This window comes from Alicyclobacillus sp. ALC3 (genome assembly GCF_028751195.1).
In the GTDB taxonomy this organism is placed as follows: Bacteria; Bacillota; Bacilli; order Alicyclobacillales; family Alicyclobacillaceae; genus Alicyclobacillus_L.
Genome location: NZ_CP066784.1, coordinates 3917408 through 4032750 on the forward strand (window position 1 = coordinate 3917408; position 115343 = coordinate 4032750).

Sequence of the window (115343 nt, forward strand, 5' to 3'; positions counted from 1 at the left end):
CGGCTGCTGCGTTGGCACTTGATCACGACGTGCGTCCCGACCACTTGGTCACTGTGTTCGCTGGCCAGGATAAAGATGCAACGGCTCGCGCCCGCGAGTACTTTGAAGGCAACCCACCGTCTTCGCCGTCAGTTTGGCTGATGAAGGACGGCAAGCTCGTGTCGATGTTGCACCGCAGCGACATTGAAGGCACCAACGCCCAGCACGTCGCTTCGCGTCTGCAAGAGATGTTTGACGAATACTGCTGAGTATTTACTTTTAGAGCGAAGACTGTGACGCGATTTCGGAAGGGTGGCTGTCGGCCGCCCTTTTTTGTTGAGGTGAGAAGACCGCATCCGTGAACCGTGAGCACCTGTTCGTTGCGCCCTATCTTGCGGTTAGTGTACACTAATTCAGCGATTTAGCACGTGAAGTTGGACTTGATGAGGCGAAGAGTCCAGCAAGGCGGGGTGACAAGCAGATTGGAAGCTTCGGATCAAATCGGTCTGCCAACCACGCCGTTGCGACGGTTGTTGAGTGTCTTTGCTATCTTCGGACCCGGCATCATTGTGATGTTGGCGAACACAGACGCCGGGTGCATCATCACCGCTGCGCAGTCGGGGGCAGAGTGGGGCTACGCGATGGTGTTGCCGCAACTGCTTCTCATCCCGATTGTCTACGTGGTTCAGGAAATTACGGTCCGGCTTGGCATTGCGACCGGGAAGGGTCACGGCGATTTGATCCGTGACCGCTTCGGGACGAAGTGGGCGTATTTTTCGGTGACGACGCTGTTTCTTTCTGCCGTGGGCGCACTGGTCACGGAGTTTGCCGGCATCGCCGGTGTCGGGGAACTGTTCAACATCTCGCCGCGTTACAGTGTCTCACTCGCCACTGTCTTCTTGATTGCACTGGGTTTTACGGGCAGCTACAAGCGCGTCGAGCGTATCGGCATCGCACTTGGACTATTTGAGCTCTTGCTGATTCCGGGTGCCATTCTTGCTCACCCGAAAGGACAAGCTGTGTGGGCAGGATTACAGACGATTCCGCTGCACAACGCATCTTACGTATACTTGCTTGCTGCCAACGTTGGCGCGGTGATTATGCCGTGGATGATCTTCTACCAACAATCTGCTGTTGTTGACCGCGGACTGCAACGCAAAGACCTGCGGGCAGCTCGATTAGACACGGCAGTCGGTTCAGTCCTGACACAAGTGGTGATGATTGCGGTCGTGGTGATGATTGCGGCCACCGTAGGAACAGTGAACCCGAGCCAAGCGCTGAATAACGTGCCACAGATTGCGAACGGTCTGGTCCCTTTCCTGGGCCGGAGCGGAGCAAAGGTGATTTTCGGGCTCGGCATGCTCGGGGCGAGTTTCGTTGCGGCATTAGTGGTCTCGCTGGCAGGGGCGTGGGGCATTGGCGAAGTCGTTGGGTTTCAGCACAGCGTGAACAGCAGAGTTCGCGATGCCAAGTGGTTTTACCTCATCTACACTCTAGTCCACATCGGTGGCGCCGCCCTGGTGTTTAGTGGTATGAATCTGGTCAATTTGTCTGTCGATACAGAAGTCATGAACGCGCTTCTGCTTCCAGTTGTCCTCGGGTTCTTACTCCTGCTCGAGTCGAGGGTGCTGCCTGTCGAATGGAGAATGCGGGGTTTCAACAAAGCTCTCGTTTGGTCGCTCTCCTTCATCGTCATGGCCTTTGGCGGTTACATGGCGTTTCGCTTGGTCGCTGCGTGAAGCAAGTGTGCGGGACATAGCCTGCTAGCCTCAGAGAATCAGCGAATGTGTGCTTCACAGACTTTCCTATCGTTGTTCGGGAATACTTCTGCTATGTGGAGAACAGTCTGGGGCGCAATTGTGCGCGTAAGCTACATCTGGAAAGTTGCTCTGGCGGCTGGCCTGTCTTGGAACGTCGCAGAGTGGGGCGGCCTGAAACACCCGTATTTTGCGCCACTAGCGGCCATTTTGTGTCTGCAGGTGACGGTCACAGCGTCTGTGCGGCGCAGTGTTGAGCGGGTGGTAGGCATTGTCGGGGGCGTAATTTTGGCGGATGTCACGGCGAGCGCCCTTGGCCTGCACGGGTGGAGCATTGCGCTGTTGGTCTTGGCTGGGTTGACCGGGGCACGGCTGCTCCATCTTCAGCGAACCGCCGTACCGCAGGTCGCGGTGAGCGCGCTGATGGTGCTCTCGTCGGGGTCTCATCACCTTGGGTACTCGTTCGATCGCGTGATCAACACATTCATCGGCGCCCTCATTGCGCTATTGGTGAGCCTGTTGATTTTGCCCCCGGACTATTCATCGCAGGCGACCCGTGCTGTGAAGACAGCGGGAGTAGCCCTAGCTCGCCGTTTTACGGACATCGCAGAGTGGTTACGGAGTGGAGCGTCGCTCACATCTGGACGCGAACTGCAAAGGGACACTCAAGCTTACCTCGAGACGTTGCACCAAGCCACGGCAGAAGGCGAACTGGCTCTCGCCGAGGTGTCTTACAGTTGGCTTGCCCGTCGCCGACAGTCAAAGCTGGCGGGACTCCACACGGAACTGCTGCGGTTGCGTCAGGGACATGCGCACGCTGCCGGCGTTTTGCGCTCTTTGCTTGAATGGGAGGAGGCGACTGGAGGCATCGCAGGGCAAGTTCGCGAGCGCTGGGCAGAGCACTTCTGCGCTGCGAGTGATGCAGTCTTGACGTGGGCAAACACAGTCGTTGGTGCTTCGGGGACGGCTTCCACCGCAGTTGACTCGAGCGGCGACGGTTGCCAGGACGCCAACCCGCTAGAGAAGTTTGCTCAGCGTCACAGATGGCTTTTTGACCATGACGCAAAGGACTTTGTGGCCTTCTATGAAGGAGCGCTTTGGAACGACCTTCGCCAACTGATGGAGGAACTGCGTCAGCCCACCGAACGAGGGAATGCCAGTGCTGCCAAGTCCGAATCTGTTTTTGGTGAACGTGGCCAATAGCGGCCTATGCTACAATAGATTGATGAGAGAGACCCGAGTGGCGGGCAGGAGAGGAGAACGCGGGTATGCCGAGAACACACGGCATAGATGAGTACCTGGAGGCCATCTATGTTCTGGATGCCGAAGGAGATGTCGTATTGCCGTCACGGTTGGCAGACTATCTGGATGTTGCGCGACCGACTGTAACGCAGACGGTGCAGCGGATGACGGCATCCGGCTTTGTTGGCACTGGCGAAGGCCGTTCTATCGTGCTGACCGACGAAGGCCGTCGCAAAGCTGAACAGATGGTGCGCAGACACCGCCTGTTGGAGCGCTGGCTGACCGACGAACTTGGGCTCGACTGGGCAGACGCACACGTTGAAGCTGGGAGACTTGAACACGCCATCTCTCCAGAGGTGGAGGAGCGCCTAGCTGAACGGCTCGGGTATCCGACAACTTGTCCGCACGGCAACGTCATTCCAGGTTCAGGGGCCAAGCAAGTCTCCGGCCGCCCGCTGTCTGGCATGGAAGGCGGGCAGTCTGTGACGGTCGTTCGAATCGTCGAACAGGCCGAAGAGGACCTCGATTTCCTCCGCTTTCTGCATACTGCAGGCATTGTTCCAGGTGCCAAAGTTGTTCTTTCGAAACCTGCAAGTCCATATGAAGCAGGTGTGCCGATTGAGGTGGACGGAGCATCCTACTCGCTGGACGAGTCGGTTGCAAAGCGCATTCTGGTGACCCCAAACGCCTGACCACGCTCGCTCGACGTACATACGCTTGGCCTGTTTGGAACACCCTTTTCAGGAATCCTGTGGTCTTGTCTCGTTCGTTACCGGACGTGCGGCCCAGGCCTGCTGAAGGGAGTGTTGTATGGCATGGTTCGGTTTCTTACCGCGGCATGTACGCAGCTCGTGCGAAGTGGACGGTACAGACTCAGCCTTGCTTTGGTCGGGGTGGTGGTCACATTCTCCTGCGCAGCCCCGGTTTACGCTGATTCTAACGCCCCGAAACGCGTGTTTATCAATGCCAAGTCAGCGATTGTCCTCGACGCCAACACTGGCAAAATCCTCTACGCGAAAAATGCGGACAAACTTACGTACCCTGCGAGTACGACGAAACTGATGACTGCCATCTTGCTCGTCACCTACCTTCATCCCGACGATCCAGTCTATGTCAGCACGGCTGCTAGCCGTCAGCCGCGTGTTCGCCTCGGGATTAAGCCAGACACAACCATTCCTGCGGACAAGGCACTGCATGCGCTTCTGATGAAGAGTTCAAACGACGTAGCGTACGCTATCGCACAGACGATTGGCGGATCGCAGGAAGGTTTTGCACGGATGATGAATATCAAGGCGCGCCTCATTGGCTGCACGGGCACGAACTTTGTTACGCCCAACGGACTGCATGACGATGACCACCAGTCGACCGCCCACGACATCGCACTGATTTTGGCAACCGCTGTGAAGTACCCGCGCATCGTTGAGACGATGCATACGATGAACGACATGGTAGCTGGCAAAGCCATTCACAACACGAACCGTTTCATGTATCTCAGGAACAGCACATTCGGCGAGGTCATCGGTGGGAAAACAGGATACACATCAAAGGCGATGTTCTGCTTAGCTTTTGCCGTGAAGCAGAATGGCCACGTGATGGTATCCGTGGTCCTTGGCGCACCGAATAAGACGGCGATGTACGGAGAAACTCGAGAACTCCTCACTTACGCGCAACAAGGACGACGTGTGCAGATTGTCTAGCTGATGGGCGTCTAATTGAACATTTTGCGACATGGAGACATGCCGTCCTGTCATATGCTGTGAACATCACAGCCGGCGGCAGGGGGAATGAACATGGGGCGTTCCGTCGCACTGGCGTATGTACTCTGGTTTTTTTTAGGGTCGCTCGGAATTCACCGCATGTACTGCGGGCGCATCGGCAGTGGTGTCACGATGTTGGCCATGACCCTGATTGGCGGTCTCACGTTTCCCATCATGATTGGGCATGTGTTGTTGTTCATCGTCGGCATTTGGTGGCTCCTGGATTTATTCTTGACCGCAGGCATGGCACAGTACTGACTGGCAGGCAGGCAAATCGCCTGCCTTCTTTGATCTCGAGTATAATAAGATAAAAGTGGACAAGTGTTGTCCGGGTGGGGGTGCTACGTGTCCGATTCAAGCTGCTGCAATCCGTTCGTGTTTGCCTGTATCACTCCACACGGCGGAGAAGTTATTCCTGAACTTGCGCCGGATCGCGTTTCTTTGATGGCGACTACGCGTGAGAGCATGCGTGCACTTGGCCAGAAAATGGCTGAGGCTAACCCGGATGTGATTATCGTCGTCACACCTCATGGCATTCGATTGGATGGATTTTTCGCAATTTCGGACTGTGAGCGGATGACTGGCGAGGTCGATGAAGGAGGACCGTCGGTTACTCTGGAGCGGCAGGTCTGTCGGACATTGGCCCGCGGCATCGTCGACGCAGCACAGGCCCGTGATTTGCCGGTGGCTGCGGTGAACTACGCGACTGCGGCTGGCCCGCTGTCGTGCCTTCCGCTTGACTGGGGTGCAATCGTCCCGCTGTGGTTCATGCCGAAGACAGAGATTGTCGTGCTCTCACCGTCTCGAACGCTCTCCATGGAGCAGCACATTGCCTTTGGGGCGGCCTTGGCTGACGCTGTTCACGGTTACGAGGGACGAGTTGGCCTCATTGCGAGCTGTGACTGGGCACATGCGCACGCACAAGACGGCCCTTACGGGTTCAACGAAGCCGCAAGGCAACTCGACGACGAGGTGATTGCGCGAGTAGAGAGTGGACAACTTGAGGACCTCGCGTACTTCGACGCGGACTTTATCGAAGCCGCCAAACCCGACGGTATTTGGCAGGCGCTAATTCTGGCAGGAGCGATACCGCCAGAAGAGCGGCAGGTCAAGTTGTTGTCGTACGAAGTCCCAACGTACTTCGGACTGTTGTGTGCTGAAGTCACACCAGGGTAAAGACTGCTGAGCGAGTTGCACTGGAATCATTTGTTTCTTGCAGTAAATCAAATAAAGTCACGAACCGCCGGTGAAAACCCGGCGGTTCGTTGCTTCGTCAGCTTTGTCAACGGCTATCGCAGTTCGTCTGTGTTGACGCCTTTGGTCTCACGACCTAGTATCCAAACCAGAATGAATCCGACCAGCGTGACGATGAAGAACAGGCCGAAAATGGCAGGGTAGCCGACGGCGCCTGCAATCATGGCACCGACAATGTAAGGTCCGATGATCCCGCCAATGCGCCCAAATCCGGCTGCCCAACCCATCCCAGACCCACGGACGAAGACTGGGAACTGCTCGACTGTAAAGATGTAGGTGGCGCCAAATGCGGCGAGCATAAAAAACGACAGCAACAGTCCGAAAATGATCAACTGCGCTGTGCTGTGCGCGAAGCCGAAGCCAAGTGCGGACAGCGCAGCGAGCAGCATGGCTGGTAACAACGTCCGTTTACGACCCCACTTCTCGACCAGCCAGGCGGCCATGAGATAGCCTGGGATCTCGGCGATTGTCATAATCAGCGTATAGCCGATGCTGTGGACAAGGTTGTAGCCCTTGTCTGCGAGTACGGACGGAAGCCATAGAAACATACCGTAGTACGCAAAATTCATAACAAACCACAAAATCCAGGTGGCGGCCGTCGCGCGGCGCAATTCAGGGCGCCAGAGCGCGCGAAACGCCTGGCCGATGGTGGCGCGCCGTGATCCTAAAGAGCGAAACTTTGGTGATTCGGGTAACGAGAAGCGCAGTACAAGCGTGTAGAGAGCAGGGACCGCGCCGATGAGGAAGGCAATCCGCCAGCCAAGGCTTGGGATGACGAAAAACGACAGGATTGCCGCGACCAAACTCCCGACTGCCCAGAAGGCCTCTAGGAAGACCACGCGGCGCCCGCGCTGCTCTTGTGGTGAGGACTCAAGCACGTACGTGGTGGCGACCGGGAGTTCTCCACCTAACCCAAACCCGACGATGAAACGCAACACGATGAAAATGCCGACTCCAGTGGCGAGCGAAGACAGGCCTGTGGCAACGCTGTAGATTAAGAGCGTCCACAGGAATGTCGACCTGCGCCCGAAGCGGTCTGACATCAGACCCGCGAGTGCGGACCCGACGGCCATGCCGACTAAACCAATGCTCCCGACTAGACCGGTCATCGTCGCAGTCAAGTGCCACTGTTTCGTGAGCGAGACGAGAACGAATGACAAGAGTGCGACATCCATCGAGTCAAACAAGAGGCCGAGACCGGAGACCACGAGAATCCGGGTCTGCGACACCGCTGGCGGCGTCGACGTATCAGCCACTGCGTACGATTGTCCGCTCATCCCCCTACCCCTCCTAAAAACTCAACCTTTACACCGACGATATGCCTAGTGCGAAGGTTGTGTGAGGGGGAGACAAAAGTGTGTGGCGACAAACCGACGGAATATGATGGAACATTCCGATACGTGGAACTGACCTTCAGGTCGCAGTGTTTGTCAGTGGGGTGTCTTAGACGAGCCGCATCCGCTCGATCTCGGTCCACGGCGTGGCGATGTAAGTCTGGACAAATTCGCCGACAGGCTGATTCATCATTGTCCCGACTGGGTACCGCACTGTCGGGGCGTCGGAGACGACGATGTCACGAATGAGTTTGACGACCTCCATCGGGTCAGCAGAGTGCCTCCGTCATACCCTTCCAGTGCAAATTTTGACGCAGAGTAGGGACCTGCGCCAGGCGAAGCGATTCGACCACCGATGCTGCCGACGTTGACAATGATGCCTCAACAGCGGGATCACATGTGCGGTAGTACGGGTTTGATACAGCTCAGGGCTCCAAAGAAGTCTGTCTCAAACGTACGCCTCCACTCGACGTTCCGGTGATAAAGACGACTTTCGGTCTGTGTCTTGCACAGTCTGTCCTCCTGGCGCGGCCGTGGTCATTTGGACACGGCCCCCTTTAGTTTCACAGCGACGTTCTCGCACTCTTCGAGCGGGAAGCAGTAGGTCATGTCCTCGCCAAACCATGTTTCAAACACCTTGTACACGCGTTCACCTAATGCCCCAACACTAAGCGACGTATCGCCGACGAAAGCAACGATCTCACTGACTTCTGGGTCGTACTCGTCTACCGGGGCGAAGGCGCCGGGGTGGAGGCCAACCGGATCCCATTCGTTGATGACTTCGCGCACGGCCGCGAAGCTTTGGTGAATCAGTTCTTCTTGACTCATCGGGACTTGCCTCCTATCGATTCATCAATCTCTGCTCGTCAGTACTTATACAGGTACTGCTCGAACTCCTTCCTCATTACCTCTCACGGTTGCTCTCAACTCACTGCCATCCGACCGGAAGGTTTCGTTTGAGAAGATAGGAGACCTCGGCATGCATGCCGAATAGAGAGGTACGAACATGTGATCGGGGGTGACACGATGCGGCGTTTTCGCTTTCTGCACACCGCGGACTTGCACATGGGAAGTCCGTTTCAAGGTTTGCAATCGCGACTACCGGATTTGTGGTCCGCGCGTGTCCGACAAGCTGCAGACGAGGTGTTTCGTCGCATTGTCGACATTGCTATTGAAGAGCGCGTAGACTTCGTGACAATCGCTGGGGACGTCTTTGACGCTCCGTCTGTCCCCATGCACGTTTGGTTCGAACTGCAGCGTGGCATGCAGAAACTGTGTGATGCGGGCATCCGTGTCTTCCTGAGCCACGGCAACCACGACCCTTTGACGGGCCCGACACCGGTTGCGTGGCCAGAAAATGTCTACGTGTTTCCAGCGGTGTCGGTAGAACCAACCGAAGCCCTCGCACCGGCCTGGCTTGAGTTGGCGCCCGACACCCGAATCCAAATTTGTGGCTTCAGCTACTCGCGAGCAGCGATGACAGCGTCTTGTGCGAACGCTTTTGTGCGACATCGCGATGCGGATTTCGCCATTGGTCTCTATCACGGCAGTGTCGGAGCTGTGGCGAGTGCCGACCACGCGACGTACTGCCCAACGAGCGTACAGGAACTGTCTACGCGCGGGTTCGACGTCTTTGCCCTTGGCCACATCCACCAGCAGGTGGTGTTGTCGCAAACGCGTCCGCTTGTGTTCTATCCTGGCGTCCCGCAAGGTCGTCACATCCGCGAACCCGGTGTCCACGGCGTTGCCATCGTCGAGGTCGATGAGCAAGGGCGCACCGCCGTGACTTGGCGTCGCACGGCAGCTGTCACTTTTGCACCCGTGGAAGTGTCGCTGGACGAAGAGGACAGTTTGAGCCTGGTGCCTAAGCGGGTCGCCGCAGTCGTAAGGAGTGTCTCTTCGGGTGGGCCTGCTTCACAAGTACAGCAAATACAGGCCAAGGATTCCGACCTGCTGCCGACGATTGTTCGCTTGTACCTCACTGGCGTGACGCCGCTCGCTTCGGCGTTGCAGCCGTCTGAAGACTTGCATTCGACTTTGATGGGAGAGTTGCAAGTTCTTGGGTTGCCAGCGTGGATTGAGGACATCCGTTCAGAACTGGTACCGCCGCTTGACCGCGCCGCGCTCATGCACAGTGCAGAGTTCGTTGGTGAGTTGTTGCGGTTGGTGGAAGAGTGTCGGAGCGACCTCGAGCTTGCCCGAACTTTGCTCGCTCCGGTTCTGGAAGCCGTCTTCCACGACGGAGGTGACCTGACTCTAGTCGAACCGGGAGAAAATGAATGGCGGTTCGTCCTCGATGCGGCCGAGCGGCAGGTCTTGACGTGGTATGCAGCAGCCGGTTCTGCTGAGGGGGCGAATCGATGAAGTTGCGACGATTGGAAATTGAGCGGGTCGGCGCTCATCGACAACTCGTTCTGCCCGACCTCGTGGACGGTCTCACGGTGCTCTACGGTCCCAATGAGACCGGCAAGAGCACGCTGTTGGCCAGCCTCCGCGGCTTGTTGTTTGGACGCCCGGACATGGAGGAGGGCCGTCCGGCCATCACATCTGAGTCGCGAGTCGCGGCAATGGTGGAGCGGGACTGCGCCCTCTGGCGGTTAGAGCGAGGGCTAAGCAGTCGTCGGCTGAAACCGGTCCTGCTGACACCGACCGGTGACCGCCTTACAGGTGACGAAGCGGTCAAGGATGCTTTACCGGACCTGCGCATGGTCGAGGCATCCTTGTACCAGTCAGTTTTCACGTTCCAGTTGGCGGAGTTGCAGGACTTGAAGGAAGAGACGGGGGTCGCTGACAAGCTTTACGCAGTTGGCAGTCCGGGGGGACTGTCACCGTACGAACTAGAGCGACGCCTCAGCGAGGCAGGCAAGGCCATTTACAACGCAGACGCACGCGCCAGAAACGCGGTACTGCTACAGAAGAACCGCGAGGTCGCTCGTCTGCGAACTGAACTGGAAGCCACCCAGGATACACCAGCAGCGTACTTACGCAAACGTGACGAACTGGTGCAGGCGAGAGTGACTCTAGAGGAATTGGAACAACACCTGCAAGACGCGGTCGAAGAACGCCGGCAAGCCCAGGTACTCACCGACGTGTGGCCGCACTACTGCCAGCGCAACGAGTGGAAGGCGAAAAGTGGTGCGGATGGCAAGGCTGACCCACCGTGGTTGCGCCTAAGTGGTGAAGTAGCTTCAGCTGCGGCACAGGCTCAGACGGCGACCGTGCAATTGCGGCAAATGCAGGAGTCTCTTCAAGATGCGGCTGAGCTAAGCGAGGAGTCGGCCCAAATTGCAGCGAGTCTGAGTGCTCCGTGGAAGACACCGCTCTGGGACGGTCAACTTGCGCTCCAGGCAGCGTCGGTGGATACCGCTGCGGTGGAACAGGCGCGCCTCCACGCAGCGAGGCTAGAGCACTGCCTTCGCAGTGTGGATGGTCTCGCCAACACTGTCTCTGGTAGCCGGGACATCGCCCAGCAGAGATTTGCAGAACTTGTCTCTGTTGGCGGTACAGGGGATGAAACTTCCGCCCAGTGGCTGACGCTACGCCAGCGACTTTCCGTCATGGCCAGTCGGTTGCAGGACGACACGGCGACGATTGACCGTGCGGAATCGCTGTGGAACACGTGTGAAACGCATTTGAACGACTTGGCGTCGGCAGCACAGGCACTGGCGCAGAGTGCAGAGCAGAGACGTGCACAACAACGTCGGCGTTCGTCCTTTGCAGCAATCTTCGCTGTCATCGTCGCGGCGCTGTTCGGGGCGTATCTGTGGTACGCGGGACAAACGATTGCCGGGGTCGTCGCCCTGCTGCTCGGCGTCGCTGTGGCTACGGGCTGGCTGCGGCGCGACAGCGGGGGTGCCAAGGGTGCGTCGAGACGAGAAAGTAGTCTTGACGTGACCCGGCTGGAGGCGAACGTAAAGAGCGGGTGGCAGGCAGTACGGGAGTCAATCGCACAACTACAAACGGCTGACCGACATCCGGCTGGCGCTACGGATGTGCAACGGGTGTTCGGAGAGAGTCTCCCGGACGATTACACTGCGGTCCGCCACGCCTTTCAGACTTTGCGACAGGCGGTTCGCCAGAGTCGACTGTCGCTAGATTTGGAAGTGGCAGGGCTAGAGGAAGGGCGCAATGCATGGGAGCGCTGGCAAGACGCACAGCGTCAGTTGCTTGACGAAGAGGCCAGGCAACGAGCGGCGAAAGAGGAACTCCGAATTGCGGAAGCTGCGTGGGTGGCAGAATTGGCGTCGTTCGGGATAAAGGAGTACCTGTCCCCAACTGCTTTTGTCGCGGAAGCTGCACGTGTGGCCCGACTGCGTAGTGCCGAGGCACAGGCCGCAAAAAGGAGTATAAGCGCGCTTGAAACCGGTCGTAGGCTGTCGCAGTTCGGACGCACAGCGGCCGCGATTCTGGAACAGGTACGCAGGGAAGTGCCAGACGGTGCGATGACCGTGCGTTCTGTCACTGTGACAGAACGTGAGACAGCCGCGACGAGTGGACGGACGGGGGACTTTGCTCACCCCAGTTTCGACGGACGCGAGGACGAGGATGGTCCCACAGTGGCACGTCGGCTTGAGTCAGTCCTGCACGCGCTGCGGTCACACCTTGAAGCAGCGAAGGCTCGGCTAGACGAGTGGGCGGCTGAAGCAAGGGTGGCGCGCGAGTCCTATGTACACGCTGTTGCCACCGCAGGGGGCGAGAGCGCATACGAAGCTGTCGTGTCGAAGCTCGCCTTGTTGACCGAGGAAGATGTGAGCGCGCAGGTCCAAGCTGCAACTTCGCAGGTCGCGCAGGCACGCCTTGCGGCAGAAGAACAGCGCCGGTTGGTCTGGGCGATTGAACAGGAACTTGCACAGTGGTCGGACCGCAAAACAGCACTGGACACTGCGTGGCAGTTGGCGCAGGTATCGGCGGAGCGTCTGCAGGCAGCGCGAAAGTGGGGTGTGTATGCTGCTGCGGGTGCGCTGGTAAAGGAGGCGCGGCGGCGGTATGAACGTGATCGCCAGCCAACTGCGCTCAATGCGGCCAGTGAGGTGTTTGCGCGAGTGACCAACGGGCGCTACGTGGAATTGCGGGCCACAGCTACGGTGGACAACAAGAGCGGAGTGGATGTGCCGGTATTGGTCGCAGTCGATGGTGCGGGCCAGGCATGGGCGGTCGACCAGTTGTCGCGCGGTGCCCGCGAACAGGTTTATCTCGCGCTGAGGTTGGCGTTGTTGAGGGATTATTCAGCTCGGGGCGTGATTCTCCCAGTGGTGCTCGACGACCCGCTGGTGAATTTTGACCGGGCGCGTTTTGACGCTGTGTTTGCTATTCTGAGAGAAGAGGCAGAGGGCGGACAGTTCTTGTACTTGACTTGTCACGACGACGTCGCCGCGCTGGCAGTGGATGCAGGCGTTCGGGTCGTCGACTTGACGGAGGCTGCACAAGGGGAGTAATGGCATGGGACAAGTGGAGGTTAGACTCGGACGAGCCGGGTCAGGGAAGTCGACGCGTATCGCGCAGACAATCGCAGCAGAATTGCGGCAAGCACCTTTTGGACCGCGCATTTTCTGGATAGTGCCAAGTGATGCCTCGTACGCGACGGAACGGTTGCTCTTAGAGCACGTTCCGGCGTCTGTGCGGGCCGAGGTACTCAACCTGCAACGCCTCGCACAGCGTGCGCATCAGGAGACAGGGCAAGGTGAGCAGCCAATCTTGCAAACAGGCCGGCGGTTGTTGCTCGCGAGCATTTATCAGCGGCGCGCAGGTGACCTGCGGGTGTTACACCGCACTGCGCCATCGCTCGACTTCCTCGACGGCATTTTGAACGTGTTCGGCGAGTTCTCGCACCACCTGGTCAGCTTGGACCAAGTCGAGGCCATGCTTGAGACCGCCGCCGCGGCCGTGCTGGAAACCTCTCCACGGCGGGTTGTTAGTGCGTCGCAGCGCCTCCTTGGCAAGTTGCGCGAGCTGTGTCTTCTGTATGCGGACTACGCGCGAGCTCTGTCTGAGCGTGACCTGTACGACCCAGACCAGCTGCTCGCGCTGACACAACCACGTCTGTCCGACTATCCAGACTTGGCGGGTGCGACGCTGTACGTGGATGGTTTCTTTGACCTGCTGCCAGACGAGCGGGAGTTTCTCTTGGCAGCGGCGCGGGTGGCAGACCGGACCGTCCTCACTTTTCCGGTCCATCCCGATGCCTTACAAAGTCACGCGATCACAGCGGATGGCGTGTTTGCGCCGCAGGCCCTGCGCGCGTGTCATGAATGGCTCGCCCGTTGTGCAGAGGTGGGCGTCTCTGCGACCGTCGTCCCGGAACGGAGGCAGCCTGGGGAGGCGCGCTTTGGACGCGCACCGGACTTGGCGCGGGTCGAGGCTCTGCTGTTCGCGCAGGGACCCGCCAGAGGCGGCAAAGCGCCGCACGTACACCTTGCAGCTGCGCAAAATCCGCGCGCTGAGGCGGACGGTGCTGCCGAAGCGGTCGCCCGGCTCGTGCGGCAGGAGGGACTGTCATACGGAGATATCGCCATCCTCGTACCGCAGCTTGCTGACTACGCTCCGCTCTTGGCGGACAGTCTGGCGCGCCGCGAAGTCCCGGCCTACATTGATGTGTTCCCGTCGTTCGCCACACACCCACTCGCGACGCTGGTGTTAGCTGCGATCGACGCCGTCGAGTCAAAGCTTGCGCAACCGGCGCTCATTCGCTTGCTGAAGTGCGACCTGTGCGGACTCGCCCGTGACGAAGCGGACTGGCTCGAGACCTATCTGCGCACTTACGAGATTGAGGGACAAGCAGCACTGGCCGACGACAAACCTTGGACATATGCATCAGCCGCGACGGATGGTGGGCCGGGATCCGAAACCGCGCAGCGCGACGACGAGCGTGGAGATGAACTGCGCCGCAAGTTAGCAGACGTGATGCTGCCGCTGTTCGCTGATGTCGGAGGTGCCGAGTGTACTCCCACAGCGCTGGCTGAGGCGCTGTGGGCCTTGCTTGGGCGCGTTCAGGCGAAGCGCAGCGCAGCCACGTGGATGGTCAACGAGTCTGCTGCAGAGCAACCTGCCGAAGCGAGCCTGCATGAGCAGGCGTGGGTACGACTGCTCGCCGTCTTGAATGACCTCGCACAGACCGACAGTGGCGAGGCACTGCAACGGTCATTTTTGTTCCGGTTGGTCCGCGATGACATCGTCGGTCAGTCGCTTTCTTCCATTCCGGCTGGTGTGGACGAAGTGCTCGTCACCCAAGTCACGCACGCCTCTGCTTGGGAGGCCAAAGCTGTGCTCATCCTAGGTGCTCTGGACGGCGCATTGCCACGACGAATCCGCCCGACGGGACTGTTGCAAGACGATGAGCGCGAGCAGTTCGCGCATTTGTTTGGCGTTCGCATTGCCGATACCTCAGCACAGCGGCAGTTGGCAGAGCGCTCAGTTGTGTACGGCGCGCTGACCCGCGCCACAGAACAACTCTACTTGTCCTATCCGCTAGCCGGGATGGATGGCAAGGCGGCACAGCCGTCGCTGCTTATCGCACAGTTGCGCACACTGTTCGATGACGACGCCATCTCCGAACAGCTGTGGCTTCACGATACACTGCACCGCGCCGGAGCAGACATCCCCGACGTGACTGCGCTGACGCCCGCGATTGCACTGATGTGGATCGCGGCTGCGCTGCGCGACGTAAAGTCTGCGGGTACACTGCGCACACATGCGGTGTACGACGCGATTCTCGACTGGTTCGAGCAGGACGATGTGCGCAAACAGACCCTCGAGCGGGCACTGCGCGGCGTCCAGCACAAAACCGCAGCGCAGCCGCTTGGAGCGCAACTCGCCAGATTCATCTACCCGGACCCACTGGTTGTGAACGTCCATCAGTTGGAGGCCTACGCGAGTTGTCATTACCGTCACTTCGCGACGCATGCACTGCACCTTGCGGAACGCCCGCAAGTTGGGATTAGCCCTGCGCTGCGCGGGAATCTTCTGCACGACACACTACTCCGATTTGTCGAAGACAATCGCGTGGACATGGCGCGCTGGCGCGACATGACCGACGAGGAGGCCGTGGCTGCGATGCAGCGTGCGTTTACAGCCGTTCTCGCAGCGCCAGGTGCAGCGCCGTGGCGCCGCTCCGCTCTGCGTTCAGCCCGTGCTGCCGAGGCGGCAAGCGTGCTTGACGTCGCAGCGGTCGTCCTGACCCGTCACGCCCGGCGCGGACTGTTCGCACCGATGGCGATGGAACTCTCGTTTGGCCTGGCTGCGAATGACCGTCTGCCTGCTCTCGAAATCGAGGTGGAGCCGGGCGTGACAGTTCTTCTGCGCGGTCGCATCGACCGCGTCGATGTGGCGGAAATCGACGGTGAGTTTGCGTTTCGCATCGTGGACTACAAGAGCAGCCAGAAAAAGCTGGACTGGAACCAAATCGAACAGGGTCTACAGTTGCAGTTGCCGGTGTACGCAACCGTCGTGGAAGAGAGGGCTGACGCCTTGTTCGGCCGGTCTGCTGTGCCAGCGGCGATGCTCTACATTCCGCTGCGCCAGAAACCGGAAACCAAAGATGTACCGGATACGCTGGAAGGCGCTCGCGAAGAAGCTGTAAAAGGGATGCGGGCGAATGGGCTCGTCGTGGACAAGCCAGAGTTCGTCAAAGCGATGGACGACAAGCTCGCGACAGGTGGAAGTGAGCTGTTTGGGCAGGTGTACAAAAAGGATGGCGGACTAGCAAAGTCGGCGCCTGCGCTGAGTGAGACGGAGTGGCGAGCGATGCAGCACCGGGTCTGGCAACACGTGCGAGGGCAGGCTGCACGCATGCTCAGCGGGGACATCGCCGTGGCGCCATTTCAGCTCGACAGTCAGACCGCGTGCGACTACTGTGCTTTCTCAGCGATGTGCCAGATTGACCCGCGCTGGGACCGCGCTCCGTTCCGGCGGCTGCAAAAGCGAAACCGCGACGACCTAACAGCAGCCTGGACACAAGCGTATCTAGCCGCTAATGAGACGCAGAGGGAGGAGGCATAACTGTGTACACCTACGACCGGTCATGGTCCCCGACTCAGAAGAGCGCGATTGAGTCGCGGGGGGAAAACGTCGTCGTCTCCGCAGGCGCTGGTTCGGGAAAGACGTCCGTACTCGTAGAACGCGTAGTTCTGTGCGTGGCAGGGGAAAACCCCGTTGACCTCCCAGCCCTCCTGATTGTGACTTTCACCGAAGCAGCCGCAGCGGAGATGCGCCAGCGCATCCGCAGTCGTCTACACGGTCTGCACGCGAAAGCGGCACAAGACGCAGACGCGCAGCTTCGCACGCAACTCGCGCGGCAGTTGATGCTGCTCGACCAAGCGCAGATCTCGACATTGCACAGCTTCTGCCTCGACGTCGTACGGCGCAACTTCCTGCCGCTCGGTCTTGACCCGAACTTCCGGATTCTCGGCGAGGACGAGCTGGTGGTGCTTCGCGACCGCGTGTTGCAACAACTGCTCGACGAGCGTTTGGCAGATGCCGCCACAACCTCGGCCGTGGAGCACATGTTGTCAAGATTCGGTGCAACGAACCCACTCGCCATCGCACAGACGGTTTTTCGACTCGACGACTTTGCGCGCAGTCAGCCGCATCCGACGCAGTGGTTACAGGAAATGGCGGCGCGGTTTGCAGAGGCATCGACGAAGGAGTTCCGCGACTTGCCGTGGACGCCTGCATTTTCTGCCTTCCTCGACCGCGAACTCGCTGAGGCAGATGAACAACTGGCTCAGGCAGAAACGATTGCACAGTTGTACGAAGAACTGCACAGCTACGCAGTCAACGTCTCCGCCATCCGCGACGCGCTCGCGCAGACCGACCTTCTGCGTGGGGCGAACGAGCAATACGCTGCCTGGTGCGGGGTAATCGAGGCAGCCATCAAAGGTAGTCCCCGTGCCGGTGACCACGAGTGGAAGAAAGCTGTTCAAGACCTGCGCGCGGCCGCGATTAAGCAACTTCGACGCATTCTCGCGGTTTGTGGTCGTGGGGAGGCTGGGCTGCAACAAGACATGATTGACCTCGCGCCGGACATCGCCACATTGGCAGCGTTTGTGCAGGACTTCCAAGACCGCATGGCAGGTGAGAAACGGGCGCTTGGTGGGCTTGACTTCAGCGACCTCGAACACTTTGCCCTGCGAGCCCTCGAAGACGTGGAGACGGGGGAGGCGGAGCGGCTGCAGGCCGAGTTCGCAGAGGTGTTCATCGACGAATACCAGGACACAAGCCCGATTCAGGACGCAATCGTCGGCTGCATCGCCAGACCACAAGGAAATGTGTTTGTTGTCGGTGACGTCAAGCAGAGCATCTACCGCTTCCGCATGGCGGAGCCGAACATCTTTCTTGAACGCTATCGCCGTGGTGACGGGCGCGTTGTAGACTTACCTGACAACTACCGCAGCCGCAGTGAAGTCGTCGGCGCCGTGAACTTTCTGTTCCAGCAGCTGTTTTCCGAAGACTTCGGCTCCATTCCGTACGACGACCGCGCCCAGATGCGCGCAGGTGCCGAGTATCCTATCCCACCGGGAGATGTAGTTGCACCCCTTCTTTCCGGCCCAGTGGAACTGCACCTCATCGAGCGTCAGTCGCGCGATGAGGATGAGGAATCTGATCCCGATGTGCTGGCGGACGCCGACGTGGCGGACGAAGCGGACGCGACTGGCTTCGCCAGCGGCAAAGCTTTGCGCCGACCCGCTGATTCAGACAGCGACTTGCCCGCTCCTGAGGACTTGTCCGCGATCGAAAAAGAGGCGTTCGTCATTGCCACGCGCATCCGCGAGTTGATGGGGCTCTCACCGGGCACTGTGCGGGCCGTCGTCTGGGACAAGGAAGACAAGTGTTATCGGCCGCTCACCTATCGCGATATCGCGGTGCTCATGCGCTCCGTCGCCGGACGGATGAACGCTGTGCTGGAAGTGTTTCGTCGAGCGGGCATCCCAGCGTACGGACAGACTTCAAGTGGCTTTTACGGTTCGCTCGAGGTTAAGTGGCTGCTAGCGCTCCTGTCCGCGATCGACAACCCACAAAGCGATATTGACCTAGCCGCTCTGCTTCGTTCGCCGATTGCCGAATTTACGGACCGCGAACTGGCACTGTTGCGCGCTGGGCAACGGGGCAGTTTGTACGACTCTCTCCGTCGCGCAGCTAGGCGGTCGCGCCAAAAAGGTGACTCGCCATGGCCGGGACCAGAAGCACTCGCAGAGAGTGCGGCGCAAGCAGACGTGAAAGCGGCTCGGTTCCTGACTCGCCTCGACCGCTGGCGCACCTTTGCACGGCGCAACCCTGCTGAACCGACCATTCGTGCCGTACTTGAGGAGACGGGGCTGTCGCAGTACCTGGCTGGTATGCCAGGTGGAGACATCCGGTCTGCCAACCTGGACGCCTTGCTTGACATCGCCCGGTCGTTTGACCGCTCGTCAGTGGAAGGTGTTCACGGATTTATCACGATGGTTCGCGAGACGACGGGTCTCGACGTCGATGCAGGCGAAGCGCGTACGCTTGGTGAGAACGAAGACGTGGTGCGTATTACGACGATTCACCGGAGCAAAGGACTGGAGTATCCGGTCGTGTTCGTCGCAGACCTCGGGAAGCAATTCTATCGGGGGACGGAGGAACGGAGTCTGCCGTTGCACCGCACGCTCGGTTTTGGACCGCAGATGGTCGATGCCGCCACGCAGCGCCGCTGGCGCACACTGGCGTCGTTCGCGCTCGAAGAGGCGGAGCGAACGGAGTTTCTTGCAGAGGAAGCGCGAGTCCTCTACGTTGCGCTGACGCGGGCGCGTGAGCGACTCATTTTGGTCGGGTCCGCCAGCAATGTGCCAGCGTTGTTGGCCCGAGCATCCGACCGCATAGCAGAGTGCGACGTGCAGCAGGCGCCTTTGTCGCCTCGCATTCTGCTCGGTGGTAAGACCTACCTAGATTGGCTAATCCCGGCGCTGTTGAGGCACCCACATGGTGTTCGGACACTGCAACAGGAAGTCGTGCAGGGTCTAGCGTTGCCTGCAAGTGAACTGCGGGACTTCTCTTCAGCCTATACATGGACACTGTGGAATCTACCTGGCGGACGCGAATTACGGCAGGTGTTCGAGTCGTTGATAGCGGGCGATGTAGCTTCGACGGATGGTGGGGAGCAAGTGGGTGACGAGGCACAAGCCGTCGCTACAGGGACACCGATGAATCGGGACGAGGTGCGTGATGGCGTGATGCAGGCGCTCTCCTGGCAAGACCAGAGCGCGGTGCTGCGCAGTGTGCCCGGGAAGGTGTCGGCCACCGAGTTGCGGCGATTGTGGGTGGCAGCAAAGGGGCGTTCGGGGGCGGTGCGCCATCAGCACAGAGCGGCGGCAGAACGACTGCTTGACGACCCAGTCTTTGTCCAGTCTCACGAAGGGCCATCGGGACGAAAGCGCGGGACGGCGTTCCACGCCGTGATGCAACACATCGATTTTCAGGTTACGCCAACACTCCCGATCGTCTTAGAACAATTGGCAGATGTGGCGCGCCGCAAGCTCGTAGACGAGGAATTGCTCGCTGCACTGAATCCACAGGACATCGTGGACTTTCTCACTTCCGATGTCGGATGTCGCCTGCGCGACGCGAAACGCGTCTGGCGCGAGCAACCTTTTATCAGTCGAATTGACCTGACGACGGGGCAAGTGGTGCGCGTGTCTGGCGAGGAGAACGCAGTGTCTCCCGGGCGGCCTGTTGAGAAGGGAAGGTATGTGGTTGTCCAGGGTGTGATCGACGTGCTCGTCGAGGAGCAGGATGGCTGGCTCATTGTGGACTATAAGACAGACCGCGTCTCCGCCCAAAATGTGGCCGAGCAGGCGACGGAGTACACTGCACAGTTGGCTACCTACATGGCGGCGGTGAAAGCATTGGTAGGCAGTGACAGAGTGGATGCATACACTTTCTTTGTGGAAGCGCACGTCGCAGTGTCGATGCAGGCTGTCGATGTGGCTGAGGTGTTTCGAGGGGGTGCAAAGTAGACTCTGTAATCGACGTCTGAGTTACGGTGCGGTCGACTGGGTATCCGTGGTCGTAGGCGCGTTTGCAATCGTGACGGCTTGCGACCCCATCTGTTTCCAGGACGCAATGAATTGCTGACGATTGACGGCTTGACTCTGAATGCCTCCTAATGGGTTGTCGATGTAAATGTGTTCTGCATCGTAACCTACAACTAGCACAACGTGTTCGTAGAATGTCGTGTGGACGGGGCCGGTTGGGCTTTGCCAGGTGATGAATGCGGTCTCTGGCAACGGTGTAAAGTATTGATTTGTCCACACTTCAACCGGAGTGCCAGCAGCCACGGTGCGCAAGATGGTGTCGAAGGACTGGCCGGTCAAATCCACAGCGCGGTTCGGAAGAATTTGGTTGATCAGTGCTGCAATCGGACCATGGTACACGCCAAATCCAATCTTTGCCATATTCCCGACGAATCCGACGTTCGGGTTTCCCCACTCGATGATTGTTCCTGATGAATTCTTCACCAATGGCGTCGGGTCCTTCGCGATTTCGTCGGCCAGTGTGAATCGACTGACGGGATGTCCGACTGCAGTGAATAGCATCGACAAGCTGGTGACCTCGCAGCCGTTCGGAAGCTGCGGGAGTTGATTCTGGGCAGGAACTTGCAACATGGTGCTCGCAGGCAACGGTGACGAGGTGTCCGTTGGAGGCGGCGTCGTCTGGTTTGAAGGCGCCGTCTGATTGCTAGAAGGCGTAGAATTGCCCGTGGAATTGGCTGTGGAATCGCCAGTAGAATTCTCCGTTGGACTGACTGTATTGTTGCCGGCAGTGGCGGCGTTGTTTGGCACAGACGTTTTCCGTTGTGGGACTTTTGTGGTGGGGGAGGCGGTGTTTGATGGCACAACAGGTGCCGGCGGTGCGTACCCATTTATCGCACCGGCGCGGAAAAAACCGACGGTAGCTCCACCCGCTACGCCTACGAAGGCCGCGAGTACGATTGCCGCTACCCGCCATCCCGTGTTGTTTGTTCGCCTGCGTTGGTGTTTCTGCATCAAACCACTCCCCTCGTTATTCTATATGAATGTGACGGTGTGTGGTATAGCTGAGTGACAGAGCAAGGAAGTATCACGTTGTTATGAATTTTCGGTTAAACATGACAAATCAGCTCTACACTCATTGACAGCCTTCTGTACGCGGGACTACACTAGCAACAAGCAAGCGCTTGTTGGTGAGTGTAGCCATCACCCACAGTTGGAGGGCCATTCATGGGAGATAAGGGTCGGCGCGAAGACATCATTCATTCGGCGCGTGTGCTGTTTAGTGAACGGGGCTATCACGGCACGACGATTCGCGACATCGCACAGATGAGTGGGATTCTCTCTGGCAGTCTGTACGCTCACATTCGGACCAAGGAAGACTTGTTGTACGAGATTGTCGATTCGGTCGCAGATCAGTTCCTCGAGTCCCTAGCGGCCGTTGTCTCGCGGCAGCTTTCTGCAGAGGAGAAGTTTCGTGAAGCACTAGCGGCACACATTGGTGTAGTGGCGCGCAATCTCGACGCAGCGACAGTCTTTTCGCACGAGTGGCGCGCGCTCGAAGGTGAGCGGCGAGCTCTGATTCAAGACAAACGGGACAAATATGAACATCTGTGGCAAGAAGTGATTCAATATGGGGTGGCAGAAGGAACGTTCGTGATGTCGAATCAGAGATTCAGCCGCATCGTGAGTCTTTCCGTTGCAAATTGGCTGTATCAATGGTACGACCCTGCGGGAGAACTGAGCGCCAAAGCCGTGGCCGACCGCTTAGCTGACGTCCTGTTGTACGGGGTCAATCGACGTAGTGCAGACGTCGGACCAAGACCGAGAGCAATCAAGGAAGTGTGAGTTGAAGAAAGCTAGCAGTGAGGAGGCCCACGCGGTGGTAACGTCTACTGAAGATATGCGTGTAACGCAGTTTATGGCGCGGATTGAGCGCGGTGAGAAGATTGAAGCAACGGACTGGATGCCGGATGACTACCGGATGGTCCTCGTAAAGTTCATACAAATGCACGGTGTGAGTGAAATCATGGGGGCCTATCCAGAAAAGGAATGGGTACCGAAGGCGCCGTCCCTGCGCCGAAAACTCGGGATTATGTCGAAGGTGCAGGATGAGATTGGTCACGGACAGCTGCTGCTGCGGATTGCAGAAGAACTGGCTGCACCGCTTGGAGCGACGCGTGAGTCCATGATAGAAGACATCTACACGGGCCGGATTAAATTTCACAACGTGTTTCACATGCCTGCGCCGAGTTGGGCAGATGCTGGCGTCATTGGCTGGCTGGTAGACGGAGCTGCAATCATCTCTCAGGCGGCGCTCCTTGATACGTCCTACGCGCCGTATGCGCGCGTACTCAAACGCATCTGTGCTGAAGAGAGCTTTCATATGCAACATGGAGAATCGATCATTCTTTCGCTAGCCGAAGGTACGTCAGAGCAACGCCAGATGTTGCAGGACGCGGTTGACCGCTGGTGGGAGTCTCTGATGTTCTTCTTTGGCCCGCCTGAGATTTCCGACTCAGCGCGTGTCATGCTGAAATACCGAATTCGCGAGCGCACCAATGAGGAACTGCGCCAGAAGTTTCTCACTCGCTACGTGCCGCGTATCCGCTCGATTGGCCTGACAATTCCCGATGAAATACTGCATTACGACGGGATCAAAAAACAGTGGACATACACTCAGCCAGATTGGCAGAAGTTTGGCGAGATTGTTCGGAAGAACTCAGGGCCGATGTCGCAAGCACGCATTGCCCTACGCAAGGCCGCGCACACCGAGCAGGCGTGGGTGCGTGAAGCGATGAAGCGCACTGCCGACAGTGCACACGTCAGCGTGTTGGGAAAGTGAGGCGGCAGGCATGACAACAGCTAGCGGAAACAGTGGCGGACTGTACGAGGCATACGAGGTGTTTGTCCAATACGACGTACTTGAGCCACATCAGTACGTCGGCAGTGTGTTGGCGTCATCGACAGATATGGCGCTGATCGTCGCGCGCGAGAACTTCCTGCGCCGCGACAAGGCCCACAGCCTATGGGTTGTGCCGAAGCGATTCATTGCAGTCAAGACATCCGAAGACGTGGACTTCTTTGCCGTTGAGTTCGACCGGGACTACCGCCGCGTCGATGGATACGCTGACAATGCCAGACGCTGGAAGGCATTTAAACTGCGTGCGATGGAGATTGACGAAGTTGTGGAAGATGTGAAACACGCGGGCAGTGGCAATCCCGAAGACCAAGTCACGTCAGGCGATGGACTTGCCACTGAATCTGCCCCAACACAGAGAGGTCGGTGACGAGGTCTGTGACATACGCACAATTTGTTGCGAAGACAACCGATGACAGGTACATTGCAGCACTCACTTCGTTCCTGTGTCAGGCGGCAGACGACGAACTTGTGATGGGCCACCGGGAATCGGAGTGGCTGGGAATGGCGCCCGAAATTGAAGAAGACGTTGCGTTTGGGTCCATCAGTCAGGATGAAGTCGGGCACGCCGTTTACTACTACAACCTCGTATCCGGTTTGACGGGAGAGCCCGTGGAGTTGCTCGCCTACGAACGACCACACGATGTCCGACGGAACGCCGTTTTGGTTGAACGAGGCAATGGTGATTGGGCTTATACTGTGGTGCGCCACTTTTTTTACGACGAATTTGACCACCTGCGGTTAACCGCGTTGACACACAGTTCGTACGAACCGCTGCGGCAAGGTGCCGCAAAGATGCTGCGTGAAGAGTACTACCATCGGTTGCACGCCCAGACATGGTTTACTCGACTGGCACAGGCTGGCGGTGAAGCGAAGGAGCGCATTGAGCGTGCCATTGCGACCCAATGGCCGGACTTGCCGGAACTGTTCATGTTCGGTGAAGCGGAACAGGACTTGTTGGCAAACGGCATTATCAGTTTGAGCGGCCGCGAGGTCCGGGAAGCTTGGTTCGAAAACGTGTCGAGGGTGATGCGGGGAGCAGGACTGATTGTCCCGCCAGCGCCTTGGCTAGGTGAGCAGAACGGCGGTAGCGAGGCGCGTGCGGTGCACACTGATGCGCTCAAGGAACTGCTCGGAACGCTCTCGGAAGTGTACGACCTTGACAAAACTGCCGTGTGGTAACAAGGGGGGTGGCAACATGATGAAGCGCGTGCAGGAGGAGGCGTTGGCTCCGGAGGTGGAACGAGCTCTTTACGACGTATTTGATCCAGAAATCCCGGCACTCAGCATCATGGACCTCGGCATGGTGCGGAGCGTGACGAGCGCCGATGGACACGCCTTGGTGCAACTCATGCCGACTTTTATGGGGTGTCCTGCGCTATCGATCATTCGCCGCAACGTCATCGACCGTGTGCTCGCCGTAGAAGGTGTCACATCTGCTGACGTGGAGTTCGTGTACGATGAACCTTGGACAACCGAGCGAATGACGGAAACGGCGAAGGTTCGCTTACGCGAGTTCGGAATTGCTCCGCCGGCCTGCGGCCTACTCCAGATGAACTCTTTAACCGCCGAGTGCCCGTACTGTCGATCGTCGCACACGCGCCTCGATAGTCTGTTTGGACCAACCGCCTGTCGGTCGGTGTTTTACTGCGAGGATTGCCATCAGCCGTTTGAAGCGATGAAGCCCGTCTAAGAGGTTCTGCAGGGTCTGCCTCTCGCGCACACGGCTAATTGTAGTTAATCCTGCTGGTGAAACAGGTGGTAGTATATCGCTACGTGCAGAAACAGGCGGGCGACCGGGTCGTCCAGGTCGACTGAGAGAAGTTGCTGCAACTGTTCCAGTCGATGGTAGAGCGTTTGACGGTGAATGAACAGGGCATCTGCTGTTTGCTGTTTAGAACGGTCACAGTCAAGGAACGCTTTGAGGGTATCTAGTAGGCTGGTGTGGTGCCTCCTGTCAAAGTCGAGCACGGGTGCAAGTGTGCGCTGTACGCTGTAACTCGCTTCAGTATGCAGCGAGAGCATCGCCACCCATTGGTAGATCCCGGTCTCTTCCGAGGACATCCAGCCGGTCCCGTGTACTTGTTCACAGATTGCAAGCGTCGTCTTCGCATCGGTATAACTGCGTGGCACGTCGATCAGTTCACAGACCTCACTGCCAACGCCCATGCAGGGTGCATTGTTCCAGCCGGAGCGCTGTAAACCCCGTGTCAACGATTCGAACGCAGGATTCACTTGGTCCAACCAGTCGGACGGTGTGGGCCCCTCAACTCGTCTTACATCGCGCTCTAAAATCGCCACAATTAGGTCAGCTCGGACGGACAAGTAAGAGCGAATGCCGTGCTGCGCAAACGCGTTCTTGACGGCCAGTGACAGTTCCGTCCGGCGGTTAAACCAGTCTGTTGCCACATCGAACGGCAGTCCCGCCGGGCTCGGACCGACCAATGCGTCGTCGATTTTCAGTACAGCGACTCGATAGACTTTGGTGGAGTTTGCTGTTTTGCGCTCGAGTCGCGGCGCAATTGGCAAGGCTTGACGTTGTTCGTATTCGTCCCGCACTGGCAGGTTGCCGCCACTTTGGCGCAACCACTGCTCGACCCAGTCTTGTTCGAAGAACGCTTGGCGTTCTTGCATCAAGATCAGTTTATGTACGTCCTGCGTGATGTCCACAAAGCGCACCTTACGGCGAAACACAATGAGGGGGAATCCTGACGACTCGGCGAGGTCGCGGACCGCATCTGGAATTTCTCGAACACTTGTGCCAAGTTCAATACATAGCCCTGCGGCTCGGCCGGCCACAAGCTGCTCAACAAAGGAACAAAAGCGCGTGACCTCGCCGCCAAATCCAAGACCAGTCGTGAGAATCAATTCTCCACCGCGAATGTGGTCAAGTGGTTCAGAGATATCAAGTATATGGACCCAACGCACAACTCGCTCTAACCCGGATTCGCCCGCGACCAAGTCAGCGGCTTCAAACACAGGTCGATTTAATACGTCGCAGACTCGCAGAAACGGCTGCACGTGCACCACGTCCTCGCCACAGCAGTACAAAACTCCTGATCTATAAAACTTGCCTGTAAACCTGTCACGACTTTCCGCAACAGCGTCATACAAATTGTATCATGTCGGGGTGCAACCCCTGTGCTACCCTATGGGCAACTTCAGTCTACCATGCTGCCTGCCGAGGCGCGAAGACTGGCGGCAGCTCGAAAAGGGGCCAGATGATGGGGAACTCAGGGGTGTCACAAGAGGCGGGGGAGCTCGCCAATCGGCAACGCCGCGTACTAGCTCCAGGCGTTGCGACCTACTACGCAGAGCCGATTGAACTACATCACGGCGACGGATGTTACCTCTTTGACAAGAGTGGTCAACGCTACCTCGACTTTTTCGGTGGCATTCTCACGGTCAGCGTGGGGCACGCCAACCCGCGAGTGAACGCTGCTGTCGTGGACCAAATTCAGAAACTCACACATGTTTCCACTCTCTACATCACTGCTCCGATGGTAGACCTCGCGGAGCGACTCGCACAGATGACGCCGGGAGACCTCGAAGTCAGCTTCTTTACGTCGAGCGGCACAGAGGCGAATGAAACGGCGGTTGCGATGGCGCGCACGGCCACCGGCGCATACGACGTGATAGCGCTTCGGCACAGCTACAGTGGGCGCTCGGCGCTTGCGATGACGTTGACAGGGCAAGCCAACTGGAAAATTGGACTCTCTGGTACACCGGGTGTCGTACACGCCATGAACGCCTACTGCTATCGTTGCCCATTTGGCAAGACGCCGGACCGTTGTGGCCTCGAGTGCGCCAAGGACATGGAAGACACAATCAGAACTTCAACGTCCGGGCGCATCGCGGCCGTCATCGCCGAACCGATTCAAGGTGTGGGTGGGTTCATCACGCCGCCAGACGAGTACTTTCAAGAGATTGCCGACATTGTCCGCAAGTACGGCGGGTTGTTCATTGCCGACGAAGTGCAGACGGGTTTCGGGCGCACAGGGAAAGCGTTCGGGATTGAACACAGCGGTGTGGACCCGGACTTGATGACCTTCGCCAAGGGACTCGGCAACGGGCACCCAATTGGCGCCACGATTGCGACTCAAGCAGTCGCAGGTCAGTACACTGGGCCAACCATCTCGACATTTGGAGGAAATCCGGTGTCGATGCGGGCTGCCTTGGCCACGCTCGATGTCATTGACGAAGACAGTTTGACGGAGAATGCGCGGGACCAAGGGGCTGTGCTGCGAGCGGGGCTCGAAGAACTACAACAGCGCTACCCGATGATCGGTGACGTGCGAGGGAAGGGACTGATGCAGGGGATGGAGTTCGTCCGCTCCGACAAGGAACCAGCTCCTGACCTCGTCAACCGATTTTTCGAATACACCAAAGCCGAGGGCCTGCTCATTGGGAAAGGCGGGCTGTACGGAAATACTGTTCGCATTGCGCCAGCATTGAACGTCAGCCGGCAACAAGTAGATGACGCACTGTCACTGATGGAGGGCGCTTTGGCGCGAATGGTGAGGGAGGAGTCAGGGCTCGCACAACTCACTCCCTAGGGCCGTCGGTGAAATTAGTCGTCATCCGGCACTGAATTTCATACAACTTGTCACTCATGAACTAGATAAGTCCTCCCTATGATCTTATACGCACAATAGCCTGTCGATTACGAATGTTCGACATGCGTTGCCGGACTGGATACCGGAAGGAGAGCGAGCGAACTTGACAAGAGGGTCTGTCAATGAACTTGTAGCCCACCGGTTGGATGAGAGCCTTGAGGACCCTCTCACACGACCGGAAGCGCTTCGAGAAGCCAACCGTTGCCTGTTTTGTTACGACGCACCGTGTACGAAAGCCTGTCCCACCCACATCGATATCCCAAGTTTCATTCAAAAGATCGCGACTGACAACCTGCTTGGCAGCGCACGTGTGATTATGGACGCGAATCCCGTCGGAGCAAGTTGCGCTCGCGTTTGTCCGACAGAGGACCTGTGTGAGGGAGCCTGCGTCCTTGGGCGCGACGAGTCTCCCATTCGCATTGGTGACTTGCAGCGGTATGCCACCGACTGGGCGAAAGACTGTGATGTCACCTTGTTTCAAGCAGGTCCATCCACTGGCAAGAGCGTCGCTGTGGTTGGCAGCGGACCAGCGGGACTCGCGGCTGCGCGGGACCTTCGGCGTCACGGTCATGCTGTCACCATCTTTGAGGCGAAGGCACAGCTCGGCGGACTTGACACGTACGGCATCGTTCCGTTTCGACTTCCAGCAGAAGCTTCGCTTTGGGAAGCGGAGCAAGTGACCCGGATGGGCGTTGATGTCCGGACAAACACGGCCGTCGGCGTCGACATCTCTGTGGATGAGCTATTCGACGACTTTGATGCGGTCATCGTGGCCTGTGGCATGGGGTACGTACCGCCACTCAACATACCCGGTGAAAACCAGGACGGCGTCTGGGACGCCATCGACTTCATTGAACGGGCGAAAACTGGGGATGTTTTGCCGACTGTCGGGCGACGTGTGGCCGTCATTGGGGCGGGTAACACAGCGATTGACGCAGCCACTTGTTCGCGCCGGCTCGGGGCTGACGAAGTGATGATTTGTTATCGGCGCACGGAGCGCGAAATGACGGCTTACCCGTTCGAGTATGACTTTGCGAAACTTGAAGGGGTCTCCTTCCACTGGCGCTGCGCTCCGGTGCGGGTCGTGGGCGAAGCTGGCCGGGTCGTTGGCCTTGAACTCGTTGAGACGGAACTGCGCATGGATGAGTCTGGCCGTGTCACTCCGGTCGCTGTCCAAGGTTCTGAATTTGTTGTGCCTGTGGACACCGTGATTCGGGCGATTGGTCAGGAGCGCAGAACAGCTCTGCTCGATTCGTTTGGCATTGAGCACCGTGGGGGCGTTGCCTCGGTGCAGGACGGCATGTGCACCAATCTTCCGAACGTGTTTGTCGCGGGCGACTGTACGTTCGCTAAAGGCGGCCGTGAAGCGATGGTCGTTGAAGCTGCGGAACAAGGCAAAAGCGCCGCTGCGAGTGCGCACGCATTCTTGACCAGTCGAGCGACCGGACGGACGGCGGCAACCGACCTCGGTTTGGACGAGGCGGGCGCGCAAGGCGAAGGAGGAATGTGAGATGGCAGACTTGCGCTCGAACCTGGCCGGGATTGTTAGCCCCAACCCATTCTGGCTGGCGTCAGCGCCCCCCACCAACAGCGGCTACCAGGTGATGCGGGCGTTCGAAGCCGGTTGGGGTGGAGCCGTGTGGAAGACCTTGACGGACGACCCGGTCACGAATGTCACTTCTCGGTTCTCTGGACTTTCGTGGAAGGGTCAGAAGATGGTTGGGATGAACAACATTGAGCTCATCTCCGACCGACCTCTTGAGGACAACTTGCGCGAGATAAGTGAGGTCAAGCGCGCGTTTCCGGACCGCACTGTCATCGCGTCCTTAATGATCGCGCCAGTGCGCGAACTCTGGCACGAAGTAGTCAAACGCGTGCAGGACGTTGGTGTCGATGGATTTGAACTAAACTTCGGCTGTCCGCACGGCATGTCCGAGCGTGGCATGGGTTCAGCCGTTGGGCAAGTTCCAGAGCTTGTTCGGCAGAACACGGAGTGGGTCGCAGAAGTGGCTGAGGTTCCGGTCATCGTGAAACTGACGCCGAACATCACAGACGTGCGGCACACGGCGCGCGCTGCCTGTCAGGGCGGGGCGAGCGCAGTTAGCATGATCAACACCATCAACAGCCTGATGGGTGTCGACCTCGACACCTGGAACCCAATTCCGCAAGTGGACGGACGTGGCGCGCACGGGGGTTACTGTGGGCCAGCGGTGAAGCCGATTGCCTTGCACATGGTCGGAGACTGCGCGCGCGACCCCGAAGTGACGGTGCCCATTTCCGGCATTGGCGGAGTCGCCTCGTGGCAGGACGCAGTCGAGTACCTGTTGATGGGCGCGAGCAACGTCCAGGTTTGTACTGCTGCCATGTACCACGGCTTTCGAATTGTCGAGGACATGCAGGACGGGCTCAACAACTACCTCGATGCGAAGGGAATCGCCAGTGTGCAACAACTGGTTGGGCAGTCGGTTGGGAAGTACGGCGACTGGAACGACCTCAATCTGTCGTACAAACTGGTCGCCCGTATCAATCAGGACCTCTGCATCCACTGCAACAAGTGCCACATCGCCTGTGAAGACGCTGCGCACCAGTGCATCGACCGCCTGCCGCAAACGGGCGGCGAGACAATGCTCGTCGTTGACGAGTCGGAGTGTGTCGGCTGCAATCTGTGTTCCATGGTCTGCCCGGTCGAAGACTGCATCACGATGGTTGAGGTGGACACGGGGCGTGCCGCACAGACGTGGCGTGAGCGTGAGTTCCAACATTAACACACGAAGTGAGGTGGTAGGAATGGGAACGGTCATTCGAGGTGGCACCGTAATCACGGCGTCTGACATTCAGCGTGCAGACGTGCTGATTGAAGGGGAGGTCGTGGTGGCTGTCGCCAAGCACGTCCCAGCGGCAGACCACAAGCTGATTGACGCGACCGGGTGTTACGTAATTCCTGGTGGAATCGACCCGCACACACATCTTGACATGCCCTTTGGCGGCACCGTGACAGCGGACGACTGGCGGACCGGCACGACGGCCGCGGCGTACGGCGGCACGACGTCGATTGTCGACTTCGCCCTCCACACAAAGGGCGACACGCTGGCGAGCGCGATTATGGAGTGGCACGGCAAGGCGGACGACAAGGCAGTGATTGATTATTCCTTTCACGTGATGGTCGGAGACATGAACGAGCAGGTGATGAACGAGATCCCGCACATCGTGGAAGACGAAGGAGTCGCGTCCTTCAAAGTCTTCATGGCGTATAAAAACAACCTCCAGGTTGACGATGAGACGCTGTTCCGCACGCTGCGCCTCGCTTCCGACAGTGGCGCGCTGGTGCAGGTGCATGCCGAGAACGGGGACGTCATTGATGTGCTCGTCAAAGAGGCGCTGGCACAGGGCCACGTCGAGCCGAAGTACCACGCGCTGACGCGCCCGCCAGAGGCCGAGGGAGAGGCGACGGCCCGGGCGATTCGGCTCGCGGAGATTGCCCGTGCGCCACTCTACGTTGTCCACGTGACCTGCGCCGAGGCTGCCGAAGCGATCAGCGACGCGCGGCGGCGCGGCCTGCCAGTGTTTGGCGAGACCTGTCCGCAGTACCTGGTCTGCGACTACACCGACTACGAGCGCCCGGGCTTTGAAGCCGCCAAATACGTCATGTCGCCGCCTCTGCGCGACAAGTCAAACCAGACCGTACTGTGGAACAAGCTGCGCAGCGGCGAGTTGTCCGCGTTTGGCTCCGACCAGTGTTCCTTTAACCTGAAGGGTCAGAAGGAACTGGGTCTGCGGGACTTTTCGAAGATCCCGAACGGTTCACCAACGATTGAACACCGGATGATGCTGCTTTATCACCATGGCGTGAACGAGGGTCGCATTTCGCTCAACCGCTTCGTCGCGCTGACGTCGACGAACAACGCCAAGTTGTTTGGTCTCTTCCCAAGGAAGGGTACTGTGGCAGTTGGGAGTGACGCCGACATCGTGATTTGGGACCCGAACCAGGAACTGACGATTTCCGCAGAGACACACCATATGAACGTCGACAACAACATTTTTGAAGGCATGAAAGTCAACGGTGTCCCGCGGACGGTCCTGTTGCGCGGAGAGGTCATTGTGGACAAAGGTGAGTTCTATGGAACACCTGGGTCTGGGAAGTTCCTTCGTGCGGGCAAGATTGGGCGAAACGCACTGTAGCACGCGATGTACTAAGGAGGCAGAGCAAATGACATCCAAAGTCACTGTTGGACTCATCCAGGCACACCACGACACAGACGGTTCTCGTCCGGTGGAAGAACACAAACAGGCGGCGATTGAAAAGCACTTGAAACTGATTCATCAAGCGGCAGAACAAGGCGCACAAATCATTTGCCTTCAAGAGCTGTTCTACGGTCCCTATTTCTGCACAGAGCAGACAGCCAAATGGTATGATGCGGCAGAGAGGGTACCTGACGGGCCCACTATACAGCTGATGCAGGGGGTGGCAAAGGAACTAGGGGTCGTCCTCGTTGTGCCTGTCTATGAAGAGGAGATTCCTGGCGTGTATTACAACACGGCAGCAGTAATCGACGCAAACGGCAGTTACCTCGGCAAGTACCGGAAGCACCATCTGCCCCAGGTCCAGGCAGGACCGGAAGGATGTGGTTTCTGGGAGAAGTACTACTTCAAACCGGGCAACGGTGGTTATCCGGTGTTTGACACGAAGTTTGCGCGCATTGGGGTGTACATTTGCTATGACCGCCACTTCCCCGAAGGAGCACGTCTGCTCGGGTTAAATGGGGCGGAAATCGTGTTCAATCCATCTGCAACGGTTGCCGGACTGTCAGAGTATCTGTGGAAGCTTGAACAGCCCGCGCACGCCGTCGCCAACGGCTACTACCTTGGAGCCATCAACCGTGTTGGCCATGAGACTCCGTGGAACATGGGGGAGTTTTACGGGCAGAGCTACCTGGTAGACCCGCGAGGTGAGTTTGTCGCGATGGGCAGCCGCGACCAAGACGAGGTGGTCATTGGCGTGGCAGATCGTGATGTCATCAAACAGGTCCGTGACACCTGGCAGTTCTACCGCGACAGGCGGCCGGAAACCTATCAGGATATGGTAGAGTTACTGCCGTAACTGAGGAAAAATAAACAGTTGTCTCGAAAGGAGGCGGGGTCATGGCTACGCAGGTTCAGCAAGGCGATGTGTTGGTGTTGACGGAGGAGGCTGTGCGTTCGGTCGAAAGAAATCATTCCCTTTGGAACACAGACTTGCGGCCGAGTACGCGCGACGAGCACTCGTGGTCTGGCATGAAGTTCGCGTCGCTGTGGATCGGCATGTGCATCTGTCTGCCGACCTACTCGATGGCGAGCGGCTTCATTGCACTGGGCATGAACTGGTGGGAGTCTGTCATCACGGTATTGGTCGGCAGTGTCATCGTGCTCATCCCAATTCTCCTAGTTTCCCACGCAGGCACGAAATTCGGTATTCCGTATCCGGTCTTTGCGCGGCTGTGGTTTGGCAAGTGGGGCGCGCATATTCCAGCGCTTGCGCGCGCCATCATTGCGACCGGGTGGTTCGGCATCAACTCGTGGTTCGGCGGACAGGCGTTAGATGCCATTCTCACCCGTGTAATTCACGGTTGGTCGTCATTCGGTTTTCATATGGGTGTGTCGTTTCTCATCTTCTGGGCCATCAACGTCGCCATTGCCATGCGCGGCCCGCAGGCGATTGGTAAGTTGGCCGTGTTTGCGGCGCCGACGCTGGCTTTGGGCGCAGTCATTTTGCTCATCTGGGCTGCTGACAAGGCAGGCGGTTTTGGCCCGATGCTGGCTGCACCCGCCACAATCCACGGAGCGAAGTTCTGGGCAGCGTTTTATCCATCCGTGATTAGTGTCATTGCCTTCTGGGCGACGATGGCGCTCAACATCCCGGACTACACCCGTTACGCCAAGACGCAGAAGGGACAAGTACGGGGGCAAATCTGGTCGATGCCGCTGACCATGGCTGCGTTCGCATTCATCGGCATCGCTGTCACCTCTGCAACAGTCATTCTCTATCACCAGGCGATGTGGGACCCGGTCAGCCTGATTGCGAAGTTCCCGACCCTCCTCGTGATTATCTCTGGCATCGTCGTCATTCTAGCGTCTGTCACGATTAACGTTGGCGCAAACGTCATGGCGCCCGCTCGCGCATTCGAAAACTTGTGGCCGCGCCGTATCACATTTGCCATCGGCGCTGTCATCACGGGACTTCTCGCTTTTGGTATGCAACCGTGGTACGTACTCTCTGAGTTCAGCAATTACATCTTTAACTGGCTCGGGACATACGGCACTTTGCTTGGCCCGTTTGATGGCATTGCGATCGCTGACTACTGGCTGGTCCGCAGGCAGCGCTTGGACCTCGTGGCCTTGTACTCGACGAACAGCCGCTACGACTACGCCCGAGGGTTCAACTTGCAGGCCGTTTGGGCGCTCGTCATCGGTTGGCTGATCGCAGTCATTGGGCTCATCGTCCCAGCTCTACACTTTTTGTGGAGCGGCGGCTGGCTGTTTAGCTTGCTTGGTGGCATGATCGCATACGTGCTTTTGATGCGCGGCGACCGTTCCATTCTCTCTGATGCCGAATACGAGCGCATCACGCTGGTTCAACCGGCTGGGCACCTCGCAGGTGGACTTGCGAACGGGATGTCAGCGTCCAAGTAGGCGGATTTGAAAGTCGGTCAGTTAACCTGAGTGACGGGATTGCTGGGGCTGCCTCTGTAGGCGATTCACACGCCTGCCGGGACAGCTCCGTTTTCGTGACTGTGGGAGCAAGGGGAACGGACTTCTTGGCGCAATTGTGAGGTAGTAGGGTAAAATATAGCTTTGGAATGCATGCGCGCATCACTATCCAAGGAGGCGAGAACCGGTTTGAACACTTCCAGGGAAACTTCTCCGAGTAAAGCGGTTTTGGCCTTGGCGACGATCCAGTGGATTGCGTTTACACTCGCGAACGTCATTACCGTTCCGATTGTCCTCGGCCATGCCTTCGGACTGTCGCCGCATAATACAGGTCTTTACCTAGACCAGACACTAATCGCTTGTGGCGCGGTGGGGATTCTGCAAGTCCTGCTTGGCCATCGCTACCCAATCATTGAGGGTCCTGCCGGTACTTGGTGGGGAGTTACATTGGTACTGATTCAAATGACGAAAGAGACAGGTGGTTCGCTCCCGGACCTTCTGCGTCAACTTGAACTTGGCCTCATCGTAGCGGGTCTGGTGGCCGTATTACTCGCGGCGTTTGGTCTACTTGGATTTTTGCGGCGATTGTTTACGCCAATTGTCACTGGCACGTTTATGTTGTTGCTCTCGCTGCAACTTTCCCGCAGTATGGTCGCTGGCATACTGGGTCTCGACAGCGGTGGGAACGTCGTTCATGTGCGTATCGCAATCCTGGCAGTCTTGCTCATCGCGTTTACCGTCATCTTGATGGTCAAGGGTCCAGGCATGGTCAAGAGTCTCGCTGTCCTCATCGGCTTGGCGGTTGGTTGGGGCGTGTTTGCCATATTTGGTTTATCACCGGGAGCACCTGGGCATGCAGGCCCTGCTTTTGCACTGCCGCAGGTCTTTCCGTGGGGTACTCCACAGGCGCAGTCAGGAATCCTCATCACTTGCGCCATCACGATGGTCGTACTCATGTCCAACCTCATCACGAGCATCCAAGTGATGGGGAGAGCAAACCGTGAACGGCCTGATGGAGCAAGCTTTGTCCGAGGAACTTTCATGACCGGGTTCGGCACTGCGATTGCGGGCGCAGTGGGTGCTGTCGGCAACATTCCACTGTCTGTTTCGGCGAGCCTTGTGGACTTGACCGGAATTGGCGAACGGCTGCCGTTTTTGATTTCGTCGGTGGTCATCTTGGTGCTTGGAATGCTGCCAGCCGTAGGTCACTTTGCTGCGGGCTTACCGGCACCAGTCGGTTACGCAGTCTTGTTTGCGATTTATGGCCAATTGTTAGGTTTTGCTCTGCGAGATTTCAAGGGGTTGGCGCTCAATCAGAGAGACTTGTTCATCATTGGCATCGCGGTGCTGTCCGGAGTGGGGATATTTTTTGTACCGAGTACGGCGTGGAGGACTTTGCCGCCGATGGCAGCGTATCTTCTAGACAACGGCCTCATCGTTGGTGTGGTTTTAGTGCTCATCCTCGAGCACCTGGTGTTTCGCAAAGGCGCTTCACCCTCACCTTCACCCTCACCTTCACCTTCAACAGCCAGACCTGACTCGTAGTCTTCGACTATGGGCGCAAGGGGGACTAAAGCCCTGCGCCCATAGCCACAGATTCACTGCGTCTGCTGTCCGACTCCCTCGGTGGTTCTGTCCTGAAATACCTCGGGTTTGTCAGTCAGTTTCGGCAGCCACTGTTTCATGTCGCTGCTCTTCTCTTTATTGGCGACGAGTACCTGGTTATCGTGGCAGACAATAAGCAGGTTTGCCACATCGTATAAGTAGACTTCGTGCTTTGGCGCAAACACAATAGAGTTCTGTGCATCGAGTGACTTGACTTGTCCAAATGTGTGATTGCCGTTCTCGTCTTGGTTTAGCACGCGCTCGAGCGCAGACCAAGAGCCCAAGTCGTTCCAGGGGAAGAAGGCAGGGACTACAGCCAGATACTCATGAATGTTTTCCATCAGACCATAGTCGATCGACACCTTCGGCAGTGCTTCAAACACCGTCTCAGTGACCTGTGCAAAGCCGCGTTCAATCAAATCATAGTGTTGTGGCAGGTGCTCACGAAACGCGTTCACACCGACGTCACAGGGAATCGTGAAGATTCCGCAGTTCCACAGGTACCTGCCGGACCGAACCATCCGCAGCGCGACTTGCCGGGACGGTTTTTCGTGAAAACGCACAACGTTACAGACAGGACTGTCCGCTCGGTCGTACTCGATGTACCCGTACCCTGTCTCAGGGTAGTTTGGCACGATTCCGAACAGGGTGATGGCGCGGTGAGTCACGGCGTGATCGAGCGCGGTGTTGACCGCAGAACTCCACTCCACGCCGTCTTCAATGTGGTGGTCAGCGGGGCAAAACAGCAGAACATCAAACGTATCTTTCAGCTTGGACAGACACAGCGCTATGGCTCCCGCAGTGTCCCGTCGAGCAGGTTCGAGGACGATCTGCTCGCCTGTCACGTTCGGTAGTTGACTGAGGACAAGGTCCTGAAACGCCGCCTGCGTGACGATGAAAATTTGGTCACAGGTAAAGTGCCTGCGCAACCTAGCGTAGGTCTCTTGCAGCATGGATCGGTTTCCAATGAGGGGCAGAAACTGCTTGGGCAGTGAAGCGCTGGAGTATGGAAACAGCCGTTCCCCAGAACCGCCAGCCAGAATCACAGCACCGTTCATATCGTTCGTCTCCTTCAGGGCACAATTTCACGAGGCGAAATGGCTTGTCACACCGCACAAGTGACGAAGGTCTCGCTCTCTTGGCTGATTTTCCGATCAAGTACCTAGGGACTGCTGCTCCAGGGTCGCCGAACGCTCGGCGCTTTGAACCTGGGCCAAGACAGACGCCGCGAGCGCAGGGTTGGACATTGCGAATGAAATGTTCGCACGCAACCACCCTTCAAGTTGCCCAATGTCATGGCGGACGCCGTCGAACTGATACGCGAGAGCGCGACCGGACAACGCCAAGTTGCGAATCGCATCCGTTAACTGAAGCTCGCCGCCGTGACCCAAGGGGGTCTGTTCGAGCGCCTCGAAGATGGAGGCAGGCAGAATGTATCGGCCAAGCACAGCGAGATTCGATGGCGCAGCTTTCATGGACGGCTTTTCAAACACACTATGGACCGGAATGAGTCGATGCGGTGCATCGTCAGCATTGCCGACCGGATCGATTATACCGTATTTAGAAACATCACTAGCGGGTACGCGTTGTACCCCGAGCAAGACCGTTTCCGGATCATCGTAGACTTCCATCAACTGCTGAGTGACGGGGCATTCCGACTGAATGATGTCGTCGCCAAGCAGGACAGCAAAGGGTTCGTTTCCAACAAACGATTTTGCGCACAGAACAGCGTGGCCTAGGCCAAGCGGTGTCTTCTGGCGCACGTAGTGGATGTCGACTAGGTCAGAAATGGCCTTGACCTCAGTCAGCATGCTTGACTTTCGACTTTGTTCTAGGTGCAGTTCGAGCTCGGGAGAACGATCAAAGTGGTCTTCGATCGCTTTCTTCGTACGTCCGGTGATAATGAGTATCTCCTCAATGCCGGCGTACACAGCCTCTTCGACTATGTACTGAATGCAGGGCTTGTTGAGGATGGGCAGCATCTCTTTCGGAACTGCCTTTGTGGCAGGGAGCATTCTTGTCCCAAAGCCTGCCGCAGGAATCACGGCCTTACGGACTTTCATCTCCGTCACCTCAAATCTCTGTCGAAACACACGGCTCGTTAGACGCAGAGTCGGACTGCGTAACGTTTACACAAATCACCTCTATTATACACGCTTTAATCAATCTGGAAGAGCATCAGCGGCTACCAATTCTGGGGGAGGCATTCTGAGCATTCCTTCGGACTCCGAAAAGATGTAGAATAACGCTACCGCACAAGTTGCCTTTTCTCGGAGGGGTCGTCATGCCGCTATGGAAGCGAAATCTCTGGTTGCTCTGGTTTGGTTCACTTGTGACCAGTGCAAGTTACTCCATGGTAGTCCCATTTCTTCCCCTGTTTCTGCTCAAGATCGGCGTTCATCACCACACGTCGATGTGGTCCGGACTCATTTTCAGCAGTGCCTTTTTGACCGGAGCTCTGTCATCTCCGTTTTGGGGTTCAGTGGCAGACAAGTACGGGCGTAAGCCGATGATTATTCGCTCCGGGTTCGCGCTTTGCTTCGTTTACCTACTGACCGCGTTTGTTCAGCACCCGTGGGAACTGTTGGCTCTGCGCGGCGTTCAGGGTCTGCTCGCTGGGTTCATTCCGGGCGCCATCGCGCTGGTTGGCACCTCTACGCCGAAGCAAGACGTTGGCTATGCGCTGGCTCTGATGTCCACCGCCACGGCGACCGGGAGCATCCTTGGACCGCTCGTCGGCGGAGCGGTCGCAAGCTGGCTAGGCAATCGAGCCGCCTTTGCAGCGGCAGGTGTCCTTGTGCTCCTTGGAACACTGCTTGTTCTTGTCTGGGTCAAGGAGTACAACTTTGTCCCGGCGAAAACGCGCAGTTCAGTGATGGGCGCCATGAAGACGGCCGTACACAACCGTCCGCTGTTGGTGACTCTGATGATCACGATGCTGACTGCGTTCTCAATCATGACGATTGAACCCGTATTGCCGCTCTACATAGCGCAACTGGGTTCACATTGGCACGACATTTCTCTGCTTGCCGGCATCATCTTCTCACTTTCAGGCATCGCCAGTGTCATATTTGCCGCGCGCTGGGGACGGTTTGCCGATCGCGTTGGTTTTCGCAAGGTTCTGTTGATCGGGCTGATCGGCGGTGGCGTCGGAAATTTGGCGCAGTTGCCGTTTCATCAAATTTGGGGTTTTGCGACTGTTCGCTTTGTGTACGGGGCGTTTTTCTGTGCTGTGTTCCCGGCTATCAATGCGCTCGTTGTTCAGTCCACAGAACCGGAGTTTCGTGGACGTGCTTTTGGTCTTAACCAGACTGCCAATCAAATCGGCACGCTGTTTGGACCGCTCGTGGGCGGAGCACTCGCTGGGGCATTCTCGGTTCACAGCGTGTTCTGGGTTACAGGTCTCCTGCTCTTGGTCACGACGACACTGACTTACGTGACAGGACGACCGCAGCGTGGAGTTGGACGAGCTGCGGTCGCTGGTGATGTGCCGCCAAACCACGCAGGCTAGCGCCTCCACAGCAGTATTCAGTCCGGTTCGTCGAGCGACGTCGGTTGCCATGTTTCTACAGTGCTGGCGAGGTCCGGGTCTACGATGGAGATGTAAACGTCCGGAAGATTCATGGCGTTCATCTCGGCCACAGACACGTGCTGGTCGTAGAACTGAGTCGGTACCTGGCCGTACACCCTGTCAATGTCTCGAATCAACTGGCTCAAGTCAATCCCCGCGTACACCGGTAAGTGCGGGAGCAAGTAACTTTTCGCCCGCTGCCACATGCGGTAACCGCCGCGTACATTGCCACTGTGTAAGTGGTAGAGGCAGACAGCCGCCTGAATGAGTCCTTTGAGCAGTTGCGGACGGCCGCTGTCAAGCCATAGTGACTCTCCGTACTCGTGGCATGTGAAGTAATCTTGGGTCACGTTAAAGCAGTAGAGGTAGGATATGAGTCGGTCATCGGGCAAGTGCTGCACAGGCTCACCTCCTCTGCTTTTCACTCATGATATCATGAGCGTAGTGCGGCCCTTAGCGGGACAATCGCAAACTCGAACGTAAAGTGAGGTCGAATCTAGACAATGGAGTCTCGACACAAAGTCATCCTCGACGTGGACACAGGCGTGGATGACGCCCTAGCGATTCTGTGTGCGGTACGGTCACCTCAGCTTGACGTCATCGGCATCACGACTTGCTTTGGCAATGTAGATGTAGAGACAGCAACGCACAACACTCTGGCTGTCCTCGAGTACGCTGAACGGACTGATATTCCCGTCTATGTCGGGGCGGAGAAGCCTCTGTTGCGGGAGTGGGGCGGACCGGTGCCGTGGATTCACGGTGACAACGGCCTCGGCGACGCTGAACTGCCACCTCTTCGCCGCTTGGCACAAGATGAGTCCGCTACAACATTCATTCACCGTATGGTCACGGAACACCCTGGCGAAGTTACGCTCATCCCTGTGGCGCGGATGACGAATATCGCCAACGTGTTGCAATTTGATCCGACCATTGCCAGAAAGCTGAAACGCATCGTCATGATGGGGGGCGCAGCGTTTTGCCCCGGAAATGTTGGGCCTTTCGCGGAGGCGAACATCTGGGGTGACCCCGAAGCGGCCCACATCGTGTTTCACTCAGGAGCTCCCATCACGATGGTCGGTCTTGACGTGACGATGCAGGCGCGCTTGACTTCCAAACAATTGGCTACCCTGAGTGAGAGTCGTTATTCCGAGTTCCTGAAAGAGGCAGTGTCGTTTTACATCAACGCTTACGAGCGGACGCAGGCACAGGGCGGTGACGACAGTTGGTGCGCGTTGCACGACCCGCTGGCTGTTGCGATGGTGGACGACCCGACTCTGTGCGAAGTCAAAGACTACTACGTCGACGTTGAGACACACGGCTTGTTGACGGCGGGGATGACGGTTGTCGACGCGCGCGCCGTGCCTGAGCACAGGCCGAATGCGTCCGTATGTGTCGGTGTTGACGCGCCGCGTTTCTTACAGTGGTGTGCCGAACGGCTCGGTTTTGAAGTGTAAGCGGGGGTCTGCCAACGTGGCGAGCGGTCGAGTCTTGCACACGCGAGGGAGGGAAAGCGATGACTACAGTACTCGTGACGGGGTTTGAGCCGTTTGCGGGGGAACCGGTAAACGCTGCATGGGAGGCAGTTAGTGCGCTCCTCAGTCAGGACCGAGCAGACACCGTAGACATTTCCAATCCTGTAGCCACCCGCTCCGGTGTACAAATTTATGTACGGCAGTTGCCGACTGCGTTCGGTCAGGCACGCGATATCCTGACGAAAGCGATTGAGCAGGTTCGACCTCAGGTCGTCGTCTGCTTTGGTGAAGCAGGCGGGCGTAGCGCCATCTCGGTGGAGCGAGTCGGCGTAAACCTCGACCACGCCCGAATTGCGGACAATGCCGGCAATCAGCCCGTAGAGACAAAGAGCGTAGAGGGTGCGCCGGACGCTTATTTTAGTCGGCTGCCGGTAGGAGATTTAATCGCTCACCTCCGAGGGGCTGGGCTTCCGGCGGAGGAATCCTGGTCGGCGGGGACCTTTGTGTGCAACCACGTCCTGTACGGACTTATGCATCTGCTGCAGACAAAGCCTTGGTCTGACGAGTGTGTGGCGGCTGGTTTTGTTCACGTGCCGTATTTGCCAGAGCAGGCAGCGCGGCACGAAGGACAGCCATCGCTTGGTCGCGAAGAGTGCGCACGCGCTGTAGGCAGCATCGTTGACTACCTGGTGGAGTGGGTACAGAGGAGCGTGCAACCGTGAGTGAATGGACTTGGTTACACGCCGTCTTTCCGCTCGCCGATGTCGAACTGACAAAACCGCCGCTTGAACCCCAAGCTGCGAATGTACTCGTGCGTACGGTCCGTCGAGTGCCAGAGAGTGAATTCACCGAGGAAATGACCGGAACAGAGGTATACGAACTGCGTGTGGCCCCTCACAACGTCGCCCCGTTTCGTGGGGGTCCCTGGCGGCGAAGATTTGTGAGAGAAGAGTTGGAGACGCCGGGTGCAGCTCTGTCGGACTTTCGAGAGCGCCTCGCCGAGGCTGTGGAAACAGCGAGGTCCGAATCTAGGCAGTGAACAACGCCTCACACTCGTCCCTGCCAGCCGAGTCGTCCGTCGCATAAGATGGGACGAACTAGGCCGGAAAGGGGCGATTCTTATGACCACAGCAAGGCGTCTAGCCACACATCGTGCCAACCGCCGCAAACCGGAACTTGGCAAGTACCTGCTCTACTTGCACTTCGCGAAGGATGCAAAAATCCGCAAATACTTGCCGGAGACGAGCCGGTATTCGGTCAACACTTTGAAGAACTACATGAACCGTTTCACGTCGGTGTATGTGAAGCCGTCCGGGGGAAGTCGCGGACAAGGCGTGTTAAAGGTTTGGAAATCGGACAGAGCGGTGTTTGTACAACACACAAACCGGCCGCCGAGGAAGTTTCCGGGCGTCGATGCTGCCGCGCGGTTTGTTGACCGGCAACGCGCAGGCCGCGCGTATGTGGTCCAACATGGAATCGCGCTGGCACGTGTGCAAGGTTCTCCGTTTGACATCCGCGTGATGATGCAAAAAGAAGTCCCCGGTGGTAAATGGCTGTATTCAGGCATGGCGGCAAAAGTTGCAGGGAAGGGTAGTGTCGTAACCAACGTAGCGCTCAGTCACGGTCGGGTGATTCCTGTCGCCGTTGCGCTGAGGCAGAGTTTTGGCTGGTCAGAGGAACGGATTAAACGCTGCATCGATGAGATGGTTTCGCTTGGCCTGCGCGTAGCCCGTCACTTTGACACCTATCAACCGTACCGTGAAATTGGTCTCGACGTAGCCGTGGACACGAGCGGCCGGGTGTGGTTAATAGAAGAGAACACTGCCCCGAGTCACCCGCTATTCAAGAAGATGACTGACGACCTTGTGCCGTATCGGCGAATCCAATACCGTTGGGGGCGATATCAACGGGGACTCCACAAGAGGACCACGTCGTCTCAAAAAGTCCACAAATAGTGTGTCGAAATCCCTCCAAAGACCATAAATAGTATGTCATAATACAATCCATTAGGACTGCACAATGGAGGGTGATCCAGTGGTTCAAGAGACATGGCAGCGTCTGACGCCTGCACAACTGATTGAGACGTCGATCCGCCGCAACGAAGGCATGTTGCTCAGCAACGGCGCATTTTGCGCACAAACTGGGAAGTTCACCGGGCGCTCCCCTAAGGATAAATTTTTCGTCGCCTACGAGGGTTGCCCACTTCCACAGGAGCGTCATCAGTGGTTGACGGAGGCTCAGTTTGACCGGTTGTTTGCAAAGGTTCAGGCGCATCTACAAGCCACTGGCGGCTTTGTTTTTGACGGAGCGGTGAATCACACCGAGGAGCACCGCGTACCCGTGCGCTTTTACACGGAGTTGGCATGGCACAACTTGTTCGTTCAGCAATTGTTCCTGAACGGCGATTCGACTGTGACGCCAGAATACACAGTGTACGGGGCCCCGACGCTAACGGCATCTCCGGAAGCAGACGGCACGCGCACGGACACGTTCATCGTGATCCATTTGAAACGAGGCATTGTTCTCATCGGCGGCACAGAGTACGCCGGCGAGTTGAAAAAATCGATTTTCACATTGATGCATCACCACTTGGCAGAACGCGACATATTGCCGATGCACTGCTCCGCGTCTGTTGGCGATGCGGGCGACGTCGCGCTCTTCTTCGGTCTCTCCGGTACTGGCAAGACGACCTTGTCTGCCGACCCAGCGCGCAGGTTAATCGGCGACGATGAGCACGGTTGGGCGGACGATGGGGTATTTAATATGGAGAACGGTTGCTATGCCAAGTGTATTGACCTTTCGCGCGAGAAGGAACCGGACATTTACGATGCCATTCATTATGGAGCGGTGCTGGAAAACGTGGTGTGCGACGACAAGCGGGAACCAATCTACTCCGACCGCTCTTTGACGGAGAACACGCGTGCAGCGTACCCGCTCAGCTTTATCCGCAACATCGAACCGAGTGGTCGCGGGGACCACCCCCATGTCATTGTGTTTTTGTCTGCTGACGCCTCCGGTGTCCTCCCGGCAGTCGCTCGTTTGACACCGGAAGACGCTCGTCGCCACTACCTGCTTGGGTACACCAGCAAACTAGCGGGTACTGAGCGTGACGTCGTTCAGCCCGAAGGGACTTTCTCCGCTTGCTTTGGCTCGCCGTTTCTGACGGACCGGCCTGTTCGCTACGCCGATATGTTGATGGAGAGAATCGCTCGCTACGATGTACCTGTGTACCTGCTGAACACCGGGTGGGTCGGAGGCGTCTACGGAGAGGTTGACCGAGTCCCGCTCAAGTTGACGCGCGACCTGGTTCACCGCATCATTCGCGGCGAACTCGACAATGTGAAGACTGAGCGCAGCGAAGACTTGTTTCTGTCTGTTCCGGTTGCCGTGGCAGGGGTGCCGGACGTATTCTTGCATCCCGAGCACGACGAGAAGCATCAGCAAAGCTACGGGCAACGACGACAGGAACTGGCGGCGTCGTTTGCGGATGTACTGGCCGGATACTTGGAGATGTCCGGTTCAGCGCGGCGATAACACAAGTGTGGATGGATGTGAGACCGTTTAGCGAGTCCGCTCGGTGGGGCCGCTAAACGGTCGATTTTCATTTCGGCTGAATCGCTGAGTACAGAGTCCGTTCACGCTTCTCGAGCAGTGGCACAATGGTGCCCAGAACCAGCCGCTGAAAGTACGCTGTCTCCGAATGCTGCGCAAGGGCGGATTCGTCTTGGTACTGCTCAAATAGGAGAAATGCGTCCTTGTCCGCTTGGCCGCGGTTTGCCAAGTAGTGAACGCAACCGGGTTCGTTGTCTTTGACCAGCTTCATCATTTCCAACAGTGCCGTCTCGACTTGGTCGCCCATACCGGTTTTACACTGATACTGCGCTGTGAGTACTACCATGTACACTCCTCCTCTCGCTCGTCATTCGCTCTCTGTACGTACATTCCCTTTCGACTGCGGTACAATTCAAGCGATACGTTGAAGCTTACTTGCGGAGGTGCACTGAGTATGGCGGTGAAGTCTTTGTCAATTCTTCCGGTTGGCCACTGCGGCGTGGCGAACTGGATGCTCGACACCCGGTTGCACGGAACGGAGGCTGGGAAGACAATCGTTGAGTTGCCCGTCTGGGTGTACCTGATTGAGACGACAGATGGCCCCATTCTGATTGACTCTGGGATGCCTGACGAATGTATCGACAGGCCCGATTTGCTAGCCGACCCCGACCACAGAGAGCAAGCGCCCGAAATTGTCCCGCAGATGGCGGCAGGCGACAGCGTGTTGTCGGCGCTGGCGCGAGCGAATCTCGGGCCAAGCGACCTGCTGTGTGTCGTCAGCACGCACTGGCACTTTGATCACGCTGGCGGCAATCGCCACTTTCCGACGACCAAGGTGGTCGTGCAGCGCGCCGAATACGAGGCGTTTTTCTCTCTGCCCGCAAAGGAACAGGCAGAGGCATTCTGGATTGCACCCAATTTGCAGTACGACCTCGTCGACGGGGATGTGGAACTGGTGCCGGGTGTGCGCCTCATCTCCACGCCCGGGCACAGCCCTGGCCATCAGTCTGTATTGGTGCGCACACCGCAAAGCGGCAGTATTCTGTTGACGATTGACGCGGCATACACGCAAGCGAATTTCGAGGAGAACGTTCCCTTCACCGTGGCTGACGAAGCCAAGAAGCAAGTGTCAATACAAAAGTTGAAAGACCTGGCCAAGGACGAACATGCCTTCGTCTTCTACGGACACGACACTGTCCAAGCAAAGTCAGTTCGACCATTCCCTGCACACTACTGAGGAGGTGCACGTGGTGAAAATTTTCATCAGTGCGGATATGGAAGGTATCAGTGGAGTCGCGACAAACATGCAACTGTCCAAGGATTCCGAGTACCAGCGGTTTCGGAAACTGATGACGCAGGACGTCAATGCTGCCATCGCAGGAGCATTTGACGGTGGGGCAACGGATGTTGTCGTTGCGGACGGGCACGGCAACATGTCCAACATTTTGATTGAAGACCTCGACGAGCGCGCTACGTTGATCAGCGGGAACAATCGGGTGATGTGTCAGCTCGAAGGACTGGATGATAGTTACAGCGGCGTGTTCTTCGTTGGTCATCACGGACGTGAAGGCGGCGACGAGCGAGCCGTCATCAACCACACCTTGGCTGGCGTTTGTGTCAGCGAGCTTCGCGTCAATGGACAAGTTGTCGGCGAAACCCAGTTGAACGCCAGGGTAGCTGGGCAATTTGGTGTGCCGGCCTTGTTTGTTGCGGGTGACGACGCGTACGTCAGGGAGGTGCAGCAGGACTTGCCGCATGTCGTCGGTGCAGTTGTAAAGCGGGGCATCGACCGCTACGCGGCCGAGTTGCTGCCACCACGCAAGGCGCAACAGGTCATTCGTGCTCAGGCGGCTGAGGCAATGAAGCTTGTCGGTCATGTGCCGCCGCTGGTCGTAACTGGTCCTGTGACGTTTGAGGTAGAGTACAAGACCACTGCACAGGCGCACATGACGACCACCATTCCGCTGGTCGAGCAGGTCGGCCCGAAGACCATCCGGTTTACCAGCCCGGACATGGTCACGGCCTACAAACTGTTTTGGGGCTGCGTAATCATCGGTATGACAGCGACAACTGGTGTGCTCGGAGCAGTCAATGCCTAAGCGTGGCAGGTAGGCGTCAGCGTGAAAATGCGGATGGACGGTCAACGCGCCCGTCCATCCGCTGTGTGCGCTGTCGACACTTTGAAACCGCCGTGTGTCCGCTCCCGCTCGGACTCCTCGCTGCCGAACGGCATTACGACCACGGCGGAGGAGTCGGACCGCTGTCAACTGCCGACCCCGATGCTGGCCGAGTACCGGACCTCGGACCATACCCAGGTCCATACCCAGGACCGTAGCCACCGGAACCAGGGCCGTAGTTGTAACCGGGGCCATAGTACCCGTATCCAGGTCCGTACGGAGGATAGCCATACCCATAGTACGGCGGACGGGCCAGGTTGGCCGCGGCGACGCCGGTCAGAACTGCGAATGGCAAGAAGAAGAATGGAAAGAACACATGGGAAACGCTTAGTTCCTCTGGACTACCGACTGCCGGTGCAATGTCATTTGCTTTCGACGTCGCAGATACTTGGTTGAACACACAGCAGTTTGCGAGGTAGATGCCTGCCTTGGAGACCGAGTGCAGTGTACCATGATAGACGACACCTTCCACGTGATACACAAGGACGTTCCGCCCGATTAACGATTCTGCATGGCTGCGCAGTGAACTCGACATCTGACAGCCTCCTTTCGCCCATTTCCCTACACCGTACGCGCGACATTCGCCCGCCGTCCCGGACAATCGCCCGGTTCTCCTTCGACCCTTGACTCCGCCTGAGAAAAGTCGTATTTTAAACGTGTACCAGATGTACTGGTACACACATGACAAATAGTATGCCGTGAGGAGGCCAGGGCGATGTGGCTCCACGTGGATCCACGGTCGTCAGTCCCTGTTTACCTCCAAGTGGTAAACGGGGTGAAGGCGGCGGTGGCCAAGGGAATGCTCTCACCGGGCGATAGGCTTCCGTCCGTACGTGAACTGGCGACAGAGCTGACGATCAATCACAACACGATTGCCAAGGCGTATCAGGAGCTTGAACGCGAGCGGATTATTGAGGTCGTGCGCGGACGCGGCACGTTCATCACACTTCAGCCTGCGATACCGAACCGGGATGAGCGGTTGGCAGAAATGCGGGATCAGATGCGCCAACTGCTCGTCGAAGCACACCACCTGCACCTTCGCGATGAGGACGTGCTGGATGTCTTTCGACAGGTGATTGAGGCCTGGCGATTGGAGACTGGGGGAGGAACTGATGTCGACAGTAGTAGAGACGGTCAATCTAACCAAACAATTTGACGACCGCGTCGCCGTCGACAACGTGAGTCTGAGTGTGCCAGCCGGTTCAATTTACGGCGTTGTCGGCGCGAACGGGGCTGGCAAGAGCACATTGTTGCGGCTTTTACTCGGTGTGATGTGGCCGAGTCGAGGGGAAGTGCGCTTGTTTGGAGAAGTGCTCCCGCGGGAGGCTGCACCACTGCGGCAGCGCGTGCACTACGTAGGAGGAGATGCCGAACCGTTTCGGTCGTTTCGCGTTCACGAACTCATTCGTTACTCAAGCATGCTCTACGAGCGGTGGGACCAGTCCCGGTGCACTCGCCTTCTCGAAGCCCTTGAGCTTCCGACCGGGCGGGCGATTCGCAACCTGTCAACGGGGATGAAGATGCAACTGCGACTCGCCATCGCGTTGTCTACTCATCCGGATTTGCTCATCCTCGACGAACCGACGAATGGGCTCGACCCGGTGGTGAAGCGTCAGTTCTTGCAGCTTCTGGTTCAAGAAGCGGCAAGCGAAGGCACGACCGTCGTGCTTGCGACACACCTGCTCGACGATGTCGAGCGCATTGCGGACGGCATCGCGGTGATGTACCAGGGACGTGCCATCGCAAGCGGCGTGATCGACGACTTAAAAGACCATGTGCACCGGCTTCAAGCGGCGCTGCCGACAGGATTGCCCCCCGCCATTGAAGACCACCCTGCGGTGGCGCGTGTGGACCGTCAAGGGCAGGTCTTCACCATCACGGTAGAGGGGGCCGGGGCCGTGGGAATTCAGGAACGTTTGTGGGCCGCCGGTGCCACGTTCGTCGAACCGATTGGGCTGGAACTGTCCGATTTGTTCCGCTACTTGATGGAGAAAGAGGGTTACACGCGTGACGCGGTCCTACTTTCCTAGCGTGGACACTGCGACCGATGAATCCAGTCCACGTTCTGGCGCAGCAGACTCGGTGCGCCGCCGTCTTGAACGGTGGTTTCCCAGAGCGCTTGTGTACCGGGAGTGGCGGCTAAACCGCCTACTGTACGGCGCGACCTGGCTGATGATGAGCTATCCCATCGTGCACGGTGGTGGGGATTCGTTTGTGTCGCTTGACATTAGCCTTAGCAACCTGACCGTGTACTGGGTTGCGGTTGTCGTCGGTCTGGGAACGCTTGCGATGCGCGCAGATCGGGCAGGGATCGCCTACGTTCTCTTGGGAGGCGCCCGGCGGCGTGACGTACTGCGGGTCAAGGCAGGTTTCGGCGTCGCAGTCTTGTCGCTGACCTTCTTCTTGCCGTGGTTGCTATATGCTTCGACAGACAGCGGGCCCAACGGTGTATGGCAACCGGGCGTAATGGCTGTCGGTGCGTGCACCCACTTGCTCGCGCTGTCGGCGATTTATCTGACAGCCCTGGCAGCAGCGTGTACCGTCGGTAACCCGCTATTGGCAGCCGCGGGGGCGGTGCTAGCGGCTGCAGTGCCGGCTTTTGTGAGCGTGGTCTTGTCGTTTTTCTTCACCCGCTCGTACGTCTTGGCAACGGGTATTGGTTTTACTCACTGGTTTGCCCAGTTGACGACGTATCTGCAGTTCATGTCACCGCTGGCCGCGTTCACGTTCGGCCGCAGTGGACCTATTGTCGGTCCATACCTCCTGTGGTTTGCGACGTGGTGCATCGCGTTTTGGAAACTGGGGGGCCGTTTGTGGGAGCAGGTGCCAGTGGAGAGGATGACCGAGACTTACTGGTACCCGAAGTTGCGCTACGTTGCGCAGGCTGGGGCCGCGTCCGTGATCGCCTTCATAATCGCTCGGCGGATCGACGGTGCGGGACCGAGGCACGCATGGATTCTGGTGTTTCTGGTCGTCTTTGCTGTCGTGTGGTGGATGATTCGGCGCGTCACCCGTTGGACAGAAGGGCGAAGGGTCGGTGAACGGGCGTGATCGACAACATGGATTCGTCCAAGAACAACGGTACAGCGACGAATGCGTCGAGTACATCCGACATCCCAAGTCGGACGGAAGGTGAATTTACGTCGCTCCTGCAGCGGTGGTTTCCCAGAGCGCTTGTGTACCGGGAGTGGCGGCTAAACCGGACGAAGTATCTGTTGGCTGGATTTCTACTCGTCGCTGCTATGGTTGGTCAGATGTTGTTGCAGTTGACTACGCCGCCCTACCTGTCCGAAGTAATGCGTCCTGACGTGGTGGCGGTCGCGGCAGGCAACCTCAGCACCAGCCATGTGGTGCTTGCTTCGGTCGCGGCAGTGTTACTTGGTGTGCTTGTTCTGCAAGGAGACACAGGGAAAGGTGCGGTTTTCTTTACGCTCTCCGGCCCGGTCAAGCGCAAAGACCTGATGCGAGTCAAAGCCGGCTTAGGCCTTACCGTGATTGCCGTCGCGTATGTGGTGAATTGGGCGATTCTCACTTGTTTGGCCATGCAGTATCCGACACCACAGGCACAGCCGGTCCTTGGCGTGATGGGCAGTGTATCATTTGCGCACGCGCTCATCAGCGGCGCCCTGTTTCTCACTGGGCTGGCTGCGGCTGCAACCTGCAGTAACTTGGTTCTCGCAGCAGGCGGCGCCTTTCTCGCGGCCGCGGTACCGTTGTTTGTATCAAACATGCTTTATTTCTTCAACTCAACGCCGTTTAACGGGATGTCGCTTGGTACGCCGTACGCTCACTGGTTCAACGTACTTACATCCATCATCAGCCAAGCTTCACCGCTCGATAACTTTCATGTGATGGCAGTGCGGACGGATTCGTTCACGAGCCTCGCCGGGGTTGTCTACGCGCTGTGGTTCGTGGCGTGGTCCTACGGATTCTGGCGTCTTGGCGCACACTTGTTTGAAGCGGCGTCGGTCGAGCGGATGTCCGACACGTTCTTTTACCCCGCGTTGTGGTACGTGGTCCTCGCGGGAATGTGCTTCATCATCGCCAATGTGTTTGGCCATGTATTTACCGATATGCAAAACGGTTACATTTTCATGGTCTGGTTCGTCTTATTCTATGGACTCTCTTGGTTTGTCATCAGGCGGCTGGTGCGAACTGCAGGCAGCAGAATGGAGGGCCGGTCATGACATTGGACGAGGGCAGCGTAGTGACAGGCGTGCAAGGCGTGCACGGCCCATCATGGTGGCGCGCAGAGGCGTGGCGGCTGTGGCGCACCTGGCGTGTCCCGGCGGTGGTTGTGTGGTTCGTCATGCTCATTGGCACCATTGGCGAATCGTACAGGGCGATGGGTACGTCGGCCGCTTCCCAGGTCCGTGTGTTCCGGCAAGTCCTGCTGCCGGAAGTATTTCATCTTCATCTCAGTCCAGGGTCCGTGACACTGCAGTTGCCGCTTCACATGTACGGGACACCTGCAATCAGCAGTATTACTGTTTTGGTCACGATGGTCTTCGCCTGTGTGGTTGTGGCGTTCGACCGTGGCCGAGGTTCTGCACAGTTCGCTCTGTCCGGCCCCACCAGTCGATGGGGGCTGTGGCGCGTGCAAACCGTCGCGGTACTAGCGATTCCCACTGTGGGCTGGACCGTGAAGGCTTTGATTGTCCTGTGGGTCGACGCTGCTGCTCACTGGGTCCTCCCACCACACTTCGTCGCGGTTTGGTGGGGGATCAACGTCCTTGTCATCTGCGCCGTCGCAGCAGCCTCATTGTTTGCTGTTGCCGGTGTCGGTCACGTGTTCTTCGCCGTTGTCGTGAGCGCCGGTGTATCAGCAGTCTCGGCCGTAGTTGGTTGGGTGTTAGAGGGCGTTGGCGGGAGACTATTTGGTTCCGGAAACAGTGTAGCACTCAGCACATCAGGAGCTCTTCCTCGTCAGACTTGGCTCTCAGGTAGCCCGGGGGTCGTACGCGTGGGGCACTTCCTTGTCGGACTCTCACCACTCGGGAACATAGGCATGGGTGTGAGCCCGGCCTGGGGAAGCAGTGGACTGCCACAGGGTTCTGCGTCAGCGAGTGACCCGCTGCCAGTGCACGTGTTGACCATCGACACGAATGTCTACCTGACGTGGGGGCTGGTCATCTGGTTCCTGGTCTGGACTGTCTTCCTTCTCTATCTGTCGTGGCGGGTGAGCAAGGTGAGCCTGATAGAGCGTTGGCAGAGCGTGTTTATCTTGCCGAGTCTTGTTCTGCCGACCCTCTGGTTCGGTGCTTGCGTTCTCGCGCTTTTGCTTGCAAATGGGTTAGCACTCAGGGCCGGGATGAACTTTCTGTGGGTATTTGTGACGGCGTTTGTCGTTCTTGGTGGCGGGTATCAATGGCGCTGGACGCGACACGTCGCAAACCTCCGTAATTTGAACGGTGGGAGGCGATGAGCATGTCGATCGCGGTCGACGGGTCTGACCTTGCATCGCCTCGGCCGTGGCGCGCTGAGGCGTGGCGTCTGTGGCGCACGTGGCGCTGGCTTATCGCAGGGGCCTTTGTGTTTATGCTCGCAGGTGTAGCTCTTGCGGCTCTCCCGGCGATAGCGGGCAGCGGACCACATGCTGCCAAAATTGTAGAGGGTGTGCTGTTTCCACAACTCTATCACCGCACCCTCCAATCTCCGTCGTTTCAGGTGCATGCACCGGTCAAAGTCACTGGCCTCACTCCCATCAGTCAAGCTGCAGGTTTCGTTTCCATCGTCTTTGCATGCGCCGTGGTGTCGCTGGAGCGCAGCTGGGGAAGAACGCAGTTTGCGCTGCTTGGGCCAGTGCGCCGGGTACACGTTTGGAGTGTACAGACTGTGTTGGCGTTGCTGTTGCCTCTGACTGCCCTGACTGTGAAGGCTTTGCTGCCGTCTTCTCCTACCTAATCGCAGAAGCTCTGCGGATGAGTTTCGTTACCCCGTTTCCACTGGTGTTTCCTGTCGCTTTCCTGCTTTTTGGCGGCTTGGCGTACTGGCTTTACCGTCGCGTGTATTAAGCAAGACGGCCCGCACGGGCGTCCCCTACATACCACGCTGCGTTGTCTAGAGAGCACTTCCCATATGGCCGCGGTTGCTGTTGCACTGCACAGCCGCGCAGGAGGTTGAGAACGTGTCTGTATTGACACTCGAAAACGTTGCAAAGAAAATTGGCTCCCGGTTGATTGTTGAAAACCTTGAAATGACGGTGGAACCAGGGGAAGTGTATGGGTTTCTCGGACCCAATGGGGCGGGCAAGACGACGACCATCCGCATGATTGTCGGACTGGCTAAGCCGACTCGCGGGTCAATCAAAGTCATGGGCCACGATGTCCAACATGACCGTAGAGCGGCACTTGCATCCATCGGAACCATCGTGGAAAACCCGGAGACGTACAAGTATTTGACGGGTCGTGAGAACTTGGTGCACTACGCTCGACTGGCAGGGCTTGATGCAGGGCGGCGCAACCAGCGCATTGACGAAGTGGTGGACTTCGTGGGTCTGACCGGACGGATTGACGAAAAGGTGAAACGTTACTCACTTGGCATGCGACAGCGACTCGGTGTCGGTCAAGCTCTGCTCGCAAAGCCAAAGTTGTTGGTGCTCGACGAGCCGACCAACGGCCTCGACCCATCGGGGATGCGCGAGTTTCGCGAACTGATGCGACGTCTTGCGGATGACGGGATGTCCGTGTTCGTGTCGAGTCACCTGCTCGGTGAGATTCAAATGATGTGCGACCGCGTCGCGATTCTCAAGGGAGGGCGCATCATTGCGGAAGAGCGAGTGGCCGATTTAATCGAAAATGCGTCCGGCGGGGTCAGGATTGCCGTGCAGGATACAGAGGCTGCGATGAGTGCACTGGCGGCTCAGAGCATTTCGGCACACAGCGACAGTGCTGCGGGCAGTGCCATTCGCGTCATGGTCAAGCGGGACGAGGTGCCAAACGTGATCCGCCAGTTGGTTGCCGCGGATGTGGACATCTACGGCGTCGAACAGGGACGCGATTCGCTCGAAGACATGTTCTTGCAGTTGACAGATGACGGTGCGGCTTCTGCGGTCGCGGCGGGGGAGGAATCACGCAATGGGTGAGTTGTTTGGAGTGATCGCAAACGAGTGGACGAAGTTGTTGCGCCGCAAGCGACTATGGGTCGCAGGTGCGTTAATGCTGCTGACAGTCGGACTGTTCGGCCTGACATCTTATGAGGCACACAAAAACATCCTGCAAAACACGCCGCAGATGCAGTTGCAACAGACACAGCAGATGCTCACGGGTCTGCAGTCGAACAAGGCGCAGGCGCAGGCCAATCAGCCGGAAATTCAGAGTTTACAACAGCAGATTGCGAGCTTGAAGACGCAAATTGCGGCAGAGAAACCAGGGGCGGACTGGAGAAAGCCGCTCCTGCAACAAAGGACGATACTGCAAAAGCAGATGGCACAAGTCCCGGTGCGAGAGCGGGTGCACTCACAAGTGTGGCATCTGGAGCAGGGACAGTTGCTTCAGATGAACTATCAGCTTGCGCACAACGTCAAGCCGCCGACCGGGTACCAGACGTCTGCCTACGACCAAATCATGCAGTATCTGACGTTTACGTCGATGCTGTTCCTGCCGCTTACTGTCGTGATTCTCGTGGCTGACATGGTGGCCGGGGAAGCGACGGACGGTACGATTAAACTGTTGCTTGTGCGGCCGGTGTCTCGGTCGAAAATTTTGCTTGGCAAGTGGATCACGTCGCTTATCGCCGCGGCTCTGGCGACTGCAGTCACATGCGCAGCTTTGTGGGCCGTCGGTGTAGCAGTGTTCGGAGGCGCAGGGGCCAACCAGCCACAACTCGTCAACGTCACATACACGAGCCAGAGCGCAGCGCTCGACCCCAACTCTGGAGGTGGGGCGGGCACGACAACTGGGCAGGAACTCATTGCGCACTATGGCCATGCTGCGATTGTATCGATGGGCACCTACTTCTTCGTGTCAGTGCTCTTAACCATCTTCGCCATGCTCGTCGTGGCAACCGTCGGTTTTCTCGCATCGACGTTGTTTCGCTCCGCAATGGCGAGCACGGGTGTCGCGCTTGGTGTTGTCATCATCGGGTTTGTCTTGTCGCAGATGGCAGCGCATGTCAAGTGGATTGTGGACACCTTCTTCCCCGTTCACCTTGCGCTCTTCTCCGACTGGTCTGGCGCACTCAGCCAACAGGCCCAGGTGCCAGTGTCACTCTCGCTTGGCACGACGGTCCTCGTGGTGTGGGGCGTGGTGTGCTTGGCCGTTTCACTCTTCTACTTCTCGCGCCGGGATGTACTGAACGCGTAATATGACTAGGTGACGTTTGCCACTATGGGTACGGTCGAAACCTGCTCCTGCAGCGACTACACGAGTTCGAGTGCGTCCATCTGAGATACGTAACGCGTTAAGAACGCGTTATGGAATGGAAGGAACGGGTTTTATCCGTTATAACGTGCCCACAGAACGTTATTACTGAACAGAGGTGGTAAATCTCGAGACTCAAAAGGACATAACGCGTTTTGAGCACGTTAAACGGGTGATTATGTAAACTATAAACGCAATAACGAGTTTTGGAGTCCTTAAGTTCTTGATTATGTAAACTGATGAACGAGAAGCAACGTGTTCGAATACTGTACGCATAGTAGGGCTGTACCAAACGGCTAGAAAGCCTTTGGATACAGCCCCGCTTAATTGTCTGTGGTTACTTTACCTGGAGGACAGTGCACCGTCGAGAAAGCGCAGGGGCAGTACAGTGCCTGCCTCGACGTGCGGCTCGTCAAGACGGACAAGGCAGTTTGCGCTGGCAAAACTCGAGATTTGGCCGGCTGCCTGAGCCATCTCCGTGTCGACAACCACCACGCCGCCCTCAATTCGGGCAGCGCCGCGCAAAATTCGCGTGTGTCGCACGGGCTTTTGTTTGACCGTGTGCAACAGGCGGCCGCTCGCGGGGAAGGGTTCGTCGTGCCAGCCCATGGCTTGCCGGAGCACTGGCCGAACGAGAGTCTCGAATTGCACAAATCCTGCGGCAGGGTTTCCGGAGAGCGCGAATACCACGGCACCCTCTACGGTGGCGGCGACCAGTGGTGAGCCAGGTCGCATCAAGACGCGCCGCACCGCGATTTGTCCGCCAAGGTCCGCGATGACTCGGGGGACGTAGTCGTAGTCTCCCGCAGATACGCCGCCTGTCAAAATCACGAAGTCGCTCGATGCCACCGCTTTGACGAGAGCCGTACGGATTGCGTCACGGCTGTCTTCGACGTACGAGCATTCCGTCACCGCGATACCATCGGTAGTGAGCGCGCCAGACAGATAGGCGTCGTTGGCTCCGTAGATTTGGCCGGGTGCAAGCAGCGCCTCAGTATCACGGCAGAGTTCACTCCCAGTGACGATGATGCTGCACGTCGGGCGCTTGGCGACGGACAAATGTGCGATGCCATAGGTTCGTAATAAAGACAGGTGTGCGCCTGCCAATCGCACACCATGCCCTAGGACAACCGTGCCAGCGCCACCGTCTTGTCCACGTGGTTGCACAGACTCGCCAGCACGTACAGACCGCAACAAGCGCACAGAAGCGGATGCCGCCGTGGTTCCGTGTTGCGAAGACGTCGACTCTTCACACCACTCAAAACGCGCCACTGCATTCGTATCTGCCGGCATCGGTGCGCCAGTCATAATGCGTACCGCACTGCCTGCAGGGGGAGAGCCGGTAGGGGCATCGCCCGCTGCCAGGGTTCCAGTGACTGAGAAAGTTATCCCTTCCTCGAGTTCGCCGTCCACGCGCAGTGCGAAACCGTCCATCATCGCGCGGTCAAATGGCGGAACGTCGATTCGCGCCACTGCCTCGGTCGCAAGGATGCGGCCGAGGCAGTCGTCGACAGGGACGGATTCGCTCCGTACGGCAGGTGCCAGAGCTTTCACAGTTGCCACTGCTTCGTCAAATGGGTGGGGCACATCCACCGTGCGTCACGTCCCTTCGCAAGCAAACATGCATTCCGCTTAGGCGAAAATGGTTTCGATCTCGGCGATGGTGGATTCATCCAACTTCACACCGGAAGCCTTGACGTTCTCCTGTACTTGTTCCGGGCGGGTCGCACCGATGAGTGCACTGCTGATGCTTGGTAGACGCAGCACCCAGGCCAGTGCGAGCTGAGACATCGTGACCTCGAGGCGCTTCGCCACACCTGACAATTGTTCCACCTTTGTGAGTACATCCTCTTGAATCAAGCGCTCAACGAAGCGATTCACACCTTGCGTCGCGGCGCGAGACCCGGCAGGGGCCGGTTGTCCCTGCTTATACTTGCCGGTCAGGACACCCTGCGCGAGCGGTGAAAAGACGACCTGCCCAATTCCGGCAGCATCACAGAGGGGAACTACGGAATTTTCAATGTACCGTTCGAGCATGTTGTACTGGGGTTGGCTAGCAACAAACTTGCGCAGGCCAAGCTCCTTTTGCAGTTGCACGGCTGCTGCAATTTTCTCCGCTGGCCATTCCGAGAGACCGATGTAGAGTGCCTTGCCCTGTGCGATGATGTCGTCGAGGGCGCGTAAGGTCTCTTCCAAGTCTGTTTCTTCGTCATAGCGGTGGCAGTAAAAAATGTCGACGTAATCGACGCCAAGCGATTTTAGGCTCAAGTCAATCTGCGCCATGATGTGCTTACGGCTCAGTCCGCGGTCGTTTACGCCAGGACCAGCCGGCCAGTACGCTTTGGTCGTGACGACGTAACTGTCGCGACGATAGGGTTTGAGCGCTTCACCGAGCACGACCTCTGCAGCGTGCGGTTCGGAGCCGTACACGTTGGCACAGTCAAAGTGGTTGATGCCAAGGTCGTACGCTTCATTGACACAGGCGATAGCCTGCTGTTTTTCGGTTACGGTGCCGTATGTAAGCCAACTTCCCAGTGCAAGTTCAGACACCTTAAGGCCGCTTTTGCCAAGTCTGCGGTAGTGCATGCTATCACCCTCCGGTATATGGTTTTGTGGGCCGCTGTCTATTGTATCACCATCGGGGAATCAAGACGTAAAGTACCCCATGCGGCGATAGGTGAAAGCGTCGTGGGAGTAGAACTTCAGTGCGTTCCAGCCACGCTCATCGCCGGGTGCCGGTGTCGCTGCGACCCAGCCGTAGTTCCCGAGTTCGTGACTGATATCAATCGCCGCATGGATGAGAGTCTCCGCAACTCGTCTACCTGCTGCGTTGCGCCACAGCGTGGCACGGTTGGCTGAACCGGCTTGCAGGCGCGGATGAAGTGCGAGATTTGAGATGTAGTAATACTTCGCCGCGAAATTGGGCCGCCCGGAGAGCACGCCAAGCGGGAATGCGGGGTATGTGGGACGTTCCGATTTCATCCAGGCAATTGCGATATCCGGTTGTGGCTGCAGACCTTGCGAGGCGTTCCAGACTTCCCATTGTATTTCGGCCAACTCAGTGTAATCAGTGCTAGCGATGTGCCAGGACTCTGCCACAAACCGCAGTACCCGCCGGATTTCGCTAGGTTTCAGCCACAGTACGTCGAGCGAGAGGTGTTCCGGCTGGTCGGACGGAAAGGTCTCGGTTTGTTCCCACATAGATGGCATGTATTCGGAATCCGGGTGCTGCAAACCATCGTGATTGACGCCCCACCAAGCAGTGACGATGCGTCGCAAACGGTGCATGTCCATCTCTCTTCTCCTCAGTTCATTTGGATCTTTTTATCATTATGGTACAATGTCGACTAGTTCATAGCAGAGGGGTTAGGCAAATTGGCACAGCAGTACGAACGCGCTCCAGACATGCAGTTGCAGGCGAACACGGACTATCAGGCTGTCGTTCACACGAACAAGGGCACTTTTACAGTCGACCTGCTGGCGGACCAGGCGCCCCTGACGGTCAATAACTTCGTCACCTTGGCCAAAGACAAATACTTTGATGGAATTGTCTTCCACCGCGTCATCGAACCGTTTATGATCCAGACCGGTGACCCAACGGGAACTGGGGCTGGCGGACCTGGCTATCGCTTTCGCGATGAACTTCCACCGGCTATTCCGTACGAACCGGGTGTCGTCGCTATGGCGAATGCCGGCCCCAATACGAACGGATCGCAGTTCTTCGTCTGTACTGGTGAACAGTCACGTGGTCTGAACCGCACACCGAACTACTCCGTGTTTGGTCGCGTGTCAGACGGCATGGACACAGTCACCGCCATTGCACAAACGCCAGTCGGTCCATCACAGTTCGGTGAACGGAGTAAACCGCTTGAGACTGTTCAAATTGAGTCCGTGGAGATTATCGAGACCCAGCGTTCATAATGTGCTCGCCAACCTAACTTAGTGGTCGAGCGGAGCATTGGATGTCTGGCCGCGGTTGGAGTGGCCCTGTGTCGGTGCGCCATGAAGTGACTGGTCAACGCGACGCCATGTGTTGAGTTCTGCGATGCGGCTTGCATAGTCAGAGACCTCAACGAAGTACGAGGCAATGGTGTCCCAATCTTCCTCGTGATGAATTGCGTCGAGAATGTCCTCGATGACCTGTTCAAACTTCATGATGCGCTCTGGTATTCGGGCTCGAATTCCTTCCCAGCGGTACACGACATCCTCTTGCTCTTCAGGCGATAAGGACTCGAACGGAGTTGAGAGGTCTGGCAGTTCGATGCCGAGTCGCGGGTCTAGATTGAACTCCACACTGTCACCTTCTTTTCTTGCTTCATCATAGGGGAATTGGGGCGCCAACTCAACGGGTCTGTGCCGCGATCAAGCATTCAGCCGCGACAGGAGGTAAAGCAGTGCAGTCCTCCCCACAGGCAGTGCAAAACCTGAAAGCGATGTTGGAGACCGGCGTGTTCCTCGACCCGCTCTTGGTCAGTAACTTTTTACGCAACTCCGCGCAGTCGCCTGTTCAGACGGTTCGCAGCTTGGCACGAGGTCTGGCTGCACAAATTTATACGAATTGTATGCACGAGGAAACCATCTCAGCAGAGGAAATTTTAGATCGACGCCCGTTTTCTCCGACCTTGTTGCGCTTGTGCCTAGTTGAGACGTTGATTTCTACAGCATTTGCGATTTCGCATGAAGAATACGGCAGGGAAGAACCGGAAGAGGCGTCCCTTGCTGCAGCTGCGGACAAGCTGACGGAGCTAGTCGCCCGAATTGGCTGTGGCGCCCTGTATGATGCCTACTTTATCATCGCCGGGTACGACACTCTTCAACCGCTTTACTTTCACAAGCACATCACAGAGCAAGCCTTTCTCTCTGGAGTTCACCACCACCCATATCTTCCAGAAAACCTTGAGTTGTTCATGTTGGTGAGTTTGGCCACGCAAACGCTCCGTTTAAAGCGAGTCGGTCGCGTGCGAACAGTGCAGATCACGCGCCTAGGCATGCAAAGCTACCTCGAAGCTAAAGCGGTGATGCGCGAGTCCGGCTACTTTGACAGACGAGTGAAATTCGCGTATCTGTACTCGTTTGACACAGTCGAGGACTGGGACGCTATGTGCGATGTGGTTTGGCCGAATCACAGACAGTTGCGGATTGACTTTCTCGATTTTCTCGGTGACCTGCGAGGCAAGCGTGTACTCGAAGTCGCCTGTGGGACAGGAGCTTTGACGTTTGACGCGAAACTGTCTGAACGAGTCGACGAGACGGGAGAACTGGTCGCTCTTGATATGTCTTCTGGGATGCTCGACCAAGCTCGGCGCAAATGGAAACAGTTGGGCCGCCCGTCGAACGTGACGCTTCAGTTGGGCAATGTCGAGAAAATGCCGTTTTCGGCCGCGTCCTTTGACCTGTGCGTCGGAGCTGCATTTCTGCACTTTGTCGATCCCGTTGCTGCGCTGCGCGAAATGGCCCGAACTGTCGTGACGGGTGGCATTGTCTCCGTATGGCAAGGCAGCTACTTTAGCCTCGACGCACCGTTTTTCCGTGACTGGTTTGAGCCGATTTTTGAGCTTGCGCGGCGTCGAAACGCTGAACGGCCGCAAAGCTATATGCCAGAGAGCGGCGAGACGATTGTCCGTTGGTTTGAACAAGCTGGCTTGAGGGATGTAGTGACCGAAAATGCCTCGCTCACCTGGGTGTTTGATGACCCGGAGACCATAGTGCAGCATGTCGTGCGCGGTGTCAGTTTTTTTGAAACAGAACTAATGGAACTGCCTTGGGACGACCGCCGTACGATCGTAGCTGAACTGGTCGACCGCGGACGAGACGTGTGCGCACGCTACCCCTTGCGTCACCGCACAATGTACTTACCGATGCACTGCATAAAAGGCGTGGTCCGCTGAACCACGTGGTATGATAAATGGACCGAAGGGAGTTGCGTCAATGAGTCAGCGCGTGGCCTTCCTGACAAGTGGCGGCAAGGGCCTTGGCTATGCAGGTGTTCGCGCGCTGTTAGAAGCGGGCTGGGATGTGTTTTTTACCTACGGAAACAGTGCGGACGAAGCAGCACAACTCGTCTCGCGTGCGCACGCGCTCGGTCGCCGCGCGCACGGCCGACCTGTCGATTTGCTTGAGCAGAGCGAGGTTGTAAGCGCCATCGAGGCTTGTCAGCAGGAGTTTGGGGAGATCGATGCACTCATCCATAATTTCGGCCCATTTGTCTTTGAGCGTCTGCCGCTTGCTGAATACTCGGACGAGCAGTGGCGACGGATGATCGACGGGAACTTGAGCAATTTTTTCTGGATGTACCGTGTGGTGGTTCAAAGCATGCGCGACCGTCGGTTCGGCCGTATTATCACGGTGGGCAGTGACGGTGCAGCGGTGGCTGCAGGGTGGAACCGCCGGGCAGCGTACGCGGCGGCGAAGTCTGGGCTGGCCTCGCTCACTAGGTCAATTGCGCGGGAAGAGCGGGAGTACGGGATTACAGCGAACATGGTTTGTCCGGGAGACATCCGCGGAGATTTGAAAATGCGCATGATTCGGGAAGCAGATGCACCGACTTCCGGTGAACAGCGTGCTCCGGTTGGAGAAGATGTGGCCCGCGCCGTGGTCTTCTTGTGTGACGAACACAGTCAGCAGGTGAACGGAACCGTGATGGAAGTAACGGGAGCACAGGAGATTCGAGCGAGAGACAGCTTCTCTTCACGCGACGCGAGTCCAAAGTCAGATCGTTAGTCAGCAGGAGAAGAGATGTGTCTTGTCCAACAAGACAAAGGAGAGCTCAGATCGCGCTACAGTTTCAGGGTGATGGGTCGGCGAACACAGAGGGGGGCGTCAACGTGGCGCATGTGGACAACCTGCGAAGGCACTTTCCGGCCGTGCGGAACACGGCTTTTTTGGACACCGGATCGTTTGGTGCATTGCCAGATGTCGCGGTACGAGCGATGCAAGACACGCTGACTTGGGAACTGACGCAAGGGCGGTTGGCAGCTGCGTACGCAGAGCGACTGATTGTGGCACAGAGACAACTACGGGATCAACTCGCTTCGCTCCTTGGTGGGGACGCTTCTGGGTTTATGTTGACAGACGGTACAACACACGGTCTGAACACAATCTTGTGGGGGTTGCCGCTACAACCTGGTGACGAAGTGATTGTTACAGACGTAGAGCACGAAGGAGCCGTGTTGCCGGCGTTCGTGCAAAGGCAGCGGCGGGATGTAGTAGTCAAAGTCATTGACGGCACTCTTCCGGCTGAAAGCATGGTCAGCATGCTCGACCGTACAATCACGCCACGGACCCGGCTCATCCTCTGTTCGCATGTGTCTCGCGGCACTGGTCACCGGCTTGCGCTTGAGCAAATTGTTCAGGTTGCTCACGCTCGCGGTGTATATGTCGCGGTTGATGGGGCTCAGGGCGCTGGTGCAGAACCGTTTGATTTGCGGGCGTCAGGAGTCGATTTTTACGTTTTTCCTGGTCACAAGTGGCTTTGTGGGCCCGTTGGTGTCGGCGCGTTGTACGTGCGACGGCAGGTGCAGGGTGTGCTCGAGCAGACGTTTATCGGGGCGCACTCTTTGGCCGAGCCTGATGCGTGGAATTGGTCGGGGACATACCTAGCTGCTCCGGGAGTATCGCGTTTTGAGCATACTCGCGGTGGTCTGGCCAAGTGGGTGGGGTGGCTTGAGAGTCTGCAATTTCTTCGAGTAACAGCTGGTTGGGATTATGCGTACACACACATTCAGGGCTTGTCGGGGCAGTTAATGGAGATGCTGCTCGATTTTGATCACGTTCGCGTCGTCACTCCTCGCGACCGCCGCGTGGGTCTGGTGCACTTTCGGGTACATCAAGTGGACGCCGTTTCTTTCGTGCGGTCTGCAGCTGAACGCGACGTGATGGTACGCGCGGTTCCGGAGCGGCAGTTAATTCGGGTATCCACCGCTGTGTACAACACCGAAGACGACTTGACAAGGCTCGTGAACGTGGTGAAAGCGGCAAGGGGGTAGCAGACTTCTGGCTTCACTTTGGCCCAGGGGTTGTCTTCCTGTCTTCTTCACTCCGGCTGTGGTCACGTAGGCGGCGCAGGATGATGAACTCGAGCGCAATGGCGAACAGTACGCACAGGGCAAAGTACAGTGGGTGGTCGCGCAAGCTGATGCACTCCTGTCCAATTAGGTCCTCATCGTAAGTTTTCTCCAAACACCGGTTTTCAATTCAATTTGACCATACAGCGTTCGTGGAAGATGACATGTGGGTGCTCGACTGCGAGCACCCACATGTCATCTTTGCACAGCCGTTTGTGCCACAGAGGTGTGTCTCTCTACACTCGCACGCGAATTCCGCCGTTCTTTGTTTCCAGCGTAATGTACGACTCTATCGCGCGCGTCGCGGAAGTGTCGCTTGGCTCCAGTTCATCAGAAGTGTTCAGATTTAGTTCGAAGCGGGCGTGGTTCGGCCGGGCAGGGTCGTCAAACTCGTGCGTGACGTCACCGCTAAACTGTATTTTCCCGTTCACCGTCGTGGCGGTACCGACGCAGTGTAAGTCAGCAGCTATGCCATCGACGCTGATTTTTCCGTTTTTGGTCGATGCATATACGCTGCGACAATTGCTTGTGATGCTGTGTAGGAGTTCGATATTCCCTGACTCGGCTGTGGCTCGAAGGCGCTCGACCTCCGCCTCGTGAACCCAAATGTTTCCATTCGACGAATCAACTTGTAAATTGACGGCGTCAAGTGTGTCTGCGTGGATGGTGCCATTGTGTGTTTTGCAGATTAGGCGTCCAAATTTGCGCGGCACGTAGATGTCCACATTGGTACTGACGACTGCATCTTTGCTCTGTGCGATGGTCAATTGATAGCTGTCGTCACTTCGGTCTGCCTGCAGTGAACTCTCCAGCACCCGTTTGGCATCCATCAGGCTCTCTGCTTTCACCTGACCGCGTACGTGCAGTCTTACTGTGGGCTCATCCCACGACGTGATCTGAATGCGTCCGTTGCGCGCTTCCACTGCGACTGTCTGAACCGACTCAGGCAGTGATACTTCGGTAGAAGCCGATAACGTAGAAGTGGACGGACCGCTGCTCCAAGTCTCAATCTGTTGCTCCACCTGCCGGCGCACCTCGCCTAACGACTGCGACACCGCTGCAGTCACCTGTGAGCCGATGTGTTTTAATTCCTCCAGCCGCGCTCGGTCAATGCTAGGGAGGTTGGACAGGCTGAGATCAAGCTTTCTTGGCGATGGTTTCCGTCCCGTGCTTCGGTTCACTTCAGCCAACAGCAGGTCGGCTTGTTCTACGGTCAATTTTCCGTCAGCAAGGAGTTGCAGAATTCGTTTTCGCTCTTCACTCATGTCACTTATCTCCCTTCAGCAGTTCGAGTGCATCTTCAAACGAAAGAGTGCCCGCGTCGAGTCCGTCGAGTGCCGCTGTGGTGACGCTTCGGGAAGCCGACTCGTCATCTGTGCCCTCTAGCGCGCTATAACCCATTGCCTGAATGATTTGGTCGAGACGCGAACGAACCGTTGGGTAGGAGATCTTGAGCTCACGCTCGACCTCTCTAATGTTCCCGCGGCAGCGTAAGAACACCTCGGCAAACTGCAGTTGCTCAGCGTTCAGGCGTTGTAGTCCAGGGGCTTCAAACGCGCCTTGGACGCACGTATCACACTCCGGACAGGTGAGTTCAGTCACCATCATGCGACTCTGGCATGCCGGACAATGGACGGGTGCAGGATATGCAGAAACGTCGCCTCGGATGGATTGGAGAACTCGAATTGGTCGCCGCACTTTCATAGACGGTCACTCCCTTTTGATGAACCTGCCTGTTTGTATTAACGATGTTAAAACTAATACTTAATATTGTCAATACAGATGTTAAACAAGTGTGAATATGTGAGTAGGAATTTAAGTTTCACCTGCACGTTGGATGAACCGTGCACACTCGCTGCCCGTCGCCGCGCAGGTCCGTTCAGTCACGCCTGGATTGTGTTGAACTGCGGGCTGACGACGCGTCTCACTCCGTGTCATAATAAGGTGGAAATGATTGCGCCGCCGCAGCGGAAACGTGGTTGACAACTGCACAGTTCCAGTCGGCGTAGAGGAAGGGGAGCGCGGCATGGAGGTCTATCAGGTCGGGGTTGTGGGCGCAGGCACGATGGGAGCCGGTATCGCCCAAACAGCCGCTGCTGCAGGGTACCAAGTGTTGCTTTACGACGTCAGTGAGGAAGCAGTCGAACGGGCATTTACAAGTATCACCGCGCGCATGGCGCACGATGTGCGTAAGGACCGCATTAGTCAAGCAGACAGTGATGCGCTCCTGCGCCGTTTGAAACCGAGTACGAGCCTTGCGGAGTTTGCAAGGGTGCAGTACGTGATTGAGGCGGCAACAGAGAAGATGGACGTGAAGAAGTTGCTGTTTCGCGAACTAGACCAGGTTTGCAGACCAGAAACCGTTCTGGCAACGAACACGTCCGGTTTGTCGATCACGGAGATTGCGTCCGCAACGGAGCGACCCGACCTTGTCATCGGCACACACTTTTTCAACCCGGTACCGGTGATGAAACTTGTCGAGATCATCCGTGGTCAGGACACTTCCGAAGACGCAGTGGAAGTAGCGATGTCTGTGTGTGAGAGAATGGGCAAAGACTGCATCGACGTCAAAGAGGCGCCGCTGTTCGTCGTCAACCGGATTCTCGTACCGATGCTGAACGAGGCTATCTTTGTCTTGCAGGAAGGGCTGGCAAGCCCGGAAGACATCGACAAGGGCATGATGCTTGGTGCAAATCATCCGATTGGCCCGCTGGCGCTCGCTGACCTGGTCGGGCTCGATACGCTGCTGTTTGTCGCACAAACGCTGTTCAGTGAGACTGGCGACCCTAAGTATCGCCCTGCTCCGCTGTTACGGCAAATGGTCCGCGCGAACAAACTTGGACGCAAGAGCGGCCGAGGCTTCTACAGCTACGAATAACTTTGCCACACGAAGGAGAGATGGTCGATGGCAAGACAGGTGTTTCTGCTCGAAGGGGCGCGAACCGCGTTTGGATCATTTGGCGGTGGCCTGACAGGCGTCAACGCGACAGAACTCGGTACAGTTGCTGCCAAGGCAGCGCTGGAGCGCGCAGGTGTCGACCCTGGCGATGTCGATAACGTGGTGTTCGGCAACGTCATCGGGGGACACAACGGCGCAGCCTACATTGCGCGCCACATCGGGCTTGACTCAGGTGTGCCACAGAGTACACCCGCTCTCACGGTCAATCGCCTGTGTGGATCCGGTCTACAGGCGGTCGTCTCAGCGACGAAAGATATCCTGCTCGGCGACAGCGAAGTCGGCCTCGCCGGCGGCGCTGAAAACATGAGCCAGACACCGTATCTCTTGCGCGGTGCACGGTTTGGAATGCGGATGGGCGATGGGAAGGCGGTCGACCTGCTGTCTGAGGTGTTGACCGACTGCCGCGGGAACCTGCCGATGGGCATCACAGCGGAGAACCTCGCCAAACGCTACAACATCTCTCGCGAAGAGCAGGACGAGTTCGCTCTGCTCAGCCACCAACGAGCGGCCGCAGCGCGCGCGTCCGGGCGGCTCGCGAAGGAGATCGCGCCGGTGACCATCAAAGGGCGCAAGGGCGATACCGTGATCGAACACGACGAACACATCCGGCCCGACACAAGCATGGAGAGCCTTGCGAAGCTGAAGCCGGCGTTCGACCGCGAGGGCACGGTGTCGGCGGGAAACGCGAGCGGGATTAATGACGGAGCCGGGGCGGTCTTGGTCGCGTCCGCTGAGGCTGTGCAACAGCACGGGTACAACCCGCTTGCCCGCGTGGTCAGCTACGGCGTCGCTGGCGTCGACCCAGCTTACATGGGCATCGGCCCGGTGCCTGCCATTCGCCAGGCGTTGGCGGCTGCGGCACTCGACGCAAAGGACATTGCACTGTTTGAGGTCAACGAGGCATTCGCATCGCAGTACATCAGCGTGGAGAAAGAACTCGACCTGCCGCGTGACCGGACCAACGTAAACGGCGGAGCGATCGCGCTTGGACACCCGGTCGGTGCGAGTGGCGCGCGGTTGCTCTTGACTTTGGCGTACGAACTGCGCGAGCGCGGGGACCGCTACGGTGTGGCGTCGCTGTGCATTGGTGGGGGTCAAGGGATCGCGATCGTCATCGAAGCAATCCGGTGAGGCAGCAATCCTTTGAGACAGCAATCCTTTGACGCAACAGTCTAGGCGGAGTTCTGATCAATTCTTGGGAGGGCCCTTCGTGAACAGAGACGCGCTCGAACACGCAATTCGCTACATCAAGTCATGGCTCACCCGGCGGTACGAAGAAGAGACGGTTCCAGGCTTCGTCGTCGGCCTGTCGTATCAGGGTGAGATGCTGATGAATGAGGCCTACGGATATGCAGATTTGGAACACCAAGTTCCGATGACGCCTCGACACGTCTTTCGCATCGCATCTCACTCCAAAACCTTCACTGCCACAGCCGTAATGCTGCTGGCAGAAGAGGGCCGGCTTCGGATCGACGACTATGCGGCGGAATACTTGCCGTGGCTGCAAAACCACAAAGACAGTCGGTTCACGCACGTAACTATCCGCCAACTCTTGGCCCATGGGGCAGGTATTATTCGGGACGGACTCAACACCGACTACTGGGAGGTTGAACGGCCATTTCCCGATGTCGATCGGTTCATCAGCGAAATGTCCGAGACTGGGCTCATCCTCGACAACAACACCAAAATGAAGTACACCAACTACGGCTACACGTTGTTGGGGTTGGTTATCGAAAGTGTATCTGGACAGTCCTATAACGAGTTTGTGCTCGACCGAATTGTTCGGCCACTGGAACTACACAGCACATTTCCGGAGTATCGGCCAGAACTGAACCAACCGTCGGCCGAGGACCTCGTCACTGGCTATACCTGTCCAGAGCCGAAGAACCGGTTGCCGATCGCCGCCATCAGCACTCACTTGATGTCCCCGGCGACCGGCTTTTGTTCCACAGCGGAAGACCTGTGCACGTATTTTACGGCGCAGATGGTCGGTTCCGGGAAGCTCCTACAGGACGAGTCGAAAAAGGAGATGCAGCGGCCGGAATGGCCGATGCAAAGCCCAGTTCGACCGCGTGACACGGAGTATGGTCTCGGCTTTATTTTGCGCCGATACGAAGACCGTCAGACCTTCGGTCACAGTGGCGGCTTTCCTGGCTGTATTACGAACACCATGGCAGACCCGAAAGAAGGACTGGTCGTGACAGTCCTGACGAACGCGGTGGATGGCCCGGCTGAAGGCATTTTGTCCGGGATCTACAAAGTCATCAGCTATTTTGAGAAACATACAGCCGCTGATGCCGATCACGACTGGTCTCATCTGGAAGGCACATACTCAAACCTGCGCGGACCATTCGATATCGTCGCAACGGGGGACGACCTCGCGGCTGTATACGGCGGTGGATGGAACCCTGTCGCAATGGTGGAGAAACTCGAGTGGGTCGATGGAGAAACGTTCAAAATCGTGGAGACCAGCAGCGGCGGATCGGAGGGTGAACTTGTACACTTCCATGCAGAGGACGGCCGGGTAGAGCGGATGGTCTACGCCGGTAGCACCTACTGGCCGCTGGATAGGTGGCGTCAGCGACTCGCAAAGGTGGCGCGCATCAGTTTCAACTGACGCAGATTGGCTGCAACCGGGGGAGTTTACCGGGATCTGATTGTGCGTTGCGTTGGGGCGGGGGCTGTCGAAAATGTCGCTAACGGCTGCGAAAATCCGATTTAGCGACATTTTTTCCGCTCATGCGTGTCTGTGGTAGCCTCGCGTCAGTGATTAGCGTCACCAGTGTCGCTAACCGGAGGTAGACGGCGGTAGAAGGCGTTGAACGACGATTCGGGATCGCGTTGCGAGACGACATCCTGGAAGACGCTGGAGATCTTAGGAACACACAGGTCCACCTAAAGTGGGATGAGGGTAGAGGCGGTAATTCGTTCCACACGTTGATTCGCCGTCGAAATTACACTAGACTTCATGTTAGCGCCTCCTAGCTAGGGTTCTTAGGGCATCGACCCATCACACACCCAGCGTACAGGAGTCGCTTTTATACGGAAAACCTCGAAGCTGAGCATCAGCAGGAATAACAACGGGTGCGAGACACCCGCTTTCGCGACACTTGTTTCACTCGTCGTGCGCCGCAAACAGCGTGCGTCGCAAACAGCGGCGCGTAGTTGCCATATCCTCTCACAAGCCGTCCCTTACGCGCGTTTCCTACGCAAGTTCCTCTTTGAACACCAGTAGACAGACAAGTTATACTATGTTCAAAAAATTTAGTCCTCTATGTGGGGTGAACGGGTTGCTCTAATTGACGGAACAGAATAGGGAGGATGATGGCTATGAACGAGACGTCGTTGAAGCGTGTTCGTGTTGACGGCAGTGAGCGTACCATCGTTCCAGGGGCCACGTATGTAGGGCCCACAGACTCCAGCCAGTGGACCTTCGTGACGGTTCTGTTGCGACGTCGGTCGGCGGAGGAACTGAGCCAACGAGTCGAGGAAATGAGCGTGCTTCCTCCTGTTCGCCGAACCTACGTCAGCCGCGAAGAATTCGCATCAGTTCACGGAGCCTATCCCGGTGATGTCGCGCAAATTGAGCAATTCGCCAAGGAATACAGTCTGAGCGTAGAGCGCATCGATACCGCGTCTCGCACCGTCGTGATGTCGGGCAGGGTCGCAGCGATGAACGCCGCTTTCGGGATTGAACTCGGAGACTACCAACACAGAGACTTCTCCTATCGAGGACACGAGGGGCCCGTCCGCATCCCTGAACACTTGTCTGGGGTCGTGACAGCCGTTCTCGGCCTTGACAATCGCCCACAGGCTAAGCCGCACTTTCGCATTTTCCGCCCAGACGTAGAGTCGACGCCCCATAGAGCGGGTACCCCAATTTCATACACACCAAATCAAGTTGCCCAGTTGTACCACTTTCCGACAGGTGCGAACTGCAAAGACCAATGTATCGGGATCATTGAGCTCGGCGGGGGATATAGCACACAGAACATCGACCAGTACTTCACAGACCTCGGTCTGCCGCTGCCTTCTGTGACAGCGGTCTCTGTGGACGGGGCCGTCAATCAACCAACCGGCAACGCGGGGGGCCCGGATGGAGAAGTTGATCTCGATATCGAAGTTGCGGCGTCCATCGCACCCGGTGCGCGGATCGCGGTGTACTTTGCACCGAACACGGACGCTGGGTTTCTCAACGCCATTAAGGCAGCCGTTCACGACACCACCAACAAACCGTCTGTCATTTCGATCAGTTGGGGCGGACCTGAAATCTCGTGGTCAACGCAGGCGATGCAGGCGATGAACAGCGCTCTCCAGGATGCCGCCGCTCTCGGCGTCACAGTATGCTGCGCCGCTGGTGACAACGGGTCCACTGATGGAGTCAACGATGGCAACTTCCATGTTGACTTTCCCGCTTCAGCTCCATACGCACTCGCTTGCGGCGGAACACGGTTAATTGGCTCGGGTAGCAGCATTTCCAGTGAGACCGTGTGGAACGACGGGACGAGCGGCGGTGCCACGGGTGGGGGAGTCAGCGCAGTTTTCCCGCTGCCGAGTTGGCAAGCGAACGCTCACGTTCCGCCCTCGGCCAACCCAGGCGCTACAGTGGGGCGCGGTGTCCCTGACGTAGCCGGGGACGCGGACCCCGCTACAGGGTATCAGGTACTTGTCGACGGGCAGCAGCTTGCAATCGGCGGAACAAGCGCCGTTGCGCCGCTGTGGGCAGGACTCCTAGCACTCGCGAACCACAGCTTGGGACATTCAGCAGGGTTTATCAACCCAATTCTCTACAGTATCCCAAGTAGCGGCAACGCGTTTCGGGACATCACAAGTGGGAACAACGACCCCAATCTCACAGGGGATATCTATCCAGCAGGTCCCGGTTGGGATGCATGTACGGGGCTTGGCAGTCCCGTCGGGCAGAATTTGATCGCCGCACTCAGCAAGTAGCATCACGGTCCACCGCGGAGGACCCATTTACTCGGGCAGCAGGTCCACTCGACGCAGTCCTTTTGGATACAGGTTGTTGACGCGTCCCGGGACCTGCTTTGCCCACCCCGCTGGCAACCCGTTGAGGTGGACCCAGACGTAGCTCGATTTTGTCGCGCCCGTTTGCGGGAGCGCTTGTCCGGTAATAAACTGACATGTCTCCGCAGCATTTAGGCTGTATGCGGCGTTGGCGAGCGGGTTGATTGGGTCCACACTCTGGACCGACATTGCCCACTGATGGTGAGGCTCAAACCTCACACCTTTGCGCGTCGCGATACAGACGCCGGGGCGGAGCACGCGCAACCCGTCAAGCGGTAAGGCACCGGTCTGATCGGTGAACAGGGCATTTCCGACGAGCCGCGGATTCTGCCAGGCTTCGGGCAGGTCGGCGCCACGGGTGGTCTCTCGGAGCCAGGCTGTCCACTCGTGGGTTTCACGCGCGGAGAGTCGGGCGGCCCCTGACGCGACGCCTTTGCGCGTGGAGATTCCGTCCGTAGTTACAGAACCGCTGTCGACGGAGCCCTCTTTTTGGAGCAACGCGACGAAGTGGCCCTCGCCGCGACCACGGTACGGCCAGAGACGTCGAGCGTTCGCCAGGTCCGGATTGCCGTCTGCCCAGTCGGGTCTCGCCTCATCCCATCCCGGCCACGTTGGGAGCGGGAGCAGTGTCATGTCAAAGTTGTCGCGCAGCCACGCGATGGTTTGTTCGTTTTCCTCCGGGTTAAAGGTGCAAGTCGAATAGACGAGTCGCCCGCCTTTGCGCAACATACGCACAGCACTTTGCAGGATGTCGCGCTGACGGAGCGCACAAGCGGTCACGCTGTCTACGGACCACTCGAGGCGCGCATCGGGATCTTTTCGAAACATACCTTCTCCCGAGCAGGGCGCGTCGACGAGTATGGCGTCAAACTGGTTCTGCCAAGCAGTTGCGAGGCGGTCCGGGGACTCGTTCGTCACGAGTGCAGCAACGCCAAGCCGCTCGAGGTTTTGGCCGAGGATACGCACCCGTGTCTGGTGAATCTCGTTGGCTACGAGCAGACCCTCGACGCCAAATGCGGTGCTTTGCATGCGACGGCCGATCGCGGTGGTCTTGCCCCCAGGGGCTGCGCAGAGGTCAAGGACACGCTCTCCGGGCCTGGGGGCGAGTGCCTCTACCACAGCCATAGCAGACGGCTCCTGTAGGTAGTAGGCGCCGAGTTCGTGGTACACCAGTTTGCCGAGTGGAGCGTCCTGGGAAATGTAAAAGGCATCCGTCGTCCAGGGAACTGCGGGGCCAAGGTGCTTTGCAATGGCAGCGGGAATGGGAAGGAACTGACCTGGGTCGTTCTTGCTGCTCACGCGGTGCAGGCGCACCGCGCGGTTTGCGGTCGCGTCGAGCGCGTCTCGTAGCTCTGGCCACTCTGTACCCAGGCGCTTGTCCATCTCGGCGACAAAACCAGGTGGCAGAGGCGGCGGTGACGAGTTCATGGACATGGTAGCCCCTCCGAATTCTTCTTCAGGTCACTGTACCACATTCTCTTTCTGCAGGTATTCTGTTAAAATCGCGCTGGTGTGTTTGTGTTACATTGCAAAAAGAGAAAGGATGGGGAACCATGCCCTCACAGCCATCAAAAGAACTCGTTGTCGTACCCAATCCACACCCGAACACGGTGTATGACGTCGAGATGAACTGCGCAGAATTCACGACTTTGTGCCCGATGACCGGGCAACCGGACTTTGCAACCCTGACCATTCACTATCAGCCGAAGGACCACATCGTGGAGTTAAAATCGCTCAAGCAGTACCTGTGGAGCTTTCGCGATGAAGGGCACTTTCACGAGGACGTCACAAACCTCATCCTGAACGATTTCGTCTCAGCAGCAAAACCGAGGTTTGCAAAAATCACGGGTGACTTTTGGGTTCGCGGTGGTATCGCTACCAAAGTAACGGTGACCTACCGGGAAGAGGCGCACGCATAGGCGCACGCATACGCGCATAAGAGAGATTGGCCGGAAGATTTATTTCCGCCAGACGAAGGGACAGGTCTAGACCTGTCCCTCGTTAACGTCTTAGGGGCCATTGTCCTCGATGCCAACCACTTGGTCGTCGAAACTGTCACTTGGGCGATGCTCGACGATGGATTGGATTTTGTTCCGTTCATCCACGAACACTACATTGGGTTGCAGTGTTTCCCATTCTTTGTCGTCGACCAGTCCAAGCGACAGGATAATCACCTTGTCACCGGGTTGAAAGTGCCGCGCAGGCGGGCCGTTCAGGCAGACAGTGCCGGCGTTCTCGACACCAGAGATGGCGTAGGTGTGCCAAATCATCCCGTTTGAGAGGTTCGTAATCTGCACCATTTCATAAGGCAGGATGTCCGCCGCTGCCATGAGCAGGGGGTCTAGAGTAATGCTGCCCATGTAGTTGAGGTCTGCTTGGGTGACGGTTGCTCGATGAATTTTTCCTTTACATACTCGTCTCAACAAGGCTGTAACGCCTCCAATCTGGGCATCCGCACAGACGCGCCGGACACCGGGTCATATACTGTGCAGGGTCTAATTTTGGAGGTGACGGGCATGGCCGCAGCAACTCCGTGGATCGGTACGGCGACCACCGTAGTGCCAAAACTGCGCGCGACGGGGGGACGTCGTATCCTGCGTCCACCCCTATATTACTGCCAAATGGCGCGACGTGTGCACAGCGGGGGCGGTAAATATGTGCTCTTTGACCCCATCCACGTCAACTGGCGAGCAGGTCATGTGGATGGTTGGGTTCCAGCTGATTCGGCGTTGCCACTTGGCCCTTGGCAGCGGACGCAAACTCCGCTGCCTGACGCGATTTATGAAAATGTGTTCGTGCACCTCGCGGTGAAAGGATATAGCTCCAACCTGCGAAAAATGTCTCGCGCCCACGGCATTCCGTTGTTCAACCCGCCGCTTCCCGACAAATGGCGCGTCATGAAGCTGCTTGCCGCGCCGGAAGTACGTCAGTACGTGCCAGAAACGCTGCGTCTAGCCGATGTCGACGCTGCAATTCGGCGGATTGTGCGCTGGCGCGTTGCCTATATCAAGCCGATCGGTGGTTATGGTGGGATGGGTGTCACACGAGTTGAGGCTCAGGCAGGCGACCGTTATCGGGTGTCTCTCGACCGTACGAAAACCCGCATCGGGACGTCGCGGCGCCTCCTGACAAAGCCACAGTTACGGGCGTGGCTACAGGTGCGGTCGCGCTATCCGTACCTAGTGCAGCAAGGCATCTCCTTGCTGACATTGGGGGAGCGAAAAGTGGACTTCCGCGTCGTCTGTCAACGCGGTCGTCGCGGTGAGTGGCAGATGGTCGGCGTGGTGCCGAAACTGGCGGCGAAAGACGGTGTGGTTTCAAACATTATTGCAGGGGGTTCGCTGGTATCCATCGCAGAGTGTCAAGAATTGGCACGTCGCTACGGGAAATCTGTGCCGGTCCGTGAACTAGAAGAGAGTGGTCTGGCTTTAGCTCGGGCAATCGGTCAGCGGCACTCAAATGCGGGGATTATCGGGTTCGACCTTGGTGTTGACGAAGGCGGTCACGTCTGGATGATTGAGGCGAATCCCAAGCCAGCACGTGCGCTGCTGAGCGCTGATGCGCGCAGACGCTCAGCTGAACTGAACGCCGACTTCGCATTGTACCTCGCGAGCCGCCGTCGCTGACATGCCTCCCCAAGGTTCTTCCTGTCGTCTGACTGAAGGAGGAATTACAAGATGCCGCGTCGGTGCGCTTCCATCACGGCTTCGACGCGTCCTTTCACGTTGAGGTGTCGATACAAGTCGTTGACTAGCACCTTGATCGTGTTCTCCGAGAGGAACAGGCGCTGTCCAATCTGCGGGTTCGTACAGCCTTTTGCCATCAGTCGCAGAACTTCGACGTCGCGCAGGTCGAGCGCGTCTTTGCCCCGCTTTTTTCGCGTTGATAGCGCTGGTTCCTGGAGCCACTTCATCGCGTAGGAAGTGATGGTCGGGTCGAGCACCGACTTCCCCTCAAGCAGCTGACCGATCGATGTCATCAACTCCGCGTTTGGCGCATCCTTCAACAAGTAACCGTCGACACCCGCAAGCACACAGGCGTGTAGAACGTCCTGGTCGACATAGGACGTGAGGATGGACAACTTCACGGGTAGCCCTTCAGCGCGGACGACTTGACACAGTTCAATCCCGCTCATGTCCGGCATGCGGATGTCGACGAGGGCCAAATCAGGCAGTTCACGCCGGATTAGTAGAAGCCCTTCCCGTCCTGTACTTGCACTGCCGCTGACCTCGACACCAGAGTCCGTCAATGTCTTCTGAAGGCCGATCCGAACGAGGTCATGATCGTCAATGACAACGACGCGGCCTGACGCCATGAGAGACCCTCCTCTTGTTAGGGAATGGGGTTCCGGACAGGAAACTCACACTGCACGGTTGTTCCGCCATCCTCGTTTCGAAATACAGACAGGCGCCCACCTGCGTCACGCACACTCTGCGCCATGGAGTGCAGGCCAAAGTGCCCGGTCGGATGGATGATCAACCGGACAGCCTCTTCGGATATGCCGATGCCTGCGTCTTGGATGACGAGTTGTGCGAGCTCGTCGTTCACCGCCACATGCACGACTGCGATGTCGGACTGGGCGTGACGGTAGACATTGGCAAGAGACTCTGCCGTTACCTTCGTCACGACCTGCCGAATCGGCGCGCTGAGGCGACCAAAGTCGCCTTCCGTCAGGAGTTGTGTACTGATCCCGGTTGTCCGCTCGAACTCTTGAACCATTTGTGCGAGCGAGTGCATGCTCGGGTGTGGCGCTGTGTCGGTCAACTGAAACAGGGCTGCGCGGAGGTCGGATTGACACAGCTGTACCAGGTCCTGCAACTGGCTGAGGCTGTGCTTCACGTCAGACGTCAGCTCTAGGCTGAGCTGCTGCGTTAACTGCTCGAATTCCTTGCGGAGCACAAACAACGACTGCGACAGCGTGTCGTGCAAGGCGTTCGCGATCCGGCGGCGCTCTCCGTAAATAATCGCCGTACGCTCCGCGTCTTTCTGGTCGACGACCTGAATGATCATGGCAGAAATCGTCGAGAACGCGACCATGATGTCCTCGTCGTGTTGGGTGAAAACGCCTCCGTCGCGGGGTTTGCCGAAGAACATGCAACCGAGAATGGCCTCGTTGCAGGCGATTGGCACACCGAGGAAGGCATTCACTGGCGGGTGGTCGCCTGGTGTTCCGACCGACAGCGGATGACTCGGTACGGCTTCGATGCGCAGCGACTGTCCGGTCTTCGCTGGCAGCGTAAAAACACCATGGCCACGTGGGAAAGAGTGCGGGGTTCGGTCCCATCCAGAGACCTTAAAGTAGCGGTAGGAAGTCGGTTCTTCTCGGTCTAGCACAATCAGGCCGGCGTAATCGGCGCCAACCAAGCTGCGGGCTGAGTCAATCACCGCCTGCAAACACGCGTCTGGTGTACCATCCATCAGCGGTCCGAGGCGAGTCAGAGTATCGGTCAGCATGCGCGAGATGTCGGGGGTGCGTGTAGATTTCGTCATCACGTGCACCGCCTTTCTGAATCCGCTTCCATTCGGGTACTCAGGAATACCCGAATGGGGCCTATAACCTCACCACAACTGAATTATACAATAGATTGCGAATAGTTCATTGATAATTGGGTTGGAGAAGGAGGGATGTACGTGTTTCCCAACAACTTTGCCTACCGCGCACCGGAAACCCTCGAGGAAGCGCTTGACCTGCTCGAAGCGAACCCCTGGGACGGCAAGCTCTTGGCTGGAGGCCACAGTCTTCTGCCAATGATGAAGCTGCGCATGGCAGCGCCAGAACTGCTGATCGACATCAACAAGATTGAAGAGTTGAAGGGTATCAGCGAACAAGACGGGTATCTGCGCATCGGTGCCCTGACACATCACAGTGATCTCGAACGTAATCTCCAGCTTGTCCCTGTCTACCCACTGCTTGCGCGCACTGCACGCTGGATTGCCGACCCGTCCATCCGTAACCGCGGGACGGTGGCAGGGTCGCTTGTTCATGCCGACCCGGCATCCGATTGGGGTACGACCATGCTCGCTTTGCACGCAGAAGTGGAGGTCGCGTCGAAGTCAGGTCGTAGGCGGATAGCTATCGATGACTTTTTTGTGGACACCTTCACTACGGCGCTGAATGAAGGCGAGTTGGTTAGCGCGGTGTACGTACCCACACCAACAGGAGAGCCGCATGCGCGTTACATGAAGCTCGAGCGCAAGGCGGGAGATTTCGCCATTGTCGGCCTGGCCCTGCAGGTTGAGACAGACATGAACGGTGTGGTGTCGCAAGCGGGGATTGGGATTTGCGCCTGTGGACCAACACCGTTGCGGGCGGTTGAGGCGGAGCAAGCACTCGTCGGACAGAGCCTGACTGCGGACGTGATTAAACACGTGTCTGGATTGGTGTCGCATTCGGCCGAACCCACCTCTGATTTGCGCGGCACGGCAGAGTACAAGCGTGACCTCCTGCGCGTATTCGCACGGCGTGCGCTGACGGAAATAAGGGCGGAACAGAGTGGAGAGGAGCGGGTCTCATGAACATCACTGTCCGAGTGAACGGGAGTGTCTGTGAGCAGAATGTGGAACCGCGAACCCTGCTTGCCTACTTCCTGCGTGAGACTTTAGGCCTCACGGGCACGCACGTCGGTTGTGACACAACGAACTGCGGGGCCTGTACGGTGCTGCTCGACGGCCGGCCAGTCAAGTCTTGCACGGTGCTGGCGGTGCAGGCTGATGGCTGCGAAGTCACGACCGTTGAAGGGCTTGAGCAGAAGGGCGGTCTACACCCACTGCAGCAAGCGTTCTGGGATGAACACGGGCTGCAGTGCGGTTACTGCACGCCCGGCATGCTGATGGCGGCGTCGGCGTTGTTGGCAGAGAACCTGGACCCGACTGAGGAAGACATTCGCTTCGGCCTCTCCGGAAACATCTGTCGCTGCACCGGCTACGTGAACATCGTCAAAGCGGTTCAGAACGCCGCTGCCAGAATGCGCGCGAACGAACAGACAACGACAGAGGAGGTGGCTGTCAGTGGCGCTCTCGCCGAGTGAAGCTCGTCCGTTTGGCAAGTCCATCACCCGCAAGGAAGATCCACGCTTTATCCGCGGCAAAGGGCGCTACGTGGATGATATTGTCCTCCCCGGCATGCTGCACATGGCCCTGTTGCGCAGTCCGTACGCCCATGCGGTGCTAAGGCGCATCGACACGTCCGCTGCGCAGGGCGCGCCCGGTGTGAAACTGGTGCTCACAGGCGAGGACCTCGCAAAGCTGAACCTGGCCTGGATGCCTACTCTGGCCGGTGACAACCAGATGGTGCTCGCGACCGGGAAGGTGTTGTTTCAGTACCAGGAAGTTGCTGCTGTCGTGGCACAGACGCGTGCACAAGCAGAGGACGCCTTGCAGTTGATTGAGGTTGAGTACGACGCACTGCCCGCGGTCGTCGACCCGTTCTACGCGACCACACCGGAGGCGCCGATTTTGCGTGACGACCGGGAACAGAAGACGAATTCAATCTTTCACTGGGAGGCCGGTGACCGCGAAGAGACGCAGAACGTGTTCGCGGACGCTCCTGTGATTGTCTCTCAAGCTGTTCGTTTTCCGCGCGTTCATCCGTCGCCACTGGAACCGTGCGGGTGCATCGCCGACTACAACACCGCGACAAGCAAACTGACTTGGTACGTGACGTCGCAGGCGCCACACGCCCACCGCACGGTGCTTTCGCTCGTGAGCGGCTTGCCAGAACACCAAATCCACGTCATCTCGCCGGACATCGGCGGCGGCTTTGGTAACAAGGTGCCGGTGTACCCAGGTTATGTCTGCGCGATTGTCGCGTCGCTGTCGCTTGGTGTACCGGTCAAGTGGATTGAGACGCGCACAGAGAACATCAGCAGCACCGGGTTTGCGCGCGACTACCACATGCACGTTGAGGTGGCGGCCGAAGAAGACGGCACAGTGCTTGGTCTGAGGGTGAAGACGGTCGCCGATCACGGTGCTTTCGACGCCGCCGCCGACCCGACCAAGTTTCCGGCCGGGCTGTTCAGCATCGTGACCGGGTCGTATAACTTCAAGGCCGCCTTCGTCGAGGTCGACGGCGTGTACACAAATAAGGCCCCTGGTGGGGTTGCCTATCGCTGCTCGTTCCGGGTCACAGAGGCGTCGTACCTGATTGAACGCGCCATCGACGTGTTGGCGCAGAAAGTCGGCGTCGACCCTGCGCAACTGCGGCTGCGCAACTTCATCCAAAAAGAGCAGTTCCCGTATTTGTCGCCAACCGGCTGGACGTACGACAGCGGCGACTACGAGACCACCTTGCAGAAGGCGCTGGACCTCATCGGCTACGACGAACTGCGCAAAGAGCAGGCTGAGAAACGCGCCCGCGGCGAGCTGATGGGCATCGGCATCTCGACGTTTACGGAAATTGTCGGCGCTGGTCCGAGCCACACCTTTGACATTATGGGCATCAAAATGTTTGACAGCGCACAGATTCGCATACACCCGACTGGCAAGGTCATCGCCCGCCTAGGCGTGCGTCACCAGGGTCAAGGGCACGAGACGACGTTTGCCCAGATTATCGCGGAAGAACTTGGCCTCACAGCGGACGATGTGCTGATTGAAGAAGGCGACACGGACACCGCGCCGTACGGGCTCGGGACCTACGCTAGCCGTTCGACACCGACCGCCGGTGGGGCGGCAGCTCTGTGTGGGCGCCGGATCCGTGAGAAGGCGAAAAAACTGGCGGCACACCTACTGGAAGTTGGCGAGGACGACGTCGCGTGGGACGGCGAAAAGTTCAGCGCGGCGGGACTGCCGGGTCGCGCGGTGACGATGAAAGACGTCGCGTTTGCCGCGTATACGAACCTGCCGGAAGGGATGGAACCAGGGCTTGAGGCGACGTACTACTACGACCCGCCGAACCTGACGTTCCCGAACGGCGCCTACATCGCGGTGGTTGACATCGACAAGGGCACCGGGGCAGTCTCTGTGCGCCGCTTCCTCGCTGTCGATGACTGTGGCCGCGTGATTAACCCGATGATTGTCGAAGGTCAGATTCACGGGGGACTGACGGAAGGGTTTGCGATTGCTTTTATGCAGGACATCCCGTACGACGAAGACGGCAACTGCCTGGCGCCAAACTGGATGGACTACCTGGTGCCGACCGCGCTTGACACGCCGCGCTGGGAAACGGCGCGCACAGAGACGCCGTCGCCGCACCATCCGATTGGCGCGAAGGGCGTGGGCGAATCGCCAAACGTGGGCAGCCCAGCTGCATTTGTAAACGCGGTTGTCGATGCGCTGTCGCCGCTTGGCGTGACACATATGGATATGCCGATGTCGCCGTGGAAGGTGTGGCAGGTGTTGCGCGAACATGGGGTGACTGAGTAACATCTGGATTCGCCGTGCACAGTGAGCTGGCGAAAATGAAGACAAAGAGCACCGCGCAAAAGTCGGTGTCCGGGGTAGGGATTGGGACGGGAGAATCTGTATAAAGAGTACAGTCGATTGACATCGCGAAGCTGAAACGCAATTGGGAGGGGGGAGCGGTCGGACGCGCTGCGTACCGGACCGCGCAGAAATGGAGAGTGTCAACGACGCCGTCGCGCGACTCGAAGCCGCGCATGAGCCGTACGTACATGTGACGGTGGTGCGCCGCGTCCGACCGAGTTCAGCCAATGTCGGAGACCGGGCAGTTGTGACGGCGGGTGGCGAAATGATTGGCTTTGTCGGTGGGCACTGCACGCGCTCCCTGGTCGTGGAACAAGCTCGGGCTTGTCTGCGCGCTGGCGAGAGCAGGTTGCTGCTCGTCACAGCGCACCCACCGACTGACCCGGGGGAAGGTGTGCTGGTTCTGCCGATGACGTGCCACTCCGAAGGTGCTGTGGAGTTGTTCATGGAACCCAAGCTGCAACGTCCGCTGCTCGCCGTGATCGGCGCGTCGCCGATTGCACTAGCGATTTGTGGGCTCGCTCCTCAGTTCGGCTTTGAAGCCGTTCAGTCAGCGCTGGAATCAAACGCTGCGGATGTGCGCAGTGCGGCGCCGGATGGTGGGATTGGCGACCCGATTGAGCGGTTGCGAAAGCCACTGGTAGGTTACAGACAGCGGACAACGTACGGAGTTGTAGCGACCATGGGACTGTACGACGTCGATGCTGTGACTGCCTTGGCCGACCGGCCGCTCAGTTACCTTGGCGTCGTCACGAGCCCACGGCGGTGGCAAGTGCTCCGAGACGAGTTGCAAAGCGCGGGCGTGCCGGCAAGTCTATGCGATCACGCAGCTGCGCCGGCGGGTCTGGACATTGGCGCTAGTGGGCCAGATGAGATTGCCCTCTGCATCCTTGCGCAAATCGTCGAGCGTCGTCGCCGTGGCGGCGGGACGTGGGAGCCTCTTGCATCCGGCGGCGCTCAGTCTGACGAAGCCGCAGCAGCAACTGCAGTTGTGGCGCCCGACGCGTGCGGTTGGCAGACTTTGTCGAGGAGTGAACCCGCTCGTAAGGACCGCGTAGTCGATCCCGTTTGCGGTATGACGGTCGACCTCACGACCACAGCGTACGTGACTGTGTACAGGGGTGTCACCTACGGATTCTGCTGCGCAGGGTGCAAGGGCAAGTTTGAAGCCAACCCCGACGCGTATCTCTCCGTTCGACAGGTTGGGCGACAATCTCCGAACTGACAGGCAGTATACAGACGGAATGACTGGCGAAGGGGGCAAACTATGCGAACGTATCAAGGGGACTTTACGATTCAATCAGAGCGAGCCAAGGTGTGGGCGTTCGTCATCGACCCGAACCAAATGGGACCTTGTATTCCAGACCTCTTGGAACTCGACGTGCACACTGACACAGAGTTCCGAACCCTTGTGCGTGTTGGGGTCGGGCCCATTCGAGGCAAGTTTGACCTCACGAGTACGCTCTCTGTCGTCGAGACAGGTCGACAGACGACGCTCATCATCAAAGGTGGCGGCATGGGCAGCGGCGTCGACATGCAGGCGGAGATGACGCTGGATGACGCGGAGCCAGGCACAAAGTTGTCCTGGCAATGTGATGTCAAGGTGAGCGGACCCATTGCGAGCATTGGGGGGCGCTTGATCGACAACGAAGCGCGCAAAATCACGGAAAAGGTGTTCGCCAACCTCCGCGCTGCACTGGAAGCGGATGCGGCCGAATCTAGTCACAGTGAGGTGGCCTCGTCCGGTGAATGACGGGATCAGCCAGCTTCAATCAAACCTCGCTGCCGTTCGCTACGTCGCAGACGACAGCTTGGTCACGGCCCTGCACCTGGCAGTTCGCCTCGGGCGTCCGCTCCTGCTCGAAGGTCCGGCAGGCGTCGGCAAAACGGCGCTCGCGAAAGCGATGTCTGACGTCCTGGGCCGGCCGCTTGTCCGTTTGCAGTGCTATGAGGGACTGGACGCGACGCACGCTCTGTACGACTGGAACTACCCAAAACAGTTGTTGGCCGTGCAGGACCCTCGGACGAGTGCGTCGGAGTCCGTCTACAGCGAAGAATTCCTGCTCCAGCGGCCGTTGCTGTTGGCTTTGCGGGCAGAGCCGACCCCCGTTTTGTTGATCGATGAAGTGGACCGCGCAGATGAAGCGTTTGAGGCACTCTTGCTCGAGTTTCTGTCCGAGTTTCAGGTGACCATTCCGGAACTCGGCACCGTGCGTGCCACGGGTCGACCACTGGTCATCTTGACTTCCAACCGCACACGCGACCTCTCCGACGCCCTGCGTCGGCGCTGTCTTTACCAATGGCTTGATTACCCCGCCTATGACCAGGAAGTGGCAATCCTGCAAATGTACTTGCCGGACGTCGCTTTGCGGCTGTTGCGCCAGGTGGTGCGGGCGGTGCGGCGGTTGCGGAGCGCATCCGTGTTAAAACCGCCCGGCCTAGCAGAGTCGATCGACTGGGCGAACGCACTAGCGGAGTTAGGAACAGAGTCGCTTGACGAAGAGACAGCGGCCCTCACATTAGGCTGCCTGCTCAAGACTCAGGAAGATGTGACGTGGGTAACCGAAAGGGGACTTGCCACACTGTGGAACGTGTAGACCCGTCACGTGAACAGACACCGCGCGAACCCACGAGTAGCGACACCTATCACAGTGCGCAGGCTGATGCGATGGAGGTCGGCAAACGGGTGTCCGCTGAGGTCGTCGCGCAGGTCTCAAGATTCGCACCGTGGCTGCGTTCGCACGGGTTTCGAGCGGCTGCTCCGGAGACGGAGGCGGCGTTATCGGCACTGACACACCTCGACCTGACAGATGAGGGTGACGTCATCTGCGCACTGCGCGCGGTGTACGCGAAAAGTCCGGCGCAGTGGGGGAGCTTTGAAAGTCTCTTTCGCCGCTACTTCCGTGGCGAAGGGCGCCGTTTTGAAGAGAAGCGCCGCGTCGGAACCGCTGCTGCGGGAGGTCAAGGACAAACGGAGTGGCGCGAAGAGGAACAGGTCAAAGTCGCGGCGATGTCGCCGCTGCCTGGGTACAGTCGAGATGTCGGCGAGCGCTACGCAGTCAAAGTCGATGGAGCCATACTAAAGGCGGTAGCCCGTGTGACCAGCCGCGCCGTGTCGCGCGTGCCAGCCCCGCTCAGCCGCAAGTTAGAGCCAGCTCTGCGCGGGCGAGTCGACCTAAGGCGCACGACAAAGACCGCGATGCGGACAGCCGGACAGGTGCAGCGCTGGCTCTGGCGACGAGCGGCACCCGACAGGCCGCGAATCGTCATGCTGATGGATGTATCGGGATCGATGAAGTCGTTCGCGCCTTTTCTGACGACACTGGCGTGGACATTTTTGCATTCGCGCGCCCGAGCCGAGGTGTTCCTGTTTTCAACGCGGCTTGTGCGCGTAACCGCCTTGTTGCGCCGGCGGGGATTGACGGGGTTGTCCGAGCGCGACTTGGGAGTGAGTGGGCTACAGGGAGGAACACGTATTGGCGATAGTCTCAGTGAATTGCTAGACCGACACCGCGGCATCATCCACAGACACACGGTCCTCGTCATTGCCTCAGATGGTTTCGATGCGGGGCATCCGGAGCGTTTGCATACCGCCTTCGAGGCGTTGCGGCAGTGCGCTTTGCGCATTGTCTGGTTAAACCCTCTGCTTTTTGAGCAGGACTACGATCCGACCATCAGCGCGATGCGCACCGCACTGCCGTACCTCGATGCGTTTGTGGATGTCCACGACGTCGCCACATGGCAAGCAGCGGTCGACGCTGGATTGTTCGCACAGGCGGCCGTTACTGCACGAAGTTTCCGTTCTGGTAGTCTTCGATGGCCTGGATGATCTCTTGGCGCGTGTTCATCACAAACGGTCCGTACGAGACGACCGGTTCGTGAAGTGGCTGCCCGGCGTACAGCAGCACTTTCATCGGCGTGGTCGCGCGAACCGTCACGCTGCTTTTGTTCGCGCCGTGCGTTCCGCCGAGCAGCAGGGTCTGTCCTTTGCGGCCCTCTGTGCCAGGGGTGCCAAACATACCGCTGCCCGCAAGAACGTAAAAGAATCCGCTGTAGTCCCCCGGCAAATCTTGCGTGAACGCTGCGCCTTCTTGCAAATTGATTTCAACCATGGTGACAGGGACGTGGTTTTGTGTCGGTGCGGCAACACCAGCCGAACTTCCCGAGAACACCCGCACAGTCGATCCCGGTCCTTCAACGACCGGCATGTCCTTCGCGCGCAAGTTTTGGTAGCGCGGCTCCGTCATCTTCTCCGTGCGCGGCAGGTTGACCCATAGTTGCAGGCTGTGGACCTGTTCACCAGAGGCCGGGTCTTCTTTATGAATCACACCTCGTCCTGCCGTCATCCACTGCACGTCTCCGGGTTCGAGCGCACCGTCGCCAAAGCGGTTGTCGAAGTGGCTCAGTTTCCCCTCTATGACGTACGTTACGGTTTCAATCCCGCGGTGCGGGTGCTCATCGAACGTTCCATGCCCGAACCAGTCCTCAGCGAGGAGAAGGAACGGGTCGTTTTCTGCGTGATTGTCCGGGTCCAACACCATGGCAGCCGTGTGGATGGGGCTCTGTTTCCGTGCTTCTGGTGTCCAAACGCGTTTGATGCTGCGCTCGAAAACGGGTGTCTGTGTCATTGGCTGGTCCTTCTTTCGTGTGCAATCGGCTACAGTGAAACCGTCGATGGCGGATTGTGGATTGCCCAACAGGGCGACACACAGTGTAGTATATCACTATCAAAAAGTAAGTAAATACAGCGGTGACGCCAGGGAGTCTATCGTGTAACATAGGATCTTGCCTGTCCTCATAGGATTGGGAGAGACCGCGGCGCGCGCCGTAGAGGATTCGAAGTGGGTTCACAACGGACCGTCCGCGAATTTCTGGCGCATTTCGCTGCACGGGCAGACTATACACGAGGTGAGTGGCAGCATGTCAACAACTGAGAAGGATTTGCAGGACACAGTAGTGGCAGGCGAACAGGTGTCGGAACAAACCGCGACCTCTGCAGAGACGGCTGAAACAGAAGAAGAGATGCAGACACGCCGGCTGAAGATTGAGGAATCGGTGCAACGCTACTTCCAAAACAAAGAGATTTCGCGCGAACGCAGTGAAGAAAACAAACTCTTGTTCGAGGAACTCGAAGTGTTGTTCCAGCAGAGCGGCGAAGAAGAGATCGTCATCGTCCTGCCAAACGGCGAACACGCTGTGTTGACTCCGAAGATTAGCGAGCGCGAGGTTCTTGACCGCGACTTGCTCGCGGACGAAATGCAGGTCCCAAAGGACGAATTGAAAACCCCCTTTGACTTCTGCATGTTTACCGCCCAGGGCAAGTTGACCCCAGACATGATCACCAAGCACACCACGGTCGAGCGCGAGATTAAGATGAAGATTACGAAGCGAAAAGCCACTTCGCGACGTCGACGCGGCCGTCAATCGGCAGACCCTGTCGAAGAGTGAATGCTGTTTGCAGGCAAGAGCCGTTGTAGGCAAGCGACATCAAGAAGGTCTGCAGCGTTGGGCGATGGCGGGGTGACGAGTGGTCACAGCTGCCACCGCCCTTTTTATCGGGGATGAAAAACAGGTATGATAGGGATGTGTCTGAGACCACGGCATTGGCGTCGGGCGAAGCAGGGTGCGTTTGTGTCGGGAAAAAGCTTGAATGAGGTACATAGGATGGACGGACAGGAACAAGCAAAGCTGCTGGGGACCACTTCAGACGCACGCAAGACGGCTGCTGAAGGGGAGGCTGAGGTCGCCTTGCGTGCGGTGAGCAAGTCATTTGGCCGTGACGGGCGGAACGTTGAGGTTCTGCACGGTGTCTCTGCGACTGTTCACAAGGGGGCAGTCGTCACGTTGGTGGGACCCTCAGGGTCGGGGAAGAGCACTCTCTTGGCGGTTTGCAACTTGATGAGCACACCTGACGGAGGGGAAGTCTTCATCGCCGGCCGTGAGGTGCGACAGTGGAACGTCAGGGAATTGCGGCGCTATGTTGGCTTGGCCTTCCAGAGCGCGACAATGTTCCCTGGCACCGTGCAAGATAACCTTGAACTCGGTCCGAAGCTGCGCGGCCATTCACTTGCAGACCCGCGTGCTTACCTGAGGCGGCTTGGGCTTGGTGTCGACCTCCTCACTGCGAACGCCGATGACTTGTCAGGTGGGCAGAAACAACGCGTCGCGCTCGGGCGCGTGTTGGCTAATGAGCCTAAGGTGTTGCTGCTCGATGAAGTGACATCGGCGCTCGACCCCGCCGCAGCCAAAGAGATCGAGGAGTGGATTGTGCAGTTACAGCGAGAGCAAGGGTTGACCTTGCTCTGGGTCACACACAACCTGGAACAGGCCCGCAGGGTTGGCACTGAGACTTGGTTGATGGTCAACGGTCGCCTTGTCGAAGCGAGTGCAACCGAGGACTTTTTTGAACACCCGCAACATGAACTGACGCGCCGGTTTCTGGACGGTGAGTTGGGAGGGGCGGAGCAGTGAGTTTCTTGACCCTGTCCTTCACTGTCGCGTTCGTCGCACTCGCGATTGCGCTCTCGATGTGGATGAAGCTAGGCCTGCAGCGAGACATGATTATCTCTGCCGCACGCGCTACCATCCAACTGCTGGTCGTCGGATACGTCTTGAACGTCGTGTTCAAACTCCACGACCCAATCTTTATCGTTTTGATGTTGGCGCTCATGGTCGGTGTAGCGACGCAAAACGCGACGAAGCGTGGAAAGGGACTCAAGGGAGTATGGTGGCGCGTGCTCGTCGCCATCTGCACGACGGAAGTGGTTACGCAAGGATTTCTCCTCTCCTTGCACATCATCCACGCCACACCGCGCTATATCATCCCTGTGAGTGGAATGATCATCGGCAACTCGATGATTGCCTGCGGCTTGGCGCTGAATCGACTGCAGTCTGAAGCGCGAAACCACCGGCACGAAATCTTGACCGTGTTGTCGCTTGGCGGCACGCCTAAACAGTCTGCGATGCCTTTTGTCAAGCAGGCAGTGCGCGCGAGTATGCTTCCGACGATTGACAGTACGAAAACCATTGGCCTGGTACAACTTCCCGGCATGATGACGGGCCTGATCATTGGCGGTGCGGATCCGATTCAAGCCGTGCGTTATCAGTTGCTAATCGTGTTTTCAATCTTGGCGTCCGCAGCACTGACCAGTATTGTCTTGGCGTTTCTGACCTACCCCTGCCTGTTCAACGAGTACGAACAACTCGTTGTGCAGCAGAGCGCGTGACAGTACCGACAGGAATCGAGCGTTTGAAACAGAAACTGTAGAGGTGACGAAGCTCGTGCGGTCTATTGAAGGACTGGCGAACAGAGAGGATGATCCCGGTGTTTCAACCTGATTTACTGCAAGACAAGGTTGTTCTCATAACCGGTGGCGGTACAGGACTGGGTCGCGCGATGGGCGAGCGCTTTTTGGAACTTGGCGCGAAACTGGCGATTACGGGTCGGCGCGAGAGCGTGCTCGAAGAAACTGCCCGAGAGCTATCCGCAGATGGGCGCCAGGTGTTCTATCACGCGTGTGATATTCGCGACGCGACGCAGGTGTCAGAACTCGTGGATGCCGTTGAAACGCACTACGGACAAGTCGATGTACTCGTCAACAACGCTGCTGGGAACTTCATTAGTCCTACTGAGCGGTTGTCGCATAGGGCCGTCGATGCGGTGCTCAACATTGTTTTGCACGGTACCTTCTACATGTCACTCGAGGTTGGCAAACGGTGGATTGAGAACAAGCACAACGGAGTCATGCTCAACATTGTGACATCGTACGCGTGGACAGGGTCCGGCTATGTTGTGCCGTCCGCGGCAGCGAAGGCTGGAGTGCTAGCTCTGACGCGCTCGCTGGCAGTCGAGTGGGCGCAGTACGGAATTCGCCAAGTTGCGATTGCCCCTGGCCCCTTTCCGACAGAGGGTGCGTGGTCGAGACTATCGCCGACGCCGGAACTGGCTAACAAGGCGATCGAGCGCATTCCGTTGCGCCGTGTCGGAGAAAAATCCGAGCTTGCGAACTTGGCAGCTTATTTGATTTCCGACTATGCTGGCTACATTAACGGTGAAGTGGTCACCATAGATGGGGGAGAGTGGCTGCAAGGGGCGGGAGAGTTTAGCGGCTTGAGTGAGGTCACCACGGAGCAGTGGGACATGCTCGCTCTTTTGACACGCAAGGGCAAGTAGCGGACAACAGGGTGTTTTTCGAGCTTGTTTCGAATCAGTTGTGGCATATTAGACTGCAATGCGCCTGCTTTGTCCGCAGCAGTGCGGCGAGAGAACTTGAAATGGAGTGTGTATATGGCTTCGGAAGAGACGAATGATATGCAGACGAAAATAAGTAGGACGGGCCCTTGGTCGTGGATCGTGGGCGGAGTCATTGGAGCAGTTGTAGTGGGAGCGGTATGGGGCGGCGTTGCCTACGCGCATGCTGGTGGCCCGCTGATTGCGAAAGTGGGCAATACCGGGATCCGACAATCGGCCTTGTACAACAAATTGCAGACGAGTTACGGCAACTCCATGGTGCAAGAGTTGGTCAGTGAACAACTGATCACTGACGCAGCCACGAAGTACCATATCGCAGCGACTCAGGCCCAGTTGAACACGGCTCTAAGCGCGTTGGAAGCACAGTACCAGATTACAAGTCCAACGCAACTAAACTTGTTTTTGGCGCAAAACAACATGACGCAAGCGGACTTGAACCACATCCTCAAGCTACAAGTGCTGGAGCAAAACTTAGCACAGCGCAACGTCAAAATCACGAACACCGAGATTCAAAGCTATTACAACCAAAACAAATCAACTTTTATCCCGACCGGCAAGAAGACGCCAGCGCCGCTCAGTCAGGTCAAAAGCCAAATCGTGGCGACCTTGAAACAGCAGAAAGCGTTGTCGTCCACACAGTTGTTTGCAAGCATTGCAAAGTGGGACCCGATTACTATCTATGACTCAAAATATGCCGGTGTGAAGTCACAAATCGTCGGCTCCGGCGCGTCATCGACAAGTAGCGCCGCGAACGTGACCTCATCTGGAAATACCGTTTCGATTCCGTAAATCGAAAACGAGCGGCGCCAGCACGATAGGATAATATCTTGACTGCAGTTGATTGTTTGGAAACGATGACCGTGTAATAATGGGAACCGAGTGAAATTCCAGTTGGACGCGCACTCGGGAGGGGTACATCGTGACAGAACAGACTCAACATCAACTCGCCACGTTCGCAGGAGGGTGTTTCTGGTGCATGGTCAAGCCATTTGACCAATGGCCAGGTGTCATCCGCGTCGCATCAGGCTACACGGGTGGGCATAAAGTGAACCCGACTTACGCCGAGGTGTGCAGTGGCACGACAGGTCATGTGGAGGCCGTGCAAATCACCTATGACCCGGCTGTGATTTCCTACGAAACCATCCTTGACGTGTACTGGCGCCAAATTGACCCTACTGACCCAGGCGGTCAGTTTTGTGACCGCGGTTCATCTTATGGCACGGCAGTCTTCTACCACACGGAGGAGCAACGGGTCGCCGCAGAACAATCCAAGCGGGCTCTTGATGAGAGTGGAAGGTTCTCGCAACCGGTCGTAACGCCTATCTTGCCTGCTGCACCGTTCTATGCGGCTGAAGCTTATCATCAAGACTTCTACAAGAAAGACCCTGCTCATTACCAGTCCTATCGTCGCGGTTCTGGCCGAGACGTTTTTATCGCTCAGCATTGGAAAGAGTAGCAAGCGACGACTGAGCGGTTTCTATACCAGGTTTACATTTTGTGCGCGACAGGCACACCGACCCAAACGGTGTGCCTGTTTGTGTTCTGGATTTGTTTTCCTGGTTGCAGTACATACTACGCATTGTTGCCATGTCATGAGCAGGAGGTGGGACAATGCAGGGTCGCGCGAACCGGGGCCTGTCTAGCGTCGTGTGGGTAACCGTCATTACGATTATCGTGCTGTTTGCGCTCGCAGCCATCTTCTGGTGGTATGACGCTGAGTGGCTCCACCATGCATAAGTTGGCTGTTATCCACAAAAACTGGACACGATGACTGTCCGCTGGGACTGCAAAGGTGTGTGTATGGATGAGACAAAAGATGAAACGCTCGTTTGGCGTTGGGCTCTCGATTGTGATCTTGGTTGCCGTGTTAGTTCTGCTGTGGGAACTGCGAGTTTACGGCTTGCTCTCCGCACATGGCGGCCGTTAGGACGCCATTGACATGCCAGCCGAGACTCGTGAGAAGAGGTGGTTATCGTTGGAACGCTCACTGCGACCTACTGGCACGTCCTTGCTGTTGCGCCGTCTGGCAATGCCGGGTGCACTGGCTCTCTCGCTAGGTAGCACAGGTTGTGGCAGGGAAGTCATGTTGTTTAGCCCTGCAGGGCCAGTTGCGGCGGTGGAGCATCGACTCATCATCACTTCAATCGTATTGGTCCTAATCGTGATTGTCCCTGTCATCATCATGCTGTGGGTGATTGTCTCTAAGTACCGCGACAAACCAGGTAACAATGCGCGTTATGACCCAGAATGGTCGGAAAGCAAGTGGCTCGAAATGGTGTGGTGGGGCGTGCCGATTGTCATCATCGGCGTTCTCGGAACGATTACGGCTCGCGACACGTTTAGATTGACGGCTCCGCCCGTGCCTGTGTCTCAGCCTCTCACTGTTCAGGTGACATCGCTGGACTGGAAATGGCTGTTTCAGTACCCGGACGAAAAAATCGCAACAGTCAACTACTGTGAGATCCCGGCAAACCGCCCGGTTCAGTTTGTTCTGACTTCAAACGCGCCAATGAATTCGTTTTGGGTGCCGCGGCTCGGTGGTCAGGAGTACACCATGCCCGGCATGGCGATGCGTTTGTGGCTGCAGGCTGACCACCCGGGGGTTTACTACGGACACGGAGCGAACTTCAGTGGGCGCGGGTTTGCTCACATGCAGTTTCACGTCAAGGCGGTGCCGCAGGCTCAGTACGCCGCATGGGCACAGAAGGTGAAACGGACAGCGCCGCCGCTCACGTCGGCAGGCTACAACCAACTCGTGACACCCAAAGTCGTAGTGGATGAGCTGAGTTTTTCGTCTTATCCGGCGGGATCGTTCGAAGCCATCGTCAACAAAGAAGGCGGCATGTACATGAAACACGACCGGACAGTTCTGCAGGGCATGCACTGATGGCTTTGTCTAGACATTGCGGTTGTGTTCGCACACCAGGAAAAGCGAGGGTATGAGTCTATGCCTGCAAACTTCTTCGTGACCGGTGAACCGATGATTTACGCCTCAGACGTGCTCATCACGTTGACAGTCATCGGTATCGTCTCTGTTCTGACCTACTTCAAACGGTGGGGGTGGCTGTGGCGCGAGTGGATTACGACCGTAGACCACAAGCGCATCGGCATCATGTACATGATCGCTGCCCTGTTGATGATGTTTCGCGGGGGCGTTGACTCGGAATTGATGCGCACGCAGTTAGCCATGCCCCGCAGCCACTTTCTCGACCCGCAGCACTACGACGAAATTTTCACGACGCACGGCACGATTATGATTCTGTTTATGGCAATGCCGTTTATCTTTGCCATGTTCAACATTGCTGTGCCGCTGCAAATTGGCGCACGGGATGTTGCGTTCCCCTATCTAAACGCCATCAGCTTCTGGATGTTCTTTCTCGGTGCCATGCTGCTCAACCTCTCCTTTGTCATTGGTGGTTCACCGGACGCTGGTTGGGTGAGTTACCCGCCGCTCGCTGAGCGAATGTTTGACACGGGACCCGGCGAAAACTTCTACATCTTAGCTCTGCAAATCTCAGGTATCGGCAGTATTGCGACTGGCATCAACTTCATTGCCACGATCCTCAAGATGCGAGCACCGGGCATGACGCTGATGCGGATGCCGCTGTTCACTTGGTCTGTGTTGGCTGCTTCCATTCTCATTATCTTTGCGTTCCCAGCCCTCACAGTGGTCTTAGCACTGTTGCTCATTGACCGTCTTGCTGGAGGACACTTCTTCACGCTGTTGCAGGGTGGAAATCCGATGATGTACATCAATATGTTTTGGGTCTGGGGTCATCCAGAAGTGTACATCGTCGTACTGCCCGCTTTCGGCGTTTTTTCGGAAGTGGTATCGACGTTTTCGCGCAAGCGCACCTTTGGCTACTCATCAATGGTCGCCTCGTTGATGGCGATTGCCGTGATCAGCTACTTTGTGTGGGCACACCACTTCTTCACAATGGGTGCAGGGCCAGGAGTCAACGCCTTCTTCGCGATTGCCTCGATGGCTGTGGGAATTCCCACGGGTGTTAAGGTCTTTAACTGGCTCTTTACGATGGTCCGTGGTCGAATTCGGTTAAACCTGCCGATGTTGTGGGCGATTGGGTTCATCCCCAACTTCGCGATTGGCGGCGCCACAGGCGTCATGCTGGCCGCAGCGCCGGCTGACTACCAGTACCACAACAGCTACTTTCTGATCGCCCACTTTCATCAGGTCTTGATCGGTGGTGTGGTTTACGGAATGCTCGCCGGAATGTACTACTGGTGGCCGAAAATGTTCGGATTCATCCTCGATGAACGGCTTGGGCGCTGGGCCTTTTGGCTGTTCAACATCGGCTTTTATGTCTGCTTCATGCCGCAGTATCAACTCGGGTTCATGGGCATGACCAGGCGTATGTACACCTATCCGACGGGCCTTGGCTGGACCACGCTCAACGTGATTTCAACCATTGGCGCTTACCTCATGGGGATTGCCTTTATCCTCATTGTTGTAGAAGTGGTGTACAGTGCATTCCTCGGTGAACGCGACACGACAGGTGACCCGTGGGATGGACGTACGCTGGAATGGTCACTGCCATCGCCGGTGCCGCACTACAACTTTGCGCGTATCCCCACGGTACACAGCAGGGACGCTTGGTGGGTTGAGAAACAGGCGCGCAAGCAGGGGATTGTGGTTGACGAAGCTCCTGCGGAGCCGTTTAAACCGATTCACATGCCAAAGAACTCCGGTCGTCCATTCATCATGGCGATGTGTTTTTTCGTTGGCGGATTCGGCTTGTGTTTTTACTGGTACTGGGTGGGGATTCTCGGGTTGGTCGGAGTTCTCTTGTGCCTGTTGTTTCGTTCGTTTGAGTACGATACGGATTACTACATTCCGGCTGAAGAAGTGGAACACACCGAAGCCGCACTTGGGAGGGCTTGAGCATGTCCCTGGCGCATGAGGCAGTTCTTCATGGTACCGAACCTGATGACAGTCTGCCGCTCGAGTACTCGACTGAGGACGGCGCGCTGAAAATTTTCGGGTTTTGGTTGTTTCTGTCGACCGACTTAGTGCTCTTTGCCTGTCTGTTTGCCACATACGTGGTTCTGCACACACATTCTGCTGGCGGACCGACCGAACTGTCTTTGTTTGACGTACCCGAGTTTACAGCAGAAACACTGATTCTCTTGACGAGCAGTTTTACTTGCGGGATTGCGACTTACGGAATGCGCCTTAATCGCCGTGGGATGCTAGTCACATGGCTGATCCTGACGATTGTGCTCGGGTTATCGTTCATTGGGTTGGAAGTGAACGAATTTACAAAGTATGCGACGCACGGTGCTCCGCTGCAACGAAGTGCCTTTTTGTCCGCGTTCTTCACGTTGGTCGGCACGCACGGCGGCCACGTCTCGATGGGCATTTTGTGGATGGTGTCGATTCTGATTCAGATTGGGCAGCGAGGCATCACTGCGATTACGGCGCGCAAGGTGTTTATCGTCGGTCTCTACTGGCACTTTCTCGATGTCGTCTGGGTGTTTATTTTCACGGTTGTGTACTTGGCCGGGATTATGAACGGGCAAGGGGGGTGACAATGATGCATGCATCGAGTTCGGCTGGGGCGCCGGCGCACAAGCACGCGGCGGGTTTCCCGTGGCACCATGTAATCGGGTTTGCCTTGTCAATCATCTTGACGCTTTTGGCCCTTTGGATGGTGCAGACGCACATCGCCCGGGCGAGCGGGCTACTCGCGCTGATTCTGGTTGTGGCGGCGCTGCAAATCGGCATTCAGTTGTTCTTCTTTATGCACGTGACAGAGAGCCCAGGTCCGAAGTATCACGTCATCGCCCTGAGCCTCGGTATCATCTTTACGTTCGCCGTTGTGGCGGGGTCTGTCTGGATTATGACGTTTGGTGGCACGCTCGCGTACTGATAAACCACAGTGAGCCTACTGTCCACCTGTCAGGGGATTTGGGCGACGGCACCGGGCGGGTGACCTAGACACCCCAGGCAGTGTCCCCGTACTATGCACTATCCTTCGCAAAAGGAGTGGGTGCCGAATGTATGGAGTGTTTGGTGGTTACACACAGTGGGCGGTCGTGTTCCTGATCATCTTCGTGCTGTTCTTCCTGTTCGTTCCAGCTGGTATGGGTGCAGGTGCGGGTTACTAACTCGCATAGGTCAATAGGCGTGACGCACAATGCGTCAAGGTATCAGGGTGTCCCAATTGGGGCACCCTGATTGTCTGTGCCTGGGGCGTGAATCCTGCAAGCTGACCGTCGGTCGGTTGCATGCGCGCCGCCGCTTCTCTACACTAATCGTCAGGACAATCAACGGAAGCGTGAGACTGTGAATATGTTCGATGTCATTGTGATCGGTGGCGGACCTAGTGGCCTCATGGCCGCGAGCGCCGCTAGTGAAGCGGGTGCAAACACTCTGTTGCTCGAAAAGGGAGACAAACTTGGCCGTAAGCTAGGGATTTCCGGTGGCGGCCGGTGTAATGTCACGAATGCCAAAGCGTTACCTGAGTTAATGCAGAACATTCCAGGGAACGGACGCTTTCTGCATTCGGCGCTCACCCAGTTCGCAAATACGGATATCATCGCCTTTTTTGAGAACCAAGGGATTGCTCTCAAGGAAGAGGACCGCGGCCGTGTGTTTCCTGTGAGCGATAAAGCGGCTACTGTGGTTCATGCACTCGTACAGCACGTGTACGATGTGGGTACAACGGTGTGGACAGAAGCCCAGGTCCGCCGTTTGTTGTTTGGCGAAGGTGATGTGAACGGAGTGCAACTGCGTGACGGGCAGACGCTGCGCTGCCGTAGTGTCATTGTAGCTGCTGGCGGTTGCAGCGCTCCGCACACCGGCAGCACCGGTGACGCGTATGCTTGGGCAAAAGCCGCAGGGCACACGGTTGTCGAACCGTATCCGACGGAAGTGCCTCTGACCAGCGACAGCTGGTGGGTCAAGAGCCGTGCCTTGCAGGGCATTTCGTTGCGGGATACCCAGTTGACGGTGAAACAGGGCAACAAGAAGTTAAGCACGGAGTCGGGAGACATGTTGTTCACTCACTTTGGGCTCAGTGGACCTGCCGCGTTGCGCTGTAGTCACTATGTATCTACGGCTCTGCGCAAGGACCCGCAGACCAAGTTGACTGTGCAGATTGCCGTTTTGCCTCAGTCAGAAGAAGAAATTGAGCAGCAACTTCAGGGCGCGCGCAAAACCGATGCGCGTAAGATGATTTTGACTCTGTTGTCTCAGTGGGTGCCTGAGCGCGTCGCGTCCGTTGTGTGTAAAGAGGCTGAGCTCGCTGCCGACAGGCAGCTTGCAAACCTACCGCAGGCGGCAATTAGACGGCTGGCTGAATTGCTCACTGCGTTTCCCGTTTCAATCACCGGGACATTGCCATTGCGGCAGGCGACAGTAACCGGTGGCGGCGTGTCAATTCGGGAGATTGACCCTAAATCCATGGCATCTAAGTGTACGAGGGGTCTGTATTTTTCAGGAGAAGTGATGGATGTTCACGCTCACACAGGGGGATACAACATCACAGTTGCATTTTCTACCGGTCACGCCGCTGGCGTCCACGCGGCAGCCTATGCTTTGCGGACTAGATGCGGTGTGGAGACCGTTTAAGTCGACGTTCAAGGTTATGGATATCACTGACCGCAACGATTTGAGCTCGGGTGAGTCCAACCTTCAACGGATCGACGACTTCCTTCAGGTGGGTCGGAGTGTGTTTGATATCGAAAATGATGTCACTGCCGCGATTGACGGGCGTGAGCATAGTAAAGGAAGCCATCGCAGCGACAGTGACGAGCGCGGCCAGTGAAACACGTCCCATCGCTTTGACGCGCGCGGAGGACCTAACCCACAAGGAAGGACGGATCCGTCGCTCTGTGGGTTTGCTGAAGTCTGCTACAGTTTGTTGATGTAATGCATTAAGTTCCTTGACCTCGTTCTGACACGGTTCGCAGTGCTTAAGGTGTCGTTCGAACCGCTTCTTGTCCAAGTCAGGCAATTCACCGAGGACATAGGACAAGCAGTGGGTGCAGACGCGCGTCATCATCGTGTCACCACCATCGCTCACATTTGTTCCCGTCCATTATAACCTGAATGCGTGCGGAACCACATAGCCATTCGAAGAAAAATCTATGTCAGTATGACGTGCAGGAGGATACTTGTGCGCAGAAGAACGGTTACGGTGGGGATTGTCACTTTGTTGTTTGTCGTTGTTGCTGTGCAGTGGACTCGGAGAGTGCCGCCAATGCAAACATCGCTGCGGATGCTTGCACAATCGCATGTTCCAGGACACGAACCAGCCATCCCTTGGCCCAAGGAGGGTCAGGCTGCACTAGCGGTTCCTGGGGTTGGGTGGATGGGTCAACACGGGGCAGAGACAGCAGTTCCAATCGCGAGCGTCGCTAAGTTAATGACGGCATACCTGGTCTTGCATGATCATCCATTGTCTCAAGGCCAGGACGGCCCGACTGTGACGATAACGGGAGCGGACGTCGCTGAATATCAGCACGACGTGGCAACGGGGCAGTCTTGTCTGCGTGTCGCCACGGGTGAGCAACTGTCTGAACGGCAACTGCTCGAAGCCCTGCTCCTACCGTCCGCTAACAACGCGGCGAATATTCTGGCACGTTTCGATGCGGGCAGCACAACAGCCTTTGTCGCGAAGATGAATGCGACTGCGAAACAATTCGGTATGGCCAATACGAGGTATGCGGATGCCAGCGGGGTGAATCCGGCCACAGTTAGCACGGCTGTAGACCAAATTAGGATTGCGGAACAAGACATGACCAATCCGACGTTTGTCGGTATCGTCGCTCGAAAAAAGGTGACCTTGCCGGTCGCCGGAGTTCAGTACAATGTCGACTACGCACTGGGCCACGATGGAATCGTCGGCATCAAGACAGGCACTACCGACCAAGCCGGTGGGTGTTTCGTGTTCGCTACGCGTCCGAACATAGGTGGCCAGCATGTCCTCGTCGTTGGAGCCGTCCTCGGACAGCAGCCCAATACTCCGATTAACAACGAGCTCATGGTGGCATTAACGGCTGGCGAAACTTTAGCCCAAGCGGGAGACAAAGCATTGAAAACATTCTCGCCACTGTCCGCTGGTGCGACCGTGGCAAGTCTATCAGTGCCATGGGGGCAAAGCGCAGAGGGTGTGGTTGGACACGGGGTGTCGCTCGTCGGTTGGCCTGGACTCAACTACCGTGTTCGATTCGAACCGAAGTTACCGATGCGGACGGTCCAATCTGGTCAACAGATTGGAACCCTGGTAGTACAGGCTGGCGAAGAGACCGCGCGAGTACCGGTCATGGCGAGAGGGACAATCGGTCGACCACCTGTGAATTGGCGGCTGGAGCGCAGTCTGTTCACAGCGCAGTAGATTTTGTGACTACAAATCGAACAGGGGCTATCCGACGAGGCGTATCACGCCAGCGGGGACAGCCCCTGTTTGAATTGGTTGCGGGGGCAGGACTTGAACCTGCGGCCTTCGGGTTATGAGCCCGACGAGCTGCCAACTGCTCCACCCCGCGCCAGTCTGCAGAAAAGTGGGACCTTCAGGCCCGACTGTGGACAGTATGACCGCGCTGTGTTGCAGATATACATCAGGTCGAACCCTAACAAAGATGGGGAGCCGTGCGAAAGTGTATGAAGACATAATCAACAAATAATTCATAGTAGTCAGGAGAAAGGGGTGCCTTAGATGTCTTCTGCGCTGCCAGTAGGGAGACCGGACGCCGACTTAACGGAAGCGCGTCGAGAATTGACGAAGCTCCGGGCTGGCATCACCCGTGGAAAGCGATTGCGTAGCACTGTGCAGGTGATGACCAAACACGGCGTCGGTCACCTGCTTACGCACAAGAGCAAGGACGAGGAACAGCGCGAGCGGCAGCTCGGCAAGCGTTTGCGCGCCGCCTTTGAAGAACTCGGACCCACCTTCATCAAGCTCGGCCAAGTGTTAATGACCCGGCAAGAACTCCTGCCGGACGCGCTGACGGCCGAACTTGATCAGTTGTTGAACGAGGTCCCGCCACTGCCGTTTGTGTATATGTCCGTGTACCTTGAAGACGAATTGCCAAACGCGATGTCCACCTTCAACTGGATTCATCCGACGCCCATCGGTTCGGCTTCTCTGGCGCAGGTGTATCAGGCTGAACTGGCAGATGGGCGACTGTGTGCCGTCAAGATTGTGCGTCCGCTCGTGGACAAAGTTTTTCAGGCAGACATTGCCAATTTACGCAGACTCGTAAAGCAGATTCAGCGCTGGCTGCCCCCGGAGATGCAGGCGTCACTCGATCTCGGCGCACTTGTCGACGACTACTTCAGCAGTGCCATGAGTGAGTTGGACATGAAGACGGAAGCACAAGTCATGCGCCAGCACCAGGAGATTGCCGACGAGTTCGGGACACTGCGCGTACCGCAGGTGTACGAGGCAACGGACCATGTCTTGATAATGGAATACGTCGATGGTTGGAATTTGAAGGAATTCCCTGTTGACTTCTTTACGTTTGAAGAGCGACTGGAACGAATGACAGATTTAGCTCACTACTACGTCAAGACGTTCCTCGATGGCTTCTACCACGCCGACCCGCACGGAGCCAACATCATGGTGGACCGCCGCACGAAGGAGTGCGTCGTCCTCGACTGGGGAATGACCGGTCGGATGGACGCTGTGCACACAGAAGCCATCTTCCGCATGCTCATGCACGTGCGCGTCAACCAGGGTGAGGACGCTGCGGAGGTGTTTCTCGACCTGTACCAGCCAACCAAGTACACGAACACTGTCAAACTCAAGGACGACCTGCGCTCGACGTTGATTCATTACGTCGATAGTTCTCAGGCGAGTCAGTACAACTGGGGCAACCTGACACTCACAACGATTCAGATTGCTGTCAAGAACCACTGCCGCGTTCCAGGCGGGCTGGCGCTGTGGGCAAAGGGTTTTTCAGCCGCGGAGGGCACGGCCAGGTGGCTGTGTCCGGAAATCTCTTACCATGACCTGGTGGAGATATACGACGTTAAAATTGTTCGTAGTTGGCTGTCGAGGAGATTCAATTACCGCGCCAATGCAAGTCTCCTCGCCGAATCAGCGAAACTTCTGACCACTGCGCCACGGCGAATTAACAAGATTTTGGAACTGATTGCATGGAACAATTTGCAGGTTGGGGTAGAAGGCAAACTTGCGGAAACCACGGCACGTACGTTACATCGCTTAGTCAATCGGGCATCGCTAGCGTTTCTTTCCGGGACACTGTTTGTCGGCAGTACGATGTTGTTTGCGTTCGCTTCAAAAACTACCCATGCGGGCTTTCTGACCGCAATCGGTTCAACCGGTCTCACAGCGAGCGCTGTGTTATTGCTCATGGTGTTGTTTGGCGCGTGGCGCTCACGCCGCGCACAGGGTTAAGCAAAAAAAGGGGGAGAACGGATTGAGTCGCAAGAACAAGGGGGAGACCTCTGTCAGCGCACAGCCAAGGGCACGCCAGCAAACCACAGAGCGTTTGACGATGCAACAGCGGATCGACGCGTTTTTTGCGCAGAGCGGCGGTCCTCACAACCCGCAAATCAAACGTGTACTCGAAGACCACCTGTTGTACGGGAAGGACCACGGGGTGAAGGGACACAAGGAGACTGTGGTCGACGCACTCATGCAGACCGTGGCAGCTGACCCATTTTTGTTGTTCATGTTCCAACAGTGGAACAACCACCGAATATCGGCGACGGTGTCACAGCGTCCAAGCCATGCATCAGTGCATTCCGACCCAGAACAACTCGCCGACCAACTGTCGGCTTTGCAAGCTGAGGTGGCGGAACTGCAGCGTCTCGTGCAGAGTTTGGTCGCGGCCTCGTCGTCCGCGTTGTACCCCGGAGTAAGTGAACGCCAGGAGGTCCAGGGTCGGTAGCTGGAAGTCATTCATGGTTGGACTGAATCCAACGAACCGTGTATAATGGATCAAAATCGTTGGAGATGAGGAGACACCATGACCGGCGTACAGTTTCAATTGAATCGTCTGCTGTTCGAGCGTGGGATGAATGTACCTGCACTCGTTAAAAAAAGCGGTGTGAACCGAAACACCCTGTACGCTATGAAAAACAACGCTCTCAGTCGGGTCGACCTCGACGTCCTTGAGCGCGTCTGCAACGCGCTCCCGTGTTCTCTGTCTGACCTCGTGGCGTACAACCCAACCGAATCAGAAGACCGCCCCGTTATCCGCTTTGACTCGTCGTTTCGGCGCCAGCGGGAGGGGCGGGTTTTTATTATATCCGGGCCGTCTGGCGCAGGTAAAAACACCCTTATCAACCAGTTGAAAAGTCTACACCTGGGCGTGCACTACATTCCATCCTTTACGACGCGATCAATGCGTCCGGGTGAAGTGCAAGGCAATCCGTATCATTTTGTCGACTTGGAGTCGTTTCAGAGAATGATTGAGGCGCACGAGTTCCTAGAGTACGAGCAGATTCACGGCAACTACTACGGTACGCACGCGAAGTCCTACGAATATGCCATTCAACATGGCTACGATGTTCTCAAAGACATCGATGTCAATGGCGCCCTGAACTTCCGCAAGTGGTTTCACGACCATGTAGTGCTGATCTACGTTCGCCCTACCGACTTGTCCACACTGCAACGACGGCTCTCTGACCGCGGCGATTCAGACGAAGACATTCGCTTGCGTCTGAAGCGAATTGAATTCGAAGAGTCGAAACGTGATGAGTTTGATTACCTGATTTACAACGACGACGTGTCGCTCGCACGGAAAAGCCTCCTTGACATTCTGACGGCCGAAGGGGTTCTGTGAGATGGCTGTGCGGGGAGGAGGACGTTCCTCGCTGCAGAGAGTGGACAAGCTCAGACCTGTGCGGCAGTTCGTCAGCGCCTGCCTAACGCTTTGTGCAGCCGTGCTTGTGTTGCCCATTCCTACTGCAGCGGCAGCAGCCACTACGCTGCAGCACGTTTCTGTTGGATTTCGCGGTTACTACGGCAAAAACTCGTGGGTGCCAGTCAACGCGCAAGTCTCGAATCCTGGACCTGCGACGGCGGCGCAATTGACGATTAATGTCTCGTCGGACATCAGTGCGACCCGCAATGCCTCTGGCACGTTGCACTGGATGTTCAGTTTGCCAGCAAACAGCACCGTGAACAAGCAGGTCTTGGTGCCCGGATTCCTAATCGGGAATGGCAGTCTCAATCTCGTCATCAACGGCGTGGTACGCAACTCCATTCCACTTGCAGGCAACGCGCTCGGTAACGTCGCATTGGTGGTCGTCCTGTCGCATCAAGCACAAGTGGCGCAGACTCTGCTTGGCAGTGAGAACAGCACTGCGGCTGCACCGGTGCTGCCCGTTACGATGGCGCCGAGTGCATTTCCTGCCAGTATTGATGGACTGAGCGGCTTAACAGCCATTGTCAGCACTCCTCATGACCTAGCCGAGTTGTCACCCACTCAAACTGCTAGCATCCAGTCTTGGGTGAGGCTTGGCGGGATGCTGATTGTGACAAACACGCTTGGCGAAAGCACCGCGTGGAACGGGTGGTATCCACTTACTACAGCGCCTGCTCACAAGGTGTCAGGTTCAGGACTGGAGCTGTTTATCGGGGGTACGCAACTGCCAACTCCGAGACTTACAATTCAGGCTGCTCCCTACTCACTTGCCCCAGGGGCGAGTTTGTGGGCAGAGACAGGCGCGCAACCGCTCATCGCAGAACAGAGCGAGGGCCGCGGAACCGTGGTGCAAACGTCGTTTTCACCATCGGATCCGGCGCTTGTGGTTTGGCCAGGCATTGGTACACTGTGGACAACGTTGCTCAAAATGGGGGGGGCGCAGAGCCAGAGCGCGCTGCCGGACTATTTGTCTCCTACGGGCGTGTTTTCACTGGCCTCGGCGAGTGAGGGATTGACGCCGCTGCGAGTCCCTTCGCTGCGGTTTTGGGCGACGCTGTTTGGGATTTACGTCCTGTGCGCTGGACCACTGCTGTTTTTTCTCTTGCGCAGGTTAAGACGCCAGCCAGCAGCGTGGGTCGTTTTACCGGTCTTCAGTGTGTTGGTCACGGTTGGCATTTACCTCTTTGGCGCTTCGCAGCGGCCAACTGGGATGTTGACGGAAGGTGCGGGTATCCTCGACTTGGTCGGCAACGGCCAAGCAGAGGCCTACGGTGTCCGCGCGATGATGTCGCCGCGGGTCTCAACTTTTGACGTTGTGGTAGCACAGCCCATGCTCGCTCTGCCGCTCGTCGAGCACAACAACGGGGTGTCGGAAGAAGAGTCGACTTTGATTGGACGTGGAACGCGTGTCTCCTTTCGCAGGGTGTCGCGGTGGGGTGTTCGTTACACTTATCTAGCCGGCGCTGTCAAAGGGCAGGGGGAACTTTCGGCGGCTCTTGCGAATGACCTTGGAACTTTGATTGGCACGGTTCAGAACAACACTCCATACACGCTAAACGACATCGCCATCGGTTGGAACGGAGCTCTTTATGAACTTGGCGATTTGAAACCGGGTGCCACAGTAGTCGTTCCGTCAACGCACAGTGCGATTCTCAAGACAGGAAATTGGCTCGGCGCCTACAGTGGATACAACCACGACATCACGCGCTCGATTGGCCGTTCAATCGGTTCACTCGCAGGTACTGAGCAGTTGCTGTACTCAGATATCGGCATTAACTCCGCGCTGCTTGTTGCTACGACGCGAGACACGACGCCGGGGCTCGGAAGTGTGGTGGCACTTGAAGCGAAGACCTCTGATCAGACGTTAACGCTTGTGCGTCAGTATGCGAATGTTGTGCAAGCCGGAGAAGGCGGGGTGCGAAGCACGTGATTCAAGCACTCAATCTAAACAAACGGTACGGGCGATTTATGGCCGTTCAGAACTTGAATTTAATGGTGCGCCAAGGGACAGTGTTTGGCCTAGTTGGGGAGAATGGGGCAGGTAAGACCACGACTCTGTCGATGTTCGCGACCTTGACTGCGCCCACATCTGGACGAGCCTACATCGATGGGTTTGAGATCACGAGCCAGTCCCAAGAGGTCCGGCGCAGTGTCAGTTACATGCCGGATTCGTTCGGCGTGTATGACGACTTAAGCGCTGCCGAGTACCTTGAGTTCTATGCGGATTGTTATGGGGTGCCACGCCAGGTTGCACGGAGAAGAAGCGGCGAGATGCTTGAGTGGGTAAACTTGGTCGACCAACGCGACACATACGTCAATGCGCTCTCCAAGGGGATGCAACAGCGTCTGGAAATTGCCCGCTGTCTGATGCATGACCCACAGGTGTTGATTCTCGATGAACCGGCTTCTGGACTCGACCCAAGGTCGCGTATCGACATGCGCGGTGTGTTGCAGCGACTGCGAGAACTCGGAAAAACCATTCTCATCAGCTCACACATTTTGTATGAATTGAGCGAGATCTCGGACGAGATTGGGATCATGCGAGGCGGTGAATTGGCGGCAATCGCGAGCGTCAGCGCGCTGTTGGAACAATCGACCGCACATCGCCGACTCTGGTTGGCCGGGGATGCCGACAAAACTGTGTGGGAGCGCTTGCTCCGCTCGGACAAGTGTGTGCGAAACGTCCGCTATGCAGAGGGTGGAGTGGAAATCACCTACGCAGGCACAGTCGATCAACAAGCGGAGCTAATGCGGTACTTGGTCGAGCAAGGGGTCAAGTTGTACCAGTTCGCAGAGCGTCCGACAGACATTGAAGCGCTGTTTCTGCGCTTGACCGATCGGGCGGTGAACCTGCTATGAACATCAACCCCCTCTTGCGGAAAGAGTTTCGCCAACGCATGCGCACAAATCGGGCGCCATTCGTGATCACGGCGTACACCGTGGTGATGTCCCTGTTGACGTTTTTTCTGCTCTACGAAAACGTCCAAGGTCAACTGTTGCCGCTTTTGCCGGTGCGCTCTGAACAGGTGTTTGTGATTCTCAGCCTGTTGCAAATGATGGTTGTGGCGCTCATGACACCTGCGTTTGCGGCTGGGTCGATTTCAGGTGAGCGCGAGCGCAGAACCCTGGTTGTGCTCCTGACCACACCGCTGTCGCCGCTGCGCATTCTCGGTGGGAAAATCCTGTCTTCCAGCGCACTTTTGGGATTGCTCTTGGTGACTACGCTGCCCCTTTACAGCCTTGTCTTCTTGTTCGGTGCCGCAGTGCCAGCCGAAGTTGTGGCCGTGTTCGCCTTTCAGCTGTTTACCATCGTGCTGATTGCGACGCTGAGTGTACTGTGGTCGACGATTGCGCTGCGCTCCGGTTGGAGCACTGTGCTCTCATATGCTACGGTAGGGTGGATGGTGGTGGTATCGGGCGCAGTCGGATATGGACTGCAGATAATTTCGAGGCGTGATCCGATGGAGTTTTTTGCCGCCCATTGGGCAGTCATTTTTCTCTCCCTCAACCCGCTGTGGATTGAGGCGTCGTTTGAAACCGCAGTGAACGCCCCCGCTCACGCATGGGTAGAGTTCGTTGCGTTCTACTGCGTGTTGGCGTTGCTGTTAACCTTACCGAGCATTTGGCGATTGCGACCGCAGGCACTCCGGAAGTTGCCAGCTGTCAAGCGATTGAGTGAGCAAGACTACGAATGAGAAAAGCGCGCGGTTTCTTTTTCGCGCGGTTCGTATTAAAATCGTTCTGTCAGTGAAACATCTGCTAGGTAAAGTGTATGAAGAGGGGCGAACACATGCGCGCACGGCAACTTGTATTGGTCAACATCTTGATCATCCTCGTCGTGGCCGCCTTAGTCGCGGGAGGGTACTGGTACTTTTATAATCAGAACAACTACATCCACGTCAGTGACGCGACGGTGACTGTGCAATCCCAGGATGTCGTAGCCACCGCGACCGGGAAGTTGACCGAGTGGACGCTGCAGGATGGCACGAGTGTCTCGGCTGGACAGGTGATTGGCGTAGAGACGCTCCCAACGGGTCAAAAACTCAATATCACAGTTCCGCACGGCGGGCAGGTGTTGAAAAGCGCTGCTGTCCCGGATGAGGTTGTATCCGCGGGAACTTTGCTGGCAGTCGTCGGCAACCTGAACCAGGAGTACATTCGGGCAAACGTCAAGGAAACAGAGATTCGCCACGTCGCGGTCGGACAGACCGTCGACATCGCACTCGACGCTTATCCGGGTACCACGTTCACTGGAACAGTTACACAAATTGGCGAGCAGACAGCGGCCCAAACGTCACCGTTCCCGTCAGCGCAGTCGTCGGGAAACTTCACGAAAGTGGTGCAGCGCATAGCCGTGGACATCTCCTTGCAGGATAAGCAGGGGAAAAACGTTTTGCCTGGGATGAACGCGACTGTCCGCATTCACCGTAACTGACCCAGTCTGACTAAATTGTTAACCTTGGCGTAAGGCAAGGCGATGGGAGTGAAGGACATGAACGGCACATTGCTCGGGGTCATTGCCCTGGGGCTTGTCTTGGTGTGTCTGTGGATCTGGATGAATATCCTGCTGACGCGCCCACCGCGTCGGTCGGTGGCGGAGGATGCGCGCAACAGCGCGGTACAGGCCCAGTCCGGAGTGTCTGAAGAACGCAGCTCGGACAAATCGACTGACCAGACAGTGGTGGACGGCGCGCCAAGCGGGCGGCTACCAGAGCCGGAAGCAACTCCAGAAGTCACTCCGGAAGTATTAGCAGCTGCAGGGGCATTGGCAGGGGGTCCGCTCGCGCGTCCGAACGACTCATCTGAGACGACACAAGAGGTCAACAGCAGACCGCCAGCCGGCGAGGCTCACGACCTCGAGGTTGTTTCTAGTCGGCGCGGCACAGCGAAGACGCCGAAGATTTTTGACCGTTCTGAGACTCACCCGTTTCGTATGAACACCTTCGTCGCGCCCTCGTTTGAAGACAAGGCCTGGGTGGAGTCGTTTTATCGACTGCACGAAGACCCGTCCGTGGTCGGGTGGATTGCGTTTCAAAACAACTCCGTGGGTGCGTCTGACCGGGATTATGAGGACGACTTTGTCGATGTCTTGCGGACCTATAAGCGCAGCGTTGAGAAACTTCGCCGTCAGGTTGGACTCACGACCGTCATGGAAACGTCCGTTGTTGGCGAGGAAGGGAAGGTCTGGTTCCTCTCCCCTGTGGAGGACGTTTGGTTGGCCCTGTTTGTAGATAAGCAGGCTGACTTAGAGCAGATGACAAAGCGCCTACTGGGGCCAGTTCAGTCGGATTCCACCGATTCATGACGTAGGTCACAACCAATACGCTACGCGCTGACGAGAGTCGGCGCTTTTTTTGATCCACCGTCGCATTGCGCGACCGTCGCGACTGGTCATATTCGGACGAGCAGCAACGTACAGTCTATCGAGCGTGCGAAGCGAATGATCTGAGCACGCGACCTGACTGGGGGTGGCGCGATGCGGATAGCCGTAAGCCTGTTCTTTGCCTTGGCGATGATTCTGTTTGGCGCAGAAATGTTTACAAATGCAGTGGAGTGGCTCGGGCGCAAACTGAATCTTGGCCAAGGCGCAGTGGGCAGCGTGCTCGCGGCGATCGGCACCGCAATGCCGGAGACGGCTGTCCCAGTCACGGCCATCTTGTTCGGCAACGGCGCGAAAGATGCGACAGAGGTCGGTATCGGGGGCATTCTTGGCGCTCCGTTTTTATTGGCTACGCTCGGATCGCTGATCATTGCGATCGCTCTGTTGACAGCGCGCAGACCAGAGCTTGGCAATGAGTTGGCCGTAGACAAACGTGGCTTTTCCCGTGATATGTCGTTTTTTTTACTCGCGTACGCAGTCACGGTGATGACTGGTGCGGTACAGTCGCGATGGTTGCACAGCATTGCACCGTTTGTGCTGGCCGGACTGTACGTCGTGTTTGTTGTGTTTGCTATTCGAGACAAGCAAAGTACCGCGGACGAAAGCGGACACTTAAATCCGCTGTATCTGCAGTGGCGCAAGGCAGAACCGTCTGGGTGGGCCGTTGTCCTTCAGTTGGCAATCTCCTTAGGGACTATCATGGGTGGGGCACAGTTGCTGACTAAGGGGGTTGAGCAACTTGCGATGAAGTTTGCCATCCCGGCATTTGTGCTGTCGGCGCTGCTGATTCCGCTCGCGACAGAACTGCCGGAGACGTTCAACAGCGTGGTCTGGATCCGTCAGGGTAAAGACGCCCTGGCGTTTGGCAACATCAGTGGCGCAATGGTCTTTCAAAGCACTTTGGTACCTGCGCTCGGCATTTGGTTAACTCCGTGGAAATTGAACCCACAGGCGATGATCACGGGGGGCTTAACCCTGTGTGCGGCTGCGATGATCTTTGGCCTGTACCGCCTGTCTGGGAAACTATCAGTGGGCGTGTTTTTCGCGACTTCGCTGTTGTACTGGATACTGCCTCTGCAACTCGTGGCTGCACGGTATCAGTTGACTTCACTGTACTGGCTCAGCGCCGTAGTGGTCGGAGTCGCGTTCTTTCTGTCCTTGCGGACTGGGTTGAGTTATCGCAGTGTGTAATCTCCGGCCGAGTGCGAGGTCTTGGACTGCGGGCGAGAAGATAGAGCCCGTTGCGAGTCCGCCCATGCGACTGCGGTTTGCTGTGTGTTACAATGAGCAGTGCAGCATACGACGAAGGAGGTAGGTCCAATGGCCACGCAAACAGTGACAGACAACGACTTCGCGTCCGTGATCCAATCCGAAAAACCAGTGCTCATTGATTTCTGGGCTACCTGGTGCGGCCCATGCAAAATGTTGGCGCCCGTTCTTGAGGAATTGTCGGACGAACACGGCGATAAACTCACCATCGGCAGACTCGATGTGGACGAGAACCCTGCAACTGCACAGCAGTACGGGGTGATGAGTATCCCAACGCTGATTCTGTTCAAGAGCGGCAAAGTTGTGAAACAACTGGTGGGCTACCGTCCGAAGAACGACTTGGTTGCCCAGTTAGCCGACGTGCTCTAAGGCGGGAGTCCTGTTGCACTAGCGCTGTGTCGTGATGAGTGTTAAATGAGGCTGTCCGACTGGCACGCTCGTGCTAGCTGGACAGCCTCATCTGTTTGTCCCGCGTAAAACGTCTTATCTAGTTCTCATCTCCGCGATTTCGAGAAAGCTTGCTCGCACCGCTTCGATCGTCTCGTCAATGTCCTCTTTGGTGTGTTCTGTTGACACAAACCAGGCTTCGTACTTCGATGGCGCGGTGTGGATGCGCCGCTTCAGCAGGCTGTGAAACAACGCCGCGAATCGTTCACTACTGGTCCGTTGTGCGTCTTCGTAGTTGTGAACCGGGTGGGAGCCAAAGAAGATGGTGAACGCTCCGCCGATGCGGTTGACAGTGATCGGTTCCGCGACTGCTTTCGCCGCCGCTTCAATCGCGAGTACGAGCCGTCCGGCGAGGTGGTCCATCCGGGTGTACACATCCGGATTGCGCAAAACCTCTAGAGTGGCGAGACCCGCGCGCATGGACGCTGGGTTGCCCGCCATCGTGCCCGCCTGATACACGGGGCCAAGGGGGGCTACGCGTTCCATCAAGTCCCTGTTGCCTCCGTACGCACCAATCGGTAGACCACCGCCGATAATTTTCCCAAGCGCGTACAGGTCCGGGTGTACGTCGTACAGTTGCGCGGCCGTCCCATAGTGAAAGCGAAAGCCGGTGATTACCTCGTCAAAGATAACCAAGCTGCCCTTTGCATGGGCTCGTTCGATCACGTCATGCAGGTAGTTTCGGTCCGACGGCGCAACCATGCCAAAGTTCCCGACGATAGGCTCAACCAGAACGGCTGCGACGTCGTCACCGTAGACATCGAGGGCTGTCTGTAGTGCAGCAAGGTCATTGAAAGGTACTGTGATGACCTCGTTTGCGGTTGCCTGCGTCACGCCGGCGCTGTCCGGAACGCCCATCGAAGAAGGGCCTGATCCGGCAGCCACCAGCATCAGGTCCGAGTGACCATGATAGCAACCTGCAAACTTGATGACCTTCGTTCTGCCTGTCACACCCCGCGCGACACGGATTGTCGTCATCACTGCCTCGGTGCCCGAGTTGACAAACCGCACTCGCTCCAGGTCGGGGACTGCACCGTGCAACGCCTCTGCAAACTCCACCTCCCACGGAGTTGGAGTCCCATACAAGATACCGTCTTCGCTGGCCTCACGAATGGCAGCCATGACTTTTGGGTGCGCGTGACCGAGCACAAGCGGCCCGTAGGCAGCGAGGTAGTCAATATAGGTATTGCCGTCAACATCCGTGAAGCGCGACCCGCGAGCGTGTTTCATCACAACGGGCGTCCCGCCGCCAACTGACTTAAACGACCGCGACGGGCTGTTGACGCCACCAAGGATCACGGCCTCTGCGCGGTTGTTCCACAGTCGGGACTGTGTGTTGTCCAAGGGTGCCAACTCGTGTTCACTGTTCACGTTCATTCCTCCGTCTCTTCTCCACTCTACCGTGCTCATTCTCGCACGCGACGGCCGTTGAATCTAGTCCTAACCACACACTGCGACGTCGGGTCCGCGAAACATGTATGCATCAGCGACGGGCAAGGTAGACTACGACTGCTTTTGTGGACACGGTCAACCCAGCCCGAGCAGACAGGGGGACATACTCTTGCGTCAGAGCGAGTACGAGACGAACCGCGGGTCACTGTCACAACAGGCGCTGCAAATTGACTTTCACGAATTCATCCAACAGACGAGGTGGCTGTCGGATGTGGAGTTAGCCGAAGCTTTCGACCTTGGGCGCGCTGACGTGGAACGCCTGCGGCGAAAACTTCAGCGCAACTGATGTCACTTGTTGGTGTCCAAGGACGACCATGTTCACCCAGCGTAGTCGCGTCCGTGTCCTTGACAGTCACGCCCGGGCTTCGTATAATTACGGCAATTTCAGAGTGACGATTCAATGCAGAGGACGAGTACTGCGTGTGTGGCGCACAGAGAGACCCACCAAGGCTGCAAGTGGGTTCGCAGGACTGCGCAGGAATGACACCTCGAAGGAACCCGTGTCAACGAGCCGTATGTAACCTGAACGACGATTCGGCTCCCAAGCACGGGCGTGTCGCGCTCGTTACGCGCGCCAAGCGGAGTTGTGCTTGATGCACAGCTCAACCAGGGTGGCACCGCGGAAACTGCGCCTTTCGTCCCTGCCGACTTTGTCGGCCTGACGAGGGGCGTTTTTTGTTCTTGTCTCGTCGGTCGATCACACAGGAGGAAACCATTATGTTGACACAGCGTCCACGGGGTACTTCAGACATTCTTCCGGCCGAAACGGCAAAGTGGCAAGCAGTTGAGGACTCCATGCGGAGTACTTTTCGGAACTATCACTACGGCGAGATCCGAACACCAATCTTTGAACACACGGAACTGTTTGCGCGCGGAGTTGGAGAGACAACCGACATCGTCTCAAAAGAGATGTACACCTTCGTCGACCGCGGCGACCGCAGCATTACCTTGCGTCCGGAAGGGACCGCCGGTGTTGTGCGGGCTTATGTGGAAAACAAGCTGTACGGTGAGCCTGGTGTGACAAAGCTCTACTACATTGGCCCGATGTTCCGCTACGAAAAGCCGCAAAAAGGGCGTGAACGACAGTTCTATCAGTACGGCTGCGAGGTGCTCGGCTCCGACCAACCAAGTGTTGACGCAGAGGTCATTGCGTTAAATCTTGACGTGCTCACTGGCCTTGGGTTAACGGAGCTGCACGTCGAGCTGAACAGCGTCGGGTGCAGCGTGTGTCGGCCGCAGCACCGAGAGCGAATGATCGCAGCCTTGACACCCTACAAGGAAGAGCTCTGCGAGGATTGTCAGGCGCGCCTCGAGCGCAACCCGTTGCGCATCTTTGACTGCAAAAACCGCTCCTGCAAACTGGTGCTGGAGAAGTCGGGTGCACCGACAATTCTTGAAGCCCTGTGCAGTGACTGCAGTGAACACTTTGGGGCTGTTCAGCGGACGCTCGAGGGGATTGGCGTGCCGTTTGAGGTCAACGACCGCCTTGTCCGCGGTCTGGACTACTACACGCGCACAGCGTGGGAAATCACGGTGCCGGAACACGGCACCATCGCTGGCGGCGGACGCTACAATGGCCTTGTCGCTACAGTAGGTGGACCGGAAACTCCCGGCATCGGCTTCGCCGGGGGAATGGAACGCGCTATGCTTGTCCTCGCAGCCCAGCGCGGCGGAGACCTCACTAAAAATGAACTCGACGTTTTTGTGGCAGTTGCGCACCAAGCTGCAGAGGAGATGGCCATGCAGCTGCTCCAGGCCTGTCGCCGGGCGGGACTACGCGCAGACCGAGACTATCTTGGTCGCAGTTTGAAGTCCCAGTTTAAAGCAGCCGATCGCGATGGTTCGACGTTTGTCGCGACCGTCGGCGATGAAGAAGTGGCGAATCAGACGGTCTCCCTCAAAGACTTGGCCACAGGCGAACAGCAGGTCGTCGCGCTGGCGGATACCGTCAACTATCTCTTACAAAAGGCAGGGAGTGCGTCATGACAGCCATGGGGCAAGGGGCACCAGAAAGAACAGTGAGCGGTCAAATGACACTAATGCGTACACACTGGGTTGCGGATACTGCCGGGCTTGCACCGGGCACGAAGGTGGTTCTCTCCGGTTGGGTACAGCGCCGCAGAGACCTTGGCAACTTGATATTCATCGACCTTCGCGATCGGACAGGGATGGTCCAATTGGTTTTTGACCGCGAGCGCGGAACGTCTCCAGCGGTCTTGGAAGTGGCCGATTCGCTGCGCAGCGAGTACGTGCTGAGCGTGGCGGGAGAGGTCGTCGCACGGTCGGCCGAAACGGTCAATTTAAAAATCGCAACGGGCCGGATTGAAGTGCTAGTCGGCGAGGCGGAGCTGTTAAACGCGGCGAAGACACCGCCGTTTTACATTCAGGACGACATTGATGTCGACGAGACAGTGCGTCTGCGCCACCGCTACCTTGACCTGCGGCGGCCACAGATGCAAGCGATGTTGAGGCTGCGCCACCGCGTGTTCCGTGCGTTTCGGGAGTTCTTGGACGACCACGGCTACATCGAAGTTGAGACGCCGATTTTAACGCGCAGTACGCCAGAGGGCGCGCGCGACTACATTGTACCCAGTCGCTTGCAACCTGGGGAGTTCTACGCTTTGCCACAATCACCGCAGCTGTTCAAGCAGCTCCTGATGGTCGGGGGACTCGAGCGGTACTACCAAATTGCCCGCTGTTTTCGGGATGAAGACCTGCGCGCAGACCGGCAGCCGGAGTTCAGTCAGCTCGACATCGAGACATCGTTTTTGCAGATGGACGAACTGCTCGACACCATGGAGCAGATGTTTGTGAACGTGTTTCGGGAGACAATCGGTGTGGAGTTGGCGCGTCCGTTCCAGCGCCTGACCTACCAAGAGGCGATGGACCGCTACGGGTCAGACAAACCAGACCTGCGCTTTGGTATGCCCATCGTCGACATCAGCGACGCGGTACGGGGCACGGGCTTTCGCGTGTTTGAGGATGCGCTCTCGCAGGGGGGTGTCGTCAAGGCAATCGTCGCACCCGACTGTGCACACTTCTCACGTCGACAGACCGACGAGTTGAATGCATATGTGGGGGGGTATGGCCTGAAGGGCGTGGCGCCAATCGCTGTTGACGCAGAGGCCTTCCGCTCGCCGATCGGAAAGTTCCTCGCGCCCGAACAAATGCAAGCCATCGTCGACGCCGCGGGTGCACAGGTTGGGGATTTAGTCCTCATTGCGGCGGCGCCGCGCAAGCTAGCTCTGCAGGCGCTCGGGGCGCTGCGCCTGAAACTCGGCGACGAACTCGGGCTGATTGACGAGAATGCGTTTCGCTTTCTGTGGGTGGTCGATTTTCCGCTCTTCAGCTACGACGAAGGACTTGGCCGGTATGTCCCGGAGCACCACCCGTTTACGATGCCGAAGTGGGAAGACCTCGATAAGCTCGAGTCCGACCAAGGTGCTGTGCGGGCACAGGCGTACGACTTGGTGTTGAATGGCTTTGAGTTGTCGTCCGGGAGCATGCGCATCTACCGCCGTGACATCCAGGAGCGCATGTTCGCCGCGCTTGGCTACAGCCTTGAGGAGGCGCAGGAGAAGTTCGGTTTCTTGTTGAACGCGTTTGAGTACGGTACACCTCCGCACGGCGGTATTGCGTTTGGGCTCGACCGTATCGTCATGCTGATGGGGAAGGGTAAGTCGTTGCGGGACTGCGTCGCGTTTCCGAAGACGTCGAGCGCCACGGACCTGATGATGGAGGCTCCGTCGCAAGTGAGCGCGGAGCAACTCAACACATTGCGGTTACAGGTGCGCGGGAGAACGAATCAGTAGCCGAGTCGACGGCTGTCACACGGTCTTCGCTGTGTTGTTGAAACGCGTGAGTTCTGCTCATTTCAGGTTGTCATTGGCGCCTGGTGGTGTTAACATAACACCAAGCGAGAGGCGTTCAGAAACGGCATTTCAAGGTTGTGCGCCGGAAGCGCCCTGCGCTGTTGGTGTGAACCCACTGTGTTTTGAGCCAACACCCAAAACACGGGAGGCCGATGTCTCTACCATGAGTAAACGCCTCGCACTGCGAGGACTTACAGAGTGGCTGAGCAGGACACCCACCTGCGAGAGCAGGTTCAAAACCTCGGGTTTCACGGCATTTGCGGGGCACCATAAGCGAGTCTTGGGTTGGGGAGTGCAGCGGGTCTGCCGAGTGGGCGGACGCTGCACTTCTTTCGTTTGGGAAGTTGAAGGTCGCAGTCTGCCTGTTGCAGCCGTTGCTCTTTACCCCTTGTCCCCGTGGCATTATAATAAATTCGACTATGTTACTAGGAAATGAGGCGGCAGCTTGACAAGTCAGACTGGAAACACCCCAAGCGGGCGGATTGACCTGCGCAGTGACACCGTCACACAGCCGACCGAAGCGATGCGAAAGGCAATGGTCGAGGCAGAAGTGGGCGATGATGTATATGGGGAAGACCCCACAGTACTGCGGTTAGAGCAACTGTCGGCAGAATTGCTCGGCAAGGAAGCAGCGCTGTTCGTGACTAGCGGTACACAAGGGAACCAGGTGGCCATTGCCACGCACGCAGGCCGTGGCGAAGAAGTCATCGCCGAAGCAGAAGCGCACATTTTTTACTACGAGGCAGCGGCTGTCGCAGCGATTGCAGGGGCGCAAATTCGGCAACTCACAGGCACCCGCGGGGCACTCGATGCGGATGACGTACAGGCGGCCATTCGCGAACCGAACGTTCATCATCCCCGCACAGCGCTGATTTCGCTGGAGAATACGCACAACCGGGCGGGGGGAACGGTCATCCCACTCGAGAACCTGCGGGCCATTCGCCGCGTTGCGGACGAGTACGGTGTCCCTGTGCATATGGACGGAGCGCGTCTGTTCAATGCTGCAGTGGCGTCTGGTGTGTCTGCCAAGGCGATTGCAGAGACGGTTGACACTGTGCAAATTTGCCTGTCCAAGGGC

The 115343-nt window shown here is 57.4% G+C and carries 108 protein-coding genes, 1 tRNA gene and 1 other RNA gene (2 of these 110 running past the window's edge); 85 read left to right on the plus strand and 25 right to left on the minus strand.

What is annotated here, in order from left to right:
• The 7 genes from JC200_RS18015 to JC200_RS18045 all read left to right on the plus strand — a co-directional run.
• Positions 1–248, plus strand: the 3' portion of a protein-coding gene (locus JC200_RS18015; RefSeq protein ID WP_274433088.1) for a BrxA/BrxB family bacilliredoxin. 181 nt of this gene lie to the left of the window's left edge; only the last 248 of its 429 coding nucleotides appear in the window; its start codon lies beyond the left edge, outside the window; the stop codon is at positions 246–248.
• Positions 249–461: 213 nt separating this feature from the next.
• Positions 462–1718 carry an NRAMP family divalent metal transporter gene (locus tag JC200_RS18020; protein ID WP_274433089.1) on the plus strand — a complete coding sequence of 419 codons (1257 nt, stop codon included), beginning with the start codon at positions 462–464 and terminating at the stop codon, positions 1716–1718.
• Positions 1719–1811: 93 nt separating this feature from the next.
• The gene (locus JC200_RS18025) at positions 1812–2939 is read left to right on the plus strand and encodes an FUSC family protein (protein WP_274433090.1); all 1128 of its coding nucleotides are present in this window, start codon (positions 1812–1814) and stop codon (positions 2937–2939) included.
• 65 nt (positions 2940–3004) lie between these two features.
• On the plus strand, positions 3005–3670 hold the full coding sequence (locus JC200_RS18030; RefSeq protein WP_274433091.1) for a metal-dependent transcriptional regulator: 666 nt from the start codon (positions 3005–3007) through the stop codon (positions 3668–3670).
• A 123-nt stretch (positions 3671–3793) separates the two neighbouring features.
• On the plus strand, positions 3794–4675 hold the full coding sequence (locus JC200_RS18035; protein ID WP_274433092.1) for a D-alanyl-D-alanine carboxypeptidase family protein: 882 nt from the start codon (positions 3794–3796) through the stop codon (positions 4673–4675).
• 93 nt (positions 4676–4768) lie between these two features.
• Entirely contained in the window at positions 4769–4993 is a 225-nt protein-coding gene (locus JC200_RS18040; RefSeq protein ID WP_274433093.1) for a TM2 domain-containing protein, read from the plus strand.
• An 87-nt stretch (positions 4994–5080) separates the two neighbouring features.
• Entirely contained in the window at positions 5081–5911 is an 831-nt protein-coding gene (locus JC200_RS18045) for a DODA-type extradiol aromatic ring-opening family dioxygenase (protein WP_274433094.1), read from the plus strand.
• Between the two features lie 113 nt (positions 5912–6024).
• On the opposite strand, the gene JC200_RS18050 is transcribed toward JC200_RS18045, so the two are convergent.
• The 3 genes from JC200_RS18050 to JC200_RS18060 form a co-directional block, all read right to left on the minus strand.
• Positions 6025–7266, minus strand: a complete 1242-nt coding sequence (locus JC200_RS18050) for an MFS transporter (RefSeq protein ID WP_274433095.1) — start codon at positions 7264–7266, stop codon at positions 6025–6027.
• A 166-nt stretch (positions 7267–7432) separates the two neighbouring features.
• Positions 7433–7588 (minus strand): hypothetical protein, encoded by a 156-nt coding sequence (locus JC200_RS18055; RefSeq protein ID WP_274433096.1) that lies wholly within the window; start codon positions 7586–7588, stop codon positions 7433–7435.
• Positions 7589–7860: 272 nt separating this feature from the next.
• On the minus strand, positions 7861–8151 hold the full coding sequence (locus JC200_RS18060) for a DUF1871 family protein (RefSeq protein ID WP_274433098.1): 291 nt from the start codon (positions 8149–8151) through the stop codon (positions 7861–7863).
• Positions 8152–8349: 198 nt separating this feature from the next.
• On the opposite strand from JC200_RS18060, the gene JC200_RS18065 reads away from it, so the two are divergent.
• From JC200_RS18065 to JC200_RS18080, 4 genes are read left to right on the plus strand one after another with little or no spacing between them, the layout of a single operon-like run.
• Positions 8350–9687, plus strand: a complete 1338-nt coding sequence (locus tag JC200_RS18065; protein WP_274433099.1) for a metallophosphoesterase family protein — start codon at positions 8350–8352, stop codon at positions 9685–9687.
• Positions 9684–12758: an AAA family ATPase gene (locus JC200_RS18070; protein WP_274433100.1), complete on the plus strand. Its 3075-nt coding sequence runs from the start codon at positions 9684–9686 to the stop codon at positions 12756–12758. The genes JC200_RS18065 and JC200_RS18070 overlap by 4 nt, the downstream gene beginning before the upstream one ends.
• 4 nt (positions 12759–12762) lie before the next feature.
• Complete coding sequence (locus JC200_RS18075) at positions 12763–16317, plus strand: PD-(D/E)XK nuclease family protein (RefSeq protein WP_274433101.1); 3555 nt, start codon at positions 12763–12765, stop codon at positions 16315–16317.
• A gap of 2 nt (positions 16318–16319) precedes the next feature.
• The gene (locus tag JC200_RS18080) at positions 16320–20294 is read left to right on the plus strand and encodes a UvrD-helicase domain-containing protein (RefSeq protein WP_274433103.1); all 3975 of its coding nucleotides are present in this window, start codon (positions 16320–16322) and stop codon (positions 20292–20294) included.
• A gap of 21 nt (positions 20295–20315) precedes the next feature.
• On the opposite strand, the gene JC200_RS18085 is transcribed toward JC200_RS18080, so the two are convergent.
• On the minus strand, positions 20316–21323 hold the full coding sequence (locus tag JC200_RS18085) for a C39 family peptidase (protein ID WP_274433104.1): 1008 nt from the start codon (positions 21321–21323) through the stop codon (positions 20316–20318).
• Between the two features lie 213 nt (positions 21324–21536).
• On the opposite strand from JC200_RS18085, the gene JC200_RS18090 reads away from it, so the two are divergent.
• From JC200_RS18090 to paaD, 5 genes are read left to right on the plus strand one after another with little or no spacing between them, the layout of a single operon-like run.
• Positions 21537–22154 (plus strand): TetR/AcrR family transcriptional regulator, encoded by a 618-nt coding sequence (locus tag JC200_RS18090; protein ID WP_274433105.1) that lies wholly within the window; start codon positions 21537–21539, stop codon positions 22152–22154.
• Positions 22155–22209: 55 nt separating this feature from the next.
• On the plus strand, positions 22210–23151 hold the full coding sequence (paaA, locus tag JC200_RS18095; RefSeq protein ID WP_338000219.1) for a 1,2-phenylacetyl-CoA epoxidase subunit PaaA: 942 nt from the start codon (positions 22210–22212) through the stop codon (positions 23149–23151).
• Between the two features lie 10 nt (positions 23152–23161).
• The gene (locus JC200_RS18100; RefSeq protein ID WP_274433107.1) at positions 23162–23596 is read left to right on the plus strand and encodes a phenylacetic acid degradation protein; all 435 of its coding nucleotides are present in this window, start codon (positions 23162–23164) and stop codon (positions 23594–23596) included.
• 8 nt (positions 23597–23604) lie between these two features.
• The gene (paaC, locus tag JC200_RS18105; protein ID WP_274433108.1) at positions 23605–24408 is read left to right on the plus strand and encodes a 1,2-phenylacetyl-CoA epoxidase subunit PaaC; all 804 of its coding nucleotides are present in this window, start codon (positions 23605–23607) and stop codon (positions 24406–24408) included.
• 16 nt (positions 24409–24424) lie between these two features.
• Complete coding sequence (gene paaD, locus JC200_RS18110) at positions 24425–24919, plus strand: 1,2-phenylacetyl-CoA epoxidase subunit PaaD (protein WP_274433109.1); 495 nt, start codon at positions 24425–24427, stop codon at positions 24917–24919.
• A gap of 44 nt (positions 24920–24963) precedes the next feature.
• Here the strand turns inward: paaD and JC200_RS18115 are convergent, their stop codons facing one another.
• Complete coding sequence (locus tag JC200_RS18115; RefSeq protein ID WP_274433110.1) at positions 24964–26247, minus strand: PucR family transcriptional regulator; 1284 nt, start codon at positions 26245–26247, stop codon at positions 24964–24966.
• A gap of 203 nt (positions 26248–26450) precedes the next feature.
• Between JC200_RS18115 and JC200_RS18120 the strand changes: the two genes are divergently transcribed.
• From JC200_RS18120 to JC200_RS18150, 7 genes are all read left to right on the plus strand, one after another.
• Positions 26451–27782, plus strand: coding sequence for an aspartate aminotransferase family protein (locus JC200_RS18120; protein ID WP_274433111.1), 1332 nt, complete (start codon positions 26451–26453; stop codon positions 27780–27782).
• 163 nt (positions 27783–27945) lie between these two features.
• The gene (locus JC200_RS18125) at positions 27946–29352 is read left to right on the plus strand and encodes an NAD(P)-dependent oxidoreductase (protein WP_274433112.1); all 1407 of its coding nucleotides are present in this window, start codon (positions 27946–27948) and stop codon (positions 29350–29352) included.
• A gap of 1 nt (position 29353) precedes the next feature.
• Complete coding sequence (preA, locus tag JC200_RS18130) at positions 29354–30607, plus strand: NAD-dependent dihydropyrimidine dehydrogenase subunit PreA (protein ID WP_274433113.1); 1254 nt, start codon at positions 29354–29356, stop codon at positions 30605–30607.
• Positions 30608–30629: 22 nt separating this feature from the next.
• The gene (gene hydA / locus JC200_RS18135; protein ID WP_274433114.1) at positions 30630–32021 is read left to right on the plus strand and encodes a dihydropyrimidinase; all 1392 of its coding nucleotides are present in this window, start codon (positions 30630–30632) and stop codon (positions 32019–32021) included.
• A gap of 28 nt (positions 32022–32049) precedes the next feature.
• Positions 32050–32940: a nitrilase-related carbon-nitrogen hydrolase gene (locus tag JC200_RS18140; RefSeq protein WP_274433115.1), complete on the plus strand. Its 891-nt coding sequence runs from the start codon at positions 32050–32052 to the stop codon at positions 32938–32940.
• Between the two features lie 41 nt (positions 32941–32981).
• Complete coding sequence (locus tag JC200_RS18145) at positions 32982–34508, plus strand: NCS1 family nucleobase:cation symporter-1 (RefSeq protein ID WP_274433116.1); 1527 nt, start codon at positions 32982–32984, stop codon at positions 34506–34508.
• A gap of 207 nt (positions 34509–34715) precedes the next feature.
• Entirely contained in the window at positions 34716–36071 is a 1356-nt protein-coding gene (locus tag JC200_RS18150) for a purine/pyrimidine permease (RefSeq protein ID WP_274433117.1), read from the plus strand.
• A 53-nt stretch (positions 36072–36124) separates the two neighbouring features.
• On the opposite strand, the gene JC200_RS18155 is transcribed toward JC200_RS18150, so the two are convergent.
• The gene (locus JC200_RS18155; protein WP_274433118.1) at positions 36125–37189 is read right to left on the minus strand and encodes a mannose-1-phosphate guanylyltransferase; all 1065 of its coding nucleotides are present in this window, start codon (positions 37187–37189) and stop codon (positions 36125–36127) included.
• 96 nt (positions 37190–37285) lie between these two features.
• Positions 37286–38194, minus strand: coding sequence for a UTP--glucose-1-phosphate uridylyltransferase GalU (gene galU / locus JC200_RS18160; RefSeq protein WP_274433119.1), 909 nt, complete (start codon positions 38192–38194; stop codon positions 37286–37288).
• A gap of 221 nt (positions 38195–38415) precedes the next feature.
• Here galU and JC200_RS18165 point away from each other — a divergent pair, with 221 nt between their 5' ends.
• On the plus strand, positions 38416–39642 hold the full coding sequence (locus JC200_RS18165; protein ID WP_274433120.1) for an MFS transporter: 1227 nt from the start codon (positions 38416–38418) through the stop codon (positions 39640–39642).
• Between the two features lie 17 nt (positions 39643–39659).
• Here JC200_RS18165 and JC200_RS18170 read toward each other — a convergent pair whose 3' ends face one another.
• Positions 39660–40103 (minus strand): DUF309 domain-containing protein, encoded by a 444-nt coding sequence (locus JC200_RS18170; RefSeq protein ID WP_274433121.1) that lies wholly within the window; start codon positions 40101–40103, stop codon positions 39660–39662.
• Between the two features lie 102 nt (positions 40104–40205).
• Between JC200_RS18170 and JC200_RS18175 the strand changes: the two genes are divergently transcribed.
• The 5 genes from JC200_RS18175 to JC200_RS18195 all read left to right on the plus strand — a co-directional run bounded on the left by JC200_RS18175 (position 40206) and on the right by JC200_RS18195 (position 44708).
• Positions 40206–41156, plus strand: a complete 951-nt coding sequence (locus tag JC200_RS18175) for a nucleoside hydrolase (RefSeq protein WP_274433122.1) — start codon at positions 40206–40208, stop codon at positions 41154–41156.
• 59 nt (positions 41157–41215) lie between these two features.
• Positions 41216–41896, plus strand: a complete 681-nt coding sequence (gene pcp / locus JC200_RS18180) for a pyroglutamyl-peptidase I (RefSeq protein WP_274433123.1) — start codon at positions 41216–41218, stop codon at positions 41894–41896.
• A complete protein-coding gene (locus JC200_RS18185; RefSeq protein ID WP_274433124.1) occupies positions 41893–42213 on the plus strand; it encodes a hypothetical protein in 321 nt (106 codons plus the stop codon). The genes pcp and JC200_RS18185 overlap by 4 nt, the downstream gene beginning before the upstream one ends.
• A gap of 82 nt (positions 42214–42295) precedes the next feature.
• Positions 42296–43129 carry a YheC/YheD family protein gene (locus JC200_RS18190; RefSeq protein WP_274433125.1) on the plus strand — a complete coding sequence of 278 codons (834 nt, stop codon included), beginning with the start codon at positions 42296–42298 and terminating at the stop codon, positions 43127–43129.
• Between the two features lie 79 nt (positions 43130–43208).
• Positions 43209–44708, plus strand: a complete 1500-nt coding sequence (locus JC200_RS18195; RefSeq protein WP_274433126.1) for a phosphoenolpyruvate carboxykinase (ATP) — start codon at positions 43209–43211, stop codon at positions 44706–44708.
• Between the two features lie 67 nt (positions 44709–44775).
• Here JC200_RS18195 and JC200_RS18200 read toward each other — a convergent pair whose 3' ends face one another.
• Positions 44776–45072 carry a putative quinol monooxygenase gene (locus JC200_RS18200; RefSeq protein ID WP_274433127.1) on the minus strand — a complete coding sequence of 99 codons (297 nt, stop codon included), beginning with the start codon at positions 45070–45072 and terminating at the stop codon, positions 44776–44778.
• 108 nt (positions 45073–45180) lie between these two features.
• On the opposite strand from JC200_RS18200, the gene JC200_RS18205 reads away from it, so the two are divergent.
• Both JC200_RS18205 and JC200_RS18210 read left to right on the plus strand, forming a co-directional pair.
• Positions 45181–45963: an N-acyl homoserine lactonase family protein gene (locus JC200_RS18205; protein ID WP_274433128.1), complete on the plus strand. Its 783-nt coding sequence runs from the start codon at positions 45181–45183 to the stop codon at positions 45961–45963.
• A gap of 13 nt (positions 45964–45976) precedes the next feature.
• A complete protein-coding gene (locus tag JC200_RS18210; protein ID WP_274433129.1) occupies positions 45977–46825 on the plus strand; it encodes a M55 family metallopeptidase in 849 nt (282 codons plus the stop codon).
• A 133-nt stretch (positions 46826–46958) separates the two neighbouring features.
• Here JC200_RS18210 and JC200_RS18215 read toward each other — a convergent pair whose 3' ends face one another.
• Positions 46959–47438, minus strand: a complete 480-nt coding sequence (locus JC200_RS18215) for a hypothetical protein (RefSeq protein ID WP_274433130.1) — start codon at positions 47436–47438, stop codon at positions 46959–46961.
• Positions 47439–47618: 180 nt separating this feature from the next.
• On the opposite strand from JC200_RS18215, the gene JC200_RS18220 reads away from it, so the two are divergent.
• The 8 genes from JC200_RS18220 (at position 47619) to JC200_RS18255 (ending at position 55206) form a co-directional block, all read left to right on the plus strand.
• Complete coding sequence (locus tag JC200_RS18220) at positions 47619–48059, plus strand: GntR family transcriptional regulator (protein ID WP_274433131.1); 441 nt, start codon at positions 47619–47621, stop codon at positions 48057–48059.
• Entirely contained in the window at positions 48016–48933 is a 918-nt protein-coding gene (locus tag JC200_RS18225; protein ID WP_274433133.1) for an ABC transporter ATP-binding protein, read from the plus strand. Before JC200_RS18220 ends, JC200_RS18225 begins: the two co-directional genes overlap by 44 nt.
• Positions 48911–49954, plus strand: a complete 1044-nt coding sequence (locus JC200_RS18230) for a hypothetical protein (RefSeq protein ID WP_274433134.1) — start codon at positions 48911–48913, stop codon at positions 49952–49954. Before JC200_RS18225 ends, JC200_RS18230 begins: the two co-directional genes overlap by 23 nt.
• Complete coding sequence (locus JC200_RS18235; RefSeq protein ID WP_274433135.1) at positions 49951–51090, plus strand: ABC transporter permease subunit; 1140 nt, start codon at positions 49951–49953, stop codon at positions 51088–51090. The genes JC200_RS18230 and JC200_RS18235 overlap by 4 nt, the downstream gene beginning before the upstream one ends.
• Positions 51087–52328: a hypothetical protein gene (locus JC200_RS18240; RefSeq protein WP_274433136.1), complete on the plus strand. Its 1242-nt coding sequence runs from the start codon at positions 51087–51089 to the stop codon at positions 52326–52328. Before JC200_RS18235 ends, JC200_RS18240 begins: the two co-directional genes overlap by 4 nt.
• A gap of 2 nt (positions 52329–52330) precedes the next feature.
• Positions 52331–52807, plus strand: a complete 477-nt coding sequence (locus JC200_RS18245; RefSeq protein WP_274433137.1) for a hypothetical protein — start codon at positions 52331–52333, stop codon at positions 52805–52807.
• A gap of 223 nt (positions 52808–53030) precedes the next feature.
• The gene (locus JC200_RS18250) at positions 53031–53987 is read left to right on the plus strand and encodes an ABC transporter ATP-binding protein (RefSeq protein ID WP_274433138.1); all 957 of its coding nucleotides are present in this window, start codon (positions 53031–53033) and stop codon (positions 53985–53987) included.
• Complete coding sequence (locus JC200_RS18255) at positions 53980–55206, plus strand: ABC transporter permease (protein ID WP_274433139.1); 1227 nt, start codon at positions 53980–53982, stop codon at positions 55204–55206. The genes JC200_RS18250 and JC200_RS18255 overlap by 8 nt, the downstream gene beginning before the upstream one ends.
• Positions 55207–55605: 399 nt before the next feature.
• Here JC200_RS18255 and JC200_RS18260 read toward each other — a convergent pair whose 3' ends face one another.
• The 3 genes from JC200_RS18260 to JC200_RS18270 are packed head-to-tail and all read right to left on the minus strand — an operon-like array spanning position 55606 to position 58557.
• Positions 55606–56856, minus strand: a complete 1251-nt coding sequence (locus JC200_RS18260; RefSeq protein WP_274433140.1) for a molybdopterin molybdotransferase MoeA — start codon at positions 56854–56856, stop codon at positions 55606–55608.
• Positions 56857–56895: 39 nt separating this feature from the next.
• Entirely contained in the window at positions 56896–57849 is a 954-nt protein-coding gene (locus tag JC200_RS18265) for an aldo/keto reductase family protein (RefSeq protein WP_274433141.1), read from the minus strand.
• Between the two features lie 60 nt (positions 57850–57909).
• The gene (locus JC200_RS18270; RefSeq protein WP_274433142.1) at positions 57910–58557 is read right to left on the minus strand and encodes a hypothetical protein; all 648 of its coding nucleotides are present in this window, start codon (positions 58555–58557) and stop codon (positions 57910–57912) included.
• A gap of 81 nt (positions 58558–58638) precedes the next feature.
• Here JC200_RS18270 and JC200_RS18275 point away from each other — a divergent pair, with 81 nt between their 5' ends.
• A complete protein-coding gene (locus JC200_RS18275) occupies positions 58639–59184 on the plus strand; it encodes a peptidylprolyl isomerase (RefSeq protein WP_274433143.1) in 546 nt (181 codons plus the stop codon).
• 18 nt (positions 59185–59202) lie between these two features.
• Here the strand turns inward: JC200_RS18275 and JC200_RS18280 are convergent, their stop codons facing one another.
• Positions 59203–59556, minus strand: a complete 354-nt coding sequence (locus JC200_RS18280) for a hypothetical protein (protein ID WP_274433144.1) — start codon at positions 59554–59556, stop codon at positions 59203–59205.
• A gap of 101 nt (positions 59557–59657) precedes the next feature.
• On the opposite strand from JC200_RS18280, the gene JC200_RS18285 reads away from it, so the two are divergent.
• The 3 genes from JC200_RS18285 (at position 59658) to JC200_RS18295 (ending at position 63248) form a co-directional block, all read left to right on the plus strand.
• Complete coding sequence (locus JC200_RS18285) at positions 59658–61151, plus strand: class I SAM-dependent methyltransferase (protein ID WP_274433145.1); 1494 nt, start codon at positions 59658–59660, stop codon at positions 61149–61151.
• Between the two features lie 40 nt (positions 61152–61191).
• On the plus strand, positions 61192–61983 hold the full coding sequence (locus JC200_RS18290; protein WP_274433146.1) for an SDR family oxidoreductase: 792 nt from the start codon (positions 61192–61194) through the stop codon (positions 61981–61983).
• A gap of 104 nt (positions 61984–62087) precedes the next feature.
• Positions 62088–63248 (plus strand): aminotransferase class V-fold PLP-dependent enzyme, encoded by a 1161-nt coding sequence (locus JC200_RS18295; protein ID WP_274433147.1) that lies wholly within the window; start codon positions 62088–62090, stop codon positions 63246–63248.
• Between the two features lie 13 nt (positions 63249–63261).
• Here the strand turns inward: JC200_RS18295 and JC200_RS18300 are convergent, their stop codons facing one another.
• From JC200_RS18300 to JC200_RS18310, 3 genes are all read right to left on the minus strand, one after another.
• Positions 63262–63393, minus strand: a complete 132-nt coding sequence (locus JC200_RS18300) for a hypothetical protein (protein WP_274433148.1) — start codon at positions 63391–63393, stop codon at positions 63262–63264.
• 169 nt (positions 63394–63562) lie between these two features.
• Entirely contained in the window at positions 63563–64591 is a 1029-nt protein-coding gene (locus JC200_RS18305; protein ID WP_274433149.1) for an SHOCT-like domain-containing protein, read from the minus strand.
• A gap of 1 nt (position 64592) precedes the next feature.
• A complete protein-coding gene (locus tag JC200_RS18310; protein WP_274433150.1) occupies positions 64593–65030 on the minus strand; it encodes a DUF2089 domain-containing protein in 438 nt (145 codons plus the stop codon).
• A 322-nt stretch (positions 65031–65352) separates the two neighbouring features.
• On the opposite strand from JC200_RS18310, the gene JC200_RS18315 reads away from it, so the two are divergent.
• From JC200_RS18315 to JC200_RS18330, 4 genes are all read left to right on the plus strand, one after another.
• A complete protein-coding gene (locus JC200_RS18315) occupies positions 65353–66204 on the plus strand; it encodes a 3-hydroxybutyryl-CoA dehydrogenase (RefSeq protein WP_274436589.1) in 852 nt (283 codons plus the stop codon).
• 27 nt (positions 66205–66231) lie between these two features.
• On the plus strand, positions 66232–67416 hold the full coding sequence (locus JC200_RS18320) for an acetyl-CoA C-acetyltransferase (protein ID WP_274433151.1): 1185 nt from the start codon (positions 66232–66234) through the stop codon (positions 67414–67416).
• A 79-nt stretch (positions 67417–67495) separates the two neighbouring features.
• On the plus strand, positions 67496–68902 hold the full coding sequence (locus tag JC200_RS18325; protein ID WP_274433152.1) for a serine hydrolase domain-containing protein: 1407 nt from the start codon (positions 67496–67498) through the stop codon (positions 68900–68902).
• Positions 68903–69615: 713 nt separating this feature from the next.
• Positions 69616–71235, plus strand: a complete 1620-nt coding sequence (locus tag JC200_RS18330; protein ID WP_274433153.1) for a S53 family peptidase — start codon at positions 69616–69618, stop codon at positions 71233–71235.
• 27 nt (positions 71236–71262) lie between these two features.
• Here JC200_RS18330 and JC200_RS18335 read toward each other — a convergent pair whose 3' ends face one another.
• Complete coding sequence (locus JC200_RS18335) at positions 71263–72747, minus strand: RsmB/NOP family class I SAM-dependent RNA methyltransferase (RefSeq protein ID WP_274433154.1); 1485 nt, start codon at positions 72745–72747, stop codon at positions 71263–71265.
• A gap of 119 nt (positions 72748–72866) precedes the next feature.
• Between JC200_RS18335 and queF the strand changes: the two genes are divergently transcribed.
• On the plus strand, positions 72867–73232 hold the full coding sequence (queF, locus tag JC200_RS18340) for a preQ(1) synthase (RefSeq protein ID WP_274433155.1): 366 nt from the start codon (positions 72867–72869) through the stop codon (positions 73230–73232).
• A gap of 90 nt (positions 73233–73322) precedes the next feature.
• Here queF and panD read toward each other — a convergent pair whose 3' ends face one another.
• Positions 73323–73739 (minus strand): aspartate 1-decarboxylase, encoded by a 417-nt coding sequence (panD, locus tag JC200_RS18345; protein WP_274433156.1) that lies wholly within the window; start codon positions 73737–73739, stop codon positions 73323–73325.
• Between the two features lie 90 nt (positions 73740–73829).
• Between panD and JC200_RS18350 the strand changes: the two genes are divergently transcribed.
• On the plus strand, positions 73830–74939 hold the full coding sequence (locus JC200_RS18350) for a YheC/YheD family endospore coat-associated protein (protein WP_274433157.1): 1110 nt from the start codon (positions 73830–73832) through the stop codon (positions 74937–74939).
• A 44-nt stretch (positions 74940–74983) separates the two neighbouring features.
• On the opposite strand, the gene JC200_RS18355 is transcribed toward JC200_RS18350, so the two are convergent.
• Both JC200_RS18355 and JC200_RS18360 read right to left on the minus strand, forming a co-directional pair.
• A complete protein-coding gene (locus JC200_RS18355) occupies positions 74984–75628 on the minus strand; it encodes a response regulator (RefSeq protein ID WP_274433158.1) in 645 nt (214 codons plus the stop codon).
• Between the two features lie 17 nt (positions 75629–75645).
• Entirely contained in the window at positions 75646–76803 is a 1158-nt protein-coding gene (locus JC200_RS18360; RefSeq protein ID WP_274433159.1) for a GAF domain-containing sensor histidine kinase, read from the minus strand.
• 141 nt (positions 76804–76944) lie between these two features.
• On the opposite strand from JC200_RS18360, the gene JC200_RS18365 reads away from it, so the two are divergent.
• The 7 genes from JC200_RS18365 (at position 76945) to JC200_RS18395 (ending at position 84562) form a co-directional block, all read left to right on the plus strand.
• Positions 76945–77829 carry an FAD binding domain-containing protein gene (locus tag JC200_RS18365; protein WP_274433160.1) on the plus strand — a complete coding sequence of 295 codons (885 nt, stop codon included), beginning with the start codon at positions 76945–76947 and terminating at the stop codon, positions 77827–77829.
• Entirely contained in the window at positions 77826–78341 is a 516-nt protein-coding gene (locus JC200_RS18370) for a (2Fe-2S)-binding protein (protein ID WP_274433161.1), read from the plus strand. Before JC200_RS18365 ends, JC200_RS18370 begins: the two co-directional genes overlap by 4 nt.
• Positions 78322–80673: an aerobic carbon-monoxide dehydrogenase large subunit gene (locus JC200_RS18375; protein WP_274433162.1), complete on the plus strand. Its 2352-nt coding sequence runs from the start codon at positions 78322–78324 to the stop codon at positions 80671–80673. The genes JC200_RS18370 and JC200_RS18375 overlap by 20 nt, the downstream gene beginning before the upstream one ends.
• A 190-nt stretch (positions 80674–80863) precedes the next feature.
• Positions 80864–81958, plus strand: coding sequence for an XdhC family protein (locus JC200_RS18380; protein WP_274433163.1), 1095 nt, complete (start codon positions 80864–80866; stop codon positions 81956–81958).
• Between the two features lie 42 nt (positions 81959–82000).
• Positions 82001–82486 (plus strand): SRPBCC family protein, encoded by a 486-nt coding sequence (locus JC200_RS18385; RefSeq protein WP_274433164.1) that lies wholly within the window; start codon positions 82001–82003, stop codon positions 82484–82486.
• Complete coding sequence (locus JC200_RS18390) at positions 82479–83330, plus strand: AAA family ATPase (RefSeq protein ID WP_274433165.1); 852 nt, start codon at positions 82479–82481, stop codon at positions 83328–83330. The genes JC200_RS18385 and JC200_RS18390 overlap by 8 nt, the downstream gene beginning before the upstream one ends.
• Positions 83318–84562, plus strand: a complete 1245-nt coding sequence (locus JC200_RS18395) for a vWA domain-containing protein (protein ID WP_274433166.1) — start codon at positions 83318–83320, stop codon at positions 84560–84562. Before JC200_RS18390 ends, JC200_RS18395 begins: the two co-directional genes overlap by 13 nt.
• On the opposite strand, the gene JC200_RS18400 is transcribed toward JC200_RS18395, so the two are convergent.
• A complete protein-coding gene (locus tag JC200_RS18400) occupies positions 84516–85361 on the minus strand; it encodes a pirin family protein (RefSeq protein WP_274433167.1) in 846 nt (281 codons plus the stop codon). The two genes, JC200_RS18395 and JC200_RS18400, sit on opposite strands and share 47 nt — an antisense overlap.
• A 292-nt stretch (positions 85362–85653) precedes the next feature.
• Between JC200_RS18400 and JC200_RS18405 the strand changes: the two genes are divergently transcribed.
• The 13 genes from JC200_RS18405 to JC200_RS18465 all read left to right on the plus strand — a co-directional run bounded on the left by JC200_RS18405 (position 85654) and on the right by JC200_RS18465 (position 96575).
• Positions 85654–86181: a hypothetical protein gene (locus JC200_RS18405; protein WP_274433168.1), complete on the plus strand. Its 528-nt coding sequence runs from the start codon at positions 85654–85656 to the stop codon at positions 86179–86181.
• Between the two features lie 216 nt (positions 86182–86397).
• Positions 86398–87204 (plus strand): ABC transporter ATP-binding protein, encoded by an 807-nt coding sequence (locus JC200_RS18410; RefSeq protein WP_274433169.1) that lies wholly within the window; start codon positions 86398–86400, stop codon positions 87202–87204.
• A complete protein-coding gene (locus tag JC200_RS18415; RefSeq protein ID WP_274433171.1) occupies positions 87201–87959 on the plus strand; it encodes an ABC transporter permease in 759 nt (252 codons plus the stop codon). Before JC200_RS18410 ends, JC200_RS18415 begins: the two co-directional genes overlap by 4 nt.
• A gap of 98 nt (positions 87960–88057) precedes the next feature.
• On the plus strand, positions 88058–88906 hold the full coding sequence (locus tag JC200_RS18420) for an SDR family oxidoreductase (RefSeq protein WP_274433172.1): 849 nt from the start codon (positions 88058–88060) through the stop codon (positions 88904–88906).
• A 207-nt stretch (positions 88907–89113) separates the two neighbouring features.
• Positions 89114–89773, plus strand: a complete 660-nt coding sequence (locus JC200_RS18425; protein WP_338000179.1) for a hypothetical protein — start codon at positions 89114–89116, stop codon at positions 89771–89773.
• Positions 89774–89903: 130 nt separating this feature from the next.
• Positions 89904–90440, plus strand: coding sequence for a peptide-methionine (S)-S-oxide reductase MsrA (msrA, locus tag JC200_RS18430; protein ID WP_274433174.1), 537 nt, complete (start codon positions 89904–89906; stop codon positions 90438–90440).
• Between the two features lie 155 nt (positions 90441–90595).
• Positions 90596–90721, plus strand: coding sequence for a hypothetical protein (locus tag JC200_RS18435; protein ID WP_274433176.1), 126 nt, complete (start codon positions 90596–90598; stop codon positions 90719–90721).
• A 67-nt stretch (positions 90722–90788) separates the two neighbouring features.
• Positions 90789–90911: a hypothetical protein gene (locus JC200_RS18440; protein ID WP_274433177.1), complete on the plus strand. Its 123-nt coding sequence runs from the start codon at positions 90789–90791 to the stop codon at positions 90909–90911.
• 12 nt (positions 90912–90923) lie between these two features.
• Positions 90924–91871, plus strand: a complete 948-nt coding sequence (locus JC200_RS18445) for a cytochrome c oxidase subunit II (protein WP_274433178.1) — start codon at positions 90924–90926, stop codon at positions 91869–91871.
• Between the two features lie 60 nt (positions 91872–91931).
• Positions 91932–93884 (plus strand): cbb3-type cytochrome c oxidase subunit I, encoded by a 1953-nt coding sequence (locus JC200_RS18450; RefSeq protein WP_274433179.1) that lies wholly within the window; start codon positions 91932–91934, stop codon positions 93882–93884.
• A 2-nt stretch (positions 93885–93886) separates the two neighbouring features.
• Positions 93887–94531 (plus strand): cytochrome (ubi)quinol oxidase subunit III, encoded by a 645-nt coding sequence (locus tag JC200_RS18455; protein WP_274433180.1) that lies wholly within the window; start codon positions 93887–93889, stop codon positions 94529–94531.
• A gap of 5 nt (positions 94532–94536) precedes the next feature.
• On the plus strand, positions 94537–94872 hold the full coding sequence (locus JC200_RS18460) for a cytochrome o ubiquinol oxidase subunit IV (RefSeq protein ID WP_274433181.1): 336 nt from the start codon (positions 94537–94539) through the stop codon (positions 94870–94872).
• Between the two features lie 422 nt (positions 94873–95294).
• A complete protein-coding gene (locus tag JC200_RS18465) occupies positions 95295–96575 on the plus strand; it encodes a BaiN/RdsA family NAD(P)/FAD-dependent oxidoreductase (RefSeq protein ID WP_274433182.1) in 1281 nt (426 codons plus the stop codon).
• Here JC200_RS18465 and JC200_RS18470 read toward each other — a convergent pair.
• Positions 96550–97008, minus strand: a complete 459-nt coding sequence (locus tag JC200_RS18470; protein WP_274433183.1) for an anti-sigma factor family protein — start codon at positions 97006–97008, stop codon at positions 96550–96552. The two genes, JC200_RS18465 and JC200_RS18470, sit on opposite strands and share 26 nt — an antisense overlap.
• A 114-nt stretch (positions 97009–97122) precedes the next feature.
• Between JC200_RS18470 and JC200_RS18475 the strand changes: the two genes are divergently transcribed.
• Complete coding sequence (locus JC200_RS18475; RefSeq protein ID WP_274433184.1) at positions 97123–98343, plus strand: D-alanyl-D-alanine carboxypeptidase family protein; 1221 nt, start codon at positions 97123–97125, stop codon at positions 98341–98343.
• Positions 98344–98418: 75 nt separating this feature from the next.
• Here the strand turns inward: JC200_RS18475 and JC200_RS18480 are convergent.
• A tRNA-Met gene (locus JC200_RS18480) sits at positions 98419–98494 on the minus strand.
• Positions 98495–98664: 170 nt separating this feature from the next.
• On the opposite strand from JC200_RS18480, the gene JC200_RS18485 reads away from it, so the two are divergent.
• From JC200_RS18485 to trxA, 10 genes are all read left to right on the plus strand, one after another.
• Complete coding sequence (locus tag JC200_RS18485; RefSeq protein WP_274433185.1) at positions 98665–100368, plus strand: ABC1 kinase family protein; 1704 nt, start codon at positions 98665–98667, stop codon at positions 100366–100368.
• A gap of 22 nt (positions 100369–100390) precedes the next feature.
• The gene (locus JC200_RS18490; RefSeq protein ID WP_274433186.1) at positions 100391–100864 is read left to right on the plus strand and encodes a hypothetical protein; all 474 of its coding nucleotides are present in this window, start codon (positions 100391–100393) and stop codon (positions 100862–100864) included.
• Positions 100865–100942: 78 nt separating this feature from the next.
• Positions 100943–101761: a guanylate kinase gene (gene gmk / locus JC200_RS18495; RefSeq protein ID WP_274433187.1), complete on the plus strand. Its 819-nt coding sequence runs from the start codon at positions 100943–100945 to the stop codon at positions 101759–101761.
• Between the two features lies 1 nt (position 101762).
• Positions 101763–103775, plus strand: a complete 2013-nt coding sequence (locus JC200_RS18500; RefSeq protein WP_274433188.1) for a hypothetical protein — start codon at positions 101763–101765, stop codon at positions 103773–103775.
• Complete coding sequence (locus JC200_RS18505) at positions 103772–104704, plus strand: ABC transporter ATP-binding protein (protein ID WP_274433189.1); 933 nt, start codon at positions 103772–103774, stop codon at positions 104702–104704. The genes JC200_RS18500 and JC200_RS18505 overlap by 4 nt, the downstream gene beginning before the upstream one ends.
• Positions 104701–105540 (plus strand): ABC transporter permease, encoded by an 840-nt coding sequence (locus tag JC200_RS18510; protein WP_274433190.1) that lies wholly within the window; start codon positions 104701–104703, stop codon positions 105538–105540. The genes JC200_RS18505 and JC200_RS18510 overlap by 4 nt, the downstream gene beginning before the upstream one ends.
• Positions 105541–105635: 95 nt before the next feature.
• The gene (locus tag JC200_RS18515; protein ID WP_274433191.1) at positions 105636–106280 is read left to right on the plus strand and encodes an HlyD family secretion protein; all 645 of its coding nucleotides are present in this window, start codon (positions 105636–105638) and stop codon (positions 106278–106280) included.
• 57 nt (positions 106281–106337) lie between these two features.
• Positions 106338–107150: a hypothetical protein gene (locus JC200_RS18520; RefSeq protein ID WP_274433192.1), complete on the plus strand. Its 813-nt coding sequence runs from the start codon at positions 106338–106340 to the stop codon at positions 107148–107150.
• A gap of 171 nt (positions 107151–107321) precedes the next feature.
• Positions 107322–108416 (plus strand): sodium:calcium antiporter, encoded by a 1095-nt coding sequence (locus JC200_RS18525; protein ID WP_274433193.1) that lies wholly within the window; start codon positions 107322–107324, stop codon positions 108414–108416.
• A gap of 129 nt (positions 108417–108545) precedes the next feature.
• On the plus strand, positions 108546–108863 hold the full coding sequence (trxA, locus tag JC200_RS18530) for a thioredoxin (RefSeq protein WP_274433194.1): 318 nt from the start codon (positions 108546–108548) through the stop codon (positions 108861–108863).
• Positions 108864–108977: 114 nt separating this feature from the next.
• Here trxA and JC200_RS18535 read toward each other — a convergent pair whose 3' ends face one another.
• Positions 108978–110285 (minus strand): glutamate-1-semialdehyde 2,1-aminomutase, encoded by a 1308-nt coding sequence (locus JC200_RS18535; protein ID WP_274436590.1) that lies wholly within the window; start codon positions 110283–110285, stop codon positions 108978–108980.
• Between the two features lie 217 nt (positions 110286–110502).
• Here JC200_RS18535 and JC200_RS18540 point away from each other — a divergent pair, with 217 nt between their 5' ends.
• The 5 genes from JC200_RS18540 to ltaE all read left to right on the plus strand — a co-directional run.
• Positions 110503–110679, plus strand: coding sequence for a hypothetical protein (locus tag JC200_RS18540; RefSeq protein WP_274433196.1), 177 nt, complete (start codon positions 110503–110505; stop codon positions 110677–110679).
• Positions 110680–111110: 431 nt separating this feature from the next.
• Positions 111111–112379, plus strand: a complete 1269-nt coding sequence (gene hisS, locus JC200_RS18545) for a histidine--tRNA ligase (protein ID WP_274433197.1) — start codon at positions 111111–111113, stop codon at positions 112377–112379.
• The gene (gene aspS, locus JC200_RS18550) at positions 112376–114205 is read left to right on the plus strand and encodes an aspartate--tRNA ligase (protein ID WP_443111834.1); all 1830 of its coding nucleotides are present in this window, start codon (positions 112376–112378) and stop codon (positions 114203–114205) included. Before hisS ends, aspS begins: the two co-directional genes overlap by 4 nt.
• Positions 114206–114352: 147 nt before the next feature.
• A non-coding RNA gene (gene ssrS, locus JC200_RS18555) (6S RNA) lies at positions 114353–114535 on the plus strand.
• 175 nt (positions 114536–114710) lie between these two features.
• On the plus strand, positions 114711–115343 hold the 5' portion of the coding sequence (gene ltaE / locus JC200_RS18560) for a low-specificity L-threonine aldolase (protein WP_274433199.1). The gene runs 432 nt beyond the window's last position; only the first 633 of its 1065 coding nucleotides appear in the window; it begins with the start codon at positions 114711–114713; the stop codon falls past the right edge of the window.

Excerpts from the sequence above, each read along its gene's own strand:
- galU (WP_274433119.1), bottom strand. The coding sequence starts at position 38,194 with ATGAAAGTCCGTAAGGCCGTGATTCCTGCGGCAGGCTTTGGGACAAGA.
- JC200_RS18265 (WP_274433141.1), bottom strand. The coding sequence starts at position 57,849 with ATGCACTACCGCAGACTTGGCAAAAGCGGCCTTAAGGTGTCTGAACTT.
- JC200_RS18455 (WP_274433180.1), top strand. The coding sequence starts at position 93,887 with ATGTCCCTGGCGCATGAGGCAGTTCTTCATGGTACCGAACCTGATGAC.
- JC200_RS18090 (WP_274433105.1), top strand. The coding sequence starts at position 21,537 with ATGGGAGATAAGGGTCGGCGCGAAGACATCATTCATTCGGCGCGTGTG.
- JC200_RS18155 (WP_274433118.1), bottom strand. The coding sequence starts at position 37,189 with ATGAACGGTGCTGTGATTCTGGCTGGCGGTTCTGGGGAACGGCTGTTT.
- JC200_RS18360 (WP_274433159.1), bottom strand. The coding sequence starts at position 76,803 with ATGACGAAATCTACACGCACCCCCGACATCTCGCGCATGCTGACCGAT.
- JC200_RS18205 (WP_274433128.1), top strand. The coding sequence starts at position 45,181 with ATGGCGGTGAAGTCTTTGTCAATTCTTCCGGTTGGCCACTGCGGCGTG.
- JC200_RS18225 (WP_274433133.1), top strand. The coding sequence starts at position 48,016 with ATGTCGACAGTAGTAGAGACGGTCAATCTAACCAAACAATTTGACGAC.
- aspS (WP_443111834.1), top strand. The coding sequence starts at position 112,376 with ATGACAGCCATGGGGCAAGGGGCACCAGAAAGAACAGTGAGCGGTCAA.
- JC200_RS18440 (WP_274433177.1), top strand. The coding sequence starts at position 90,789 with ATGAGACAAAAGATGAAACGCTCGTTTGGCGTTGGGCTCTCGATTGTG.
- JC200_RS18055 (WP_274433096.1), bottom strand. The coding sequence starts at position 7,588 with ATGGAGGTCGTCAAACTCATTCGTGACATCGTCGTCTCCGACGCCCCG.
- JC200_RS18445 (WP_274433178.1), top strand. The coding sequence starts at position 90,924 with ATGCCAGCCGAGACTCGTGAGAAGAGGTGGTTATCGTTGGAACGCTCA.
- paaD (WP_274433109.1), top strand. The coding sequence starts at position 24,425 with ATGATGAAGCGCGTGCAGGAGGAGGCGTTGGCTCCGGAGGTGGAACGA.
- JC200_RS18190 (WP_274433125.1), top strand. The coding sequence starts at position 42,296 with ATGACCACAGCAAGGCGTCTAGCCACACATCGTGCCAACCGCCGCAAA.
- pcp (WP_274433123.1), top strand. The coding sequence starts at position 41,216 with ATGACTACAGTACTCGTGACGGGGTTTGAGCCGTTTGCGGGGGAACCG.
- JC200_RS18065 (WP_274433099.1), top strand. The coding sequence starts at position 8,350 with ATGCGGCGTTTTCGCTTTCTGCACACCGCGGACTTGCACATGGGAAGT.
- JC200_RS18220 (WP_274433131.1), top strand. The coding sequence starts at position 47,619 with ATGTGGCTCCACGTGGATCCACGGTCGTCAGTCCCTGTTTACCTCCAA.
- JC200_RS18145 (WP_274433116.1), top strand. The coding sequence starts at position 32,982 with ATGGCTACGCAGGTTCAGCAAGGCGATGTGTTGGTGTTGACGGAGGAG.
- JC200_RS18465 (WP_274433182.1), top strand. The coding sequence starts at position 95,295 with ATGTTCGATGTCATTGTGATCGGTGGCGGACCTAGTGGCCTCATGGCC.
- JC200_RS18500 (WP_274433188.1), top strand. The coding sequence starts at position 101,763 with ATGGCTGTGCGGGGAGGAGGACGTTCCTCGCTGCAGAGAGTGGACAAG.
- JC200_RS18290 (WP_274433146.1), top strand. The coding sequence starts at position 61,192 with ATGAGTCAGCGCGTGGCCTTCCTGACAAGTGGCGGCAAGGGCCTTGGC.
- JC200_RS18075 (WP_274433101.1), top strand. The coding sequence starts at position 12,763 with ATGGGACAAGTGGAGGTTAGACTCGGACGAGCCGGGTCAGGGAAGTCG.
- JC200_RS18410 (WP_274433169.1), top strand. The coding sequence starts at position 86,398 with ATGGACGGACAGGAACAAGCAAAGCTGCTGGGGACCACTTCAGACGCA.
- JC200_RS18200 (WP_274433127.1), bottom strand. The coding sequence starts at position 45,072 with ATGGTAGTACTCACAGCGCAGTATCAGTGTAAAACCGGTATGGGCGAC.
- JC200_RS18310 (WP_274433150.1), bottom strand. The coding sequence starts at position 65,030 with ATGAAAGTGCGGCGACCAATTCGAGTTCTCCAATCCATCCGAGGCGAC.
- JC200_RS18380 (WP_274433163.1), top strand. The coding sequence starts at position 80,864 with ATGGAGAGTGTCAACGACGCCGTCGCGCGACTCGAAGCCGCGCATGAG.
- JC200_RS18320 (WP_274433151.1), top strand. The coding sequence starts at position 66,232 with ATGGCAAGACAGGTGTTTCTGCTCGAAGGGGCGCGAACCGCGTTTGGA.
- JC200_RS18405 (WP_274433168.1), top strand. The coding sequence starts at position 85,654 with ATGTCAACAACTGAGAAGGATTTGCAGGACACAGTAGTGGCAGGCGAA.
- JC200_RS18140 (WP_274433115.1), top strand. The coding sequence starts at position 32,050 with ATGACATCCAAAGTCACTGTTGGACTCATCCAGGCACACCACGACACA.
- JC200_RS18400 (WP_274433167.1), bottom strand. The coding sequence starts at position 85,361 with ATGACACAGACACCCGTTTTCGAGCGCAGCATCAAACGCGTTTGGACA.
- JC200_RS18165 (WP_274433120.1), top strand. The coding sequence starts at position 38,416 with ATGCCGCTATGGAAGCGAAATCTCTGGTTGCTCTGGTTTGGTTCACTT.
- paaA (WP_338000219.1), top strand. The coding sequence starts at position 22,210 with ATGCGTGTAACGCAGTTTATGGCGCGGATTGAGCGCGGTGAGAAGATT.
- JC200_RS18060 (WP_274433098.1), bottom strand. The coding sequence starts at position 8,151 with ATGAGTCAAGAAGAACTGATTCACCAAAGCTTCGCGGCCGTGCGCGAA.
- JC200_RS18270 (WP_274433142.1), bottom strand. The coding sequence starts at position 58,557 with ATGGACATGCACCGTTTGCGACGCATCGTCACTGCTTGGTGGGGCGTC.
- JC200_RS18470 (WP_274433183.1), bottom strand. The coding sequence starts at position 97,008 with ATGATGACGCGCGTCTGCACCCACTGCTTGTCCTATGTCCTCGGTGAA.
- JC200_RS18460 (WP_274433181.1), top strand. The coding sequence starts at position 94,537 with ATGCATGCATCGAGTTCGGCTGGGGCGCCGGCGCACAAGCACGCGGCG.
- JC200_RS18050 (WP_274433095.1), bottom strand. The coding sequence starts at position 7,266 with ATGAGCGGACAATCGTACGCAGTGGCTGATACGTCGACGCCGCCAGCG.
- JC200_RS18030 (WP_274433091.1), top strand. The coding sequence starts at position 3,005 with ATGCCGAGAACACACGGCATAGATGAGTACCTGGAGGCCATCTATGTT.
- JC200_RS18305 (WP_274433149.1), bottom strand. The coding sequence starts at position 64,591 with ATGAGTGAAGAGCGAAAACGAATTCTGCAACTCCTTGCTGACGGAAAA.
- JC200_RS18485 (WP_274433185.1), top strand. The coding sequence starts at position 98,665 with ATGTCTTCTGCGCTGCCAGTAGGGAGACCGGACGCCGACTTAACGGAA.
- queF (WP_274433155.1), top strand. The coding sequence starts at position 72,867 with ATGCCCTCACAGCCATCAAAAGAACTCGTTGTCGTACCCAATCCACAC.
- JC200_RS18330 (WP_274433153.1), top strand. The coding sequence starts at position 69,616 with ATGAACGAGACGTCGTTGAAGCGTGTTCGTGTTGACGGCAGTGAGCGT.
- JC200_RS18525 (WP_274433193.1), top strand. The coding sequence starts at position 107,322 with ATGCGGATAGCCGTAAGCCTGTTCTTTGCCTTGGCGATGATTCTGTTT.
- JC200_RS18120 (WP_274433111.1), top strand. The coding sequence starts at position 26,451 with ATGGGGAACTCAGGGGTGTCACAAGAGGCGGGGGAGCTCGCCAATCGG.
- JC200_RS18335 (WP_274433154.1), bottom strand. The coding sequence starts at position 72,747 with ATGTCCATGAACTCGTCACCGCCGCCTCTGCCACCTGGTTTTGTCGCC.
- JC200_RS18355 (WP_274433158.1), bottom strand. The coding sequence starts at position 75,628 with ATGGCGTCAGGCCGCGTCGTTGTCATTGACGATCATGACCTCGTTCGG.
- JC200_RS18255 (WP_274433139.1), top strand. The coding sequence starts at position 53,980 with ATGGGTGAGTTGTTTGGAGTGATCGCAAACGAGTGGACGAAGTTGTTG.
- JC200_RS18240 (WP_274433136.1), top strand. The coding sequence starts at position 51,087 with ATGACATTGGACGAGGGCAGCGTAGTGACAGGCGTGCAAGGCGTGCAC.
- JC200_RS18040 (WP_274433093.1), top strand. The coding sequence starts at position 4,769 with ATGGGGCGTTCCGTCGCACTGGCGTATGTACTCTGGTTTTTTTTAGGG.
- JC200_RS18035 (WP_274433092.1), top strand. The coding sequence starts at position 3,794 with ATGGTTCGGTTTCTTACCGCGGCATGTACGCAGCTCGTGCGAAGTGGA.
- JC200_RS18435 (WP_274433176.1), top strand. The coding sequence starts at position 90,596 with ATGCAGGGTCGCGCGAACCGGGGCCTGTCTAGCGTCGTGTGGGTAACC.
- gmk (WP_274433187.1), top strand. The coding sequence starts at position 100,943 with ATGACCGGCGTACAGTTTCAATTGAATCGTCTGCTGTTCGAGCGTGGG.
- JC200_RS18510 (WP_274433190.1), top strand. The coding sequence starts at position 104,701 with ATGAACATCAACCCCCTCTTGCGGAAAGAGTTTCGCCAACGCATGCGC.
- JC200_RS18370 (WP_274433161.1), top strand. The coding sequence starts at position 77,826 with ATGAACATCACTGTCCGAGTGAACGGGAGTGTCTGTGAGCAGAATGTG.
- JC200_RS18245 (WP_274433137.1), top strand. The coding sequence starts at position 52,331 with ATGTCGATCGCGGTCGACGGGTCTGACCTTGCATCGCCTCGGCCGTGG.
- JC200_RS18175 (WP_274433122.1), top strand. The coding sequence starts at position 40,206 with ATGGAGTCTCGACACAAAGTCATCCTCGACGTGGACACAGGCGTGGAT.
- trxA (WP_274433194.1), top strand. The coding sequence starts at position 108,546 with ATGGCCACGCAAACAGTGACAGACAACGACTTCGCGTCCGTGATCCAA.
- JC200_RS18350 (WP_274433157.1), top strand. The coding sequence starts at position 73,830 with ATGGCCGCAGCAACTCCGTGGATCGGTACGGCGACCACCGTAGTGCCA.
- JC200_RS18070 (WP_274433100.1), top strand. The coding sequence starts at position 9,684 with ATGAAGTTGCGACGATTGGAAATTGAGCGGGTCGGCGCTCATCGACAA.
- JC200_RS18025 (WP_274433090.1), top strand. The coding sequence starts at position 1,812 with ATGTGGAGAACAGTCTGGGGCGCAATTGTGCGCGTAAGCTACATCTGG.
- hydA (WP_274433114.1), top strand. The coding sequence starts at position 30,630 with ATGGGAACGGTCATTCGAGGTGGCACCGTAATCACGGCGTCTGACATT.
- JC200_RS18515 (WP_274433191.1), top strand. The coding sequence starts at position 105,636 with ATGCGCGCACGGCAACTTGTATTGGTCAACATCTTGATCATCCTCGTC.
- preA (WP_274433113.1), top strand. The coding sequence starts at position 29,354 with ATGGCAGACTTGCGCTCGAACCTGGCCGGGATTGTTAGCCCCAACCCA.
- JC200_RS18385 (WP_274433164.1), top strand. The coding sequence starts at position 82,001 with ATGCGAACGTATCAAGGGGACTTTACGATTCAATCAGAGCGAGCCAAG.
- JC200_RS18315 (WP_274436589.1), top strand. The coding sequence starts at position 65,353 with ATGGAGGTCTATCAGGTCGGGGTTGTGGGCGCAGGCACGATGGGAGCC.
- hisS (WP_274433197.1), top strand. The coding sequence starts at position 111,111 with ATGTTGACACAGCGTCCACGGGGTACTTCAGACATTCTTCCGGCCGAA.
- JC200_RS18520 (WP_274433192.1), top strand. The coding sequence starts at position 106,338 with ATGAACGGCACATTGCTCGGGGTCATTGCCCTGGGGCTTGTCTTGGTG.
- JC200_RS18085 (WP_274433104.1), bottom strand. The coding sequence starts at position 21,323 with ATGCAGAAACACCAACGCAGGCGAACAAACAACACGGGATGGCGGGTA.
- JC200_RS18215 (WP_274433130.1), bottom strand. The coding sequence starts at position 47,438 with ATGTCGAGTTCACTGCGCAGCCATGCAGAATCGTTAATCGGGCGGAAC.
- JC200_RS18450 (WP_274433179.1), top strand. The coding sequence starts at position 91,932 with ATGCCTGCAAACTTCTTCGTGACCGGTGAACCGATGATTTACGCCTCA.
- JC200_RS18100 (WP_274433107.1), top strand. The coding sequence starts at position 23,162 with ATGACAACAGCTAGCGGAAACAGTGGCGGACTGTACGAGGCATACGAG.